Origin of the sequence: Bartonella krasnovii, from assembly GCF_003606345.3 — a bacterium.
Taxonomy (GTDB): domain Bacteria; phylum Pseudomonadota; class Alphaproteobacteria; order Rhizobiales; family Rhizobiaceae; genus Bartonella; species Bartonella krasnovii.
Genome location: NZ_CP031844.2, coordinates 1 through 115,343 on the forward strand (window position 1 = coordinate 1; position 115,343 = coordinate 115,343).

The window sequence follows — 115,343 nt, forward strand, 5'->3', positions numbered from 1 at the left end:
ATGGTGGATAAATTGAACTCTAAAGCTAGTTCCTTTAAAAGGGTTTCGGTGAATGTCCTGTCGGCAGAGAACGTAATAAAGAATAGAATGGCAGAGAGTGATGGGGTTGTTTGTAGAAATGCTTCTATAGGGCATTCTATTGTTTCAGAGGAGGAGGGTGCGGCGGCTTTTATACGTGTTATGGCACAATTAAAGGCGCAGGTTGGTGTTGAGGCTTATACCAGTTGGTTTGGTCGTGTGAAACTTGCTGAGTATAGTCATACTCTTGTAAAACTTTCTGTTCCTACAGCTTTTTTACGTTCATGGATTAATAATCACTATGGTTCTCTTTTGACTCATTTATGGAAACAAGAGAACTCAGCAATTCTTCGTGTTGAAGTTATCGTTCGCGGTATGGAGCGGGTTTCAAGAGATGTTGTTTGTAAAACAAGTGCGCCTTCTGTTGTGTTGGAGGAGCCGGCAACCTCATCTTTTGTTGAGAATTGTGTAGAACATTCAGTCAAAAGTTCTCAAGCGGGAGTTTTTGGATCTCCGCTTGATTCTCGCTATACTTTTGAAAGCTTTGTTGAGGGGGCGTCTAATCGTGTTGCTTTAGCGGCAGCACGTTCAATAGCAGAGGGGCATAAAAGTGCTTTGCGTTTTAATCCTCTTTTTATTCACGCGTCTGTTGGTTTAGGAAAAACCCATTTGCTTCAAGCGATTGCCGCTTCTGCATTGAAGCGTTTAACATCTGCGCGTGTTATTTATTTAACTGCTGAATATTTTATGTGGCGTTTTGCAACAGCTATTCGTGATAATGACGCTCTTTCTTTTAAAGAACAGCTTCGCGATATCGACCTTTTGATTATTGATGATATGCAGTTTTTGCAGGGCAAGTCGATACAACATGAATTTTGCCATTTACTTAATATGTTGCTTGATAGTGCAAAACAGGTTGTTGTCGCTGCAGATCGTCCACCAGCGGAATTAGAATCGCTTGATCTTCGCGTTCGGTCTCGTCTTCAGGGAGGGGTTGCCCTTGAAATTGAGGCACCAGACTATGAAATGCGTTTGCAAATGTTGCGCCAGCGGTTGAAGGCGGCACAGAAAGATGATAGCATGATATCAATTTCCGATGATGTTTTGGAATATATTGCAAAAACGGTTTTAGGGTCAGGGCGCGATATTGAGGGCGCGTTTAACCAGCTCTTATTTCGTCAATCTTTTGAGTCTGATTTATCTTTAGAACGGATTGATGAGTTATTAGGTCATTTGACACGTCCAGGTGAACCTAAACGCATTCGGATTGAAGAAATTCAGCGTACGGTAGCACGCCATTATAATGTTTCCAAACAGGATTTATTGTCTAATCGTCGAACACGTACGGTTGTGAAGCCGCGGCAGGTTGCAATGTATTTAGCGAAAGTATTAACGCCTCGCTCGTTACCAGAAATAGGACGCCGTTTTGGTGGGCGTGATCATACAACGGTTTTACATGCTGTGCGTAAAATTGAAGATTTGGTTTGTGGTGATCAGACCTTGGCCAAGGAGCTTGAATTACTGAAGCGATTGATTGGAGAACAGGCTGTATAGCATTTATCATTTCTTTCTTTGAAGAAACTTTAAGAGATTTAATGAAAGGATTTGTTTTTTCTTATGCAGGAGTGACTTGCCATTTTAAAAGAGGTTTAATAAACTCTAACAGGCGATTCTTTAAAAAGGATCTGTTATTTTAATTCTAAGGAATTCTTATCATTTTTGCTAAATCATATGGGGCTTTTATGCGCATTACAGTGGATCGTAATCAATTTCTTAAGTCTCTTGGTCGTGTTCACCGTGTGGTAGAGCGCCGTAATACTGTTCCTATTTTGTCGAATGTTTTGATTGATGCAGAAGATAGTCATGTGCAGTTAAAAACAACAGATCTTGATTTAGAGGTTACAGAATCTTTTACAGTCAATGTTGAACAGGCAGGAGCAACAACTGTTCCGGCACATTTGCTTTATGATATCATTCGTAAACTTCCAGATGGCAATGAAGTTGTATTATCCGTTGATGAGAACCAAGCGAATACAATGTCTGTTGTTTCGGGTTGTGCACATTTTCAGCTTCAATGTCTTCCGAAAGCAGATTTTCCAGAGTCTCTTCCAGGGCAGTTTGGTTATCGCTTTTCTCTATCGGCATCAGGGTTGAAACATTTACTTGATTGTACACAATTTGCCATTTCGACTGAAGAAACTCGCTATTATCTTAATGGTATTTACTTTCATGTTATTCATGATGATGTTTTTAAACTGCGTTTGGTGGCAACCGATGGTCATCGTTTGGCGCAAGTTGAGATGGAAGCTCCTTCAGGAGTTGAGGGAATGCCCGGTGTTATTGTTCCTCGTAAAGCTGTAGGAGAGTTGCAAAAACTTCTTTCAGAAGAAAATTATGGTGAGGTATGTATAGAGCTTTCAGAAACAAAGATTCGTTTTTCTGTAGGCTCTGTGATTTTTACGTCAAAGTTAATTGATGGAACATTTCCAGATTATCAACGTGTTATTCCTCTTGGAAATGACAAAGAATTAGTTGTTAATAGGCAGGATTTTTCTTCTGCAGTTGATCGCGTTTCAACGATTTCAAGTGATCGGGGGCGTGCAGTTAAGTTAACGATTGAGCATGGACAGTTAAGGCTTGTTGTGAATAGTCCTGATTCAGGTAGTGCGGAAGATAAATTATCTGTAACTTACACATCTGCACCACTTGAGATAGGGTTTAATTCACGTTATCTTTTGGATATTGCTGGGCAGCTTTCAAGTGATGAAATGGTTTTTATGTTAGATGAAGCTGGAGCACCAGCTTTGATTCGTGATAATAATGATGCGGATGTGCTCTATGTGCTGATGCCTATTCGCGTTTAGGGAAAATCGTTTTGCAATGCATGGTAAGTCATGTGCACAAAGTGGCTGTGAAACAGCTAAAGCTCTTACGTTATCGCAATTATTCTTCTTTTAATATTCATTTTTCGGGCCAGCATGTGGTTTTCACGGGGCATAATGGTGCTGGTAAGACGAATCTTTTAGAGGCATTATCTTTTCTTTCGCCGGGTCGTGGTTTGCGACGGGCTGCATATTCTGATGTTAGCTTTATAGATGGAGGAGGTGAAGGATTTGTTGTCTTTGCATGTCTTGAATGTGCTCTTTATGGTGAAGTAAAGATTGGTACAGCTTTAGAGGTTAGCGATAACAGTCGAAAGGTCCATATTAATGGTGTGAATGAGCCAAGTGATTGCTTAACAGATTACTGTCATATTAGTATCTTAACACCCTCTATGGATGGTCTTTTTACAGGCCCTTCGCTTGAGCGCCGTCGTTTTTTGGATCGTATGGTTTTAGCGATTGATCCTTTGCATAGTCGCCGCATAGCCGATTATGATAGGGCGATGCGCGCACGTAATCGTTTGTTTTTAGAGGGCAATGAAGATTATGTTTGGTTTGATGCTTTAGAAAAGCAGATGGCAGAATTGGCGACAGCTATTTCTGCGGCGCGTATTGATATTATTCGGCTTTTAAATGACATGTTTACACAAATGCCATCACAGATACCTTTTCCACGGGCTTTATTGCAAGTTGATGGTTTTTTGGAAACAGCTTTAAAGAAACTATCAGCCACTGAAGTTGAAGAGCAATTTTGTGATCGGTTGCAGCGTAATCGCGCAATGGATCGTGCTGCTGGGCGTACATTAGAGGGGCCACATCGCACAGATTTACAAGTTTTTCATGCGGATAAAAATAGAGCAGCAACATCTTGTTCAACAGGTGAACAAAAAGCGCTGTTGACAGGTTTGGTTTTGTGTCATGCACGTTTAACAGGTATGATATCGGAAAGGGCTCCCATTCTTCTTCTTGATGAAATGGCTGCTCATCTTGATTCACATCGACGTGCAGCTTTATTTGATATTCTTGATGATTTAGCGGTGCAAACATTTATGACAGGAACAGATCGCCTTTTATTTGATGACTTAAAGGGACGCGCAGAATTTTTTGAGATTAAGGATGGCGCTTTATTGCTGTAAAAAACATGCTAAATACTTTTTAAATAAGTGATGGTCGAGAAGAAAAGGGTTGCCATGTCTGTTATGATAACGATTTTAAATGGTCCTAATTTAAATTTTCTAGGTCAACGTGAGCCAGAAATTTATGGAACTGAAACTCTAGAAGATATTGAAAAAAATTGCAAAGAATGGGCAAAAAGAGCTAATGTTATCATAAAATTTTATCAAAGTAACTATGAGGGTCAGCTAGTAGAATGGATACAAGAAGCAATAGGACTAAGTTCTGGATTGATCATCAACCCAGCGGCTTATAGTCATACATCCGTTGCTATTCTTGATGCTCTAAAAATGTTTTCAGGGCCAAAAGTAGAAGTTCATTTATCCCATATTTATCAACGCGAATCTTTTCGTCATCATTCTTATACATCTTCAGGTGTAGACGCTATTATAAGTGGGTTTGGAAGTGATGGATATCGTTTCGCGCTTGAGTATATTGCAAAACAATTAATAAGTTGTAAAGGTAAAGAATTAAGAGTTGAATAAGAGTGATATAGACATTGAATTCACTTGATAATTATTTTCAAATCTGTACAATATGAGGTGTTATATTTATGGCAATTTTTAGTGCATATGACGGGGGTAAATGAAGATGAAAAGCTTTGTTCGACAATTAGGGATGCTTGTGGTTTTAGGGGGAGCACTGCTTTTCTCTGGTTGTAAAATGGATGTCCTTCAGCCATCAGGTTATGTAGCACATCAACAGCTCATTTTGATTGTTGTTTGTGTGCTTGTTATGCTTTGCGTTGTTATTCCAGTTATGGTGAGTGTAGTATTTTTAGCGATAAAATATCGTGCATCGAATACGAAAGCGAATTATTCTCCTGATTGGGCGCATTCAAATAAAATTGAAGCTTTAATGTGGGGTATTCCAATTATAATCGTAATGGTTTTAGGTTCATTAACGGCTTATTATACCTATAAGCTTGAGCCTGCAAAGCCTCTTCCAGTAGAGGTTGTAGGTGAAGGGGAGCCATTGCAGATTGATGCTATAGCTCTTGATTGGAAATGGGTTTTTATTTACCCTCAATATGGTGTTGCATCAGTTAATGAAATTTACGCGCCTGAAGGACGTCAAGTTTTATTGCAATTGACGTCAGAAAATTCTGTCAATGCCTTTTGGGTTCCTAAATTGGGTACAGTTCTTTACGCTATGCCGCAGATGAATGCTAAGTTGTATTTGATCGCTGAAGAACAAGGCGTATTCAAGGGGAGCTCAGCAAATTACAGTGGTGATGGTTTTTCAGGGATGCGGTTTAAGTGGCATTCTGTATCTTCGCAGGATTTTGAAGATTGGATTGTAAAAGCTCGGGCTAATGGTCGAGTACTTGATCGTAAATCTTATCGTCAACTTTCTATTGCGCCTCGTATGGGTGATATTGCTGCGAAGGAAAAAGATGCTGAAGTTCGTTATTTTGCACCTGTTGAGCGGCGGCTTTACTATCGTATTGTTAATCGGTGTGTCGATGAAAATACAGTATGTAATGAAGATTTAATGAAACGTGCAGCTGCTCAGACACTATGGGGTGCATTGTGTTCAGTATTTGATCCTGATGTTATTTAAAGGGTCAGTAGAGAAAGAACCCTTTTAATATAAGGTTTCTTTAAAACTTGAATTTCATTTGAAATGGGTTGAGAAATGTTTGGAAGACTTACAGATCCTACGGCAGGTGCTTTTCATGCACTTGCACATGAACCAATCGTTTTGTATACATGTATCGCGATTGTTGTGATTGGTTTAGTTGCTGTTGTTGCTTTAACAGCGCTTGGGTGGTGGGGGATTTTATGGCGAAATTGGATTACAACTGTTGATCATAAACGCATTGGTATTATGTATATAATTCTTGGAATTATTATGCTTGTTCGCGGTTTTGCGGACGCACTTATGATGCGAACGCATCAAGCTTTAGCTCTTGGGAGTGAAACAGCGGGTTATTTGCCCCCTGAGCATTTTGATCAAATTTTTTCGGCGCATGGCACGATCATGATTTTTTTCATGGCTACGCCCATTTTATTTGGTCTTTTCAATTACCTTATACCGCTTCAAATTGGTGCGCGTGATGTTGCTTTTCCCTTTGCAAATAATCTAGGTTTTTGGATTACAGCTGCAGGGGCAATCTTGATTAATATATCACTAGGTGTTGGTAATTTTGGTCGTGGTGGATGGCTCATGTATCCACCTTTTACAGAATTGCAAACGAGTCCAGATACAGGAGTAGACTATTATTTATGGTCACTTCAGCTTTCTGGTATCGCGACAACAATGGGGGCAGTCAATTTTGTTGCGACTCTGATTAAGATGCGTGCTCCTGGCATGACAATGATGAGAATGCCTGTTTTTTGTTGGAGCGCTTTTGTCAGTAATGTTCTTATTTTAGTTATTTATCCTGTCTTAACTGTAGCCTTTGCACTTTTGGCATGTGATCGTTATTTGAACATGAATTTCTTTACCAATGTTGGTGGTGGAAATCCAATGGTGTGGATTAACTATGTTTGGGTTTTTGGTCACCCTGAGGTTTATGTTTTGGTTGTTCCTGCTTTTGGAATTGTTTCTGAGGTTGTATCAACTTTTTCTTCAAAACGCCTCTTTGGTTACACTTCCATGATATGGGCCATGTTAGTTATTTTGATCCTTTCGCTTCTCGTTTGGGGGCATCATTTCTTTACAATGGGTGGCGGTGAAGCTGTAAATACCTTCTTTGGTATTGCTACGATGATTATTGCCGTTCCAACAGGTGTAAAAGTTTTCAATTGGTTGCTCACGATGTATAAAGGAAGGATACGCTTTGAACCTCCAATGCTTTGGTGCATGGGCATGATCTTTACCTTCGTTGGTGGTGGATTAACCGGTGTTTTATTATCGATTGTCCCTGCTGATTGGCAGTTTCATAACTCGCTCTTTTTAGTAGCACATTTCCATCATACAATTATTGGAGGTGTGGTTTTTGCTTATTTAGCTGGACTTGCTTTTTGGTTTCCAAAAGTTTTTGGTTATAAACCAAATCGCATGCTAGGGATTGCATCTTTCTGGTGTTGGTTTATTGGTTTTTATCTTGCCTTTTTTCCTGTTTATGCCCTTGGGCTAATGGGAGCGACGCGCCGTCTTCAGCATTACATGGAACCTAGTTGGCAACCGATGTTTATTATCGCTGCTCTAGGTGCTTTTATTATTTTACTTGGTATTCTTTGTTTTGTGTTACAGGTTGTTTTGGCAATTTGGTACGGTATTAAGCATAAAGGTCACTTACCGGTAACGTTAAATGATTCTTGGGGTGATGCACGTACACTTGAATGGTTTACCTCTTCACCGCCTCCTTCTTATAATTTTGCTCTCCTTCCGAAGATACAGTCTGATGATGCTTATTGGAGTATGAAGAAAAGTGGTTATCAACGCCCGACAAGTGGATTTACAAAAATTCATATGCCATCGAATACATCGGCTGGAATTATTGCTGGCTTCTTCTCATTAGTTGTTGGTTTTGCACTTGTTTGGCATATTTGGTGGCTTGTTGCGATTGGACTGGTTGGTTTTATTGCAACGCTTGTGTGTCATTCATTAACAGGTGATCACCATGGTTATTATATTCCAGCTGAAGAAGTACAAAAAACTGAAGATGCCTTTACAGCTGTTCTTAAAGAACAAGGAGTGACAGTATGAGTGCAGTAACAATGAATAATGTGAGTACTGTGGATAAACTTCACCACGATAGTAGCTCAGTCATGACGTTTGGTTTTTGGGTTTATATTCTTTCAGACTTAATTCTGTTTTCAACGCTTTTTTCAAGTTTTGCTGTCTTTTCTGCTTCTTATGGGGGCGGTAAAGCGGGCAATGAATTTATTGATTTAAAGTTTGTTTTGGTTGAGACTGCTTTTTTATTATTTTCATCCGTCACTTATGGCTTTGCAATGGTCCAAGCACATAAAAACAACATCAGTGGTGTGCGTTTATGGATGGCAATAACCTTTATATTGGGGTGTTGTTTCATTGGTATGGAACTTTACGAATTCCATGAACTTTTGAGTGAGGTATTTTATTACGATCCAAATGCTTATGCAGGTATTGATCCTTCAACAGGTCTACAGCTTTTTGGACGGGAAGTTCTCTCTGCTTATTGGTCAGCATTCTTTGCTTTGGTTGGCACTCATGGACTTCACGTAAGTGTTGGTCTTCTGTGGATGGTTGTGATGTTTTTTCATCTTCGTCGTAATGGCTTGGATCAGAATAATAAAACACGTTTAGCATGCCTTTCGATTTTTTGGCATTTACTTGATATTGTATGGGTTGGTGTTTTCACCATGGTTTATCTATTAGGAGCGTTATGATGAGCATGCAAAATGAAACACATGGTCCCAGTACTGGTTCCTATTTGGTTGGTTTTATTCTGGCTGTATTCTTCACCTTGGGTTCTTTTATTCCTGTGATGTATGGAATGATGGCAAGTTGGGCAATTAGTACAAAGGTTGCATATCTTATAGGGATGGGAATTATTCAGATTATAGTACAAATTGTTTTCTTTTTACACTTGAACTCTGGTCCAGATGCCAAATGGAATTTAAGCGCTTTATGGTTCGCTGCTATTTGCGTTTTTGTTATTATTGGAGGTACGTGGTGGGCTATTTCCCATTTGAATTATAATATGATGGGTGGCTCAGGACGTGTTATTGAACCAGAAATATCAAGAATGGATGATTCTTCAGTATCTGAGAAGTTATCAAACCAAAATATATCTATAAGGCAGCAGCCAGAAAAGATACGAGACTCAGAAATGTCCATGGAACAAACTCCAAGTATGCACTCTCCTGTAGAATAAATAGCTATGAGAAATACCTTTAGTAGAGCTGATGCGGTATGTATCAGCTCTACAGGGTTTGTAGCAAAGGTTCGTAGGATATAGAAGAAGGAGCTAAGTGTAAGATAAAGCGATGAAAAAGTGATATTTTATTTTACAGGGGTTATATTAAAGAGAGCATTGAAGTTATTTTTAATAATTAATGTGTGATTGAAATGGGCAATTTAAAAAATAATCAGAAGAGTTAATGAAAACCATTGCAATGACAGTTATCGGGGCTGGTTCTTTTGGTAGTGCATTAGCGATTGCTCTTGCTCGTAATGGTCATAATGTTTTACTTTGGGGACATAATTCTCAACACATCAAAAGATTACAAGAACAACGCTGTAATCAAGTATATTTACCTGACATTCAATTTCCTGAAAACTTATTCCTTGAAGCTTCACTTAAAACTGCGATAACAGCAAGTGATAATATATTAATCGCTGTTCCAAGCCATGTATTTCATCAAGTTTTGTATAATATTCAGCCTTATTTGGATCAATATTCACGCGTTATTTGGGCAACGAAAGGTTTAGAACATGGTACTGGGCGTCTCTTACAAGAAGTCGCTCGTGAGATCTTAGGTGAAAAAGTCCCTTTAGCTGTTTTTTCTGGACCAACTTTTGCTAAAGAACTCGCTATCGGTTGGCCTACAGCAATGACGATAGCAGCTTCTGATGTTGGGTTTGGTAAAGAATTGCAGCAACTTTTTCATTGTGACAAAAGTTTTAGAGTTTATAAAAGCTCAGATATGATTGGTGTTCAATTAGGGGGAGCTGTCAAAAATGTTATTGCTATTGGTGCAGGAATATCAGATGGCATGGGATTTGGGGCAAATGCACGAATAGCTCTCATCACACGAGGACTCGCTGAAATCAGTCGTTTAGGGGGTGCTATGGGTGCTGAGCTTTCCACATTTATGGGAATGACCGGCTTAGGTGATCTGGTTTTGACATGTACTGATAATCAGTCGCGTAATCGCCGTTTTGGAATATTTCTTGGTAAAGGAATGGATATAAAAGAAGCAGAAAAACAGATTGGTCAGGTTGTGGAAGGGTACTTAAATACCAAGGAAGTACATATGTTAGCGCAACGCATTGGGGTGGAAATGCCTATCGTAGAACAAATTTATCAAATTCTCTATTGTGGTAAAGACATAACAGAAGCGGCTAATACATTACTAAGTCGCACTCTCAAGGATGAAATATAATATTATTCTGCGTTTTTAAATAATTCTAATCATAAAAAAATAGCAACATCCTATGATAGAAATATAAAAGTTTTGGCTATTGTTAAGTATCTCTTTGAAAATAATTTATCATTTCCACTTACATATGTTTACCTAATGTAATGAAAGAGATATTTTAATTTTCTCTTAAACGCTTCTCATAATGATATTTGCAAACAGAATAATAGAAGATTCATTAGAGAGTAGTTTCTTAATTTATATAAGTTAAAAATATCATTATTATTATCAAATTTCCAATATTATTTGCTGTGTAATAGCTTTTGTATGCTAGATGGGGGAGGGGTATCTCTGTTTGTGTAATTTCTGAAAAAAGAAGACAGCCTCATTTAGGAAGGATATGAAGTTTTATAAAAGTCCAGTTCACATCTTTACCATCATTTTTTATTCAGTTTTACGACTTGCAAAGGCATTTAAAAGTATCTTTTAAATAATGGAGATTATTTTATGCTTTCATTAAAGAACGAGAAAAATAATGGAATGAGGTAAAGTATAATCTTTATTATTAAAAAATATTGCGGTAGATACTTTAAAAAAACGTAAGATCTCAATTAAAGAATGATAGCAAAACCGGAAGATGGTTCCTACTTTTATGCCTTTATATTTTTCTCCTATCTAGGATACGGAAACTGCAACAGCAAAAATAGCAATAAATCGTCTTAATATTTATCCTAAATATGTTGCTAATTTGGGGTTGGATCTTGATTTACAAGAAGTAGAAAAAGCATGGGCTTTGTTAGGAAAAAAACTCCATAAAACACAAAACTTTCCAGCAAAATAGATTGGAGAGATAAACCAACTTTTTATAAAACACTTTGCAAAACAATAATAATGAACACAATTGGTTTTGTGTTTTCTTATCCTTATAGAGATAGAGGGGCATACACGTTCTTTGCATTATATTCATAAAGATTAGATTGAGAAAATATATGGATTATCCTTGGCTCGAAAAGTTGAAGAGAAAATATAATACTACAACAGAATTTCGTTTTCCGTGTCATCAAAGGTATTAAAATCCTTTGAAACAAGCCGTTTGCTATCTCGTGACATTTTTTTCTGAAAACAATCATATTCTCTTTGTGAGAATTGTATGTATATCATATGTGCAACAGATTGGATTTAAAAGCCTTCGCCATGAGGTTCGGTCTAGTAGAGCAACACTCTTCAATACACAACTAAAGCATTCTATAGATAATCGATTTTATTTTTTTAGTTAGATGTTCTTTATCCTTCTTGGGAGTCTTCAGTTTTTTTCAGTTCTTCAAGTATCGGCATGGACATGATATTATAGCCTGAATCGACATAATGAATTTCACCTGTAACGCCTGATGACAAGTCAGAGAGTAGATAAAGCGCGGATTTTCCGATTTCATGAATATTCACGGTACGACGTAATGGGGCATTTCGACGTTGATGTGAAAATATTGCACGGGCAGCTGCAATGCCATTACCTGCTAGGGTTCTAACAGGACCCGCAGAAATAGCATTGACGCGGATATTTTGCGGGCCGAAGTCTGCTGCTAAATAACGGACCATAGCTTCTAAAGCAGCCTTAGCTACCCCCATAATATTATAATTAGGAACAACTTGCTGTGAAGCGCCATAGGTAAGAGTTAAAAGTGACCCTCCATTAGGCATAAGTTTTCCTGCTCGCTGAGCAATTTCAGTAAAGGAATAAGCTGAAATAACCATTGTACGTTGAAAGTTTTCACGCGTTGTAACATCAACGTAACGTCCTTTTAGCTGATTTTTATCTGAAAAACCAATAGCATGGACAATAAAATCAATAGTTTTCCATTCTTTTTCAAGTTTCTCAAAGATGTCGTCGACATTTTCAATTTTTTCAACATCACACTCTAGAACTAATTTGCAGCCAAGCTCATTTGCTAGGGGCTGAACACGTTTTCCGAAAGCATCCCCTTGATAAGTTAAGGCTAATTCAGCTCCTGCTTGTGCGAGTTGACAGGCAATTCCCCAAGCAATTGAATGATCATTCGCAATTCCCATAATAAGGCCGCGTTTGCCCTCCATCAAACCTTTCATATTATTCTCCGTAAGACCGTATTTTTTCAATTACTAAGAACTTTCATTTATATATAGCGTTGAAAAATAAGCGTTGCATTGGTACCGCCAAAGCCGAAAGTATTTGACAATACAGTATTTAGTTGTTGATGATCACGTCGTTTACGAACAATTGGCATATCAGCAAAAGCTGGGTCAAGTTCTTCAATATGGGCACTTTCACAGATAAAATTATGATTCATCATTAACAATGTATAGATTGCCTCGTGAACACCTGCGGCTCCTAAGGAATGCCCTGTTAGAGATTTGGTAGCAGAAATGGGGGGACATTGATCACCTGCTCCAAAAATACGTCGGATAGCTTCTATTTCAGGAGGATCCCCAACAGGCGTTGCCGTTGCATGGGGATTGATATAATCAATTTTATCGTGGACTGTTGCAAGGGCCATGCGCATGCATCGTTCTGCTCCCTCTCCTGATGGAGCAACCATATCATATCCATCGGATGTCGCACCATATCCAACGATTTCTCCGTATATTTTTGCTCCACGGGCTTTAGCGCATTCTAGTTCTTCAAGCACTAAAACACCAGCACCGCCAGCAATAACAAATCCATCACGATTAACATCATAGGCTCGTGAAGCTTTATGAGGGGTGTCATTATATTTGCTAGACATAGCGCCCATAGCGTCGAATAAAACAGAGAGTGTCCAATCCAAATCTTCGCAGCCGCCGGCAAAGACGCGATCCTGTTTACCATATTGGATCAGTTCATAAGCATTCCCAATACAATGATTGGAGGTAGCACAAGCTGAAGAGATTGAATAGTTGACTCCTTTTATTTTAAAAAAAGTTGCCAGTGTTGCAGATGCAGTAGAACTCATCGCTTTAGGGACAACAAAAGGCCCAACACGTTTTGGACTCTTTTGGCGTGTAATATCAGCAGCTTCGACGATTGACTGCGTTGAAGCACCTCCAGAACCCATAATAATACCTGTGTGTTCGTTTGATACTTCATGAGGTTCTAGACCAGCATCAGCAATTGCTTGATCCATGGCGATATGATTCCATGCGGTTCCACGTCCGTGAAAACGTAGAGCACGTCGATCTACAAGTTCTTCTATATTAATATCAGGTTTACCGTAAACTCTGCTACGAAAGCCTAACTCGGCATATTGAGGTGCGTAAGAAATCCCGGATTTTGCTTCACGTAAACTGGTTAAAACAGCTTGGGGGTCATTTCCAATCGCGGAAACAATTCCCATTCCGGTTACAACAACTCGACGCATTCATACCTCCTTATTCCATACAGAATAGTAAAAAATTATTCCTGATGAAAATAAATTCAATCTTCTTTGAATAAAGCAACGCGTAAATCATTTGCCTTATAAATAGTTTCTCCATCTGCTTTGAGCCATCCATCAGCTATTCCTAAGACTAAATTTCCCCGTCGAATACGCTTAAAATCTATTTCATATTCAAGAAGTTTGGTTTGTGGTGTTACCATACCTGATAATTTTACTTCACCTGTTGATATTGCTCTCCCTTTCCCTGGCTCTCCTAACCAACCAAGAAAAAAACCTGTTAATTGCCACATACCATCTAGTCCAAGACATCCTGGCATAACGGGATCGCCTATAAAGTGACAATTAAAGAACCAGTGGTCTGGTGTAATATCAAATTCAGCACGAACCATCCCTTTATCGTATTTACCACCAGTTTCACTGATTTGAGTGATTCGATCAATCATCAACATTGGCGGTGCCGGCAATTGCGCATTACCCTTACCAAACATTTCGCCGCGAGCGCAGCTTAGAAGCTCTTCATAAGTGTAGCGAGACTTTTGTTCAGCCATGGTTACTCCATTTATTTGCATATATCTTTATTTCTGCGCTTTTCCCTAATCTACTTTTAGAGCAAATTTTAAAGAGAGGGAAATGATTTTATATCATTTTTAATGACAAAAGCCCTTTTTTATGTATTCTACATAGATAATTATTTAAAAATGGAATACAAGATTGTACCGTCCTGTTCCCATTTTTTATTTTTATCTTATTGAAGCAGGAAGATATTTTGGTTTGTAATATGTCAGGAAGTGCAGACAATTTAGATATGAATGAAGAGCAACAGTCCACAAAAGAGTGTGGAGAGGGTATGCAGTATTATTCCACTTCTACGTTAGAAAAACGTTTGCGTGAAAATGGTTTGCGTCCAACACGTCAACGGTTAGAACTTGCACATATGATTTTTTCTCAAGGCAATCGTCATATTACTGCTGAAGAGCTCTATGAGGAAGCGGTGAGGGCAGGTGTTCCTGTATCCTTAGCAACGGTTTACAATACGCTTCATCAATTTACAGAAGCGGGATTATTACGAATTATTGCTGTAGAGGGTTCGAAGACTTGGTTTGATACAAATACCTCTGATCACTACCATTTTTATATAGAAGGTGAAAGTCATATTCTTGATATTCCTTGCAATTTAGAAGAATTTCCTATTATTGGAAATTTGCCTACACCACCAGAGGGTATGGAAATTTCACATGTTGATTTGATTGTTCGATTGAAACAAAAAAATCAATCTTGTGATAGGGAATAAGCATGTTCAATGAGAAATAAAAATTAAACTTGATGCGTTTGAGCATTCACCAGCCTTTTATTTTTTCATCAGGATAAATCCCCCATAATTGAGGTTGATGAAGCCATCCATGAACATTATTAAGAGTAATTTCGCACCATTGTCCATCGCATTGGTGGATATTGCCGATAACATTAGGCTCCACCTCTGCCACAAGTTGTGCATTATCGGTGGGTTTTTTTCGTAGCATCAGTCTTTTTGTTTTATCTTTTTGCCATGGAATAGTTATAGCCGTTCGTTTTCCTGATAAAAGCGATTGATATACCCACCCTTCATCGCCTTCTGCATCACGAATTTTGCGCCATTGATCATATTCTTGGATGATTTCAATGGGTAGACCCTTCTTTTTGTAGGTAAAAATAATAGAATAGTTGCTTCCTGGCCCAACACGGACATTAACACGCGTAGGTTTAATCGAAGCAAATCGTGGAAGTGGTAAACCGCTAGGTCCTAAATTCTGATTAAAGGTTTGTGCGTGCAACAAACGTGGTGAGCCCAATACAATGACTTTTGCTATTAAGATACATGCAAGCATTAAAACGCGAAACCGACAAGATTTTTTCAAACTGAACTCCTTTATTTTGTTATATATAGGTAATTTAAAACCTGGAAGATAAGATTGGAGACTGATAAAAATTATGCCATATCGCCCGTTAACGAGATCTAAATAATGAAAAAATTGTTACGAGAAGAGGCCAATAAGGCAAATAAAAATTTGAATTTCTGAGTGCTTAAGGTGTTGATGAGGGGATAATTAGAAATAAATATCGGATTTTTAGCGAATTGTATGCGTGAAAGAAATATTAAAATAGCAAAGTATATCGTGGCTGTGAGCAGTTTTTGTATAGGAAATCAGAGCTAAATTTTGTCTCTTTTTTCCAAGAGTGTTTCTCTAAATAAAAAGTATAATTATGCATGTTATGAATACGAAAACTGTTCAGTAAAGAGATTATGGTTTGTCTTGAGAAGATAGTTTTGAATGGATACAAGAATACGCTGAATGAAGCATTTAAGTTTAAAAATATGAGCAACATTATAGAGTAAGGTTGCATATATAAGACCTTATGCAATGCTATTGTTTATCCGTACGTGAGTAAGCAGGTACACCATCATCATTCTATGTCACAGGTCTCAATGTTATACAGTTCCTATTATTTAAAACATTTATAAAATGCATTTTTATTTTATTTGCAGACGCTCCTTGTGTGTCGATGTACAAGAAAAAAGATTGATTCAATATGAGAGGATGTTGAGAGAATTTGCTGTATGCGGCGTTATTATCTGATATGAAAGAAGATTACTTATGGTGATAAGCCAATAAGTTATCAATTTTAATTCGTTATTTAAATTGTAAAAATATTTTCATCAAAAATAGATATATAAGATACTTACACCCATATTAAAATAAGAATGTTTTCTCTGTTTATTCTCAGTTTTCATTTATTTCAACTCAATATAAAAAGGTTTGATAAAATAGGAGGAATTATTCAATATGCTTATGAGTTTAATTACCATAAGTAAAGGGAAAAAGAATTATGTGTTTTCATATCCTTACACACACAGTCACATATTGCGATAATCATTTGTGTTTTGCAAACAGATCTAAAATCTTTGAAAGATGTAGAATATTTAAGGACGAAAAAAGAAAATCATCATTAGATGTGCATACAAGAAACAGTTATTTGAGAGATAAAAAGAAGGAAAAAATTATAGCGAAAATTGATAATAAGATATCTTACACCCCACCCGTATTTTACATAAGAACAAGTCGCTTAATAAATTTCTAAAGTGTCGTTTGTTATCTATTATCGAAAATCACAGGAACGAAGTAAATACCATCTCTATGATAAAAAATTTACCACTTCCTATAATAATATACTCGTTTATATAACTAAAGCCACAGACAACATCACACACGAAAGGCCACACCCCAGAAACGAATTGCAATTGTCTATAAAGATAAAATCTTTGAGTATCTTATTTTCTATTTCTTATGCAATTCCGTAATGCGTCAAAAGCATATTACTTCATTACACCAGTTCGTCCGTTACTAACAAAACCTTCTCTTTGCGCACGCTTACGAGCAAGCTTACGTGTACGACGAATAGCCTCAGCCTTTTCACGAGCACGCTTCTCAGATGGCTTTTCATAATAACTACGCATTTTCATTTCACGGAAGATACCTTCCCGCTGCATCTTTTTTTTCAACGCACGAAGCGCTTGGTCAACATTATTATCACGAACGAGTACTTGCACTATTTATCCTGCTTTTTCAGAGTCATAAATGATAGGAAAACCTACGTCCCTTTGAAGACATATCTAAAAGGACAAAAGCTTATATCATACAAATAAGACATTTGTCTATATAGCTTTTTAAAATTCTATTCTTTTTGTAATAAATGATAGAGTTTACGGTTATAAACTTATGAAAGTCCTTGTATTTGATCGTTTTCGTCAAGATAAATTTTTTCAGCGGCAGGATAATGTGGTAAGCCGGGCATGGTCATAACATCTCCACAAATGACAACAATAAAACCGGCCCCCGCACAGAGACGAACTTCTCGTACAGGAATTTCAAAATCAACAGGAGCACCATATTGCTTGGGATCAGCAGAAAAAGAATAAGGTGTTTTTGCCATACAAATAGGGTAGGGACCAAAACCTTCTTTTTCCCAAGATTCAAGTTGTCTAAGAATAGGAGCTGAGATGATGGCGCTACGCCCACCGTACAGCTTTGTTATAATACAGTTAATTTTTTGAATGAGGGGAATATCATCTTGATAGAGAACTTTAAAATGGGAATCTTGCTCTTCAATTAAGGTGACGAGTTCTTGTGCAAGTGCTACTGCGCCTTTTCCACCTTGTTCCCAATGCTTACAAATAATAGCTTTATGTCCAGTTGTTGCAACTATTTTTTGTAATGTTCTTATTTCAGCATCGCTATCACTGTCAAAATGATTAATCGCGACAACACAAGGAATACCGTAGAGCTCCATATTTTTGATATGTCGTAAAAGATTAGCAGATCCCTTTTCTAAAGCAGTGATATTTTCTTCTGTCAGGTTATTTTTATCCACACCACCATTCATTTTTAATGCACGAATCGTTGCTACAATCACTGTTGCATTTGGTACAATACCTGCTTGCCGACATTTGATATTGAAGAATTTTTCTGCTCCAAGATCGGCTCCAAATCCTGCTTCTGTGACAACATAATCAGCGAGTTTTAAAGCCGTTTTTGTTGCTATAACTGAGTTGCAACCATGAGCAATATTGGCAAAAGGTCCTCCATGAACGAGAACTGGATTATTTTCAATTGTTTGTACAAGATTGGGCTGTATGGCGTCTTTGAGAAGAACTGCCATTGCGCCTTCTGCATTGAGATCAGCCACTGTTACGGGTGTTTTATCATAACGATAGGCAACAATAATTTTTTTGAGTCTTTGTGTAAGGTTTTCTAAATTTTCAGCAAGACAAAGAAGGGCCATAATTTCTGATGCAACGGTAATATCAAAACCTGTTTGGCGTGGAAAACCATTTGTTATGCCCCCCAATGAAATAACGATATCACGCAATGCACGGTCATTCATATCAAGAACGCGCTTCCAAACAATACGACGTGGATCAATGTTTAGAGTATTTCCCCAATAGATATGATTATCGATCATTGCGGCAAGAAGATTATGCGCTGCTGTAATAGCATGAAAATCACCCGTAAAATGTAAATTAAGGTCATCCATTGGAACGACTTGCGCATAACCACCACCTGCGGCACCGCCTTTTATACCAAAACAGGGGCCTAAAGATGGTTCTCTCAAGGTGGCTATTGTTTTTTTGCCAATGAGATTAAGAGCATCATTTAGTCCAACAGTTGTGGTTGTTTTGCCTTCTCCAGCAGGTGTAGGGTTGATGGCCGTGACGAGGATAAGTTTACCATCTGGGTTTTTATTGAGCGATTTTATGTAGGAGGAAGAAATTTTAGCTTTATCATGTCCATAGGGAATGAGGTTTTCATGGGAAATACCAATTTTTTGTGCAATTTCAGTAATATGCTTCTTTTTAGCAGTTCGAGCAATTTCAATATCTGTTTTAGGCATGGAAAAATTCTTTAAACTGAGCTTTTATTAACATTTAGGGTCTGTATTCTATAGATTAATAAGAAGAATCCATAGAGAACAGAAAGTCTAGGATATCATAGAGGTCAATGATATGTCGCGCAAGAGATAATGCTAAAGAACGACAAGAGGAGTTTTAACAAGTTTTTAGAAAAAAGAATCTTTGTATTTTAAGTTTTGGTAAGCTTTTAGCCTGCCTGCGATATTACTTTCAATATCAATGAATGATGAGCATTAGAAGAAAGTTTTTGGGTAATTAAGTTAAAAACTTTTTACGCAGCGACATATTTATTATTCCAGATAGTCTGTTGAAAAAATTGTAGAAGGCAGTAAACCACAATTTGTGGGGGAATGCCTAAAGTCCTTCTTAAGATGGAGAGGACAGAAATGAAATGTTTAGAAGGATCCCTTGATGGAAAAGATAAAAATAAGCACGTAAAAAATTATCCAACTGATTAGAAAGTATAACCAGAAGAAATCAAAAACAAGCGCATAGATTGCGAAAAGAAAGCAATAACACCCAGCAACTGAGGCAATCGTTACGATTATGGCTAATGAAAACGCTTTTGGATTAAATTAAAGACCACAAACATTCCATTTTATCAAAAATTAAAGAAACGACTCACAATAGAATGGAATAAAAAACTATAAGAAATTCAAAAATAGGCACAAAAAATCACATATTAGAAGAATTTCAAGCGCTTGAGTTTGTGAGTAAGATATTGATTTTATTAATAATGGCGCACCCGAAGAGATTCGAACTCCTGACCCCCAGATTCGTAGTCTGGTGCTCTATCCAGCTGAGCTACGGGTGCACACATTTCAACTTTTCGTATGTCTAAGACAAAAGGTTCCTAATCGTTTCATTAAAAAAATGCAAGTGAAACTTGGGCCCTCATAAAAAAAATCTCTTTTTTTATGAGATATTAAAAAGTTATAATATATTATGGGTTCAATTGAATTTTTGATAAGGTCATTTTTTCGTTATGATCGTACAAAGTAATATGAACGATAGTTAACTTGACGTTTCAGTCTATGAACGATAGTCAGCCAAAGATAAGATATGTTTTTGCGGTGGGGGGTAAGATATATACCTGCTGTTTGGTTGTTATGTAAAACGCCGATATTACTGTTGAAAACTATTTCAGGTAAACATGATACAGCAAGGGTAGATGTATGGCGTTATTAAAAAAGATCTTTCCATTGGTGTTATTAATTGTCGTTTTAACGGTCGCTTATCGGGTTGGAAAACAGAGTGCAGAGCAACCTATTTCTATGGTAGATAAAACGGCTATATCATATAAAGCTTCAAAGGGAAAAATAGAAAGGCCACCGGCGCATGTTGTTGTTGACTTTGTAAAAACGCAAGATTTTTATGAACATCTTAACGTTATTGGGAGTGGAAAAGCGCTTGCTGAAGTAGATTTAATCCCTTTATCATCAGGTGTTATCGATAAGCTTTTTGTGTCTGCTGGTACAAAAGTACAAGTGGGAGACGTGATTGCAAAGCTTGATTCTAAAAAGGAAGAAATAGCGGCCGCAAAAGCAAAAGTGCAACGTGATAATAATGCTTTAACGCTTTCACGTATTCTTAAATTACGAGCTAGCAATACAGCAACGGAAGTGCAAGAAATTACGGCACGTTTAGAATTAGATAATGCAAATTTAGTTTTACGGAATGCTGAGGTAGATCTCGAGCGGCGAACAATTCGTGCACCGATTTCTGGAGTTGTTGGTATTCTACCTGTTGATGCGGGAAATAATGTGACCCTTAATACTGTAATCGGTCGTATTGAGAATAGAGAACGTATTTTGGTCGATATATGGATTCCTGAACGATATGTATCGCATATCCATAAAGGGGATAAGGTAACGGCAACATTAACAGCGCAGCCAGATAAAACTTTTGTTGGTCATATTTACGCGATTGATAATGTCGTTGACCCAGAAAGCCGTACACTTCATGTTCAGGTTGAAATCAATAATGAAAAAGATACCCTCATGTCTGGTATGTCCTTTTCTGTTGCCTTACAATTTCATGGTGGATCTTTCCCTATCGTTAATCCTCTCGCGATTCAATGGAATAGTAAAGGGTCATTTGTTTGGCGTGTGAGAGAAGGAAAAGTAGAGTCTGTTCCTGTATCGATTATTCAGCATGAAGCAGATCAAGTTTTCGTGAAAGCCCCTCTGGAAAATGATGATCAAGTTGTTATTCAAGGGGTGCAAATGCTTTATCCAGGAAGTAAAGTAATTATTGATGATCCAAAGTCCCATCAACAGCGATTATCAGCAGTTTATGGAACGAATATACAATGAGTCAAGAATTGAGCACAAAACAGCCAATGTCACAGGCGGAGCAAGGTGATCTTATTGCCTTATTTATTCGCAGACCGGTTTTTACTTTTGTTTTGAATGCCATGATCATCATTGCAGGATTTGCAGCGTGGTTGAATGTTGATGTGCGAGAATTGCCCGATGTTGATACGCCAGTAACAACGGTTGTGACGGTGTTTTCTGGTGCGTCGGCGGAAACAATTGATCGTGAAGTGACAAAAGTTATAGAAGATGCTGTTTCTCGCGTTTCAGGGGTTAAGACGATTTCTTCAACGTCTTCTTTTGGGCGCTCTCTTGTACAGATTAATTTTAATGTTGGTGTTGATTTGAATGTAGCGGCATCTGATATTCGTGATGCTCTATCTCGCATTACTTATTCTTTACCCAAAAATGCAGATGTTCCTTTGATCATTAAAGCAGATTCGAATGCTGCAGCCATGATGTATTTGGTTGTGACATCACCTACAATGAGTATTGATGATTTAACAACAGTTGTAGACGATCAGATTGTTGATGCAATTTCTGCTGTTGATGGTGTTGGTGATGTCCAGGTTGCAAGTGCTCGCACAAAGATTTTTCAGATTGATATAGATCAAGCAAAACTTGCAAGTTATGGATTAACTGTCGCAGATATTTCACGTGTTCTTGCTAATATGACAACGGATGTTCCAGTAGGATCATTACGCAATTCTAAGCAAGCTTTAGTTGTTCGTGCCACTGCACGTTTAACAACACCAGAATCTTTTGAACAAGTTGTTTTAAAGCCTCATGTACATCTTGGTGATGTTGCGCATGTAACTTTATCACCCGATATAGAAAACGTTATTCTTCGTATCAACGGAAAGACAGGGATTGGATTAGGTATTGTGCGTAAAGCACAATCCAACACGCTTAACATTTCTGCGGGCGTGAGAGCCGTTGTTGATAATCTCAAAAGTGTTGTTCCTTCTTCTGTACATATAGATGTTATTAGTGACGATGCAATTTTTATTAAAAGCGCCCTTCATGAGGTTGAGGTTGCATTGATTATAGCTATTTTGAGCGTTGTCTTGGTTATTTTTCTTTTTCTCAGAGACATTCGTGTAACGCTGATACCTGCTTTATCTCTTCCCGTCGCTTTGATTGGTACTATTGCCGCTATTTATCTTGTAGGGTTTTCATTGAATATTCTGACATTTTTAGGGCTTGTTTTGGCAACAGGGCTTGTTGTAGATGATGCCATTGTTGTTCTGGAAAATATTGTTCGATGGCGCAATATGGGGATAGGTTCTCGGGCTGCAGCGGTATTAGGAACCCGTGAGGTCTTTTTTGCTGTTATTGCAACAACATTGACTTTAGTGGCTGTGTTTGTCCCTATCTCTTTTCTTCCTGGACAAGTTGGAGGACTTTTTAGAGAATTTGGTTTTGTTTTGGCAATTTCTATTTTGCTTTCTTCAATCGTTGCCTTAACGCTTTGTCCTATGTTGGCTTCACGTTTTCTCAAAGAACATATTGAGGAGAAAGAAGAAAAAGTCCAACACCATTTTACTTTTTTATATAAATGGGGTTCTTTATTTCATAAGGCTTATACGTACAGTTTGCATAAGTGTTTAGAAAAACCTTGGGCTGTTGTTTTTGCTTCACTTGTTTTTGCAACGCTTTGCGTTGGAGGTTATACGAAGTTGCAACAAGAATTAACGCCAGCAGAAGATAGAGCTCTTATCTTTTTGGTCATTAATGGACCACAAGGTATTTCAACACAATATTTGAACGAGCAGGTAGAGCAAATTGAAGAAAGTTTACAGCCATTACGTGATTCAGGTGAGATTGCTAACAATTACTCTATTGCAGGTATTGGTGGTTCACCTAATACTGCTTTTTTAGTTTTATTGCTTTCACCTTGGGATAAACGTTTACGTAGTCAGCAAGAAATTGTGAAAGATGTTAATGCGAAGGTTAGGCAATTTCCGGCAGTTTCTGTGTTTGCTGCACAGGGAAATTCTCTCGGTGTGAGGGGAACTGGGCAAGGGTTACAATTTGCAATTCTTGGTAATGATTATGCGACATTACAACCTATTGCTGATCAGTTGGTGCGTGCTTTACAAACAGATCGGCGTTTTATTCGCCCACGTCTTACTGTTGATGCCACACAACCGCAATTTTTTATTGAAATAAATCGAAAAAAAGCTTCCGATTTAGGGATTGATATCACCAATTTGGGCGATACATTACAAGCAATGTTGGATGGTAAAAAGATTGGTTCCATTAACGTGGATGATCATTCTTACGATGTTAAATTGATATCGCGTAAAAATCCTATGAAGAGTCCTAGCGATTTAGAAAATATTTTTTTAAAGACCAAAGACAATCGATATGTTCCTTTATCGGTTATTGCACGTTTGCATGAAAAAGCTATCGCTCCCCAATTAAAACGGGAAAAGCGCATGAGTGCTGTCATTTTAAGTGCAAATCTTGCTCCAGGTATCACTTTAGGGGAAGCTTACCAAACTGTGCAGAAAATTGCTTCTCCTTTGTTATCAAAAGGAACTTATGTGGTTCCCTTAGGAGAAGCCGAAACACTTAATGAAACATCTTCCAATTTTATGATTGTTTTTGGCATTGCCTTTTTGATTATTTTGTTGGTTTTAGCGGCTCAGTTTGAAAGCTTTATTTCAGGATTCATTATCATGGCCACTGTTCCATTAGGGATTGGTTGTGCTGTAATTGCTATGCTCTTAAGTGGTGTGAGTCTTAATATTTACAGTCAAATTGGATTAATTTTGTTAATTGGCGTTATGGCAAAAAATGGTATTCTGATTGTTGAATTTGCAGATCAATTACGTGATCAGGGAAGAAACGTGCGTGAAGCTGTGGAAGAAGCAGCAAATATTCGCCTTCGTCCAGTTTGTATGACAATGATTTGTGCCATTTTAGGGGGGATTCCCTTGGTTTTAGCCAAAGGTGCTGGTGCAGAAGCTCGTATAGCTTTAGGTTGGGTTATCGTTGGTGGTTTAGGTTTAGCAACTATTTTTACGCTTTACGTTACACCAGTTGTTTATCTTTTTTTAGGGCGTTTTATAAGATCAAAAGCAGAAGAAGATTTGCGATTAACAAAAGAACTCAATCAAGTTAAATGATGTGTCGAGTAGAAAAGAGTTGAAAGTTTATTTTTATAAAAATATCATTTTCGGATCTTATTTTTTACTTTTATATTCCTTCATTTTTGTATGAGCTATGAAAAGAGTGAGCAATCAAGGAGACGTTTTCTGCTTTGTTATTGTTTGTCCGTAGATTTCATGATCAATAACCGTATAGGATAAGCTTATGGGAGATGGCTTTTCGATTCGAAATGAAAAGGTTTTTGAAGCTGCATTAAGAGCTTTAAAAAGCCATGCTACAAAGGATAGGGTCTATGATATTCGTCGGCATTTTGTAGAAGATGGTCAGCGTTTTTCCCATTTTTCTCTCAGACTTGATGATCTTCTTTTTGACTTTTCAAAATGTGGTGTAACATTTAAAACGTTGCAACTTCTAGATGATTTAGCTGTCGCAGCAGATGTGTTAGGTCGACGTGATGCAATGTTTTCGGGTCAAGCTATTAATACAACCGAAAAGCGCTCTGTTCTTCATATTGCATTACGTTTACCTGCTGACGAAATTTTCATGTTGGGGGGCCATAATCTTATTCCTGATATTCAAAACGTCCTTGAAGATATGGAAAGATTTTCTGAAAAGGTACGTGATGGCAGCTATAAGGGAAGCAGTGGAAAAAGAATTAGTGATATTGTAAATATTGGTATTGGAGGCTCCGATCTTGGTTCTGCAATGGTTACATATGCTTTAAAACCTTATCATGATGGTCCACGTTGTCATTTTGTTTCTAACGCTGATAGTGCCCATATTTCTGATACTCTCTCTATTTTGAATCCAGAAACAACGCTTTTTGTCATTGCTTCTAAAACTTTTACAACGGCTGAAACAATGGCCAATGCTCAAGTTGCCCGTCAGTGGATTTGTTCACATTTAGGGAAAGAAGCTATCCACACACATTTTATTGCCGTTTCGAGTGCACTTGATAAAGTAGCAGAATTTGGCATAGATTCTTCAAGAGTTTTTAAATTTTGGAATTGGGTTGGAGGACGTTATTCAATTTGGTCTGCCATTGGGCTTGTTGTTATGTTTGCAATAGGGGGGCGAAACTTTCGCCAATTTCTCAATGGTGCTTTGCAAATGGACCAACATTTTAAAACCATGCCTTTGCATAAAAATATTCCTATTCGATTTGCTCTTTTAGGGTTCTGGCATCGTGTTATTTGTGGTTATTCATCACGTGCTGTTATTCCCTATGCGCAGCGTTTAGCGCATTTTCCAGCTTATTTACAGCAACTTGATATGGAATCAAATGGGAAGCAGGTCTCGCTGGATGGCAAACCACTAAATTTTTCAAGTGGTCCAGTTGTTTGGGGTGATTCAGGAACCAATGGTCAACATGCTTTTTTTCAACTTCTGCATCAAGGAACCGATGTTATTCCCGTAGAGTTTATTTTATTTATAAAAGGACATGAGAAAAATTTACATTCTATGTATGAGATGTTGCTAGCAAACGGTTTAGCACAATCAAAAGCCTTGATGAAAGGACGTAGTGTTGAAGATGCTCGGCATATCTTGATAAAAAATGGTGTTGATGAACGTGAAGCAGATTATTTAGCACTTCATAGAAGTTTTAAAGGAAATCGTCCTAGTATAACGCTGGTTCAAGATTCATTAACGCCGTTTGCACTCGGTCGTCTCATTGCGCTTTATGAACATCGTATTTTTGTTGAAGGGATTTTAATGAATATTAATTCATTTGATCAATGGGGTGTTGAACTTGGTAAAGAATTAGCAAATGAGTTACTTCCCATTCTTCGTGGAGAAAGTAAAGCGGATAATCGGGATAGTTCAACATTAGGGTTGCTCGCCCATATTCAAGCAAGACGCGCAAAATAAATATAATTTGATTATAGGTTCTGACGATAGAGTGAGAGAGAAATATGAGACAATTCTCTATTTTTTACTCTGTACTCCCTTATCTTTGAATTGGATTTTGGCAATAGAAAATTAAAAAAGAGCAAAAAACAGATTTTACAGGTTTTGCACAGTGTTTATAAAACAACTATCCATGTGAAAAAAAGGCTTTAAATACTGTGCTATCAGAAAGAGATAGATATTTTATGAGAAGATCTTCTAGCTCTAGAGAGGCATTCTCTGAACTTATGGGTAAGTTATCACTTTGGGGCATAGAGTGATTATGAGGAATCATCAGAGAGGATTGGACGGGAAATTTAAAAAAGCTTATCCAGAAAATCAGATTGAGTGGTTATGGAAACTTTAGCAGTGATGTTGGTTTTGTCTCATGTTGCTCGAAAATGAGCACCCAATCTTGTTGTAGTTAGACTAAATTTAGAAGATCTGCTTGCTGAAAGTTTTTATAATTATCATTAAGAGATAAAAATATTTCTTCTTGTTCCATGTATAAAGGGGACACTATCTATCATTCATAGTACCATTGTGCAACGTACTTTAGATGGTTGTCATTTGAAATATGCCTTAGAAAATTATTTGGTAAGGGAGCGTCCCCATATGTATTGGAAAGCCATTTTCTATTCTTTATTACAACTACAAGATAAAAAGGGACAAGCGTCTGCTGCTTTAAATCTTATTAATTTAATCGCAATTGGAATCGCAGGCTTCTATTTGGGGAATGTGTTAGCCCACTATTAAAGTTTTATCATTGGGTTTTATAGTCAAATTATTTGTGCGAGCTTGTTGTCTTTCTTATTATTCATAAACAACTCAGGACTATTTTATTTGTATTTTTTTACTCGCACTATTGATGGGGGCTGATAACCCAAATAATAACACTGCCTTGAATAAATTGATTCCAGACCCTAAACAAAAAGCCAGTGCTTTTGCATTTTCTATATTATACAGCCTCTGTATATTCATAGGGTTTTGCGCATCTTTATTTATTTTACAAGGATTATCTATTTACTTAAAAAGCTTAGAAAGAAAAGAAAGTGCTGTATGAACGATATTCAATTATTACACGCCTTTTTGTGATTATAAGAAGAGAGAAAAGTTTTGCATAAATACTCATAATATTCTCATTCTAAATGCGTACATTGTATGAAAAAAGCTGAGAGGCTTGTTAATATAAAACCTCTGATGAGGATAAAATGCATTGAGTCCGTTAATCAACAGAATTGCAAAGAGCTCTATAATCACCATTGCTTCCAAAACTCTATTAAAGGTTGGTAATTGGCAAAAGTTCTTCCATAATATTTAAAGAGATATTTTATACCGGATCGGGAAATCTAAAGATCGGAAGACGAGGAGCCTAGAAATTATAAAGCTCGTGGGAATCTAATACCAATTTCTAGGGATGCATAATGATAGGTATAAATTGGTATGGATTGGTCAATTTCAAACAAAAAAACCTACAAATGCTGAGCTTTAAGCTATATCATACTGAGCATAGACAAGTTCGTTTTAAGTTAATGGCGGAGAGAGAGGGATTTGAACCCTCGATAGAGTCACCCCTATGCCGCATTTCGAGTGCGGTGCTTTCAACCACTCAGCCATCTCTCCATATGAAGTGCAGAAAAAATCCGCACTATTTAAGTTAAGTATAGTATATGATGTGGGTAGATAACCTTCAATTGTTTTTGGTACAACCTTTTTTTATTTTTTATGGGACTTTATTGACAGAGAATAGAAATTCATTCATATAGGCAGAATATGAGCGTGGAGAAATCTGCGCATATTTTTGTTGAGGAAGGTTTTATCCTTCTTTAAAATTGATTACGACTGATAAAAAGCAGCCTATTTTCCCTTATTTCAAGGTAAAAATTAAATAAGAGCTGGAGTGAACGGAAGGATAAAAAATGTTCGCAGTCATTAAAACCGGTGGTAAGCAATACCGCATTGTTGCTAACCAAGTGGTAAAAGTTGAAAAAGTTAGTGGAAATGCGGGTGATGTTGTTGAATTCAATGATATCTTGATGGTTGGGCAAGAAGGTAATGCGGTTATTGGGACGCCTGTTGTTGCTGATGCACTGGTGAAAGCTGAGATTTTAGAACAGGCACGTGGGCGCAAGGTTATCGCATTTAAGAAACGCCGTCGTCAAAATTCTAAACGCACGCGTGGTCATCGTCAAGAATTTACAACAGTACGTGTTTTAGAAATTTTAATGGGTGGTTCAACGTCTAAAAAAGCAGTTGCAAAACCCATAAAAGAGGAAGCAACGGCAGCAAAAGAAACAGAAAATGCCGCTGTTGAGAAGAAAGTTGAGAAAGCGGTTGAAAAAAAGGCAGCATCGCAGAAGAAAGCGGCTGTAGCATCAAAAAGTAAGAAAGATTAAAGGAGAGCGTCTATGGCACATAAAAAAGCTGGTGGTTCCTCGCGTAATGGTCGCGATTCAGAATCGAAACGTCTAGGCGTTAAAAAATTTGGTGGTGAAACCGTTATTGCTGGGAATATTATCATTCGTCAGCGTGGTACACGTTGGCATGCTGGTGACAATGTTGGCATGGGAAAAGATCATACGCTTTTTGCTTTATCAAAAGGAAGGGTTTCTTTTCAACGGAAAGCAGGTAACCGTTCCTATGTTTCAGTTATCCCTATGGTGGAGGCCGCAGAGTAATCTGTAACATTTTCTCTAGCAGTCAATTGGGGTTTCATTAGATTTTGGAAATTCATTGAATTCGGTTGTAGTTTTTAAGCATTCATAAGCATTAAAAGGGAAAGATAACATTCTATCTTTCCCTTTTTGCGTTGGTACTATGATGAATCTAGAAAGTATACGAAAAATGAAAAAGGTAGAATTGGGTAAATGAATTTTTTCCATGAGGAAAAAAATTGTGCTGTGTTGTGTTTGCATTGAAGGTATTGATATTACGATATAATTTTTTGATAAATTTGTGTATGATAAGAGTGAGAAGAATTTACTTTCTTTTTATGCATGAAGAAGTGCTGAGTGATTTATTTATAGACAGAGACAATTTATTTTTGGAAAATTATTGAGAAATTTAATACAATCATTTTGATAAAGATGAATCTTTTCATGAGCACGTGTGCTGGTGATGGGGCAGGTGGGATCGTTCTTTTAAAAAAGAGGGATAAAAAACCATAAGACTGAATGATTAAAGCTGCTTTAAAGGAAATATGTATTAAAGCGCTCCAGCAATTGAGAGTGAAATTATATTTTGAAGGAGGACTGAAGATATAAAAACAGTCGATGTGCAGTCAGCTATCTTCGAGAGTATTTAGTTCTAATTGCACTCTTTATTGTATATAGTTGAAAATAAATCAGCATAAGGGTCAAGACAGTAATTGTTTTTAAGTTTTGTGCTTTATTTATCTCATTTGTCGAAATGTCTAGAAAGTAAGATTATTTATAGAGCTTTTCTTAGTTTTATTGCTTGATGATCGTGTTTAGAGGATGTGCGTTCTTTGCAAATGCGTATCAGAGAGTATTATGTGTTTGCGATATTGATTGAAGCAAAGGATTAGCTTAAAATATATTAATGTCATATAATTGATGGATGAGTATCGTAGGGTGATCCGCACAGAATTTTAAAGATAGTAAGTTGCATGAAACAATTTTTGATGATGTAATAAATTGATAAGAGGGACACGGAAAGTTAAATCAACTTGAAGGAAGAGTCAAAATGTTAGCTGAGTTACAAGTGATTGAGGAGGATGCTTTCTTAAAGGGAGAATAATGACAAGTTATGTTGAATAACTTTGGCTGAAGAGAGCGTTTTAAGACATAGTTTTTCAGGTGATTGGGGCTGTAAAATTTGAGGTTTTGTCTTTGTAAAGTAAAAGTTAAGAGTTAGATTTGCTTATGATGGTTTAAGCTACCCGCGGGATTATAATATCCAATTATTTTATCGGTTATATTGAGGTATTTAATTACCTCAGTTAGTTTTATTGAATTGCGTAAAACAAAAAGTCATGATGTTGTGCACATCTTGTATTTTTAAAAATGTGACTTTGAAGTGAAATTTATCAGGGGCACTTGTATTCAAATGTGAGGTAGTTTGAATTCATGATGGGATTTGAGAAAGCAGAAGCAATGAATATAGATTTTACTGAGAGTGAAATCTTGTCTATGAAATCTGTACAACTTGCGGCTGCTTTTAATCATAAAAATGATGCGATTTATGCTGCTGCTGAGTTGCTTGTACAGGTTGGCGCTGTTGACAGATGCTATCTGGACAGCATGCTTGCACGTGAAGAAATAACGAATACTTGGCTTGGGAATGGTATAGCCATTCCTCATGGTTTGGTTGAAAATTGTGATTTAATCATCAAAGATGCTGTTGCTGTTATACAGGTTCCAGCTGGTGTTGAGTGGCAAGATGGAAAGAAAGCATATTTGATTATTGCCATTGCAGCGTGTCCAGATCGTTATAGAGAAATTTGCAGAAAATTGACGTCTCTTTTATTTGATAAAAAACAACTTGAAGTACTTGCGACAACTACGGACAAACGGCAAATTGTTACAACTTTATTTTATCAGGATATAAAGAAAGAAAAAACTTTAATTGGTGATCTTTCGATGTGTCAGGAATGGACTTTAGATTATCCAAGTGGTCTACATGCACGACCAGCTTCTCTCTGGGTTGATTTTGCAAAAAGGATTCAAAATTCTATCAGAGTTCGCCATGGTCAATATGCCGTTGAAATGAAAAATTTGGTTGGTTTATTGCAATTAGGTGCAAAAAACGGTGATGTTCTGATTTTTTCTACAGATGCTGCAGAAGGAGCACAACTTCTTCAGGATGCCATTTCTGTTGTAAAAAAGGTGAGTATTAGTGAAAAATGCGTGGTGAGAGAGATGGAATCTCAAAAAGAGACTTTTCATGGTTGGTATCCACGTTTCATACAAAAAGGCATTTCTGGTGTTGGAGCAAGTTCGGGGTTAGCATTTGGTAAGATTTTTGTTCTAAGGCAAAATGATATTTCCATAATAGACCAGCCAATTGATTTTGCAGTTGGTGTAGCATGTCTTGAAAATGCTCTTACAAAAACAAAACATAAATTGGCATCGGTAATTTCTGATATTACGGTGCGTATGGGAGCGAATTCTGCTGCAATTTTTTCTGCGCAAATGGTTTTGCTTGAAGATGAAAATCTGATAGCTCAAGCTTGTCGTTTTATAGCAGAAGGTCATGGTGTTGCTTGGTCTTGGGATAGAGCGGTTCGGCAATTTTCAGATATGTTTTCTAAGGTGGATAATCCTTTGTTAGCAGCACGTGCGGTTAATTTAATTGATGTTGGTCGTCGTGTTTTAGGTGAAATAAATCCATCCTATAGATCCTTCTTTTTAAATGATATTCCAAGTGGTGTTATTCTGGTTACAAATGATCTTTCTCCTTCTGATGTTGCACAACTTGATGGTACAAAAGTAAAAGGATTAGTAACAGCATGGGGAGGTCCACTCTCTCATACAGCTATTTTAGCGCGTACTCTTGGTATTCCGATGGTTGTTGCTGTAGGTGATGATATTTTAGCGGTTCAGTCTGATATTCAAGCTATTATTGATGGTGATAACGGATTCATTTATTTTAACCCTACGCTTGAAGATATTGAAGATGCTCAAAGACATATTGATAGTGTTGCGCAAAAACGTGTTAGTGAGATAAGCGCGTCTCGATTACCAGTGCAAACGACAGATGGTCAAAGAATTCGTATCATGGCTAATGCCAATTATGCAAATCAGGTTCCTGTTGCCTTTGATTTGGGGGCTGAAGGTATTGGACTCATGCGCACAGAATTTTTATTTTTAGAGAATCCACATATTCCGGATGAAGAGGTCCAATTTGATATATATCGGGCGATGATTGCAGCTGTAGGAGATAAGCCATTAATTATTCGTGCACTCGATATTGGTGGGGATAAACAGGTTACGCATTTACATTTATCTAAAGAAGATAATCCTTTTTTAGGTGTTCGAGGAACGCGGCTTTTATTACGTCGGCGTGATCTTTTGGTTCCTCAATTACGTGCTTTGTATCGAGCCGCAAAAGAGGGCGGAGATCTATGGATTGTGTTTCCAATGGTGATGTCTGTTTCAGAGATCGTTACTATAAAAAAGATTGCAGAAGAAATCCGCAATGATATTGATGCACCCAAATTAAAACTTGGTATTATGATTGAAGTTCCAGCAGCAGCCATTATGGCAGATGTGTTGAGCGCTCATGTTGATTTTTTCTCAATTGGAACCAACGATTTAACACAGTATACAATGGCAGTTGATCGGCAAAATCCGTATCTTGTGTCTGAAGCGGATAGCCTTGATCCAGCAGTTTTGCGTATGATTTATCAGACTATTCAGGGAGCAGCACAACATCAATGTTGGGTTAGTGTATGTGGGGGTGTCGCTGGAGATCCTTTTGGTGCGATGATTTTGACTGGGTTGGGAATTAATGAGCTTTCTATGATATCTTGCGATATTTCTTCAGTAAAGGCGTGTTTACAGAGTCATAGTTTCGAAGAGATGAAAATTTTAGCACAAAAAGCACTACAATGTGAAACTGCACGGGCTGTACGCGCTCTGAGCAAGGATATACAGTGGTAAGAACGTGGAAAGAAAAAACACACTCATTGTGTAAGGTTTTAGATCTTTAGTATTATGACTCATTATCTTAGAGCAATTATAGGCAACATATTAATATTTATAGTGATAAATTATCATTATAAATTAAAACTTATGCCTATGAAGTGAAACATAAAAGTGATAAGCAGATAGCTCTCATTTTAAGAGAAAGCAATTTTAAATCAGGTTTTTCGTGGTTAAGAATTCTCATTCTTGGGGGAGGGGAGAGGGGTGAAAATGATTTTTCTGAAAATGAAATTCATATCGTTCTTATTCTATTTATTGTTGGTATAATCAGTGTGAATAAGCGAGAGATGTTTAATTATTTCATTGTGAAGAAAATATAGATCGTCTGCCAATTTAAGAGCAATGTTTTTTCATAAAGCAGAAGGTGTGTAGGTGAACATGAAAATTTATGGTTGGGGATAAACTTTTTATTCCCATTCTTGCATTGTACATAACTATCCACGGGAAAAGTTTTTTCTTAAAAAGAAAGGATGTGCTCGTTATTCAAAAGGTATCAGCTTTTAATTTTAATAAATGAATTTGTTTTTAAAGTTTTGAATGTATAATTTTGGCTTGCACGTTATTTCTTTCTGAGTATAGTGCAAGACTTCTGGAGAGGTGGCCGAGTGGTTGAAGGCGCACGCCTGGAACGCGTGTATATGGGAAACCATATCGAGGGTTCGAATCCCTCTCTCTCCGCCATTTATCATAAAATCAATGGGGGTATATAAAGGTGAGGGAGTTTTAAGCTCTTTGATTTTGTTAATTTTTTTTATTATTTCCAATTGATGTTTTTTCTATAAAAAATTACTATGAATTATCCTTTCCAGAGTCGATAATTCATCATCACTCTCTCCCAAAATTGCTATAATGGCTGGGCAGGTATTTAAATCGATGGTTAAGGGGATAGGCTCGTTTTCTTTAAAAAAGAGCATAAAATGAACCACATTTCCCAAAGAGTGAAGTTTTTGCTTCCACAGGTTAACATCTTTTATAATATGACCATCAATCTTGTTGATAAGAAAAATAATACGCCCTTTTTTCTTAAAACGACTTGGTTTTTGCGAAAACACGCCTGCAATAAGGTTAACGGAGCTTTCAAGTAAGCCATCTTCATAACAATGCGCAAACAAAGTAGGTGCAATCCCTCCGTGGAGGCGAGCCCCTACTTCGATCATCACTGGACCACGCGCGGTTTGCATGATTTCCATATGCGCAGGCCCATATTCAATTCCCATTGCGCGAATACACTGTTTTGCATAAGAGATAAGAGCGGCATAAAGAGGATCTTGAGCATCAAGCACATCAAGCGATTCATAAACAAAAGCACTTCCATTATGGATACCCTTTTTATATCGCGATAAAGCGCATATCTTTATAGCTTCTCCTTTTACAATGGCATCTACGATGTATTCCTCACCCTCCAATTTTTCTTGAAGCAAATAAGCCTCGTTAGGTGTGCCAAAGATATTTTTCTGCGTCCAATCAATCTCAGAGATCCATGTCGCTACTTCCTCACGGTTAGAGAAAAACAAAACACCATCGCTTCCAGCAGAATTGTTTGGCTTTATCACATAGCCGCTGGGGCTTTCAAAATCATCGAGAGTGCAATTGTTTTTTGTAAGAATCTTTGATCGAATATAAGATAAACCCTTTTCACAAAGACGATTTTGCATTGCTGCTTTTTTCCGTCTCCAATCGGTAGTCAAGGGGTTATTTCCAGGACAACCATAATAAGCAGCCAATTGCTCTGCACAGTAAATACCTCGTTCTGCACCTGCTATAACAGCTTTTATTGTGCCGACAGGAAAGCGTTGCTTTATCTCATCGATACTATGAAGTTTTGCTTCGGCCATGCCTTCACCCTGATAAGAAAGCATAAAGCGTGAAAAAGGAATTGGTTGAGAGATAACACCGTAACAAGTATAGCCCAATTTTTGCAAAGCAGGGGCATAGAGAGCACCCGTGGAGAAAGGGTCGACAATAAGAATGGTTTTGTTCATGTTTGGGCCCGCTGTAATGAAAGAAAAAGAACATAGATAAAGATTATCAGCCCGATAAGGGGGAGGAGATAAATGGCTGCTTGGGGGCCCATAAGAGCAGAGCTTGTAAGAAGACCAAGAATAACATAACCCGCCGATTGGGAGAGCGTATAAAGCATGCCACTATAGCTTCCCACCAGCTCTGCTTGAGTTTCTGTTTTTGTTGCTTCAATCATATGTTTGCGGGCGTTAATCCGCATGGTATTCATTGAAAAGCCAATAAAAAAGCAAAAGGCCACAGCCAAATAAGGTGATTGTGTGGTGCTAAAAATAAGATCAGCTAAACCCAATATCAGGGCTGGGAAGATGAATTCAAAGCGCGGGATTTTGATAAAAGCAGCCAAAAAAGCGCCCACACCCGCAACTGCACTGCACAGTCCATAATATTCAGAGCCAAAATCTTTCACACTCTGAAAAAGAATGGTTGCCAATGTATTATAGGCGCAAATGTGAAAGCCAATAAGGCCTATGCAGACGCATAAAAGTTTAAGCTCTTGGGAAAGCTTATCTGTTTGCGGTATAAGCGTTGGTTCTTTATCGGTGGCAGGTGGCAAGCCATTTGTAGTGCACTTGGTACTATATTCATCGCGAAAGATGATGTATCCGGCCACAAGGCTTATGATAATGTCAAATACACAAATGGCTGCAATCAAACCATTATAGCCGATTTCAGCTGCTGCTCCTCGTGGGCTGGTGGCTTCTAAGAGATAGCCACTCAATGCCGCTCCTAAAAAGGCACCAATCTGCACCACTGTTTGCATAATGCGGGAAGCTTTTTGGGCGCTAATATAACCACTAAGCGCGAGTTTAGTATTATAAGTTTCCAGCGTACTTAAGGTGATCAACGAGAGATAACCAATAGAGATAGAAACAGCAATAAAACCCAAAGGGGAGTCAACATAATGAAACAGAGCGATCAACAAAAGAAGGCTATAGATGACAATCCGTCTTTTGTATAAATCTCTCAATCGCAGCGAGGCTTTAATATGTACAAGACCACTTTTTTTCAAAAGATAGGGTGTAAGAGTCCCCAAAGCCATGGTTATCCCTAGAAAAACCGATGAGGATGTTATGCGATAAGCATTCCAAAGGTTACTTAAGAAGAGCACCATATCAGAAAAATAAAGCAGAACAACAAGCCCATAAAACCGAAACATTAGCTGTTTGCGCACATCATTCCCCCATGTTGGCACCTCTTAAAAACACGCAATATTATAATCGGTACACACATTCATAAACAGTTAGTACATCTATTATTGGATAGGTCAAGTTGTTTCGATAGGGGGATGATAATAAAGTTGAACGCTGACATTACTGTAATGATAGTTCATTTTCAGAAATTTGAGTAGCGAAGAAGACGGGTATTTTGCTGGGGTTCTTGCGGAAACCTTTCCGATAAAAGGTTAGTTTGCCACTTGATGAGCACAGCTACGTTTGAGAGTTATCTTTTGTATTTTCAAGAGTGTCTCTGTTTAATGCAAAGGTGTGGGGTATTCTTGATCATTACAGTGATAAGCTTGGATTTTGAGCGGGCAACACTCCTCATTACCAGGCAGAAATTATTTTATTGTCTGAGATTGAGGCGTGCTAGTATAATTTTAGGTAGCGTTTTATACAATCGATTTGGATGGGATGACTTCGTTTTTTTGAAGGTATTATAATGCGTTAAAAGATAATGAGGAGAATCATAGATGTAAGATTATTTTATATAGATATAGAGTTCACTTTGATACAAAAGTTCCAAATTTCCCTGCATTTCATATTGTTTTATCAGCGCAGCCAATTGCTGTAAGTATTTTTCTCCATGGCTGGCAATAGCGCGTTGCGCTTGCGTTGAAGAGCGGCTCATACCCATAAAGGCTTCGGAGGGAATTGTCATTATCCAATTGTGTGTGTATGTAAAGCAACCTTTTCTGGATTGACTCCAAGGCCATCACGCATTTCTTGTAAAAAATCAAAATTACGATAATAACGGGAATAGTGAGGACTCATCTCCTCTAATAATGTTTCATAAGCAGCTAGAAATTGACTATTTTTAAAATCGCGATTGTTTTGAATAACAGCCATAACGCCTCCAGCGCGAAGTTGACTTGAGACAGTGCTAAGCAATAGAGGGCGATCCATCCACTGAAACGCTTGTGCCGCAATAACAAGATCAACCTTGCTGATTTGGGGCAGTAGGCTTTCGGCTTTACCGAGATACCACTGCACAAAAGGAAATTTTCTTTTCCCCTGCTTAATCATATCTACTGAGATATCGATCGCATGATATTGATGTTCATTGCCTAGAAGTTTAACAATTCCCTCTAATGCGATGCCTGTTCCAGCTCCTACATCCACAATGGACAAATGTTTTTTATCTTTAAAAGGAAGCAGCATGATTTTAAATAAGCTGAGGGGATAGCGTGGACGATAGCGATCATAATCATCAGCCAATCCATCAAATTTTTCATTTTGCGGTTGAATGGTCTGTCGCATGTGATGTGGTCCTCCTCACGAATTGCACTGTGTATAAAGAGGCTCTCCTTTGTCCATTATGTCAAGTATGAATTCTAAAAGAAAGTTGAATGGGAGCTGCTCTTTATCCTCTTCTATAGAGTTGATATTTCCCTTTTCTTCTGCCTCAAATGATGCATTTTAAAAGTCAATTATTTTTGCGCAAATCACGCTGAGATTCTATATATTTTTCTAGAAATTGTCTCACTTCTGGTGCAATTACCCCTTGAATGTTTTTTATGAGCATCAAATTTATAACTTGCTTGTGGAAATGACTAATCCCAAATCCTCTATCATAAAAATGAGATCACCTATTCGATTTGTCTTTATTATAAGTTAAAATAATTGATTGAAGCGCTACAGTGTTCTATTCGCGGTGCTAATGTAACTCTTAATGAGAATAGAAATATTTATGAATCTTCAGTATGTTAAGATTACCCTATGTGATATCTAGAGCGTTTCTTTTCATAAAAAATTAATCACGCACGAACAAAATGAGGAGTTTTGTTTCTTTAAATTTAATGAACTAAAATAAGAGCTAAATATATGTTCTTAAATGTGGTTATACTACATCCTGAATGATGTGTGTATGAGGGAATGATTTATGTTCATTGCAAATTTGAAAGAGTGTGCTGCTCTATTCGAGAATAAAATTTTTCTCTATTTTACTCTGAGTAGCTTATTTGCTACATTTGGAAATGGTCTAAATTATATTGCGTTATCATGGCTTGCTTACAGTCAAACGAATTCAATTCGTGGTGTAGCGCTTTTGATGTTCTTTCTCTGGATGCCGAGTATTATTTTTGCACCTATTTTGGGCATATTGGCAGATAAATATAACCGTAAAACGCAGATTATTATTTCAAATCTTGCCAGAGGTTTGGTGATTATGGGTTGGGTAATGCTTGGGTATTTTGGCATAGAAATTGATTTAATGATCTTATCTGCTTCGTTAGGTATTTTTATTTCTTTTTATATGCCATCAGCTGTTCCTTTAATCCAAAGTATTGTTCCTAAAAAACAACTCATCAATGCAAATGCAACCATTGATATGGTCTATGAACTTGGCACGATCATCGGTATGGGGTTTAGTGGATTTATACTTGCCTGTGTAGGAACAAAAGGAACTCTTCTAATAGGTGGTATATTCTTTATCATTGCTGGTTTATTTAATTTTGCAATGAGGGTACCTAAAAATCGTAGAGCTAAAAATCAAAGTAAGCAAAATTGGTGGGAAAATTATACAGAATCCCTTCATTATTTTAAGCAGAATTCATTTCTTTTTATGCCTTATGTAAGCCAGATGATTATTACGACGCTTTTAATGACCATCCCTGTTATTCTTGTCCCTTATACACAAGAGGTATTAAGCACGGATAGTGGGACCTTTGCAATATTTGAGGGGCTTTATTCTATGGGCGTATTGACAGGAGCACTTCTTTCACCACTTCTTTGTAAAGTTTTATCCATAAGGAGAACATTGGCATTTTTATTAGCTGTTATGGCTATTGGACTTGCTATTTTGTCTGTTAATACACACATTTTTGTTGTTTTTCCTGTTTACTTTATGATTGGATTTGGACTTTCGAGTTGGGCTCTTTCAATTTCTTTATCGCAACTCTCTTGTGATCCTGAATACCAGGGAAGATTGCAGGCAAGTTTTAATGGTCTCTCTGGATGCTTTATCCTCGGAGTCTATCTCATTATGGCAAACGATAGCAGTAGCATATCACCACAATCGATATATTTTCTTCAAAGCATTGTTGCGCTTATTGGGGTGTTCATTGTGCTATTTTATAAACATAAAAAACACTAAATTGTCTTTAAATATGTAATCAATATATGCCATGTTTATTACGCATTTATTATTGCCTTTCGCATTTGCCTTTAAAGGAGATGGCAAATACTAAGGTTTGTACGTTTAATGAAGAAAGCATAAATTTGTATTGTTATAAAATACTCTTTATTTTTTGATGATGATTAAGGGGGTGATGCGTTTCTTTAATTCATCGGACTTTTTGTAAGGAGGTAAAGACGCAACACTTTAAAGTTTCTTAAAAGTTTTTTGGTTTAAATACAGCAGAAAATAAAGCATTTTCATCATAATACGGGGAGGATGTGAGGTTATTTTTGTTTTTCAAAATCCATACGAAAAATTGCATCAATTTCATCCTCATTGGAATGAGCACTTCTGCGACGATTCAAGGTTTGCACAATCTCTTTTTTTAAAAGCGCATCTGTTTCACTTAAACGGTGAATGCTGAGTTCCAATTCAAGAGATAAAGCTAAATCTACACACAATTTAAGCTCTTCTCCAATGTCGAAACCGCGTTGATAGTCGTCATAAAGACCAACCAGTGTATCAGATAATTCCTTATCGTATAAAGAGGTCATGTTAGATTCCTCCACGTTACGGTTTTCTGTGCAGCTTTGGTCTGTTTAAGGATCACTCCACGATCATCACTCAGAATTGCCATATATACGAACCTCATGGTTTTATCAATTTTCTGTAAAATACACACTTTTAAATCAATGCCTATATTAAAAACTTTATCACTCCAAGATTTCGAAGAGCCCAATTGTAAATATAGATGGCAATGCGTTCATTGTAGAACTTATAGCATTTAAAATACATTGCAAAAAGGCTTTTAATTTGCGCATAGGAAGAATATTTTGGCAATACACCAAACATCCTGAAATCTCTATTGCCAATTACAGCTAAATCAGTGCCATTGATATCTACAATAAGCAAGCATGATTTGTAAACGTTCAGCTTTTGAGAATGCGTGATAATCTCACTTTTTGTAGAAATGCAATTATTTTGCCTCTTTTATATTGAGTTTTAGACATTAATAAACCTTTTATCTTATAAAAGCTATAAGAAGTGTATTTGCGTATTTTTATAATAAGATTTCAATGGTATATTGCACAGCGTGCAGTGAAGAAAATCGTATTAGGCTTTTACTGCTGTGAAACATATGACTACGTTTTTTGAGAGAGCAGCTGATAAGAACTTTGTTTGATGGATATATAATTGTCCATGGCAGGGTATTGTTTTTTCATGAGAGGATGCCCAAATGTTTTTGACACTGAGGGTCGATATTTGGTAAAGTTTCACGCGTTTTGCTTAGGGATATGAGAGTGGGGGCTTGGCAAAACACTATGGCGGTCGCATTTTTTGTGTAATTGTCATAATTTTCGCTCCTGCTTAAACGGATGCTGTAACATCTGTTTTTGTGGGGTTGTGTATGTGATAACTGCTTTTTTTAAGAGCAATAGCGATAGATATAAATCAATATAATTATTTAGTCAACAATTATATTGATTTTGGAGTAATTTTTTGGCTCGTCCGGAAGCAAAACCTAAAACTAAGTTGGCACAACGTTTTCGTGAAGTGCGTCACGCTCTTGGTTTCACAGAGCGTAAGCAGTTTGCTGAACATCTTGGTATCACTGCTGGCTCTATAGGAACTTATGAAACAGGTATCAGTGAACCTACAGCCTCTGCACTCTCCAAATATCAAGAAATTTGCGGTGTTTCATTAGATTGGCTTGTAACGGGTCATGGCGAGATGTTTTCGGATAGGGCAAAGGCGAAAGCGGCTGGTTTAAAACCGCAAGCAATTCCTGCTGGTTTGATGAAAAAGCTTGGACATTTAGTTTATACAACATATCATGATGCAAACATAACACTTTCTCCTGAAGATGTTGCGGAATTGGCAGCAGAGCTTTACGGAAAATTGCAAGAGCTTATTGAAAACCTCAACGACATGGAAGAAGTCGAAGCCACTTTGCCACTTTTAAAATTGCATTTAAAGCGTAAAATTGAGGCTGAAAAGGCACATAAAACGCCCCAAGGCATATGGAGTTGACAGCCTTCTAAAATAAAATTCTCTTCTGCTATAAAATCAGTTTGAAGAAAAACGCATTGAGTGATAAAAATATCTATAAAAACAATAAGTTATATAAAGTTTTCTTTTTCTTTTTTTCAATATTCGATAATTTCTTATGAAAATAATGATTCTCTAGAATAGGTTATCCCATAACAAAGAACAAGGTTTCACAAGGGTCATATCTACTAGATTATAAAATAAGTCTTAAAAAATTATAACTTATCATATAGATAAGCACAATTGTTATAAAAACAACACTTTTTGTATTTAATAAAAAGTATTTTTGCAAATTTATAAAAAATTATTTTTTACACTCTTGCCATTCAGCTGTTGCGCTTTATTTGAAGAGTAGAATTGCTCTTTAGTAAAACTATTTTTGTTAAGAGATAAATCGCAGTGTTTTTGAATGGAGATAACAGTATATTTTCAAAGTCTTGTGCTTTTATTTATTTTTTAGCTTGAATCCCTCTAGCTAAAAGGATTGGGGACTTTTCTAGATTCGATGTTATTGCAAAGATTTTAGGCTGATGCTGGGTGATATCGGTATCAGAGGGGGAGTTTTATATTGATTTATTGTTTTTTTAGGTGCGCAAACAAGGGTTTTGCCATGAGTGTTTTTGCGCGTTGTAATGATGTTGAGCTCTGTTGGAGGAGGTTCTTATGAAAAAAAAATATTCCACACCAAGTTTAATTAAAGCTGTCTCGCTCAGCGCGGCAATGGCGACACTTCTATCAAGTGTTTCCCCTGTTTTTGCTGCCAACTTTGCCTTCACAGGAGGAGCTAATTTAAGCACAAGTGGTATGGGCGTTTCCTATGCACATGGTAGCCATGGAAGTGTTGTTTTATCTGGTGATGATAATTTTTGTGGTGCAGACAACGTCATTGGTCGTGGCGGCAAACAACAGCAGGGAGTTAGTAATAGTCAAAAAATAACCGCAGAGCAACAATATGAGAGATTCATAAATAATCAAGATTATAGTGGTCGTAAGCCTTATGGTGCGACTGCTGAAAAGGTTACTTGGGGGGGGGATAGTTGGACAACTCCTAGAGGCGGTTATATGGGTGCACTGACTGGTGGGATTCAGAATGCGATGCCTGAAGCTTATGGTGTTTATTCTTTTGCAACGGGCTGTGGTTCTGCAGCAACAGGAAATTATTCCACAGCATTTGGTGCTGGTGCAACTGCAAAAACTGGTGGGTCACAAGCTTTCGGTGTTTCTGCACTTGCGAGTGGTAAAGCAACTGTTGCTATGGGTATCGGATCAGAAGCTTCTGGGGACTTTTCTGTTGCTTTTGGTGGGCTTGCAACTGCCTCTGGTAAAAGTACTGTTGCTGTAGGAACAAAGGCAAAAGCAGAAAAGGAATATGCGATTGCCATAGGCTCAAGGTCTCACGCGAAAGCTTCAGGAGCTATTGCAATAGGTAGCGTTAAGTCTGAAAGAACAGAAGGAGTAAATCCTCAAAGAGAAACAATAGCGGAGGCTGAAAATGCGATTGCTATAGGGTCGCATACATATGCTAAAACAGAAGATTCCGTTGCGGTTGGTGTAAATGCACAGGTACTTGTTAATGATGGTGTTGCTATCGGTGGTGGTTCTGTCTCTGATAGAGATAAGGGCGTTAAGGGATATGACCCTCACCTAGATGGTGAAACGACAGAAAACGGTATGGCATGGGTTAGCACAACAGGAGCTTTTAGTGTTGGTGAAGTTGGTGGTAGTGGTAACGGTAAATTAACACGACAAATTACAGGTGTGGCTGCTGGGAGTGAAGATACTGATGCAGTTAATGTGGCACAGTTAAAAGCTATGAGAGACGTCATAGCAGGAGGAGGAGCTTGGAAACTTTCTGCTAACGATACAGATCCTACAGACGTGAATTCAGGCAATGTCGTAGATTTTTCAGTGAAAGATACAACCGTAGGAGAAGATAACTTAAAAGTTGAAAAAAGTACTGAAAATAATAAGAATAAAATTCAATTTTCTTTGAATAATCAGCTTGAATTAACAAGTGTTACTACTGGTCAAAGCTTTATGAATGATGATGGTTTTATTATTGATAATGGGCCGCGCATGACTATTGATGGTATTGATGCCGGTAATGAAAAGATCACAGGAGTGGAAGCTGGAGAAGATGATACTGATGCAGTAAATTTTAAACAGTTGAAAGAATTTACAGCAGGAATTAAAGCAGGTGGCTGGAAGCTTTCTGTTAATGGCGGTAATACTACAGATGTTGAGGCAGATAGTACAGTCGATTTTTCTGCTGATGCGACTAAAAGTGGCGGTAAAAATATCCAAATTGAAAAAGGCGATAGAAATAAAGTTACATTTGCTTTAGCTGATGACATTAATGTAATGAGTGTCACAGCAGGAGAAAGTGTTATGAGTGCTGCTGGCTTTGGATTTGAAAATGGTGAGGGACCGAGCATAACAGTTAAAGGCATTCATGCTGGTAATAAAACGATTAAAGGAGTAGCAGCAGGGGAAGAAGATACCGATGCTGTAAATTATAAACAGTTGAAAGAAATAAAGAACCAGATAGTTGGCGATAGTCTTGTTAAATGGGATGAGAAGAAAAAAATTATTTCCATTGGTATGGAAAAAGGCGGAACAGAACTTGATATTACAAACAAAGATGGGGATTTTAGGGTAATTGCTGGTGTAGCAGAAGGAAAGAATGACGATGATGCTGTAAACTTTTCACAATTGAAAGAGGTAAAGACACTTGCAGAAAATGGCTGGAAGCTGTCTGTTGATGGTAACAATGCTACAGATGTTAAAGCTGGTAGTACAGTAGATTTTGTTGCCGGTGAGAGTGCAAATGGTAGTAATAAAAATATCAAAATTGTAAAAGATAACGACAATAAAGTCACATTTACTTTGAATGATGATCTTAAGTTGACGAGTGTCACGACAGGCAATAGCATTATGGATAATGATGGCTTTTCGTTTGTTGATGGTGGTCCAAAGATAACAGCGAATGGTATCGATGCAGACAATAAAAAAATTACAAAAGTGGCAGCGGGAGAGCAAGACACTGATGCTGTAAATTACAAACAGCTGAAAGAAATAAAGAACCAGATAGTTGGCGACAGTCTTGTTAAGTGGGATGAAGATGGGAAGCTCATTACCATTGGTGCCGAAAAAGAAGGTATTGAAATAAATATTACTAATAGTAAAGGTCAAGAGCGGGTTATTGATGGTGTTAGAGCTGGAAAGATCAGCCATGATTCAAGAGAGGCAATCAATGGTGATCAGCTTTTAAGTATTACAGAGACTATAGCGGATTTTTTTGGTGGTGATGAGACAGATATACTTAATGGTATCAAGCCAACTTTTACTGTTCATAATAAAGAATATCGTAATGTTACTGATGCTTTCGCTGCTGTCGATACTTCTATTACAGATATTTACACGCAAATTAACAATGTAACAGAAAATAATCTTGTTAAGTGGGAAAAAGATCAGAATTTCATTACCATTGGTAAGGAAAAAGGCGGTACAAAAATTGATATCACAGGTACTGACGGAGAGCGGATCATTGCGGGTGTGAAAGATGGTAACCTCGGAAAGGATTCAAAAGAAGCTGTTAATGGGTCCCAGATTAATGCAATATCTGGAGATATTGCAAAATATTTTGGTGGTGGTACGGAATTTAATAACGGAGTTTTTACAGGACCAAGATATAATTTATCGCATGTTGGTGTAGATGGTAAAGTCGAACAGAGGCAACATAATGATGTTGGTTCTGCATTGACAGGACTTGATGCAAATATCAAGAATGTTAATCAAAATTTGATAAATTCGATGAAAGATGTTGCTTCTTATTTCGGTGGTGGCGCTGGATATGATGAAAATGGTGGATGGCATACTCCTATTTTCAAGGTTATCCAATTCGAAGCTAATGGAACTTCCTCTAAGAAGAACTACACTAACGTTGCTGATGCTTTTGAAGGTGTAAACAATACTTTTACAAATATTCACAATCAAATATCTGATATCAAAGAAAATAATCTAGTTAAATGGGATGAAGATGGGAAGCTCATTACCATTGGCAAGGAAAAAGGTGGTACAAAAATTGATATTACTGGTAGTGATGGAGAACGGATCATTGCGGGTGTGAAAGATGGAGATATTTCAGAGGGCTCAAAAGAAGCAGTAAATGGTTCGCAGCTATGGAAGACAAATGAGAATGTTAAAGGTGTTGAAAAAGACATTGAGCATTTTCGTACGAGAGTTGATGCTATATCGGGTACGGTTACTGATATTAGTGAGGAAGTTTATAATCTTTCTCAAGATGCTTTACTGTGGAATGAAAAGGAAGGTGCATTTGTTGCACGTCATGGAACAGATGGAGAGAAGACAAATAGTAAAATTAAGTTCCTTGCGGATGGTGAGATTTCTGAAGAGTCAACAGATGCAATCAATGGTTCTCAACTTTATAAGATGGGCGATAAGATTGCCAATTATTTCGGCGGTGGAGCTAGCTATGAGGATGGAGAGTGGACAGAACCTACTTTCAAGGTTTCTCAACGCGGTGAGAACGGTAGTATTATTGAGAAAAAATACAATAATGTCGCTGAGGCTTTTGATGGTGTCGATAATTCTATCACGGATATCTATAATCAGATTAATGATGTGACAGAAAATAGTCTTGTAAAATGGGATGAGGGCAAAAAGCTCATTACCATTGGTAAGGAAAAAGGTGGTACACAAATCAGTATTGAAAACATGAATGGTGAGGATCGGACACTTTCTGGTGTGAAAGATGGGAAAATTTCTCAAACATCAACAGAAGCAGTAAATGGTTCTCAGCTTTTTAAGACGAATGAGAAAGTTACCACTGTTACTGAGAACTTATCAAAAATTGCTCAAAACACATCGAAATATTTTGGGGGCAGTACAGATGTACTTGAAGGTATTGAACCAACTTTCCTTATTCAGGGAGAGACATATCGTAATGTTTTTGATGCATTTACGGGTGTGAATGTTTCTATTACAAATATTGATAATAAGATTTCTGAAATGAAAGAAAACAGTCTTGTTAAATGGGACGAAGGACAGAAACTTATCACCATTGGTAAGGATAAAGCCGGTACTGAGATCAATATTGCCGGATATGCTAATGTAGCACGTTCCATTTCTGGTGTAAAAGCGGCAGAAAAGGGTGACGAAGCTGTTAACAAAGACCAACTTGATAAAAGCATAAAGGATATTACGAAAAATATCGAAACAGTAACTGCTGCTGCAGTTCTTTATGATAAAAATGAAGATGGCAGCGTTAATTATGGTAGCGTGACTTTAGGCGGCAATAAGAACAACGGACCAGTTGCTCTCCATAATGTCAAAGATGGTAGAATTTCTGAAAATTCTCACGATGCCATTAATGGTAGTCAGATTAATAAAATATCAGCAGATATTGCGAAGTTTTTTGGTGGTGGCGCAAAATTTGTTAATGGTGCCTTTAAAGGACTAAAATATACTTTATCCGCTATTGTTGATGGTCAGATAGGAAAGGCTAATTTTTATGACGTTGGTTCAGCTTTAACAGGTCTTGATAAGAATGTTCAAGATGTGAATAAGCGCTTAACGAATGTATCCAATAAGTTTAATCAAAAAATTGAAGGCATTTCAAAAGATGCTTTACTGTGGAGCGAAGAAGACGAAGCATTCGTTGCACGTCATGAGAAAAATGGCAAGAAGACAAATAGCAAGCTTAAATATCTCATGGATGGTGATATTTCTAAAAATTCGACGGATGCAATCAATGGCAGCCAGCTTTATTCCATGAGTAACCAGCTTGCGAATTATTTCGGCGGTGGTGCCAAATATGAGAATGGCAAATGGACAGCACCTACTTTCAAGATTGTTCAAGTCAATGAGAATGGTGAAACTGTCGAGAAAGAGCACCATAATGTTGCTGATGCTTTTGGTGACGTCAATAAAAATATGTCAAATATTAATAACCGTATTGATGATGTCATTAACAAGGTCGATTCCGATGCGTTAAAGTGGAATGATAAAGAAAAAGCCTATGATGCTGGTCGCGATGGTAAGCCGAGTAAAATTATCAATGTCGCTGATGGTAAAGTTGAAAAAGATTCCAAAGATGCGGTTAATGGTGGACAACTTTGGGAGACCAATGAACGTGTCTCTGGTGTTGAAAAAGATGTTAAGCATCTTAACAACAGAGTTGATAACATTTCCAATACCATTGCTGATATTGGGGACATAGTTAACAATATTGATGGTAAAGTTGATAATATTGATAATAAGGTTAACGATATTGCTGAGGATGCTGTTCGCTATGACAGAGACGAAAACGGCAACAAGACCAATAAAATCACATTAACGGGGGGAGATGCCAGTGAGCCTGTTGTGATTGATAATGTCGCTAATGGTAAAATTGAGACAGGATCAAAAGAAGCTGTAAATGGTGGTCAACTCCATGACTATACCCAAGAACAGATGAAGATTATTCTCGATGAATCCAAGCAATATACGGATCAACGGATTAGTAATATTACGATTGATGCGATTGACGAAGCTGTTGATAAGTCCAAACACTATACCGATATGAAGTTTGATGTTTTAAACTACAGCATTGAGAGTGTGCGAAAGGAAGCAAGACAAGCAGCAGCTATTGGTTTAGCAGTGTCTAATTTACGCTACAATGATACACCTGGAAAATTAAGCGTTGGATTTGGTACTGGTTTATGGCGCAGTCAATCAGCTTTTGCCTTTGGTGCAGGTTACACCTCAGAGAATGGAAATATTCGGTCTAATGTATCTGTTACGACTTCTGGTGGTCATTGGGGTGTAGGTGCGGGATTCAATATGACATTAAATTGATAATCAACAAACCAAATAAAAAATTCTTTTCACCCTTGTCTTATGAGGCAGGGGTGAACTGTTTTTTACATCTATAAAAGATATGCATAGAGAGATTGATAAGGGATATAATGATAACGACAGGTTTTAAAAACAGAAAAAACGTTTACGATTTCGGCAAAGTTTTCACCTTTTTCAAAAGAAAAGATGAATTAGCCTGACTTTCGACAAAACTATAAATTTACGATTCATCTTCGGGTAAAGAAGAACAGATTGAGTTTGACTGGAGAAGTGATAAAAATGATATGCTAAATTAGCCTTCGATAACTTAAACCATCTCTATTCCCGTCATTTTTCACAGCCTGTGATGAGATTATTTGGGAGAATAACAATGAAGCTAAAAACGCCCCTCTTTACGCATTTTTGAAGAAAAGCCGTAGACTTTATTCATCTATTTTACACAAAAAAACATTTTTGCTTAATACTTTGCTAAAAAGAAAAACTCCCATTTCTTTTCAAGGTATTAGCACTTTATCTATGAATAAAAGTGATAAACAAAAAACTAGAAAAACAATATCACCCTTGCAAAAAATAACGAAAAGCCTGAAAATTAAATAAATATCAATTAATACATAAAAAAAATGAATCTCATTTTCTCAGAGTAACACAAAAAGCGGGGACATTCACGATGACATCTAAATGTGCAATTTCTCTATTTTTTATAATGTTAAAGAAATCCAGACCTAAAAGATTTTTTAGCATTTAAATTTGTCTTTTTTGTGTTTTTAGTTATTTTTTCATTGGGGAATTTGTTATGAACAAATTATATACACAATTAGCGGGGAGTGATTTAAAATTTTCTCGTTTTCCTTTTATTAAAGTTTTGTCATTGACTTCAATCGCTGCACTTTTGTCGAGTGTTTCTCCTGTTTTTTCAAAAAATCTCTCTCCAAGAGAAGGAGTTTCTACGGATATAAAGGCTGTTTCTGTGGTTTCTCCCCAAAGTGTTATCTCTGTTTATGATGAAGCTCCCGGTACAGAGGAGACTGATGCGGTCAATATTGCGCAGTTGAAGTCATTGCAAACCTATGTAAATAAGAGCTGGAATCTATCTGTTAATGGTAAAGATGCTATAGCTGAAGAAGACTCTTCAGTTGCTATAGGCCCTGGGGCATCTGTATCTAATATTAACGCTGTAGCTTTAGGAGCTCATTCACAAGTGACGATGAATGGGGGAGTTGCTTTAGGAGTGTATTCTGTAGCTGATGTTAGTGGTAGTGTTATTGGTTATAAAGCTTTACGAAAAGGTATATCGGATGATCTAGGTTATGTATGGAAAAGTACATTAGGTGCCGTTAGTGTTGGTAATGTTTCTATAATGCAATCGCGGCAAATTACAGGAGTAGCAGCAGGTCTAGAAGATACTGATGCGGTGAATGTTGCACAGTTGAAGTCCTTACAAGATTATGTGGACAAAGGTTGGCAGCTATCTGTTAATGGTAAAAATGCTAAAGCTATTGCTATAGACAGCATGGTAGATTTTGTAGCTGGAAGTAGCAATTTAGAAATCACAAAAGGCGATAAAGGCAATAACATAAAGTTTGATCTGGCAAAGGACATTACGCTGGGTAGCGTAAAAGCCGGCGAGAATACTTTAGATGCAATGGGTTTAAAAATTACGGGTGGTCCACAAATAACGACTGAAGGCATTGATACTGCCGGTAAAAAGATCACAGGAGTAGCAGAGGGTACTAATGAAACTGATGCGGTGAATTTTGGACAACTGCAAAAAATTGAACAACAAGTCGCAGCCAGTAGCTTTGTACAACAGGACGATACAACGAGATACATCACCATTGGTAAGAATACAGATGGCGATAAAATCGATATTACCAGCACAAGTGGTACAAGTCGGATTATTTCTGGTGTGGCAGATGCAAAGAATAATAATGATGCCGTTAACAAAGGTCAGCTTGATACAAGTATAAAAGATATAAATAACGAAATAACAAATAAATATAATAAGCTTACACAAAACATAACGCATATTACACAACAGGTTAAAGACGATGCTTTATTATGGAGTGAGAGTGATAATGCATTTGTTGCTCAGCATGGTGAAGAAAAAGCAAAGAGCAAGCTTAAGTACCTTTTAAATGGAGACATTACGGCTGAATCAACGGATGCAGTTAATGGTTCTCAACTTTATTCGATGGGTAATAATCTTGCCGCATATTTGAGTGATGGCGCTGGTTATGATGAGAATGGCGAATGGAAAGCACCTACTTTTACGCTTAAGACAGTTAAGGAGGATGGTACAGCAGGTGAAGAGAGTTACGATACTGTAGAAAAAGCACTGTCTGCGGTTGGTACATCTTTCACAAATATTCAGAATAAAATCACTAATGAAGTTACCAAGGAAATTAATAAAACAAAAAGTGATGCTTTGTTGTGGAGCGAGAGTGATGGGGCATTTGTAGCTCAGCATGGCGAAGGTGATAAAAAAGCAGAGAGCAAGATTATGCACCTTAAGGCTGGAGACATTACTGCTGAATCAACGGATGCTATAAATGGCTCTCAGCTTTATTCTGTGATCCATTCACTTTCTGCATATTTTGGTGGTGGTGCAGGCTATGAGAATGGGCAATGGAACGCTCCCACATTCTATGTGTCGCAATTCAAGAATGATGGGAATGGTGATAGCAAGAAGGATTATCATGATGTTGCAGCTGCGTTTGAAGGAGTTAATGGAAGTCTATCCGATATCAACGAGCGTATTAATAATGTTGCTAAGGATGTCTCATCGAGTGGTTTAAATTGGAACGAGGAAGAAAAAGCTTTCGACGCTCGTCACAATGGAGAGCCAAGTAAGATTAAGTATGTAGCGGATGGTAATTTATCCAAAGATTCAAAAGAGGCCGTTAATGGTAGCCAACTTTTTGAGACAAATAATAGGGTTACTCAAGTTGAAAACCGTGTAAACAATATTGATCAAAAGGTAGAAAATATTGAAAATACGGTTACAAATGGTGTGGTTAAGTATGATAAAAATGAAAAGGGTGATAAGATAAATAAAGTTACATTAGCTGGTGTGAGTGAAAGCGACCCGGTAGTGTTAGATAATGTAGCGGCAGGTGACTTATCCAAAGATTCAAAACAAGCTGTGAATGGTAGCCAACTTTGGGAGACAAACCAAAAGATGGATGTAGTTCTTGATAAGGCAAAAGAATATACGGATGAGCGTTTCAATGACATTATCAATCACCAAATGGGTGATGTTATTAATGAAGCGAAATCTTATACGGATATGAAGTTTGATGCTTTAAATTACAGCATTGAGGGGGCGCGAAAGGAAGCAAGACAAGCAGCAGCTATCGGTATAGCAGTGGCGAACTTACGCTATAATGAAACACCTGGAAAATTAAGTGTTGGATTTGGTACCGGCTTATGGCGTAATAAATCTGCATTTGCCTTTGGTGCTGGTTATACATCTGAAAGCGGATCTGTTTTGTCTAACGTATCTGTTACCAATTCTGGTGGTCACTGGGGTATAGGTGCGGGATTCAATATGACATTGAACTAATAATCAACATAATACATTGAGTAAAATTATTTCGCCCTTGTCTTAAATGAGGACAAGGGCGAAAGTTTATTTTAAGAAGAAGCCAATAAAATCAACAAATGAGATAACGAAGTCTTTAAAGAAAAATATGCAGTTAGCCGAATAATAAAACAAAACGTACCACTAATGCTAAAGTTATGTTTGCATACCAACTTATAGTTTAATGACAATGGAGATTATCAGACATTAATAGCTTTTATTTTTTACTAAAAAGAAGTTCAAAAGAATATAAAACCAATATGTTCTTTAATTTACAAGTAAACACGCATCAACCTAGCAGAAAATATGCTTCTACAAATTTACTTAAATGAGTTTATTGTCAAAATAACATATCATCACAAAAGTAAAACTGCCCAAAAACCTTCCAACTTTCTTTAAAGTGGATTTTTTATTATGGCTTCGTGCAAAAATAAGCTTTCCCAATAATTCTTAATATTATTATTAAAGAAAAATTTACATATTAAAAATTGAAATATGTTTTTTTTATGTCATAAATATATTTGATTTGATTTTTTTTCATTGAGGCACTTGTGATGAAAGAATTATCTGTCATACTAAAGAAGAATAAGTGGGATTCTTCACCCGTTTCTCAGTCTTTATCTTTTTCTACAAAGCTTTCATTTGGAACTGCAATGGCCATGCTTTTATCGAGTATATTGCCTGTAGCAGCTTCTAATCTTGCTATTACAGCTGCAAAGAATTTGAGTCAAAATTCTCCAGATGTACATTATCCTAAAGGGAGTCATGGTAGTATTGTTTTTTCTGGTGATGATGATTACTGCGGTGCGGATAATGTTATTGGTCGTGGAGGCACTACTGTACGTACTGCAACTGCAATAACTGTGGAAGAAGAATATCGGAGATTTCTTGAATACAGAATAATAAATGGTTTTTCTCCTTATAGTCAGAGTTCAGAGAAACAAAAATGGACTGGTGATGGGAAGACAACTGGCAACATTGGTTATATGGGGAAAGATTCGACGGGTGGTGATCAAAATATCATGCCTGAGGCTTATGGTATTTATTCTTTTGCAACGGGTTGTGGTTCTGCTGCGCTGGGGAATTATTCCGTTGCATTTGGTGCTAATGCAACGGCACGGACTGGGGGGTCGCAAGCCTTTGGTGTTGCTGCACTTGCAAGTGGGAAGGTAACAGTTGCTATTGGTGTGGGGTCAGAAGCGTCAGGAGATGCTGGGGTTGCTTTGGGTGGGCTGGCAACTGCAAGCGGTGAACGTAGTATTGCTATAGGGACAAGATCTAGTGCTCAGGGTGAGGAATCTATTGCCATAGGCAGTGGCACTAAGGGAGAGAAGCAAAACAATTCAGCCTTAGCAATGGGTATACAAGCAATTGCTATAGGTTCTCATGCTGTCGGTTCTCAGGATTATTCAGTTGTTGTTGGTGCAAGTGCGGTTGCATCTGTTTCAAAAGGTATTGCCTTGGGTTATGGTTCTGTTGCTGATGTTGGAGATGGCATTTTGGGGTATAATCCTATGGAGGATGCGCCATCAAAAGATAAAAGTGCGACATGGAAGAGTTCTGTAGGTGCTTTAAGTATTGGTAATCCTAAGGAAAACATAACACGACAAATTACAGGAGTAGCATCTGGTAGTGAAGATACTGATGCAGTGAATGTTGCACAATTAAAAGCGTTAAGAGCAATGATCACAGAACAAGGAAGTTGGGATCTTGTTGTTGCTGGTGCAGAGAACACAGTTATTGGTTCAGGTGAAAAGTTAGAGTTAAAAACCGGCAGTAACAATTTCAAGATTACAAGCGATACCAGAGACAAGAAGGTAACATTTGATCTGGCAAAGGACATTACACTGGATAGTGTAAAATTGGGTGGAGAAGATTTAGCAGAAGCAGTGAATTTCGTAACTTTAGATGCAACGGGTTTAATCGTTAAAGACGGTCCGAAGATAACGACTACTGGTATTTCTGCAGGAAATAAAAAGATAACAGGTGTAATAGAGGGTACTGATGAGACTGATGCGGTGAATTTTGCGCAGTTAAAAGGATTGCAAGATAACGTAAATAAAGGTTGGAGTTTATCTGTTGGTGATGAAAATACTAAAACTGTTCTTATGGGTGATACTGTAGATTTTTCTGCATTGAGTAAAAATTTGAACATTACCAAAGGTAAAGACGACAATAAGGTAACATTTGATCTGGCAAAGGACATTACACTGGAAAGTGTAAAAACAGGTGAAAATACTTTAGACAAAACAGGCTTAATCATCAAAGATGGTCCTCAAATCACCACTACTGGTGTTAATGTAGGCAATAAAAAGATAACAGGTGTAAAAAAAGGCACTGATGAGACTGATGCGGTGAATTTTGCGCAGTTAAAAGAGTTAAAAGATTCGATATCAACATCAACGTCAAAAGACGGCTTGTCTGAGTGGAATAAAGACAAAGTAAGAATAGGTGTTCCAGGTAATAAGGCTGAACGCAAAGGAGCTGTTGCAATAGGACGGACATTGGAGTCACACGAGACATCCGTATTAGCGGATTATGGAATAGCCATAGGTTCGGGAGCTCGGGTTAAAGAAAACGCTAAGGATGCGATTTCTTTTGGTCGTAATTCAGAGGTGCGTACTGAAGCTGGTGTTGCTTTAGGTGCTTTTTCTATAGCTGATCGTGCTAAGTATGTGAGAGGCTATGATCCTAGAACTGGAAAAACTTCAGTAAGAGACCCTAAAAATCCTTTCGATGGAGTATGGGAGAATACCTATGGTGCGGTTAGTGTTGGTGCTTCTAATATCTCAACAAGGCAGATTATGCATGTAGCTGCAGGTAGTGAAGATGACGATGCAGTAAATGTTGGCCAGTTAAAAGCCTTAAGATCAATGATCACAGAACAAGGAAGTTGGAATCTTAGTGTTGGTGATAAAAAGACAATTGTTGGTCCGGGCAATACATTAACTTTGGCAGCTAAAAATAGCAATCTCATCATTACAAGCGATGATAAAGAAAAAAAGGTAACATTTGATTTAGCGCATGACATTACACTGGATAGCATAAAACTAGGGGATAACACCTTAGATAAAACAGGCTTAACCATTAAAGATGGTCCGAGGATGACGACGGCTGGCATTTTCGCAGGAAATAAAAAAATAACAGGTGTACAAAAGGGTACAGAGAATACCGATGCGGTGAATTTTGTGCAGTTAAAGGAGCTACAAGATAACGTAAATAAAGGTTGGAATTTATCTGTTGGTGATAAAAATACCAAAGCTATTCTTATGGGTGATACTGTAGACTTTTCTGCATTGAGTAAAAATCTGAACATTACCAAAGGTAAAGACGACAATAAGGTGACATTTGATCTGGCAAAGGACATTACGCTGGATAGCATAAAACTAGGGGATAACACTTTAGACAAAACAGGCTTAATTATCAAGAATGGTCCTCAAGTCACCACTACTGGTATTAATGCAGGAAATAAAAAAATAACAGGTGTACAAAAGGGTACAGAGAATACCGATGCGGTAAATTTTGCGCAGTTAAAAGATGCGATATCAACATCGACGTCAAAAGATCAATTGTCTGAGTGGAATAAAGACACAGTAAGAATAGGTGTTCTAAATGATAGAGCTGAACGCAAAGGAGCTGTTGCAATAGGACGAACATTGGAGGTTCACGAGACATCCGTATTCGCTGATTACGGAATAGCCATAGGTTCAGGGGCTCGGGTTAAAGAAAAAGCTAAGAGTGGGATTTCTATTGGTCATAACTCAGAGGTGCGTGCTGAGGATGGTGTTGCTTTAGGTGCTTTTTCTTCAGCTGATCGTGTTAATAACGTGAGAGGCTATGATCCTAGAACTGGAAAACCCTCAGTGATGGACCCTAACAACCCTTTCGATGGAGTATGGAGGGGTGCCCATAGTGCGGTTAGTGTTGGTCATTCTAATACCGCAACAAGGCAGATTATACATGTAGCGGCTGGTAGTGAAGATGACGATGCAGTGAATGTTGGCCAGTTAAAAGCCTTAAGATCAATGATCACAGAACAAGGAAGTTGGAATCTTAGTGTTGGTGATAAGAAGACAGTTGTTGATCCGGGCGATACATTAATTTTGGCAGCTGAAAATAGCAATCTCATTATTACAAGCGATGATAAAGAAAAGAAGGTAACATTTGATTTAGCGCATGACATTACGCTGGAGAGCGTAAAAGCAGGTGAAAATACTTTAGATAAAACGGGTTTAATCATTGCAAATGGTCCGAAAGTAATGACGGTTGGTATCGATGCTGGCAATAAAAAGATAACAGGCGTAGCAGAAGGTGCAAACGATACCGATGCGGTGAATTTTGCACAACTGAAGCAAATTGAAAAAGATGTCAAAGAACAAGTAGCTTCTAGTAGCTTCGTAAAACAAAATGCTGATACACAACACATCACCATTGGTAAAGATACAGATGGTGATAAAATCGATATTGCCAATAACAAAAATGAACAGCGTACTCTTACAGGTATAAAGGAAGCCGCACTCTCAGCGGAGTCAAATGAAGCTGTTACCGGTTCACAGCTTTTTGAGACAAATAATGATGTTACAACTCTTAAGAATAACTTTTCTGAGATACAGATAAGTGTGGCAGGAGTTCAAACAAATCTATCAACAATAGCGAATAATACATCACAATATTTGGGTGGTGATGCTAATGTACTGAATGGTAAGGCACCTACTTATACTTTTGAAGACAAATCTTATCATGACGTTGCGAGTGCTTTTTCTGGTGTGAGCAGTTCTTTTACAGAGGTCAAGCAACAAATTACCAATGTAAATAACTCTATCACGAATGTCGAAAATCAAATTAAAAACGTGGTGAGTGAAAGTCTTGTACAACAAGAGAAAGGAACGCAACACATCACTATTGGTAAGGATATAGGTGGTGATAAAGTTGATATTGCTAACAAGAATGGTGATAAGCGTACTCTTACGGGTATAAAGGAAGCCGCACTCTTAGAAGATTCAAATGAAGCTGTCACTGGTTCACAGCTTTTTGAGACAAATAATAAAGTTGCTACTTATTTAGGTGGTGGCGCTAGTTATAAAGACGGTAAATGGAGTGATCCAACATTTAAGGTTCAAACTGTTGATGATCAAGGCAATAAAAAAGATGAAGCTTATACGGATGTTGCTGCTGCTTTCGTAGGGGTTAGTACGTCTATCATGAATGTTCAGAATAAAGTTACCAATGATATCAAGAATAAGTTCAGCGAACTTAATCAAAACATAACGAATATTACGCAACAAGTTACAGGAGATGCTTTATTATGGAACGATGAAGCTCAGGCATTTGCTGCACTTCATAAAAAGAAAGCAGAAGAACAAGAAAAAACAACGGGAGCACAAGAAAATAGCAAAATTACCTTTCTTTTAGATGGTGCTATCTCTAAAGATTCAACAGATGCTATTACCGGTAAACAGCTTTATTCTACGAGCAATACATTTGCGACCTATTTGGATAAAGGTGCTGGTTATGATGCGGAAGGCAATTGGAAAGCACCTAACTTTAAGGTCAAAACTGTTAACTCTGATGGCAAGGAAGAAGATAAGACTTATCCAGATGTAGCGGAAGCTTTTGAAGGTGTTGGTATTTCTCTGACGAATGTTCAGAATAAAGTGACTGAACAGATTAGTAGTGTGATTAACAAATTAGAAAATAAGAATCTTGTTAAATGGAATGAAGAGGAAAATCTTATCAACATTGGTAAAGAAAAAGAAGGTAGTGAAATCAATATCACCAATACAAGCGGTAAGGATCGGACGCTTTCCGGTGTAAAGGCAGCAATAAACAATAATGAAGCAGTTAATAAAGAGCAATTTGATAAAGGGTTGAAAGATTTTTCTAGAAGTCTTCAGTCAGATGATTCTGCTGTTGTTCATTATGATAAAAAGGCAGAGGGAGGAATTGATTATACGAGTGTCACTTTAGGTGGTAAGGATAGAGGTTTCACTACTCTCCACAATGTTGCTGATGGTATTATTGCTGATAAGTCGCATGATGCGATCACTGGCGGACAGATTTATAAAATTGGTGAAGATATAGCCAAATTCTTGGGTGGAAATGCAGCTTTTAGCAATGGAGCCTTTACGGGTCCAACCTATATACTATCTGAAATTTCTAAAGAAGATAAGGTGACAAATAAGTCCTTTAATGATGTTGGTTCAGCCTTTGAAGGTCTTGATGAAAATATTAAGAATGTAAATCAACGTATTAAAGAAGTATCAGAAGGCGTTGCACAGGATTCTTTGAGTTGGAGCAAGAAGAAAGGGGCGTTTGTTGCGGTTCATGGTGAAGATGGTGCAAAGAGCAATAGCAAGCTAACGTCTCTTTTAGATGGGACTGTTTCTCACGGGTCAACAGATGCAGTTACGGGCAGTCAGCTTTTCGAGACAAATAAGACTGTTGCAAAATATTTAGGTGGCGGTGCTGGTTATAGAGATGGCGTATGGAGTGATCCAATTTTTACAGTTACAACTGTTAACGATAAAGGCAAGGAAGAGGAGAAAACTTATCAGAATGTAGCAGAAGCTTTTGAAGGTGTTGGTACTTCTATCACAAATGTCCAGAATAAAGTTACCAACGATATAACGAATAAGTTCAACGAATTTACTCAAAACATAACGAATATTACGCAACAAGTTCAGGGTGATGCTTTATTATGGAGTAATACTGATAATGCATTTGTTGCCGATCATAAGAAGGATGGTGAAAAAACAAAAAGTAAGATTACGCATCTTTTGGATGGCGATATTGCTTCTGGCTCTACAGATGCAGTTACGGGTGGACAACTCTATTTGATGAATGAGCAGCTTGCGAGCTATTTAGGTGGTGGTGCTGGTTATGATACGGAAGGAAAATGGCAAGCGCCTAGCTTTAAGGTTAAAACTGTTAAAAAGGATGGTAACTCTGAAGATAAGAACTATACCAATGTAGCGGATGCTTTAGCAGGAGTGGGGACTTCTTTCACGAATGTGCAGAATAAGTTTACCAATGAGATTACCAACCAAATTAATTATCTTCAATCAGATGATTCAGCTGTTATTCACTATGATAAGAAGGATGGCACCATTAATTATGGAAGTGTAACTTTTGGTGGTAAAGATAAGACTCCTACGTCTCTCCACAATGTTGCGAATGGTATTATTTCAGATAAGTCGCATGATGCAGTCACTGGCGGACAGATTTATAAAATTGGTGAAGATATAGCCAAATTCTTGGGTGGAAATGCAGCTTTTAACAATGGAGCTTTTACACAGCCGACCTATAAATTATCTAGTGTGGATAGTACTGGTAAAATAGCAGACAATACCTTCAATGATGTTGGCTCTGCTTTTGTTGGTCTTGATGAAAATATTAAAAATGTAAATCAACGTATTAGAGAAGTCTCAGAAGGCGTTGCACAAGATTCTTTATCATGGAGCAAGGAAGCTAATGCTTTTGTTGCACTTCATGGAAAAAAGGATAGCAAGATTACGCACATTTTGGGTGGAGATATTACAACTAATTCAAGTGATGCAGTGAATGGTTCTCAACTTTATTTGATGAACAATACGTTAGCGAGCTATTTTGGGGGCGGTGCTGAATATAAAGAAGGCAAATGGATATCTCCAAACTTCAAGGTTTATACAGTGAGTGCTGATGGCAGCAAGGTTGAAGAGCAGAGCTATAAGACAGTAGCGGAAGCCTTTGCTGGTGTAGGAAGTTCTTTCACGAATATTCATAAAGAGCTTAAGAATGAGATTAACCAAGTTGTGGGAGATAGTCTTGTTAAGCAGGATGAAAAGACAAAGCGTATCACGATTGGTGGAGAGAAGGACGGGAGTGAAATTAATGTTGCAAATAGTATGAATGGTGTACGTAGCCTTTCTGGTGTAAAAGCTGGGCTTCTTGCAGCAGAATCTACGGAAGCGATCAATGGTTCGCAGCTTTATTCAGTAATCAATGTACTTACTAGATATTTTAGTGGGGATGCGGAATACAAGGATGGAAAGTGGCTCGCGCCAAGCTTTAAGGTTGCACAATTTACTGCTGATAGTGTGGTCAGTAAAAGGGAGAACTATACCAATGTTGCATCTGCCTTTGAAGGTGTTAACGAAAGCATGATAAAGATCAACAATCGTATTCATGATGTTGAGCAGAGTATTTTCTCGAGTGGTCTAAATTGGAGTGAGACAGAGAAAGCTTTTGATGCGCGCCATGAAGGTCAAGACAGTAAGATTAAGCATGTAGCGGATGGTGAAATATCAGAAGGCTCGAAAGAGGCCGTTAATGGTAGTCAACTTTGGCAGACGAATAAGAAAGTTAAAGAGGTTAAAAGTCATGTCAATAGGCTTGATAAACAAGTAAAAGATATTGCTAGTGTGGCAGATATTGCTGTTAAGTATGATAAAGGGAATGATGGCAAGAAAAAAAATAAAGTGACATTAATTGGTATGAGTGAGAGTGATCCCGTATTGATAGACAATGTAGCGGATGGCCGTATTGAAAGTGGTTCAAAAGAAGCTGTTACAGGCGGTCAGTTATACGATTATACAGATCAGCAAATGAATCTTGTTCTTTCTAATGCAAAGAGATATACGGATGAGCGCTTTAACGATATTGTTAATAATACGGTCAATAATGTTGTTAATGAGACAAAATCTTACACAGATATAAAGTTTGAAGCGTTAAGGTATGAAATTAAGGAGATTCGCAAAGAATCCAAAGAGGCAGCAGCGGTAGGTTTAGCGGTATCGAATTTGAGTTATGAAGATACACCAGGCTCTTTAAGTTTATCGATTGGGACGGGGGTATGGCGCAATCAATACGCATTTGCCATTGGAGCAGGTTACATGTCTGAAAATGGGAAGATCCGATCGAATATATCAGCTACGAGCTCTGGTGGACATTGGGGCATAGGAGCAGGTTTAAGAGTGAAACTGAATTGATAGAAAGTCGTTAAGTTTTTTGATGGGTTTTGAGACTATATTTTCTTGTATGAAAAGTTAAAAACATTTTATCTTTACAATAAGCTTTATAACGCAACATAATTATTTATGAATTCTCATTATTTTTCTAAAGTATCTTACTTAAATTGTTGAAAAAAGATCACACAGTTCTGTAAATATATTCAAATTGATAAAAAGTTTTATTTTTTTGTTGCTATTTTATTATAGAGAGAATATGACTCATAAAGTACCTTAGTAAGACTCATTTTGATCAAATAACAATTCAAAAGGGGGGAAGTAATGCGTAAAAGTTGGAGATACATCAAAGAGCCAAATTCACGTCTCTGCATTACGCTGAATAAAAATATGTTCTAGCAAAAATAAGTATTTCAAGAACATTAAGGCATTTTAAAAATATAACACTCTAACTTAAGAGAGCAAATGGTATTATTCTTTAATGAAATAAAACAAAAATACTACCAAAACTTTCATTAAGTAATCAGATATTTAATAAGTAAAATGCTCTTAATATTTAAAAAAACCAAACACCTTCCTCAAAGGTTAGACAATAAACCGTAAATTTAAACCTTTTAAAGTCTAAATAAGCTCTTTTTATGTTCATATAAACATATCTCCGCATTTAGACGTTATTACAGAAAGTACACATAAAACACATCTAAAGACTCAAAACGCCCAAATATCTTCCTCTCAATTTCATCTGAGTAAATAGATAGCAGCAAAATATGTCTTTTTTATGTCTTGAATGTGGTTTCAGATTTTTTTTCATTGGAGAGTTTGTTATGCAAAAATTGCATGCCACACAAAAAGCGAGTAATTTGAAAGTTTCTCGTTTTTCTTTTGTTAGAGTTTCTTTATTAGCCGTGGCGGCTATATCTTTATCAAATATTTCATCTGTATTTGCTTCGAATCTTGCGATAACAGGAGCAAATATTTTAAGTGAAAACTCTCCAGCGGTAAGATATTCTAAAGGTAGTCATGGCAGTATTGTTTTTTCTGGTGATGATGATTATTGCGGTGCGGATAATGTTATTGGTCGGGGAGGAACCGCTGGTCGTGGTGGGAAGAAAATAACTGCAGAAGAAGAATATCGGAGATTTCTCGAAGAAGTAAAGTTTGGAAATTTTTCTCCTTATAGTCAGAGCGATCAGAAACAAACTTGGACTGGTAATGGGCACACCAGTGGAAACATTGGTTATATGGGAGGTTTGACTGGTGGTGATACGAATATATTGCCTGAGGCTTTTGGTGTTTATTCTTTTGCCACCGGTTGTGGATCTGCGGCACAGGGGAGTTATTCAACAGCATTTGGTGCAAATGCAACAGCCCTTACGGGAGGGTCACAAGCTTTTGGTGTTGCGGCGCTTGCAGCTGGAAAGGTAAGCATTGCTATAGGTGTAGGATCAGAAACAAAGGGAGATTCTGCTGTTGCTTTAGGTGGGCTTGCAAATGCAGCAGGGGAAATAAGTGTTGCTATTGGTCATAAGGCACAATCAACAGGAAAATTTGCGATCACTATGGGTGATCAGGCACAGGCAACAAAAGAAGATAGCGTGGCTATAGGCCGCATGGCAAAGGCCAATGCACTGGGAAGTATCGCTTTAGGTGCCGGTTCTGAAGTGAAGGTTGATGGGGGAGTTGCTTTGGGCGATTCTTCTGTAGCGGATACAGCTGCTGGTATTTTTGGTTATGAACCTCGCTTGAAGAAGGCATCAACTAGTACGGATTCTGCATGGCAAGCTAGACGAGGTGCAGTTAGTGTTGGTACTTTAGACAGAACAAGACAGATTACAAAAGTAGCAGCTGGCACGGAGTATACTGATGCAGTAAATGTGGCGCAGTTAAAGGCGTTGCAGGAGTACGTAGATAGAAGCTGGAAACTCTCTGTTGATGGTAAAAATGCTAGAGTTGTAGGGATAGGCGATACAGTAGATTTTTCAGCTGGAAGTAACAACCTTAATATTACCAAAGGCGAAGATGACAATAATATAAAGTTTGATTTAGCAAAGGATCTCACACTCAATAAAGTAACAGCAGGTGCAAATACTTTTGATGACACAGGCTTAATCATCAAGGATGGTCCGAAAATAGTGAAGGACGGTATTGATGTATGGAATAAAAAGATAACCAATGTGGCAGATGGTACTACGAAAAACGATGCGGTGAATTTTTCACAGTTGCAAGAATTAAAAGATTTGATGTCGTCGAAAGATGCGTTGGCTTCATGGGATGGTGACAGGGTAAGAGTAGGCGCTCCTAAAAATTTTTCCGCTAAAGGATCTGTTGTAATAGGACCACTTTCTGATGAGCTAGAATTGAAAGTGTATCCAACAGTCAAGGCTCAATATGGAATAGGCATAGGTATGAGAGCTGAAGTTAACAGCAAGTCTACTTGGGGAGTTGCTGTTGGTTATGGAGCAAGAGTGAATTCTGTTTCTGGTATTGCTTTGGGTGCTTATTCTTATAGTACTTTTGAAGCTGGGCGTCATGGCTATGATCCTAGGACTGGAAAAGAATCAACTTCGGATAATAGAGTATGGAAGTCTAGCTATGGCTCACTCAGTATTGGTGGCGACTATACTAGTAGGCAGATTATAAATGTTGCCGCTGGTACGGACGATTATGATGCAGTGAATGTTGCGCAGTTAAAAGCCTTAAGATCAATGATCAAAAAACAAGGAAGTTGGGATCTGTCTGTTAATGACGCAGAAGAGAAGACAGCTATTGGTACAGGTGATACATTAGCTTTGACAGCTGGAAGTGAAAATTTAAAGATCAAAAACGATAAAACTGAAAACGGCAGTAAGGTAACATTTGATTTAGCAAAGGATCTCGCGTTAAATAGCATAAAACTAGGGGAGGGAACTGTACCAGATGGTGAAAAAGATGCAGTAAGTCCAATAACTTTAGATGCCACGGGCTTAATCATTGCGAATGGCCCGAAAATAATGGCGACTGGTATCGATGCAGGCAGTAAAAAGATAACCAATGTAGCAGATGCTACTGATACGACTGATGCTGTAAATTTTGGACAATTGAACAAAGCCAAGCAAGAAGTTCAAGAACAAGTAGAAAAGCAAGTTGCGGCCAATAGTTTCGTAAAACAAGATACCGACACAAAACATATCACTATTGGTAAGGAAACAGACGGTGATAAAATCGATATTACCAATAAAGAAGGTGGTGCTCGGACTCTTTCTGGTGTGAAGGCTGGTACTGAAGAAACCGATGCCGTGAATTTTGGACAGCTGAAGAAAATTCAAACAGAAGTCACAGAGCAAGTAGCTGCTAATAGCTTTGTTAAACAAGATTCCAATACAAAATACATCACCATTGGTAAGGAAACCGATGGTGATAAAATTGATATTACCAACAATGTAAACGAAGCACGAATCCTTTCCGGTGTAAAAGCTGGTACTGAAAGCACCGACGCTGTAAATTTTGCGCAGTTAAAAGAATCGACCAGAGGGTGGAAAATTTACGTTGGAGGCGAATTTAAAGAACCTACCGCTGAAGGGGTATCTTCAATTGCTATAGGCTCTGGAGCATCTGCGTCTAATGTTAACGCTATAGCTTTGGGGACGAGATCACAAGCAACAGGGAACGCAGGAGTTGCTCTAGGGGCGGGTTCTGTAGCGGATGATGGTGGTGGTATTTGGGGTTATGATCCTTTGAGAGATGGAGTATCAGAGAGTATAAGTTATGAATGGAGGAGTGCATTAGGTTCCGTTAGTGTTGGTGATCATACTAATAAGTATTCACGGCAAATTACAGGGGTAGCAGCGGGTAGTAGAGATACTGATGCGGTGAATGTTGTGCAGTTGAAATCCTTACGGAGCTATGTGGACAAAGGTTGGAAACTCTCTGTTAATGGTAAAAATGCTAAAGCTGTGGGAATAGATGATACGGTAGATTTTGCAGCAGGAAGCAACAACCTTACCATTACCAAAAGCGAAAGCGACAACAAGGTAAAGTTTGATTTAGCAAAGGATCTCACACTGGATAGCATAACAGTAGGATCTAATACTCTAAACACAACAGGCTTGAAAATTGCGAATGGTCCACAAATAACGACTGAAGGTATTAATGCTGGAGAAAAAATAATCACAGCTGTTGCAAATGGAAAAATTTTTCAAGGTTCAAAAGATGCAATCAATGGCTCACAGCTTTATATTCTTGCTAATTCGATTGCTGCTACTCTTGGTAGTGATACTGTATCTATCAATGAAGAAGATGGGGCTGTTGTAAGCGGCGGTTATTATTCTAATGGTGTTGATGCTGATGGAAATATAACCAAAGATGGCTATCAAACTGTTGCATCTGCGCTTGAAAGCATTGGTCAAAGCTTTGAAAATGTTCTCAACCTTTTTGATAAAAAAGTAGAAGATGTTGTAAAAACGGTTCAAGAAGATTCCTTGTTATGGAGTGATGATGCCGGAGCCTTTGTTGCCAACCATAAAAAGGCTGGAGATGAAGAAGGTAAAGAAAAAACCGCAAGCAAGATCATCTCTCTCGCACAAGGTGATATTAACGCTACCTCTACCGATGCAATCAATGGCTCCCAGCTTTACACTTTAGGTAATAATGTCGCGAAGTCTTTCGGTGGCGATGCTGGTTATGAGAATGGCAACTGGAAAGCACCTAACTTTAAGGTCAAAACTGTTAACTCTGATGGCAAGGAAGATGAACAAAGCTATACAAGTGTAGCGGAGGCTTTTGAAGGAGTTGGTACTTCTTTTACAAACGTTCAGAATAAATTTAGCCAGGAGATTACCAACCAGATTAATAATGCCATTACCAATATACAAGGTGAAAGCCTTATTAAGAAAAATAAAGAAACAAATCTCATCACGATTGGTAAAGAAGTAGCAGGCGATGAAATCAATATTGCCAACAACATGAATGAGGCACGTACGCTTTCAGGTGTTAAGGAAGCAGCAAAAGATAATGAAGCCGTTAACAAGGCTCAGCTTGATACAAACATCAAGAAAGTAGAAGATAAATTAGCAGAAGCAGTCGGTAATATTACGCAACAAGTTCAGGGTGATGCCTTATTATGGAGCAATACTGATAATGCATTTGTTGCCGATCATAAGAAGAATGGTGAAAAAACAAAGAGTAAGATTACGCATCTTTTGGATGGTGATATTGCTTCTGGTTCTACAGATGCAGTCACGGGTGGACAACTCTATTCGATGAATAAGCATCTTGCGACTTATTTTGGTGGTGGTGCTGGTTATGATGCGCAAGGCAACTGGCAAGCGCCTAGCTTTAAGGTTAAAACTGTTAAAAAGGATGGTAGCTCTGAAGATAAGAACTATACCAATGTAGCGGATGCTTTAGCAGGCGTGGGGACTTCTTTCACGAATGTTCAGAATAAGTTTACCAATGAGATTACCAACCAAATTAATCATCTTCAATCAGATGATTCAGCGGTTGTTCACTATGATAAGAAGGATGGCACCATTAATTATGGAAGTGTAACTTTTGGTGGTAAAGATAAGACTCCTACGTCTCTCCACAATGTTGCGAATGGTATTATTTCAGATAAGTCGCATGATGCAGTCACTGGCGGACAGATTTATAAAATTGGTGAAGATATAGCAAAATTCTTGGGTGGAAGTGCAGCTTTTAACAATGGAGCTTTTACAGGTCCAACTTATAAATTATCGTACATTACCAAGGATGGCGTTGTAACAGAAAATTCTCTTGACAGTGTTGGAACAGCAATTGCAGGGCTTGATATTAATATCAAGAATGTAAATGATCGTATTAAGGAAGTCTCAGAGGGCGTTGCACAGGATTCTTTATCATGGAGCAAGGAAGCTAATGCCTTTAGTGCGCAACATGGAGCAGGAGCAAAAACGAATAGCAAAATTAAGTTCCTTGCTGCCGGAGATATTGCAAAAGACTCGACTGATGCAATCAATGGTTCACAGCTTTATTCAATGAACAATACACTTGCGACTTATTTTGGTGGTGGTGCTGAATATAAGGATGGCAAATGGGTAGCTCCAAGCTTTAAGGTTAAAACCGTTAAAAAGGATAGTAATGAAGTTGAAGAGATTGCCTATGATAATGTTGCGGATGCCTTTGCAGGTATGAGCACTTCTATTACAGATATTCATAATGAAGTGAATAACCAAATCTCCAATATTGTTAGTGATAGCCTTGTCAAGCAGGATGATACAGGTCTTATCAAGATAGGAGCAGAAAAAGAGGGCGGTGCAATTGATATTGCCAATAAAAATGGTGAGGCACGTACGCTTTCAGGTGTTAAGGAAGCAGCAAAAGATAATGAAGCCGTTAACAAGGCTCAGCTTGATACAAACATCAAGAAAGTAGAAGATAAATTAGCAGAAGCAGTCGGTAATATTACGCAACAAGTTCAGGGTGATGCCTTATTATGGAGCAATACTGATAATGCATTTGTTGCCGATCATAAGAAGAATGGTGAAAAAACAAAGAGTAAGATTACGCATCTTTTGGATGGTGATATTGCTTCTGGTTCTACAGATGCAGTCACGGGTGGACAACTCTATTCGATGAATAAGCATCTTGCGACTTATTTTGGTGGTGGTGCTGGTTATGATGCGCAAGGCAACTGGCAAGCGCCTAGCTTTAAGGTTAAAACTGTTAAAAAGGATGGTAGCTCTGAAGATAAGAACTATACCAATGTAGCGGATGCTTTAGCAGGCGTGGGGACTTCTTTCACGAATGTTCAGAATAAGTTTACCAATGAGATTACCAACCAAATTAATCATCTTCAATCAGATGATTCAGCGGTTGTTCACTATGATAAGAAGGATGGCACCATTAATTATGGAAGTGTAACTTTTGGTGGTAAAGATAAGACTCCTACGTCTCTCCACAATGTTGCGAATGGTATTATTTCAGATAAGTCGCATGATGCAGTCACTGGCGGACAGATTTATAAAATTGGTGAAGATATAGCCAAATTCTTGGGTGGAAATGCAGCTTTTAACAATGGAGCTTTTACAGGTCCAACTTATAAATTATCATACATTACCAAGGATGGCGTTGTAACAGAAAATTCTCTTGACAGTGTTGGAACAGCAATTGCAGGGCTTGATATTAATATCAAGAATGTAAATGATCGTATTAAGGAAGTCTCAGAAGGCGTTGCACAGGATTCTTTATCATGGAGCAAGGAAGCTAATGCCTTTAGTGCGCAACATGGAGCAGGAGCAAAAACGAATAGCAAAATTAAGTTCCTTGCTGCCGGAGATATTGCAAAAGACTCGACTGATGCAATCAATGGTTCACAGCTTTATTCAATGAACAATACACTGGCGACTTATTTTGGTGGTGGTGCCGGCTATGATAAGCAAGGAAAATGGCAAGCGCCTAACTTTAAGGTTAAAACTGTAAAAGAGGATGGTAACTCTGAAGATAAGAACTATACCAATGTAGCGGATGCTTTAGCAGGCGTAGGGACTTCTTTTACAAACGTTCAGAATAAGTTTACCACTGAGATTACCAACCAAATTAATCGTCTTCAATCAGATGATTCAGCTGTTGTTCACTATGATAAGAAGGATGGCACCATTAATTATGGAAGTGTAACTTTTGGTGGGAAAGATAAAACCGCCACGGCTCTCCACAATATTGCTGATGGAAATATTGCCAAGGATTCACATGATGCAATCACGGGAGGTCAGATTAACACCATCTCTCAAGATGTTGCAAAGTTTTTAGGTGGAGAAGCATCCTTTAACAATGGAGCCTTTACACAGCCGACCTATAAATTATCTAGAGTGGATAGTACTGGAAAAATAACAGACAGTTCTTTCAATGATGTTGGTTCAGCCTTTGCAGGGCTTGATAAAAATATCAAGAATGTAAATGATCGTATTAAGGAAGTCTCAGAAGGCGTTGCACAGGATTCTTTATCATGGAGCAAGGAAGCTAATGCCTTTAGTGCGCAACATGGAGAAAAAGAAAAAACAAATAGCAAAATTAAATTCCTTGCTGCCGGAGATATTACAAAAGACTCGACTGATGCAATCAATGGTTCACAACTTTATTCGATGAACAATACACTGGCGACTTATTTTGGTGGTGGTGCCGGCTATGATAAGCAAGGAAAATGGCAAGCGCCTAACTTTAAGGTTAAAACTGTAAAAGAGGATGGTAACTCTGAAGATAAGAACTATACCAATGTAGCGGATGCTTTAGCAGGTGTTGGTACTTCTTTTACAAACGTTCAGAATAAGTTTACCACTGAGATTACCAACCAAATTAATCGTCTTCAATCAGATGATTCAGCTGTTGTTCACTATGATAAGAAGGATGGCACCATTAATTATGGAAGTGTAACTTTTGGTGGGAAAGATAAAACCGCCACGGCTCTCCACAATATTGCTGATGGAAATATTGCCAAGGATTCACATGATGCAATCACGGGAGGTCAGATTAACACCATCTCTCAAGATGTTGCAAAGTTTTTAGGTGGAGAAGCATCCTTTAACAATGGAGCCTTTACACAGCCGACCTATAAATTATCTAGAGTGGATAGTACTGGAAAAATAACAGACAGTTCTTTCAATGATGTTGGTTCTGCTTTTGCAGGGCTTGATATTAATATCAAGAATGTAAATCAACGTATTAAGGAAGTCTCAGAAGGCGTTGCACAAGATTCTTTATCATGGAGCAAGGAAGCTAATGCCTTTAGTGCGCAACATGGAGAAAAAGAAAAAACAAATAGCAAAATTAAATTCCTTGCTGCCGGAGATATTACAAAAGACTCGACTGATGCAATCAATGGTTCACAACTTTATTCGATGAACAATACACTGGCGACTTATTTTGGTGGTGGTGCTGAGTATAAAGAAGGTAAATGGACAGCTCCAAACTTCAAAGTTAACGTAGTGAATGCTAATGGCGATAAGGTTGAAGAGCAGAGCTATGATAGTGTAGCGAAAGCCTTTGAAGGTGTTGGAAGTTCTTTCACGAATCTTCATAATGAAGTGACGAATGCTGTTACGAATATTAATAATCACATCAACAATGTGGTGAGTGATAGTCTTGTCAAGCAGGATGAAGAGAGTAAGGTTATCAAGATAGGAGCGGAAAAAGGTGGTACCAGCATTAACATTGCTAATAGTGGTGATGCTGCGCGGACCCTTACAGGTGTAAAATCAGGAACGCTTACAGAAACCTCGACAGATGCAGTGAATGGTTCTCAACTTTATTCCTTGAATCAGACGCTTGCGAGCTATTTTGGTGGCGGTGCTGAGTATAAAGAAGGTAAATGGACAGCTCCAAACTTCAAAGTTAACGTAGTGAATGCTAATGGCGATAAGGTTGAAGAGAAGAGGTATGATAGTGTAGCAGCTGCCTTTGAAGGTGTTGGAAATTCTTTCACGAATATTCATAAAGAACTTAAGAATGAGATTAACCAAGTTGTGGGAGAGAGTCTTGTTAAGCAAGATGAGAAGACACATGTTATTGCCGTTGGTGGAGAAACGAACGGTACTAAGGTAAGTTTTGCCAACAGTGATGGTATAGAGCGGGTTCTTTCTGGAGTTAAAGCAGGTGAGCTTTCAACAAAATCGACCGAAGCAGTTAATGGTTCACAGCTTTATTCGATGAGCAATACCCTCGCGACTTATTTTGGCGGTGGAGCAGGTTATGATGAAAAGGGGGAATGGCAAGCCCCAAGCTTTAAGGTTAATACAGTTAATGCTGATGGTAAGGAAAAAGATGAGACTTATCAGAATGTAGCGGAAGCTTTGGCTGGTGTTGGTACATCTTTTACGAATGTTTATAATAAAATTACCAATGAGATTAATAATGCGATTACCAAAGTAGAAGGAGATAGCCTTGTTAAGCAAGCAAAAGAAACCGATCCTATTACTATTGGTAAAGAAGTAGCCGGTACTGAAGTCAATATTGCCAACAAGGATAAAGAGGATCGTACGCTTTCTGGAGTTAAGGCAGCAGTAAATGGTAATGAAGCGGTTAATAAAGCGCAACTTGATCAAAGTTTGGAGAAGCTTTCTAACAGTCTTCAATCAGATGATTCAGCTGTTGTTCATTATGATAAGAAGGAAAGTGGTGAAACTGATTATACAAGTGTGACTTTAGGTAAAGGTAAGGGTTCTACACCTGTTGGTCTTCATAATGTTGCTAATGGTAATATTGCCAAGGATTCCCATGATGTGGTTACAGGTGGTCAGATCAACACGATCTCTCAAGATGTTGCCAAGTTTTTAGGTGGAGATACATCTTTTGAGAAGGGTTCCTTTACAGGACCAACCTATAAATTATCAGAGGTTGATACTCATGGTCAGGTAAGTTCGACAGAGTTTAAAGATGTTGGTTCAGCTTTTGCAGGGCTTGATAAAAATATCAAGAATGTAAATGATCGTATTAAGGAAGTCTCAGAGGGCGTTGCTCAGGATTCTTTATCATGGAGCAAGGAAGCTAATGCCTTTAGTGCGCAACATGGAGAAGGTAAAGACAGAACATCTAGCAAGATTACGCACATTTTGGATGGGGATATTACAACTAATTCAAGTGATGCAGTAAATGGTTCACAGCTTTATTCAATGAACAATACGTTAGCGAGCTATTTTGGAGGCGGTGCTGAGTATAAAGAAGGCAAATGGGTAGCTCCAAGCTTCAAAGTTAACGTAGTGAATGCTAATGGCGATAAGGTTGAAGAGCAGAGCTATAAGACAGTAGCGGAAGCCTTTGCTGGTGTAGGAAGTTCTTTCACGAATATTCATAATGAAGTGACGAATGCTGTTACGGATATTAATAATCACATCAACAATGTGGTGAGTGATAGTCTTGTCAAGCAGGATGAAGAGAGTAAGGTTATCAAGATAGGAGCAGAAAAAGGTGGTACCAGCATTAACATTTCTAATAGTGGTGATGCTGCTCGGACCCTTACAGGCGTAAAATCAGGAGGGCTTACAGAAACCTCGACAGATGCAGTGAATGGTTCCCAACTTTATTCGATGAACAATACGTTAGCGAGCTATTTTGGAGGCGGTGCTGAGTATAAAGAAGGCAAATGGGTAGCTCCAAGCTTCAAAGTTAACGTAGTGAATGCTAATGGCGATAAGGTTGAAGAGCAGAGCTATAAGACAGTAGCGGAAGCCTTTGCTGGTGTAGGAAGTTCTTTCACGAATATTCATAAAGAGCTTAAGAATGAGATTAACCAAGTTGTGGGAGAGAGTCTTGTTAAGCAAGATGAGAAGACACATGTTATTTCCGTTGGAGGTGAAAAGAGCGGCACTGAAGTTACGTTTTCGAATACTGATGGAGCATCACGGACCCTTACAGGTGTAAAGGCAGGAGGGCTTACAGAAACCTCGACAGATGCAGTGAATGGTTCCCAACTTTTTGCGACCAATCAAAATGTTACGGCAGTCACGAATGATCTTAAAACGGTTTCTGAGAATACTTCGAAATTCTTAGGAGGTGGAGCAGACGTGTTGAAAGGTATTGCGCCAACTTATACAGTTCAGGATAAGAGTTATCAGAGTGTAGCGGATGCATTTGGTGGTGTTGATCGTTCATTCACAGCACTTCATGAGGAGATTGCAAAAAATACGAGTGATCTTTCAGACACGCTTAAGCAGAATGCGTTGTTATGGAGTGATAAAGATCATGCTTTTGTAGCGATCCATGGAACTGATGCTGACAAGAAGAACAGCAAGATCACGTTACTTGCGAATGGTAGCATCACTAAAGATTCTACGGATGCGATTAATGGTTCACAGCTTTATTCGATGAACAATACACTGGCGACTTATTTTGGTGGTGGAGCTGAGTATAAAGAAGGCAAATGGGTAGCTCCAAGCTTTAAGGTTAATACAGTAAGTGCAGATGGTGGCAAGGTTGAAGAGCAGAGCTATGATAATGTTGCAGCAGCTTTTGCTGGTGTAGGAAGTTCTTTCACGAATCTTCATAATGAGCTTAAGAATGAAATTAGCCAAGTTGTTAAAGATAGTCTTGTCAAGCAGGATGAAGAGAGCAAGGTCATCAAGATCGGTGCAGAGAAAGAGGGAACAGAAATTACTATTGCCAATAGTGATGGAGCAGAACGTAGTCTCTCCGGTGTTAAGGCAGGGACCCTTTCAGCAGATTCAACAGAAGCAGTGAATGGAGGTCAGCTATATTCCTTGAATCAGACGTTAGCGAGCTATTTTGGTGGTGGAGCTGAGTTTGAGAATGGTCAGTGGGTAGCACCAAGCTTTACGATATTGAGCTTTAACGAAGATGGCAGTTCTGAGGAAACGAGTTATAATAGTGTTTCTGCTGCTTTTGCGGGTGTGAATCGGTCTTTCATGAAGCTTCACCATGAGCTTTCAGATACTGTTGAGCAGAATGCGTTGTTGTGGAGTGATGCGGATGAATCCTTTGTAGCACTTCATGGCAAAGGCTCAGAGAAGCACAATAGCAAGCTGAGCCATCTTGTTGATGGAGATATTTCTGCGGGTTCGACAGAAGCGATTACGGGTAACCAGTTGTATCAGTTGAATCAGACGTTAGCGGCTTATTTAGGAGGAGGAGCGAGCTATCAGGGAGGAGAATGGACAGCACCTCATTTTGAAGTAAAGCAGTTCAAGAGCGATGGCAGTTCTTCTGAGAGTAAGAGCTATGATAATGTAGCTGGTGCATTTGAAGGAGTTAACGGAAGTTTATCTGGTATTAACGATCGCCTTAATGATGTATCTAAGAATGTTTCAACGAACAGTTTGAAATGGAATGATGAATTAGAAGGCTATGATGGTCGTCATAATGGATCTGATAGTAAGATTACGCATGTAGCGGATGGGGATGTATCGGAAGGTTCGAAAGAAGTTGTTAATGGAGGTCAGCTTTGGGAGACGAACCAGAAAGTATCAGCGGTTGAGAACCGTGTAGAAAGCCTAGATCAACATGTTAAGGATGTTGAAAGTGCGGTTACGAACGGAGCTGTTAACTATGATAAGGATGATGCTGGTCATAAGACGAATAAAGTTACGTTGGTTGGAGGGGATGACAGTGCTCCTGTTTTGATAGACAATTTAGCGGAAGGTCGGATTGAAAGTGGTTCGAAAGAAGCGGTTACGGGCGGTCAATTGCATGATTATACGGATAAACAGATGAAGTTAGTGCTTGAAGATGCGAAGAAGTATACGGATGAGCATGTTACTGATATAGTCAACAATGGTGTTAGTGAGTCCAAAGCTTATACAGATATGAAGTTTGAGACATTAAATTATGCCATTGAGGATGTTCGGAAAGAGGCAAGACAGGCTGCGGCTATTGGATTGGCGGTGTCTAATTTGCGTTACTATGATATACCAGGATCTTTAAGCGTCTCATTTGGTAGTGGTTTGTGGCGCAGCCAATCTGCCTTTGCTATTGGAGCTGGTTATACCTCTGAAGATGGAAATATTCGCTCGAATGTATCTATTACAAGTGCTGGAGGCCATTGGGGCATAGGTGCGGGGATTACTTTGAGGTTGAGATGATAATAGAAAAAATTATTATTATGAAAAAAAGAAGAGTGTTAGTGAAGATTCTGTTTGCTCTTGCCTTACTAGGCAAGGGCGGAGTCTTTGCTAATGAGAACAATAGTGTTTACACAATTCATCCACCGCATTTATCGATACCTAAAGGAAAACCAGGTGAAACACGTCGAATTATTATGCAGTTTTATGACTGGACTTTAATTTGTGATGAAAAACAAAAGCTTAAACTTAAGCAAGGTATATGTAATGTGACACAGACTGTTCATGATCAGGAAGGAAATACCATTTTTAGTTGGTCTCTTGTTTCTACGACAAATGGACAAGCAGTGATGCTTTTTCGAACATTGCCAAATTCTGATATAAATGTTCCGATTCAAATGTTTGTGAAAGGTGTAAAAAAACCTGTTCTTATTCATTATACGCAGTGTAGTGAAACAATTTGTTTGGCACAATCACCTGTAGGGCCAATTCTTACTAAACAAATAGAGCAGGACAATAAAGTACGTATTTCCTATAAGCTTAAAGAGGGAAAGGTGTTTTCTTTTACTGTACCATTTAAAGGGCTAAACGCAGCACTTAATTCTTTGCATCCTTAGAAACTCGTCGAGAATTTTATAACAAGAGTTATTTTTTTACGAATCGTTTTGTTATATTTTTGAATGTAAATATAAGATGCAATAAGTGAGAAGTTTTATGTAATATAATAGAAAATTAGGTTAAAGTTTTTCACAAATCTTAGAGTATGAGTGTGTTAGTTGTTAGCAATAAAAAGTTATGAGAAAGACTTAATTTTAAATAGATAAAAAATATGTCTTCCTTATCAATGAGGAAGTGGTTAAGCTCTTTTTTAAGTTTCATATGGCTTTTTAGAGCGGTTTGATTAAATATTAATACTTTTCAATTGAAATATTATAATAACAAGTAAATTTATAATTCTAGAGAATTTTTTGAACGACGGTTTTTCTTTGTATCCACGGGATAACGGCTATCATAATTGCGTTTTGTAGGACTCTGAAGCTTTTATTTCAGCATAATCAAAGTCATTGTGTTGCATATATAAAAGAGGCTCACGTGTGGATAACGCGGTTGAAAAAAGAATTTTTTATGAACTATATCAATGTATAGGTTGTTATAATCTTAAGCGTTAGCAAAGAGTATGATAGTGCTGGTTTGTTACAATAGAGGTATACTCCATGCAAATGATATCAAAATAGCATAACTTACAAAACTGATGTGAACGTAAACGATTAATTTATAGTTTTAAATTTACAAAGAGAAGCATGACTTCACGGAAAAAACGAAAAGATTATACAAAGTTTGAATGATACGAGCGTAAAAAATTTCAATGATAGAAAAAAAAGGAGTTTTTTTGTATTTTATCATTTGATGCCGCATTGTTGCTTTATTTAGGAATGAGCAAAAAAGTTTTCGAGTTTATTGATTGGGGGAAAAGCTCAAGGGATAAGAGAAATGACCCCGTTAAATTATGGTTTAAAAGAGTCAAAGCAAGGAGAATCATACAATACCGAAGAAAAACAGTTGTATGATCAGTGTGGGAATAATAAAAATAACCGCTCTACATTGTCACGAACAGAGACATGCTCTATCCTTGTTGATATAAAGAGACAACAGAGAAAAGAACATTATAAAAAGAAACAGATTTTGATTCAACCGGAGACAGCTTTTGAGTTTCATCGTCAGACAATGATAGGTGCTCAAAAAACAAAAAAACTCAAAGCGCCTTTTCTTCGACGGTTTTCTCAAGTAAAATCTCCACCTCTTTATGCGGCTCTTGATTTGGGAACGAATAATTGTCGTCTTCTTATCGCATCTCCTAGTAAACCTGGATATTTTCGTGTTGTTGATGCTTTTTCTCGTATTGTAAGATTGGGAGAAGGTTTAATAAATAATGGTTTTCTTAATACACAAGCTATGGATCGTGCGATCGAAGCATTAAAGATTTGTCATTTAAAGCTAAAGCAAAGGCATATTAAGCGTTATCGCTTAATTGCAACGGAGGCTTGCCGTTCAGCAAAAAATGGTAAATATTTTATTCAGCGTGTTTTGGATGAGACAGGTCTTGAATTGGAAATTGTTGATCGGCAAACAGAAGCACGTTTTGCTGTTACAGGGTGTAGTACACTTGTTGAACCAAATACTGAGGCAATTGTACTTTTTGATATCGGAGGTGGATCATCAGAAATTGTGCTTCTTGATGTTTCTCAAAAGCGTTCTTTTCGTTTAGCGGGACAAATTATCGCTTGGACTTCTCTTCCTGTTGGTGTTGTTACGCTTGCGGAACGTTTTGGAGGGAATAATATTAGTTTAGATGATTTTGAAAAAATGAAAAGTTATGTGCGAAGGTTATTAAATAATTTTTCAGATCGTCATAAATTAGGAGAATTAGCGCAAGGATCAAAATTTCATCTTTTGGGAACCTCTGGTACGGTTACGACTTTAGCAGGGATGTATCTAAATTTAGAACGTTATGATAGGAAAAAAGTGGATGGCATTTGGATGGATGATGCAGACATTACTCTTATGACAAAACGCTTATTGTCATGGGATATAGAAAAACGTGTCATAAATCCTTTTATTGGGCGGGAGAGAGCCGATTTAGTCTTAGCTGGGTGTGCAATTTTAGATGTTATTCGAGAGGTTTGGCCGAGTCAGCGTTTAAGAGTTGCTGATCGTGGATTAAGGGAAGGAATTTTGATAGAGCTGATGTTACGCGATGGTGTATGGTGTCGTCGTAGAAAGAGTAGAGATTTTAAGCGTTAGAAAAATTAAATGTGGAGACAATGAATAACGATGAAAAAAACAACAAAATCCCCGATGGGTGGCTATGGAGGTTCAGGGTCACATGAATTATATCAACGCGTAAAAAAGAAAGCTGGATCTATTAAAGCTTCGTCACGGCGATGGTTAGAGAGGCATTTGAATGATCCTTATGTTCATCAATCTAAAGTAGATGGCTATCGTTCGCGTGCAGCTTATAAACTCATTGAAATTAATGAGCGTTATAAATTTCTGAAAAAAGGTCAAAAGATTATTGATCTAGGGGCTGCTCCGGGGGGATGGTGTCAGGTAGCGGAGCGTATCGTAGGGTCCAGTGATGAAAAACCTAGTGTTGTTGGTATTGATTATTTGCATGTGGATCCATTGCCTAGAGTCGCAATGTTAGAAATGGATTTTTTACATGCAGATGCACCGCAGAAATTAATTGAAACTTTAGGGACAAAACCGGATGTGGTTCTTTCTGATATGGCAGCACCAACAACAGGTCATCGTCAGACAGATCATTTAAGAACGATTTATTTATGTGAAGTTGCAGCTGATTTTGCTCTTTCGGTTCTCAAGCCTGGGGGACATTTTTTAGCAAAGGCTTTTCAAGGAGGAGCAGAAAACACTCTTCTTGCAATATTAAAACAGCATTTTAAAAAAGTCTATCATGTTAAACCACCCGCAAGTCGATCAGAATCAGTAGAGCTTTATCTTCTAGCGCTTGAATTTAAGGGAAAAAACAAAAATACAAGTATAGCGCCTTCTTTTGAGAAGGCTTAAACTTTACTTAACTTCTTTAAAGGGAATAATTTTTTCTCAAAGAGTTATCAGCGATAGTGGTAGTTTTTCTGTTATCAATGATGCAAAACTGGTAAAATTAATGTATTGCCTATAGAGGTAGAGAGATTGATTCCTCAGTGAGTGCTTCCAATGAAATTTCTTGATCAAGCTAAAGTTTATATCCGTTCTGGTAATGGAGGTTCTGGAGCAGTATCATTTCGCCGTGAAAAATTCATAGAATTTGGGGGCCCTGATGGAGGGAATGGAGGACGGGGTGGTGATGTCTGGGCTCTTGTTGTTGATGGGCTTAATACGCTGATTGATTATCGTTACCAACAACATTTTAAAGCAAAGACAGGAGGTCATGGTAAAGGGCGTAATATGACCGGTGAAAAGGGTGATGATGTCATCCTTAAAGTTCCAGTTGGGACGCAAATTTTTGAAGAAGATAATACAACATTAATCTGTGATTTGACACAAGTAGGGCAGCGCTATCGCCTTGCAAAAGGAGGGAATGGTGGTTTTGGTAATCTTCACTTTACAACATCGACAAATCGGGCACCACGTCGCGCAAATCCTGGGTTAGCTGGAGAAGAGCGAGCAATATGGCTTCGTTTGAAGTTAATTGCTGATGCAGGGCTTATTGGTTTACCCAATGCCGGAAAATCAACTTTTTTAGCTTCTGTAACAGCTGCAAAACCAAAAGTTGCAGATTATCCTTTTACTACTCTTCATCCTCATCTTGGTGTTGTACGTATTGATGGTCGTGAATTTGTTTTGGCTGATATTCCAGGGTTAATTGAAGGAGCCCATGAAGGGGTTGGAATTGGAGACCGTTTTTTAGGACATGTGGAGCGTTGTCGAGTACTTCTTCATTTGATTTCTGCTCAAGAAGAAGATGTTGCAAAAGCATATCAAATTGTGCGTCATGAACTTGAGGCATATGGAAATAATCTAAGTGATAAAACTGAAATTGTCGCTTTAAGCCAGATAGATACTCTTACGATTGAAGAACGTAAAACAAAACAGGAGGTTTTGCAGAGAGTAACGGAACAACCTGTTATGATGTTTTCTGCCGTGAGTCGCGAAGGTTTAGAAAATGTGCTGCGTGCTAGTGCACATATTATTGAAAAGTCACGCAAAGAGGAGATGGGTGGGGATAGCAGGATTGATTGAGATGGCTGTTGGATTGCAAAAACTCACACATTATAAACGTATCGTGGTCAAGATTGGATCTGCACTTTTGGTTGATCCTCAGACGGGTTTACGCGTTGAATGGCTTAAGAGCTTGATCAGTGATGTTGTTGAATTGCATAAAAAAGGTGTAGAGATATTATTGGTGTCTTCAGGCGCTATTGCTTTAGGAAGAACATTGCTACAACTTCCCAAAGGAGCTTTGAAATTGGAAGAAAGTCAGGCATGTGCTGCTTTGGGACAAATTGAATTAGCAAAAACCTATGGGGATGTGCTTGCACAACATGGGCTCAAAACAGGTCAAATTTTACTCACTTTATTTGATACGGAAGAGCGAAGGCGTTATCTCAATGCACGTGCGACGATTAATGTGCTTTTACGTTTTGGAGCAGTGCCCGTTATTAATGAGAATGATACTGTTGCAACAAATGAAATTCGTTATGGTGATAATGATCGTTTAGCTGCACGTGTGGCAACAATGATGGGGGCAGATCTTTTAATACTTTTATCTGATATTGATGGTCTTTATACTAAATCCCCCCATTGTGATCCGACGGCTGAATTTATACCTTTTGTGGCGTCCATTACACATGATATCGAAAAAATGGCAGATGTTGCTGTTTCAGAGTTTTCACGGGGAGGAATGAAGACCAAGCTTGATGCTGGAAAGATAGCGAATGCAGCTGGGACGGCGATGATTATTACTTCAGGTAAACGTATGAATCCTCTGGCGGCAATTGATAGAGGCGAACGCAAGAGTTTTTTTGCGGCTGGTGAGAAATCTGTTAGTGCTTGGAAAACATGGATTTCTGGTCATTTAGATCCGTCTGGTATTTTGACGATTGATCAAGGCGCCATTAAGGCTCTTGAAACAGGAAAATCATTATTAGCAGCAGGGGTTATTGCTGTTGAGGGAAATTTCCATCGTGGGGATACGGTTGCAATTGTTGATACAAATGGGGTTGAGATTGCGCGTGGACTTGTAAGTTATGGCAAAGATGAAGCTGTACGCATTATAGGACGTAAAAGCGAAGAAATAGAATCTATTCTTGGGTATGAGGCACGCTCTGCTATGGTACATCGTAATGATATGATTTTACGCTGTTTGACCAATCCTGTTTAAAAAGTTATTTTTGTTTTATTGTTTTAGTAGAGTGAATGATATGATGACTTTAGAAAAACAAATGAAAGATATGGGGCAAAAAGCACGCTATGCCGCTGCAGCATTGGCTGTTGCTTCTTCTGAGCAAAAGAACAATGCGTTGGAAATGATTGCTTTAAGCCTAGAGACTTACTCAGATAAAATTTTACGGGCGAATTGTCTGGATTTAGAGAAGGCTGCTCAGAATAATTTGAAAGACGCAATGGTTGATCGGCTCAAATTAGACGAATTGCGTTTGGGTGCAATGATAGACAGTGTTCGCCAAGTTGCTCGTTTATCTGATCCTGTTGGACAGGTCATGAGTGCGTGGACACGCCCCAATGGACTTCATATAAGTCGTGTACGGACACCTCTTGGTGTGATTGGCATTATTTATGAAAGCCGTCCAAATGTTACAGTTGACGCGAGCTCTTTGTGTTTAAAAGCGGGTAATGCTGCGATTTTACGTGGTGGTTCGGATAGTTTTCATTCTTCACATGCTCTTCATTGTGCGTTGGTAAAAGGTTTAGAACGCTCTGGTTTACCAAAAGATGCAATTCAAATGGTTGAAACGACAGACCGCGCTGCTGTTGGGGAAATGCTCAAAGGATTGGATGGAGCGATTGATGTGATCGTGCCACGTGGTGGAAAGAGTCTTGTTGCGCGCGTTCAATCTGATGCACGTATTCCAGTTTTTGCCCATTTAGAGGGGCTTTGTCATATTTATATTGATAAATCAGCCGACTTGGATATGGCACGCAATATTGTTTTAAATGCGAAGTTACGGCGGACAGGGATATGTGGCGCTGTTGAGACAGTTCTCATTGACAACAAGGCATTAAAAAAATTTCTTCCAGTTTTAACTGCTTTACAGGAGAAGGGCTGTGAAATACGTGCTACAGAGGATATTGCGTTTCTTCTACCAAATGTAAAATTAGCCTCTGAAGAAGACTGGTCTCACGAATATCTTGATGCTATTCTTTCTGTTAAAACAGTTGAGGGAGTTGAGGGAGCCATTGCTCATATTAAGCGTTATTCCTCAGGACATACGGAATCGATTATTGCTGAGGATATGGAAGTGGTGAAGAGTTTTTTTAAACATTTGGATTCAGCTATTTTATTGCACAATGCGTCCACACAATTTGCTGATGGAGGTGAATTTGGTTTTGGAATGGAAATTGGTATAGCAACAGGAAAAATACATGCACGTGGTCCCATAGGTATTGAACAGCTCACATCATTTCAATATCATGTTAAAGGAAATGGTCAGGTTAGAGCTTGAAAAAACCATTTTTTCCATGGGAAAATCGTATGCCACATGTTGAAAGATCCAATGTTGTGGGTCTTTTTGGTGGTTCCTTTAATCCGCCGCATGCGGGACATCTTCTTGTTGCAAAAACTGCTATTCGGCGTTTACATCTAGATCAGTTATGGTGGATGGTTAGTCCAGGAAATCCTTTAAAGGATTGTACACAGTTACTTCCTTTAGAGGAGAGAATGCGATTAAGTTCTAAACTTATTGACCATTCAAAAATTCGCTTAACAGGTTTTGAGCAGGCTATAGGAAGCAAAGTATCAATAGATACGATTTTTCATATTCTAACCCATTACAGTGGCGTAAATTTTGTATGGATTATAGGGGCAGATAGTTTTACAACGATTCATCATTGGTATCGATGGCGTGATATTGTCTCTATGCTTCCTATTGCAATTATTGACCGTCCTTTAGGCAATAAGGCAGCTCTCTTTTCTCCTATGGCACACATTTATCGCCAGTTTCGTTTAGATGAGAGGAAAAGTGACCGCTTACCCTTTATAAAGCCACCAGTTTGGACATATTTGCATGGACCTTTATCTTTTCAATCTTCAACAAAGCTTCGTTTGAAGAAGAATGATTTTTCTTGAATAATTTATGAGATTCTGCTTCTTTTTAGAGAAAGCTTTTTTACATACGACAATAATAAGAAAGGAATATGGATCTGAAAAACGTTGTACAAAACCACTCTTATGATCTTATGCCTTTAATAGAAAAAAAAGTTATTTCTGTTAAGGAGAGTCTTGAAATTATTCTCAAGAGTTTAGAAGATACAAAAGCAGAAGATATTGTTGCTATTGATATTCAAGGAAAGTCATCTTTAGCTGATTATATGGTCATAGCTTCAGCAAATTCACAGCGTCATGTATCTTCTGTTGCTGATCATTTATTACGCACTTGGAAAGACAGTGGGCAGAAGCTTGCGCGTGTGGAAGGGCTTTCTGGAGGTGATTGGGTGTTGATTGATACGGGTGATATTATCATTCACCTTTTTCGTCCAGAAATTCGTCTTTTTTATAATTTAGAAAAAATATGGATGGCTCCTGATTTAAACAATACAACATCGGTTCTCTTCGGAGATAATTAAAATGCAAATTTCTATTTTTGCGGTTGGTCGTATGAAAAGTGGAGCAGAGCAAAAATTAGTTCAGCGTTATTTGGATCGTTTTTCTAAAAGTTCTGGAGCTGTAGGATTTCATTTAAAGAAGTTACAGGAGATACCAGAAAGTCGTGCTCAAACAGCGTGTCAACGTATGGAAGAAGAGGGAAGGAGACTTGTTGAATTTTTACCTGAAAAATGTCGATTAATTGTGTTGGATGAGCGTGGAGAGTCGATTTCTTCAGCTGCTTTTGCTGAAAAATTAGGGTGTTATCGTGATGAAGGTGTTCGAGATATCATCATTGCTTTGGGGGGACCTGATGGGCATAATGAACAAATAAGGAATCGTGCTGATTTTCTGTTATCTTTTGGTTTTATGACATGGCCACATCAAATTGCACGTATTCTTCTTGCAGAACAACTGTATCGCGCTGTAACAATTGCAAATCATCATCCATATCATCGTTTTTAAATATTTTTGTTCAATTTTTAGCACTTATTTATATATTTATTAATATAGTTTTAGCTGACACCATTTATAAAACATCTCTCGTGTATACGATGAGGTGTCATGGTTAGGCAAATAAAAGAGCTTCTTCATAGAAAGATGCAATATTTATATGGGGAATGCGTGATATTTGTCATTCTGCTCTTGAGTATGTTTTTTTACTTTTCTGTATCGCATGCGGAAGATACAATGAATAGTACAGAAGCACACAAAGAATTAGGAGAAATTCGCCAAAATATTTCACTTTCGCGTGAGCGTGTTGTTTTTCTTATGCGTCAGGTTGAGCATTTAAAAAAAGATCAACGTGTTTTGAGTGATGCACTCATAAAAGCTGCTCAAGAAGAACGTAAGGTTGCAGATGATATTGCTGAAAGAGAAGAAAAGCTTAAAAAAATGATAGGAAAGCGGGTACAAGTCTATCAAAATTTAAAAAGTCGTCGTACTGAATTTGCAGAAGTTCTTGCAATTTTAGAACGTATGGGTTTGAATCCACCTCCAGCTCTTATGATACAGCCAGAGGATGTGTTGGCTTCTGTACGTAGTTCTGTTTTATTAGGGACTGTCATTCCTCAGATGCAAGAGAAAACACGAGATTTAACAGAGAAACTCAAGGAATTGACCAATTTAAGTAACTCCATTACTACAGAATATACGGCGTTAAAAACAAAATTGCAAAGTCAAGCAGAGCAGCGAAAACGTCTAGAGCTTTTATTAGACAAGAAAAACAAACTACAAAAAAAATCAGAAAAAGAACTTACAGAACAGCAGCAAAAAAATATTGCTCTTGCTAAAAAAGCGCAGTCTTTGGAAGAATTGATTTTAGAGCTTGACCGTCAGTCAAAACTTAGTTCTGATTCATCAATACAGATACGGAAAAGTTTACAATTTCTAGAGCAGTCTAATTTTGAAAGCCGAAAGGGTTCTTTACTTTTTCCTGTTTCAGGAAAAAGAATTCGATCTTCTCATAAGAATTCGCAGATTACGCGTTTTGGTGAAACGATAGAAACAGAGTCAGGGGCTATTGTTGTCGCGCCTGTAGATGCTTTTGTTGCTTTTGCTGGGCCATTTCGTTCTTACGGACAGTTAATCATTCTCAATGTCGGAAATGGTTATCATATTATTCTTACCGGAATGTCGAAAATTAATGTAAAACAGGGGCAGTTTGTTCTTTCAGGCGAGCCTCTAGGTATGATGGGGATGCAATTTATTGCAAATAGTGTCGCATTGGATATAGGAAAACCTTCTCCAATGCTTTACATTGAGTTTAGAAAGCAGGGAAAGCCTGTAAATCCAACTCCTTGGTGGCAGACTGAAAAAATGAGAAGGAGCCAAAATGATTCGTAAAGTTATTCTTTTGGTCGCTGGGGTATTGCTCGGCGCCTGTTCAATGATTATGGTGCAGTCTGTTGCTGCGAATAATGAAGATAACGCATATAAAAAATTGGCCATATTTGGCGATGTTTTTGAGCGCGTGCGTAAGCAATACGTCACGGTTCCAGATGATAAAAAGCTTATTGAAAATGCTATCAATGGTATGCTCACATCACTAGATCCCCATTCATCTTATTTGAATGCTGAAGAAGCTAAAGATATGCGGGATTCTACGAAAGGAGAATTCGGAGGTCTTGGTATTGAAGTCACTATGGAAAAAAACTTAATTAAAGTTGTTTCTCCGATGGATGATACACCCGCTTCAAAAGCAGGTATTCTAGCAGGAGATTTGATTTCAAAAATTGACGATGTACAAACAAATGGTCAAACATTGAATGAAGCTGTTAATAAGATGCGAGGGGCTCCTGGAACGCCAATTACCTTGACAATTATTCGTTCTGGCGTTGATAAGCCATTTGAAGTTAAGATTATTCGTGATATTATCAAGGTAAAAGCGGTGAAATATCGCGTTGAGAGTGATATTGGATATTTAAGAGTCATCCAGTTTTCTGAGCAGACATTGGGTAATCTTCTGGCAGCTATTAAAGATATTCAATCTAAAATTCCTGAAGATAAACTAAAAGGTTACGTCCTTGATTTGCGGCTTAATCCTGGTGGACTTTTAGATCAGGCTGTTAATGTTGCGAGTGCTTTTCTCAATAAAGGTGAGATTGTGTCGACTCGTGGACGCAAAAAGAGTGATGTAACAAGATTTGATGCCAAGCCTGGAGATGTTACCAATGGAAAACCACTCATTGTGCTTATTAATGGTGGTTCGGCAAGTGCTTCCGAAATTGTTGCGGGTGCCCTACAAGATCATCGTCGTGCAACAGTTTTAGGGACGCAGTCTTTTGGTAAAGGATCTGTTCAAACGATTATTCCTTTGGGTGAAAATGGCGCTTTACGCTTAACAACAGCACTTTATTACACGCCATCTGGTACTTCTATTCAAGGAACAGGAATTACACCTGATATTATTGTAGAGCAGCCACTTCCTGAAAAATATAAGGGTTATGATGTAAAAGTTGGTGAGTCTGCCTTAAAAGGGCATATCAAGGGAAAACGAGAAAGCAATAAAGGATCTGGTTCAGCTGCTTTTGTTCCAAAGGACCCTAAGGATGATATTCAATTGAATGAGGCTTATAAACTGTTGCGGGGTGAGATGGCAAATGCGGCATTTCCACCAGACCCCAATAAGGATATATTAAAGTGAGAAATGATATCGATAGCTTGCGCGCTTTTGAGGAATATAAATGGATGCAGATGTTAACTTGAAGAGTCTTCCTTATCGCAAATGTGTTGGAATTGTTGTCTTTAATCATGAGGGTCAAGTTTGGGTTGGACGCCGTTTAATGGCGCCAGCTCATGCAGATATTGACGGATCTCATCGTTGGCAGCTTCCTCAAGGAGGAATTGATGAAGATGAAAAACCATTAGAGGCAGCATATCGAGAACTTTATGAAGAAACGGGTATTCGGTCTGTGAAGTTGATTAAAGAAGCACAAAATTGGTTCCATTATGATTTTCCACAAGAACTTGTTGCGTGCACATTAAGCAATAAATATCGTGGGCAAACGCAAAAATGGTTTGCTTTCCAGTTTATAGGAGAGCTCTCTGAAATCGTGATTAATCCTCCACCAGATGGCAATAAAGCGGAATTCGATCAATGGAAATGGATTGATCTAGAAGCTCTCCCTTCGATTGCTGTTCCTTTTAAAAAGCATGTTTATATGAGAGTTGTTAGCGAATTTCGAGGTAGCTTTGGGTCATTATAAAAGCTATATGACTATGAGAAAGCTTTTTTTATGAAGATGCTTTATATGATGTATATTATTTATAGATGATAAACATGTTTCTCTTTATGTAAAGAACAGGAATATAAAATGAAAAAGTTATTTAATTTACTGATAGTTTGTACTCTCTTGAGTATTTCATCTGTTGCTTTTGCAACAAATTCAAAGCCTTCTGCAGCAAAAGAGGCAGCAGCGACATTACCAAATGGAGCTTCTTCTTTGACTGAAACCTATGGCTTGTGGACCATTAACTGTGGATTACAAGAAGGGAAAAAAGTTTGCTTTATGCATCGTCAAGAAGTGAATGAGCAGGGGCGTGTTGTTGTGGCTATGACCCTTATTCTTAATGGTGAGGGTGTTGTATCGGGTAATTTAACAGTTCCTTTTGGCATTTTAGTTTCTAAGCCTGTTCGTTTACAAGTCGATGACGGAAAAGCTGTTATTGAAACCGGTATCCGGACTTGTATGCCAGCAGGTTGTATGGTTCCAGTTGTTTTTGATAAAAGTCACGTAGCAGCTTTACGTGCTGGAAAACAATTAAAGTTAGCGATGACAATTGCTGCTGCAGGTGAACCACCTTTGAATGATTTGTTTGTTCAGCTAAATGGTTTTAGTAATGCTCTTAATCGTTTAACTGCTTTGCAGAAGTAATTTTAAAAATAAAAGCGGCCTTTTAAGGCCGCTTTTATTTTGTGCATATAGATTGATTATTAAAGCAATGAGATTTAAGATTGGCTCTATAATTCAGTGCTTTTAAAGTTTTCAGATTATTTTCTATTTTTTCTATTTTCATTGCGCTATTTTTAATTTTAATATTTGTTTTCTTGGGTAATCATTATCAAATAGATAAGATGAAAAATCTGGACTATTTAGTTTTTATTCATGAGATTTTGGAATATAAAACTATTATTTAATATACAGATTCATTTTAATAAAGACTTTCTATACGCTTTTCTGTTTCCTTGATTGAAAGGGATAACGCATGGTTTATGCATTGCTTCAAACGCTTGATTTGATTTTTAATCTTTATATTTATATTTTAATCGCTAGTGTCGTTTTTTCTTGGCTTTATGTCTTTAATATCATAAATCCGCGCAATCGCTTTGTTGTTTTGATAGGAAGCTTTCTATATCGCCTTACAAATCCCATTCTAAACCCTATCCGGCAGATTTTACCAAATTTGGGAACAATTGATATTTCGCCTATGGTGGTGTTCATTATTATTTATTTTATTCGTAATTTTATGTGGCGCGCTTACATAAATATGTATTTATAGAAATATGATTTAAGGCAAATACATGTTTTATCAGGTTGATAAAAATAACTTGATTTTGTTTGTATATCTCATTCCCAAATCATCCGTTGACAAAATAATAGGGATTGAATGTAAGGATGGTGAGAAACAATACCTGGTTATACGCCTTCGTTCTGTTCCTGAAGATGGAAAAGCAAATAAAGCTCTCATTAAATTTCTTGCAAAGCAGTGGAAAATTCCATCTTCTTCTATTTTTCTGAAAAGCGGAGCAACATCTCGCTACAAACAGCTTTATTTTTCAACACATTTAGAAGAGCTAAAGCAGAAATGGCAATCTTTTAAAGATTGTATATCGTAGAAAAAATAAATAGTAAAGCCTATTAAAAATAGGCTTTATTTTATTAAAATTATTATATTTTTTCATTGCGCTCAACAGCTTGCTTAATGAGTTCATGCGCAAAATTTTTATCGCGCCACCCTTCAATTTTAGCCCATTTTCCAGGTTCCAAATCTTTATAATGCTTGAAAAAATGTTCAATTTGTTGGAGCGTAATTTCAGGCAGGTCTGTATAATCATGAATATTGATATAACGTTTTGTTAATTTTGGCGTTGGAATGGCAATAATTTTTTCATCTTTACCACCATCATCTTCCATCATTAAAGCCCCGATGGGGCGAACATTGATCACACAACCAGGCATAAGTGGACGGGTATTACAGATAAGGACATCAATAGGATCACCATCATCTGAAAGCGTATGGGGGACAAAACCATAATTTCCAGGATAAACCATTGAGGTATGAAGAAAACGGTCAACAAATAATGCGCCCGACTTTTTATCCATCTCATATTTTATTGGTTGACCACCAAGAGAAACTTCCACGATAACATTAATATCTTCTGGTGGGTTTTTGCCTACGGGTATTTCCTTAATATTCATAGAGACATCCTTTCTGGGATAAAGTGAGGCTTACAATCAAATATTTTACCAAAGAGATTATGCAATTAGCTTGAAATTGATGCCCGTGTTTTTTCAAAACGTTTACGTTCATTAGGATCAAGATAAAGTTTGCGGAGACGAATATTTTTAGGGGTAACCTCCACAAGTTCATCATCTTGTATCCACGATAGGGCACGTTCTAATGTCATTTTAATAGGAGGCGTTAACTTTACAGCTTCATCTTTTCCAGAAGCGCGCATATTGGTGAGTTTTTTTCCTTTTAACACATTGACTTCTAAGTCGTTATCGCGTGAGTGTATGCCAATAATCATCCCTTGATAGACTTTCACACCGGCATCAATGATCATGGGGCCACGATCTTCAAGGTTAAAAAGAGCATAAGCAACAGATTCACCGTTGTCATTTGAAATCATAACACCATTAACACGACCAGCAATGTCCCCTTTATAAGGTTCATAAGCATGGAAAAGGCGGTTCATAATGGCCGTACCACGAGTATCCGTTAAAAGTTCAGATTGATAACCAATGAGTCCACGGGTGGGCGCATAAAAAACAAGGCGGACACGATTACCTCCAGAAGGGCGTAATTCCACCATTTCACCTTTACGTTCAGACATTTTTTGTACAACAGTACCGGAATATTCTTCATCAACATCGATAACAACTTCTTCTATTGGTTCAAGAATTGTTCCATTTTCACCCTTTTGCATTACCACACGTGGACGTGAAACACTAAGTTCAAATCCTTCACGGCGCATATTTTCGATGAGAACTGCAAGTTGTAATTCTCCTCGCCCTGAAACGTAGAAAGAATCTTTATCGGCTGATTCTTCAATTTTAAGCGCGACATTGCCTTCTGCTTCTTTTAACAAACGGTCACGGATAACACGGCTTGTTACTTTATCTCCTTCCGTTCCAGCAAGGGGACTATCGTTAACAAGAAAACTCATCGTAACAGTAGGAGGATCAATTGGTTGGGCAGTAAGGGGGGCATTGACAGCTGGATCACAAAAAGTATCGGCAACGGTACCTTTTTGTAAACCTGCAATCGCAACAATATCACCAGCATGTCCTTCTTCAATAGGTTGCCGTTCTAAACCACGAAATGCCAAAATTTTTGAGATACGTCCAGTTTCTAGAAGTTTTCCATCTTGCCCAAGAACCTTAACATTTTGATTGGGCTTTAGAGAACCGGAATGAATACGGCCTGTAATAATTCGTCCCAAAAACGGATCTGCTTCAAGAATAGTTCCAATCATGCGGAATGGTCCTTCTGCGACACGAGGAGAAGGAACATGCCGTGTTACAAGATCAAATAAAGGACTGAGTCCTTGATCTTTGGGGCCTTCTGGCGCTTCAGCCATCCATCCATCGCGCCCAGATCCATAAAGAATGGGAAAATCAAGCTGTTCGTCGGTTGCATCAAGAGCGGCAAAAAGGTCAAAGGCCTCATTAATGACTTCATCAACACGTGCATCCGGTCGGTCAATTTTATTAATAGCAACAATAGGGCGCAATCCTACTTTTAATGCTTTACCAACGACAAATTTTGTTTGTGGCATGGGGCCTTCAGCAGCATCAACAAGTACGATGGCACCATCAACCATGTTTAGAATACGCTCAACTTCTCCACCAAAATCGGCATGTCCTGGTGTATCAACAATATTAATTCGGGTATCTTTCCAAACAACAGATGTCACTTTCGCTAGAATTGTAATTCCTCGCTCTTTTTCAATATCGTTTGAATCCATCATACGTTCGCTTGTACGCTGATTATCCCGGAAGTTTCCTGATTGCTTGAGAAGTCCGTCTACAAGCGTTGTTTTCCCATGGTCAACGTGGGCAATGATGGCAATGTTACGCAATTGCATAAATTTTCTTCTTTTCGTTTAATGAAATTCCATTTGAGGCAAAGTCTTTACATTCTTTGCCTGACTGTTAAAAAAACCTTTTACATGTTTTTTTATAACTTTGGAAGATAGAGACCATATTTTTATGGCAAAACGATTTATCCAAGTCTTTAATGCGCTATGAAGCCTCAATTGCTGAAGTTTCATAAAAGAACTATAGTATGTTGAGTGTTTTATTCTTGAGCTAAGAATTGTCCATAAATCACTGTCAATTGGATCTTTATTGATATGACACAAGGAATTTATGGAAACGGCTTTTAAAGAATAAATAAATGTAAAACTAGATGTGTCATACTTTATTGTTTTGCAAAGAGATTGATAAAAATCCGAGAATATCTTTAAATCTATTGACAACTTTATGACATCGTTATTCCCAATAAAGTTTTTGCTTCTACTGGAGTTTGTTAATCAACATTCAGATTTAATGCAGCCGCATATTTGAGATAAATATCGGGACAATTAAGAATTTTATAAGAAGTTCTAATTTTTATATGCCAATTTAGAGGAAGAGCTACGATCTGTTTGATTTATTTATGAAACGGAAACACAGCTTTATTTAGAAAAAATATGAAGATATCAAAGAAAAATTCTTCTCTTTTCTGTTATTTTTAATTTACACGTATGACTTCAAAAGCATCTCAAAAAAATTTATTTTAAACCATTGAGATTGATGTATCGCCTATACTTTTTGCTTATCATACTTTATAGAATGATACGTCTCATGCAAATAGAACGATCGAAAAAGAATACACGTATTATTACACACTTATATCTTCTTTTAAAGAGAGATACCTGAATATCACTCATCCATTTCATGATAAGACCAATGAATGCTATAATAAACGTTAATGGTGTATTATAAACGCCCTTGTGAAGCGTATAAAAGCCCATTGTTGACTCCTCTATATCATTTTTTCAGCTGTCAATATTGCGACAACTTTTGCATTTGAAAGAGGACATAAGAAGTATGTTACTTCTTTCTTGAATAATTTTCCATCCACATACTTATCACGCTTGTGACCGGCAAGAAGAAGATGACTTTAATTGATATAATATGAGAATAAGAAGACTTATGATGACATAATTTTACGGTACTCGGAGCTATTATTCGAATATAAAAACGATGAATTATCATTATAAACAATGTATTATCTGTGAAACCAATGATTGTATTAGAAAACAAATAATAGAGCTTATGCTCTTATGGAAAGATCTGAAATGATATGACAAGATCTTTCCATAAGGGTATGTTTTTACTTCACATGTTTAAAGAAGAGTTCCTGACAAAATGAGGGACGCTACAGAAAAATAGATTATAATACCCATGACATCGACTAGAGTTGCTACAAAAGGAGCAGAAGCGCTTGCTGGATCAAATTTTAAACCTTTAAGGATAAAGGGCAACATAGATCCAGAGAGTGAACCAAAGGTAACGATACCGACTAAAGCTGCACCTACCGTTGTCGAAACAGCGATCCAATGTTGTCCATAGTCATAGATACCAAGTTGTTGCCAAAGAGCGATGCGTGTAATGCCAATAATTCCAAGTAAAAGACCAAGGGATAGTCCTGTTGGAATTTCACGAATGATCACTTTCCACCAGTCTTTCAGCGTGAGTTCACGTAAAGCCAATGCGCGGATAATAAGGGATGTCGCTTGTGAACCGGAATTTCCTCCTGAGCTCATAATGAGAGGAATAAATAGTGTAAGAATAATTGCTTTTTCAAGTTCTGTTTCGAAATGTTGCATAGCGCTTGCAGTTAGCATTTCACCGATAAAGAGTAAAGCGAGCCAGCCGCCGCGTTTTTTCATCATTTCAGGAAATTTGATTTGCATATAAGGCTTATGAAGCGCTTCCATACCCCCAAATTTATAGGCATCTTCATTCATCTCATCGACCATAGTATCAAGCACATCGTCAACGGTTACAATGCCAATGACATGGTTATTTTCATCAACGACGGGCACAGAGAGAAGATCATGGCGCTGGAAAAGGCGCGCAATATCTTCATGATGTGTGAAGGGCGATATTGTAATGGGCGTGTCATGGGTAGGGACATTAAGAATTTTTTCATCAGGTGAGGCAAGAATAAGATTACGCAGTGAAACAGCTTTGAGAAGAGTTCCTTTTTTAGGGTCAATTACATAGCTGGTATAAACTGTTTCACGCGTTCGCTCGACCTCACGAATGTGATCCAAAGTTTTTTGTATGGTCCAGTTTGAAGGAACCGCTATAAATTCTGTTGTCATCAGTGCTCCTGCTGTATGCTCAGGATAACTGGTGAGTTTTTTAAGTTCAGCGCGCGTTAAGGGTTTAAGCAAGGCGTAAAGCCGTGTGCGGGTTTCTTTATCCATTTCTTGAAAGACATCTGCAGCAGCATCTGCAGACATGCCATCAAGAATTTCAACAGCACGATTTATGGGTAGAAGTTCTAAAATAGCAACAGGTTGTTCAAGTTCTGGTTTATCAAAAAGTTCGATAACATACTCAAGAGGTAGAAGACTAAGAATAGTTACACGTTCCATGATATCAAGGTCATTGATAATATCAATAGAATCAGCAAAATGCAGATTTTTTAATTTTTCAGCGAGAGCTTCAGGAGAAAAATTTTTGAAGTCGAAGGTCGTTTTGATTTCAGTCATGATAAAATACCTCCTGAAAAATTGGAGAGTTATAAATCTAGATAAGATGACGAGATAAAAAATAATAAAAGTTTATGGAAGATCCGAAAAAAACCTCCCCAGCCGTACTTCCAATTGTTAATATTTTAAGTAAAGTCAAGGATAAATTGTAAGTTATAAACAATTTTCTGAAATCATTGAAGGCAAGAATACAGCTTAATTTAGGGATAATACGAAGGTGTAAAGGTAAAAATAACTTCTCATTTTTACCTTTATTTTTTTAGTACAGCTTTGCGATCTTTAAAAAAATCTACAGAAATGTACAGTAGAGATGAAGCCTTTCTTCAAGTATTTTTATCAATAGGCAAATTCATTTATGATGTGCGAGCAAATAATCTTTATTGTTTTGATATCGTATGGTTTAAAATGAAAGAATCCTATGATATTCGAGTTTCTCATTCAATATAAAAAATAATAAATTATTGATTATAAATAAAACAGTTAATTTTGAGAGTGTAGAAACTCTTATTTTTATTGATTTCATGAAGCTAAAGATATTCCTGATTCAATAGAGCTTTGAAAGGTAATGTTGAAAGGCATGAAATAGTCTTAGTATATTATTAATTTGTGTCGTAAAGATAATTGTTGCAGCTTAAATTTATAATGGAGGCATAAAATATTATGACAAAATCAGCAGTGTTGGATTGGAAAGGATTTTCCGGCCTTCCTGATTTTTCTTCTATAAGAGATGAAGATTTCAAACCCGCTTTTGAACAGGCACTTCAAGAAGCCGAAGAAGAATTAGAGGCGATTGCGATGGTGCAAGAAACACCAACGCTTGAAAATTTTTTACAACCTTTTGAGCTTTGTGGCAAAGCGCTTGATCGAGTCTGTTCAATATTTTTCTTGCGCGCTAGTGCTCATACGAATGCATTGATTCAACAGCTCGAACAAGAGTTTGTTGTAAAACTTTCCCGTTATTCTTCAAAAATGATGATGGATGCACGGATATTTGCAAAAATAGATGCACTTTATCAACAGTCGCAGCAGGGCATATTTGAGAGTGAAACAACACGTGTTCTTGAATTATGGTGGAAAAAATTCGTTTGTCATGGTGCAAAACTAGACGATAAAGCTCAGAAACGGCTTGCGGAAATTAATGAAAGACTTGCTTTTTTAAATACTACTTTTGGGCAGAATGTCTTAAACGATGAAGCTGAATGGATTCTATTTCTAAAACAAACAGACTTATCTGGTTTACCAGAAGATCTCATTGCTTCAATGAAGGAAATTGCCTGCGAAAGAGGCCATGAAGAAGCTTATGCTTTAACACTAGCACGCTCGATTGTTGAACCTTTTTTAAAATTCTCTGATCGTCGTGATTTGCGTGAGGTTGCATTCCAAGCTTGGGCTAAACGTGGCGAAAATAATAACAAGAATGATAATCGTTCCCTTATTTTAGAGATTGTTGCGCTTCGAGATGAGCAAGCTAAATTATTGGGATATAAATCTTTCGCAGATTTGAAACTCGATAATACCATGGCTAAAAGTGTTGATTCCGTTATGGATTTGCTGATGCCTGTATGGAAGCGCGCAAGAGCGAAGGCTTCTGCTGAGCAAATTGAATTACAAAATTTTGCCAACAATCTGGGCAGCAATGAATCTTTAGCGGCTTGGGATTGGCGTTATTATGCTGAAAAGCTCCGCACTGAAAAACTTTCTTTCGATAGCGCTGAAATTAAATATTATTTTCAACTTGATCGTATGATTAAAGCGGCTTTTGGGGTAGCAGAAAAACTCTTTGGCATTACATTTGAAGAAAAAAACACTGTTGCACTTTGGCATCCTGATGCACGTTTATGGGAAGTAAAGAAATCTGATGGAAGTTTACTTGGGCATTTCATTGGTGATTATTTTGCACGTTCTTCAAAACGGTCCGGTGCATGGATGAGCCAATTGCGCTCGCAGCATAAATTGGATGGTGGACAAAAACCAATTATCTACAATATTTGTAATTTTGCTAAACCCTCTAAAGGGGAGGTGGCACTTTTATCACTTGATGATGCACGGACACTTTTCCATGAATTTGGGCATGCATTACATGGTTTGCTTTCGGATGTTACATGGCCCTCTGTAGCGGGAACATCTGTTTCACGTGATTTTGTTGAACTGCCTTCTCAACTTTATGAACATTGGTTAACTGTACCAGAGATATTAAAATCTTATGCTATACATGTAAGAACAGGGCATCCAATGTCCCAAGAGTTGATTGATAAAGTTGTAGCGGCGCAGACATTTAATGCGGGATTTTCTGCGGTTGAATTTATCTCATCAGCTCTCGTGGATATAGCTTTCCACCAAGGAGAAACAGTTACGGATCCAACAATTTTTGAGCATAAAGAATTAGAAAAATTGCAAATGCCTGATACAATTATTATGCGTCATCGCCCCTCACATTTTATGCATGTGTTTGCAGGGGATGGTTATGCTGCTGGTTACTATTCTTATATGTGGTCGGAAGTACTTGATGCTGATGCTTTTCAAGCATTTGAAGAAACAGGTGATGCCTTTAATTCAGAGCTCGCTGATCTTTTAAAGCGTTTTATTTATTCTGCTGGAGGAAGCCGCGATCCAGAGGAACTGTATAAAGCTTTTCGGGGACGGATGCCTTTACCAGAGGCAATGATGAATAAACGTGGACTATAAGCTATAACGGCATGGTGTTAACCATGCCGTTTCTATCTTATTTGCTTTTCGTTTTATGGGGAAAATGAGATTTTGTATTTTAAACAGATATTATGGGGAAGAAAAATTATCAGCGCGATCTTTTTGATGCCCATTTGGCGGAAACCATGATTTTTTTATAAAACTTGATTTTCTTCTGCCTAAAAGGTGGGTATTTTGTTGTACGATATCATTGAGGCTCATCGGAGGTTGACGCATCATCTCACTTGGCTCTTGTTTCTCTGATTCTTGTATAAGCTTTTGAAGTGTTTGATCCGTTGAGGATGATCCGTCATGAGAAAAGGCATGAAAATTTAAAATGTTTTTCAATGGTTTTTCTAAATAAGATACAAGTTTTTCCTTTCCTTCAGAAGTGAAATGAATGCCATTATTGGTGCGTAATTTGGCTATTTTTCCATGAATATTATAGCCTGAAAAAGAAAAGTTTCCTTCTTCATCAATAAAACCGCTCCAGATATCGAGAAAATATCCTCCGGCTGTTTCTGTTTCTTGTTTGTAGAGCGCATTAAGAATTTTCATTTTTTGTGTCAAAGTGTCATTTCCAAAAGAAGGCTGACCTATCCATATCCATGATTTTCCAGAGGCATGAAGACTTTCAGTAATTTCGATAATTCTTTGTTTGTAGATGCGCATCCATTCTGACTGATCTGTGTTAATGATGCTATAAGAGTCTGTTATGGGTTGATTGTCATTTGCACCGATCATCATGATAATAACATCGGGGTTATTTTGCTCAATAAGTTTAGAAATGTTGTTTTGCCAAGAATAATAATCTGTTCGCACGAGACCGGAAGCCGGCATTGTATTGTTCATGATAACGATATTGCTATTATCGGCAAAAAACTTCTTAAGGGCATCGGCAACAGCAGAAGCTGCAAAATCCCCTATGACAAGAATGCGCTTTGAATTCTCATTTTTCAGTTTTTGTATGTTTTTTTGTGTTACGATTTTTTTTCTCGGTCTGTCTATTCTTTGTTCTATAATTTGCGGAGATTGTTGTGCCTGTTTGTTTTGTTGTGACAACCATTTGAAGAAGTTGGTTGCTTGACTTGGGGAGGGCTGTATGATCCCCACAATAGAAAGTAAAAACAGCAAGAACATCAAGTATATTAGACGAAAAAGAGACAAAACCTTAACTCTCCATTATTGTTTACGAAGGAGAAAAAGCACTTGAGATGATGGATATCCATTTGTTTTTAAACCATGACGGAGCTGAAAAGCTTTAATTGCTTTGCGGGAGGCTGTTCCGATTTTTCCATCAATATTTCCTTTATAATAGCCCAGTGCACTTAAGCGAGATTGCAATTCTTTGCATTCTTGGAAGGTAAGGGGTTGAAAAGGTCTTTGCCAATCATTGACTAATCCAGGATGTCCAGCAATACGATCAGCAAGAAGGGCAACAGCCAAAGCATAACGATCTGCATTATTATAACGTTTTAGAACAAAGAAATTCTTTGTGACTAAGAATACAGGTCCTCTGGCTCCATCTGGGTATTTTAATATTGCTTGTTCGACTAATGGAGGAAGAGGATGCCCATTGGCGCATTTTATACCTAATTTTTTCCATTGTTCAAAGGAATACCAGCCATTGGGAAGATTTTTTCCTTGGGGAACTTTCACCTCTACTCCCCAAATAAGCTGTGGTTGCCAGCCATTTTTGTGGAGAAGATTAGCAGCAGTAGCCAGAGCATCTGGAACAGAGGTCCAGATATCACGCCGTCCGTCTTTGTCCATATCAACAGCATAGGTGAGATAACTGCTTGGAATAAATTGGGTATGTCCCAAAGCGCCAGCCCAAGATCCAGTGAGTTGAGAGCGTTTAATTTCACCATTTTGTAGAATTTTCATAGCAGCAATCAGTTGTGTATGGGCATATTTTGCACGTTTTTTATCGGCGTAGGCTAAGGTTGCAAGCGAGCGAATAGCATCACGCATGACACTTTTATTGGCTAAAATTTTCCCATAATTGCTCTCCATTGACCAAATAGCAAGCAGAATATTGCGATCAACACCAAAACGTTCTTCAATTTGAAGAAGCCATTTATTCCATTTTTTTGCTTGGCGCCGTCCTTCCGCAATTGCGATATCATGGACACGATTATCAAAATAATTCCATGAGGGCGCAACAAATTCCGGTTGATAGGCGGCACTTTTTAAAACTGCTGGATCAATGGTATTAACACCTTTAAAAGCCATATGAAACGTAGAGGGGGTAATATTGTGAGCAATAGCTGTCTTTCTAAATTCTTTAATCCAGTGCTTAAATCCGCTATCAGCATATGCAAAGGATGCAAAAAACATTAAAAAAGCAGACAAAAGAATGAGAAAGCCAGTGATAAGCATTCTCCGGTTTATTGACCCCTCTAAAAAAGAAAAAGTCTTCAATTCTGTTTTTTGCATTTTGAAATCCCCATTAATATTCAATTTGTTAGGTGTGCAATAACTCTATTTTGTATTTAGTTTAATTGATAATATGATCAAGAAGAGAAAAAAACTGCAACAAATAATTTGTTTAATTCTTTCAATAAATTCTCATATTCTCTTTTACATTCTTGATTGCCCATTATAAGGATAATCAAAACAATAAGATATCTTTTTTACCATTTCATAAAAACATATGATAAATAAAAAGATTATATGAATTCATTGAGGAGGGTGAGTTTGCATAAAATTCGGAAAGCAGTATTCCCCGTAGCCGGTCTTGGTACACGTTTTCTTCCTGCAACAAAAACTGTTCCTAAAGAAATGCTAACAGTTGTTGATAAGCCTGTTATTCAATATGTTGTGGATGAGGCTCGGGAAGCTGGCATTGAGCATTTTATTTTTGTGACTGGACGCAATAAAGCAGTCATTGAGGATTATTTTGATGCGCAAGTTGAATTATATACAAGGCTTGCTGAATGTGGAAAAAAAGAAGATTTGGCGCATTTATACCGTTTACAGCCGTTGCCAGGGACAACTTCTTTTACGCGGCAACAGAAACCTCTGGGGTTAGGGCATGCGCTTTGGTGCGCGCGTGAATTGGTTGCAGACGAACCTTTTGCTCTGTTATTACCTGATATGTTGATACAAGCAAAAAAGGGGTGTCTTTCTGAGATGATAAGCCTTTATGAAAGGACGGGAGGGGGAAATATTATAGCAGTTCAAGAATGCGATCCTAGAGAAACCCATAAATATGGTATTGTGGGGAAAGGCAAACAGATTGCCAATGGTTTTAAAATTACAAAAATGGTAGAAAAACCAGCGCTTGGAACGGCACCATCAAATTTATACATCAATGGACGTTATATTTTGCAGCCAGAAATTTTTAATATTCTTTCCACTCAAGAACGAGGAGCAGGAAATGAAATTCAACTAACAGATGCGATGATAAGGCTTTCAAACGAACAGGATTTTTGGGGTTTTCAATTAGACGGGCGCACTTTTGATTGCGGTTCTAAAGCTGGTTTTGTTGAAGCTAACGTTGCTTTTTCTTTGGCACGTGCTGATATGCACAGCCATGTTTCTGCCTCATTGAAAAATTTACTAGAAACCATTAAAGTTGAACAATGATGTAGATCTCTCATTTAATTTTATTGATTGAATTTGATTATGACAATACCATTTCCTCATAGGGCTTTACAGGGTGCTGTCGCATCGGCACTTAAAACATTTGCCAGTGAAAAGCAAGGGCTTGAAGCCCTTGAAGCAGCTCTTCTTGGCAGTCTTTCATCTTCTTTTGAAGCAGCTGTTCAAACCATTAAAAATGCTCCCGGACATGTGGTTATTACGGGTCTTGGAAAAAGTGGTCATATCGGGACAAAAATTGCAGCAACCTTAGCTTCAACTGGAACACCTGCTTTTTTTGTTCATGCTGCAGAAGCCAATCACGGTGATCTTGGTATGATTGGATCTGATGATGTGATTCTTGCTTTATCATGGTCTGGTGAAACGCAAGAATTAAGTGGCATTATGAGTTATGCAGCCCGTTTTCGTATCCCTCTGATTGCCATGACATCAAGTGAGCTCTCTGTATTAGGGCGACAAGCTGATATTGTTCTCTTATTACCAAAGATAGAAGAGGCCTGCCCTCATGGTTTAGCCCCTACAACTTCAACAATTATGCAATTGGCAATGGGAGATGCATTAGCAGTTTCTCTTTTAGAAATGCGTGGTTTTACCAAAACCGATTTCAAAATATATCATCCTGGTGGCTCTCTTGGTGCAAGCCTTAAATACGTGTGTGATATTATGCACGAGGGTGATTGTATTCCTTTGGTTATGCAGGGAACAGCTATGACTGAAGCTATGAATGTTTTGGTAGAAAAACATTTTGGTTGTGTTGGTGTTATCAACTCAAAAGGTGAACTCATTGGAATTGTAACCGATGGTGATCTGGCTCGGAATATTCATTTTAATTTATCAAAATTTAATGTTGATGAGGTGATGACCAAAGAGCCTAAAGTTGTAAAGCCAAATACACTTGTTGGTGCAGCAATGGCTTTTATTAATGATCATCATATTGGTGCATTTTTCGTGGTTGAGGATAAAAAACCGATAGGAATTGTTCATTTTCATGATCTTTTGCGCATCGGTGCTGCTTAGATTAAAGTTCCCTATCAGATAAAATGTTTATTTTAGGCTAAAATAGATGGAACGATACAAAGTCATGATTTTATTGTGAAGGAGCTTTTTGCTGATCTTTTGTGAAAAAAAGAATGATTGTTCTACGCATTTTTCATGTTTAGAAAATTCTACGGATAGAGATTATATCAGTCTTTTTGCATATTTTAGAGGGGATTTTCTATCAGGAGGAGAAAGGATCACCTCCTGTTTGATGCATGAGCTCCATCTGTTCTTAGGTTAAGAGAAGCTTTACTTTTACTTTGTTGAAGATTTCCGCTTAAGGAAAAACTGCGCTCCTGTATGTGAGGTGCAGAGAAGTTGTGTGGCGTCATATGACATTGTACAATTGACTCTAGAAATTGTTCCACGGAGAATAGAGCGTATTTCAATTTCTATATTTTGGGCATTGAGATAATTATATACCCCTTCTGATAGTTTTTCTTTTGTATCTGCTGCACGCGTTTCAAAAACGCCATTGTGGAAAGAAGAAATAATACCATTCTCATCAACCCATTTTCCATCAATTCCAGTTGACATATTAGGGTTATAATATTGTGAAAATCCACAGGCACTTAATAGCAAAGCGATGATTGTAAGACATAAAATATGATAGGTATGTTTCATTTATTTCACTCTAATTTAGGTTATTTTGCTCTCTATTTTCTATAAAGTTATTAAATTGAGCCATGAGTCAATATGAAAAATTTGATAAAAATCAATGAAAAAGCAAAAAAATAGAAAAAAATGCCTTAATGTTGTATTTAATTAACAGCTTGATGAAATGTGCAAGTGAAACACAAGAGGTGAAATATTTCTTATGGTTTACAACAATTTTTACATTAAGCTGCTGAGTAGTCTCAAAGGAGATTATTGACATTATGGTTGGTCCCATTCTTGTTGCGAGTGAAGATTATGGAAGGCGTATAGAGCTTTCTGCTATGCTCCGAGGTTTTGGTTACCGTGTCATTGAAGCAGAAAATGGCCTCCGTACAATTGATCTTTTACACAGACGTAAAAACATTGTGCTTGCACTCCTTGATGTTGTTATGAGTGATTTGAGTGTAAGTGATTTGATTAAAATGATTAGAGTTGCTGGTGTTTCTGTTCCTATTGTTGTGATAGCACAACAAGAGAATCAGGATTTACTTCAGAAAGCTTTAACAGCTGGAGCTATTGACTATTGGATTCATCCAGTAACATTATTACGTGTAAGAGTTACTTTAGATATTCTTGCCCTTATTTCTGCTTTAGAGCATGAGGTTCGAGATATTCGGCGAAAGAAAGAGAATCATTTATGTTTTTCGGACCTTTGCATAAAAAGTAAAACGATGCAGATCGTTTTAGAGCAATCCAGAACAGCAGCAACGACTTCACAGAATCTTTTGATAGAGGGTGAAATTGGAACAGGTCGTGAGACTTTAGCTCGGATTATTCATCATGAAGGTTTATTCTCAAAGGGTGATTTTATTCGTTTTCAATGTTCAGCGATTGTTGATCCAGAAGAAGAAAATCAGCATTGGTTTAAAGAATTTCTCCCCCTCGTTTCTTCACTTAAAAATGGGACACTTTGCCTTTGTGATATTGATCGGCTTGAACCCATACAGCAAAAACGGTTTGCTCATTATCTTAAAGAAAGGGAAAAGGATACAAAAGGAGAACTTTTTCCTTTTCGGATCATTGCTATTTCAACATCGCGTTTAAAGGATTTGGTTAAAGAGAACTGTTTTTTGCATAGTTTGTTTGAGCAATTTTCTCATCTATCAATTAGCGTTCCCGCTTTACGAGAATTAAGGGATGACTTTCCAGAGATTACACAACGCTTGATCGATCGCATCATAACAGAAACAGGACGATCACATGTCCATGGTTTAGCAGGGTCAGCTCTTTCCTTGCTTATGCAGTATGATTGGCCTGGCAATAGAAATGAGCTTGAAAATTTTCTATTTCGTGCGATTTTACTCAGTGAAGGACCGTTATTAACTGTTCGAGATTTTCCCCAATTAATGGGAAGTTCATTAATGAATGTTCCAAATATCATTGAGGGTAATATGCAAGAAGATAAAGAGCAAGATTCTATACAATTTTTGAATACTGATGGGCATGTGCGTACTTTTGCAGAGATGGAACATGATATTATTGAGAAAGCGGTTAAACATTATAAGGGACATATGAGTGAAATTGCGCGCCGCCTTCATATTGGTCGCTCTACACTTTATAGAAAAATGGAAGAATTAAAAGCGATAAGAAATCAAGATCAAAAGTAAAACTCATAATAAATCATCTTTTGATGATAAGCATTATTTTCAAAAAAGTAGAAGGGCTTTTGATAAAGTTAGTGGGAGGAGTTTAAAAGAAAGCAATCATTTATTATAAATTTTATTGGGCCATTTTATTGTTTGTTTCATTTTATACATTTATTAAAGCTGAGAAATATTTTTTAAGCTTTTAAATATTACAGCTAAAATTTTTACGTCATAGAATTAAATTTATACTCTTTTAAGCAAGAAGTGGCATTTTATCTGCTATACAGTTAAAATAAAATGATTAAGTATTATGGTTCGTATCACGGGTGATGCGATAGCTTAAAAATAGAAAGTTTATCTTCTTTGACTCTTTTACAGATTATTATTGGTTTTATTCTCTTTTTTTTTATTGCATCTATGTTGGCAATTTACACCTATGGGCGTTTTGTAAAAAGTGCTAGGGGAGAATCTTCTTATGCATTGCCTATTCAGAAGGATGAAACCAAGCTTGATCGTATCGTTAGTCAATTGGCTGAGAAAGAAAATGGTTTGGGGGTTAATAAAGATGCTCTTTCCCTCATCATCAGCAATTTAGATGCATTTTGTGTTCGTTCAATAGGTGCGGCAGAAGCTGGACGTAGCCTTGATCTGATGTATTATATTTGGGACGATGATTTAACGGGGCGTTTATTATTAAGTGAAATAGTTGAGGCTGCTGATCGGGGCGTTCGGGTGCGATTGCTGTTGGATGATATTAACGCTCAGGCACGTGATCCAGCTTATATTGCACTGGATAAACATCCTCATATTGAGGTGAGAGTATTTAATCCAGGGAGATCGCGTAAAGGTGGTTTACGCCGCGGTTTAGAGATTATATTACGGGCAATTACTGTAACACGTAGAATGCATAATAAAGCTTTTATTGTTGATGGCAGAGTCGCTTTTGTAGGAGGACGTAATCTTGCAGATTCTTATTTTGATGCTGCTGAAGAATCTCATTTTCGAGATTTAGATTTGATGTTAATCGGTCCCTCCGTTAAAAAGGTAGAAAGTATTTTTGATGATTTTTGGAATAGTGCTGTTGTTTTGCCAATTCATACTTTGGTTATTCCTAAAGGCGCAAGCGATCTTAGCTATTGGAAGGATAAACTACGAAAATTTCGGGATTCTAAGGTTGCAAAAGTTTATTTAGATTATGTCAAGGAGCACATTAACTTTGATTGTTTTATCCAGACAGGAAAGCGGTTATTTTTAGCTGATAAAGTTGTTGTTCTTTCTGACCCTCCAGAAAAAGCATTGCGTAAAAAAGCGAGCAATTGGCTTATGAAGGCCCTTTCAAAGGTTATTGGAAATGCCCAAAATACAGTTCAAATTACTTCACCTTATTTTGTTCCTGGTAAAGTTGGAACGCAGAATTTTAGTAATTTGGTTTCAAAAGGTGTTGATGTCAAAATTCTCACAAATTCTTTGGCCGCGACTGATGTAGCATTAGTGCATGGTGGTTATGTCCCGTATCGTAAGGCATTGTTAAAAAGTGGTGTTAAGCTTTATGAATTAAAAGCAGAAGGCAATTCCCATGGGTTACGATTGTTTCGATCGAGTAAGGCAAGTTTACATGCCAAAGCTTTTTTAGTTGATCGTAAAACAGCTTTTATTGGATCTTTAAACTTTGATCCCAGATCAGCAGCGCTCAATACAGAAATGGGCATTCTTTTTGAATGTGCTCCCATTACAGCAAGGCTAGATTTGTTGTTTTGTGAAGAAACGACGGGCGAAATGAGCTATCATCTTCGTCTTGGTAAGGATAATCGTATTTATTGGGATTTTATTGAAAATGAAAAAAAATATAGCATTGATTATGAGCCAGAAAGCAATTTTTGGCGTCGCGCATTTGCAAAAATAATAAGTTGGTTACCGATTGAATCACAATTGTAAATTTTTATAAACCACACTTAAAAAAGATATTTATTTTTCTTTTCATTTTGTTTGTAGCATGGCATAATTTTTTGCCAATCTACCCTATGAGAACCGCAGTTGTATTTTAAAACTTCTTGCGGTGTTTTGTTATAATATTTTATTATAAAAGGAATTTTGCTATGGCAAAGATTGTTGAAACGGGAACAGGGGCATTGGCACTGACTTTTGATGATGTACTTTTACAGCCAGGTCATTCTCTTGTTATGCCTAGTCAAGTGGATCTTGGGACGCGTATTGCAGCTGATATTAAGCTCAATTTGCCATTACTTTCCGCTGCAATGGATACGGTAACAGAATCGCGTTTAGCAATTGCTATGGCTCAAGCTGGTGGTCTTGGGGTTATTCATCGTAATATGTCTCCTGCAGAGCAGGCAGAAGAAGTCCGCCAAGTAAAAAAGTTTGAATCTGGTATGGTTGTTAATCCAGTTACAATTGGACCTGATGCAACCCTTGAAGAAGCGAAAACTTTGATGCGCTTTCATGGCATTTCAGGTATTCCGGTTGTTGAAAATAGTATTAAAGGTGAGACTGCTGGACGGCTTGTTGGTATTTTGACCAATAGGGATGTTCGTTTTGCATCGGATCCAAAACAAAAAATTTATGAATTAATGACGCATGAGAATTTGATCACAGTGCGTGAAAATGTTCAACTCAATGAAGCAAAATATCTTTTACATCATCATCGTATTGAAAAACTATTGGTTGTGGATGAACAAAATCGTTGTGTCGGTCTGATAACAGTTAAGGATATTGAAAAAGCAAAATTAAATCCAAACGCGGCTAAAGATTCTCAAGGGCGCTTGCGTGTTGCAGCGGCTAGTAGTGTTGGGAATGATGGCATTGAACGTGCTGAACGTCTCATTGACGCAGGTGTTGATGTGTTGGTGATTGATACAGCGCATGGACATTCTCAGCGTGTGCTAGAAACTGTTGAACGGATTAAAAAGATGGCTTCCTCTCCAGCTGTTATTGCTGGGAATGTCGCGACCGCTCAAGCAACGCAAGCATTGATTGACAGTGGTGCAGATGCGGTAAAAGTTGGTATTGGTCCTGGCTCTATTTGTACAACGCGTATTGTTGCTGGCGTTGGTGTTCCTCAACTTGCAGCTATTATGAATGCTGCAGAAGTTGCTGAAAAAGCGGATATCCCCATCATTGCGGATGGCGGGATCAAAGCATCGGGTGATTTTGCTAAAGCTTTAGCGGGGGGGGCTTGTGCAGCAATGATCGGTTCTCTTTTAGCGGGGACAGAAGAAAGTCCTGGTGAAGTTTATCTTTATCAAGGTCGATCTTTTAAAGCCTATCGCGGTATGGGATCTGTTGGTGCTATGGCACGAGGATCAGCAGATCGCTATTTTCAAGATGACGTTCGTGATGAGTTGAAGTTAGTTCCTGAAGGTGTAGAGGGTCAAGTGGCCTATAAAGGTCCTATAGCATCAGTGCTCCATCAGCTTGCTGGTGGGCTGCGTGCTTCGATGGGTTATGTTGGGGCAAAAGACCTCGTAGAGTTTCGTAAAAAAGCAACGTTTGTTCGTATTACTAATGCGGGCCTCCATGAAAGCCATACGCATGATGTTTCGATCACACGGGAGAGTCCAAACTATCGAGGCCCAGTTTGAAGGAATAAGAGCTTAACGTCGTATTGCATGGATGTAAAATCTTCCGAGATCAAGGAAGAGAGAAGGTTCTTTTTTCTGGTTTTTGTTTGGTGTAATAATCCAGAAAAGGAAAGAATTAGAGACTAAAACTCTAATTCTTTCTGTTAGGACTATGTGAAGTAAATTATATAAAGTTAGAATTAACTTTTTGTTGTTTTGCGTCCCACCTTTGACGTACGTTGGCGAGTGTTTGCCTGATCACTTTGGACGGATTTCTTTCCATTGTTTGAGGGCGTTGTATTGTGACGACTTTTAGATGAAGTTGTTTTTCCATTATTATAAGTCATTATTTTCTCCTTTTAAATTATCTGGCAGTTGCCAGTATAGTGAAAACGGTCATGCCAAATAGTGGTTCCAAGCATTTTTTAAAAAGTTAATTTTTTGTTGAGAGTCAGATGAACTTATCTCATCTTGTTAGAAGGTTTTTTCTCCTTTTTCAGAAGGATTATATTTTCAAGATGGAAGATATCGGATTTTTTAGCGTAAGAGGATTTTATGTATTTTAGAAGGATAAAAAGCCAATGGGCAGAAAATAAAAGGAAAAATCTAGATACACTAATTGGGGTCTTATCAAGAAGTATGCTCAGATTATTTTAAAAGTGAATGTAAATTTTTGATGGCTTTGAGAAGGTTTCATTGGCAATAGGAAGATAATATTATTTTTAAAACGGTTTAGGGTTTTATTATTTTAATGGGAGAAGTGAATGCGATTAGGTGGGCGTTTGCAAGCAGCAATAGATGTTCTCAAAGAGATAGAAATGAGGCATCGTCCCGTAGGAGAAGCTTTAAAGGATTGGGGGCTTTCTCATCGCTTTGCTGGAGCAAGTGATCGTGCCGCCATTGGTACAATCGTTTATGATGTTTTAAGACGACGATATTCTTTACAATGGCGTATGGAGAGTGATGAGATTCGGGATATTGTTTTTGCTACCTTATTAGATACAGGAAAAATGACGCTGGAGCAAATTGATAGTACATTAGAAGGAGATCGGTTTGCACCGCAGTTATTAGGGGATAAACAGCGCAAATCTTGGCAAAAGCGGCAACTAGTGGATGCACCGGACTATATTCGTGGTGATATTCCTCAATGGTGCCAAGCACATCTTTATCCTTTATTTGGTGATAACTGGATCGTGGAAGCTGCTGCGCTAGCAACGCGTCCCTCTTTAGACCTACGGGTCAATAGCCTAAAGGCAACGCCAGAAAAAGTGCTGAAAGAGCTATCAAAAACTAAACTTCAATCGTTTTCATGGTTTCGGCAAGCCTTAAGAGTTGCGCCGATTGAAAAATTTGATCGCCATCCCAATGTTCAAGTGGAACCAGCTTTTCAAAAAGGGCACTTTGAAATACAGGATTTAGGGTCTCAAATTGTTGCTCATCTTGTGGAAGCTAAAGAAAGCATGCAGGTGTTAGATTATTGCGCCGGTGCTGGTGGTAAAACATTAGCTTTAGCTTCCGATATGAACAATCGTGGGCAAATTTATGCTTATGATTCTGATAAGGCACGCCTAGCGCCTATTTTTGATCGTCTTCGACGCGCTGGTATTCGTAATGTACAAACACGAGTACAAAAAGAAGAATTGAAGTCTTTAATAGGCCAGATGGATAGAGTTTTGTTAGATGCACCCTGTAGTGGGACAGGAACATGGCGTCGTCGTCCAGATGCGAAATGGCGCTTAACATTAGAGCAGGTAAAACAACGCCAAACAGAACAGAGGGCGATTTTGAATGCGGCGATAGATTATCTTAAGCCAAATGGGCGCTTAGTCTATATTACCTGTTCTCTTTTTGCAGATGAAAATGAGGAACAAATTTCCCATTTTCTTCAACAACATGCTCATTTTTCTCCAATAGATATGCAGACACTTTGGCAGACACATTTTAGTTCTCCGCCTGTACAACCAGTCTTTTCCAATTATGGACTGACGTTATCACCTGCAACAACACAGACAGATGGGTTCTTTTTATCTATCTTGCAAAAAAAACATTGATCCATATTTTTTCATTTTTTATCGTAAATTTTACGAGAATAATCTTTTTCTTAAGAAAACAGGCTTGTGCAAAGAGAAAGATTGAATCATAACTCTCATGAGTTCTCTTTTTTACAATTGTTGATTGGTTTTTTATGAGCATATCACATCCAGACACTGTTCTTATTATTGACTTTGGTTCACAAGTTACACAACTCATTGCGCGACGAGTTCGAGCAATGGGGGTATACTGTGAAATTGTTCCTTTTCAATTGGCTTTAGAAGCCGTGCGTCGCATAAATCCTCAAGCTATTATTTTATCAGGCAGTCCTTATTCCGTTATTGATGAAGGCTCCCCGCGTGCTCCAATAGAAATTTTTGAGTCTGGTATTCCGATTCTTGGTATTTGTTATGGGGAGCAAGTTATGTGTGTTCAGCTTGGAGGAAAGGTTGAAGCTGGCCATGAGCGTGAATTTGGTCGTGCTTTTTTAGAAATCCAAGAGGAGAGTGCCCTTTTTGATGGAGTGTGGGAAAAGGGTTCTCGTTATCAAGTATGGATGAGTCACGGTGATCGTGTGGCAGCTTTACCAGAAGGTTTTCGTGTCATAGGAACTTCAAAAGGAGCTCCCTATGCGGCTATTGCTGATGAGAAAAGACATTTTTATGCAGTACAGTTTCATCCTGAAGTGATCCATACACCGGACGGTACAAAACTTTTACAAAATTTTATTCATAAGATCTCTGCGATTAAAGGCAATTGGTCAATGGCTTCTTATCGTGAGCAGGCTGTTGCGACAATACGACAAAAAGTCGGGAAAAGTCGAGTGATTTGCGGTCTTTCAGGAGGAGTGGATTCTTCTGTTGTAGCAGTGCTTCTTCATGAAGCCATAGGAGATCAATTGACATGCATTTTGGTTGACCATGGATTAATGCGTAAGAATGAGGCGCAGGAAGTTCTTACATTATTTCGCGATCACTATAACATAGAGCTTATTCACGTTGATGCTGCTGATATATTTCTTAATGCTTTAGAAGGTGAGACAGATCCAGAGAAAAAGCGCAAAACGATAGGGCGCCTTTTTATTGAAGTTTTTGAAGAAGAAACTAAAAAAATAGGAGGTGCAGAGTTTTTAGCACAGGGAACACTTTATCCAGATGTTATTGAGAGTGTTTCTGCTATTGGTGAATCGGTCACCATTAAAAGCCATCATAATGTGGGGGGCTTACCAGAACAGATGAATATGAAACTTGTAGAACCGTTGCGTGAGCTCTTTAAGGATGAGGTTCGCTTGCTAGGACGAGAGTTAGGCTTACCTGAGCAGTTTATTGGTCGCCATCCTTTTCCAGGTCCAGGTCTTGCAATTCGCTGTCCAGGGGCTGTGACCCGTGAAAAATTAGAAATTTTACGTGAAGCAGATGCTATCTATCTTGAGGAAATTCGTAAAGCCGATCTTTATGATGAAATTTGGCAAGCTTTTGCTGTTCTTCTTCCTGTCCAGACTGTCGGAGTGATGGGGGATGGTCGCACGTATGAATTTGTTTGTGCGCTTCGCGCTGTCACATCTGTCGATGGAATGACCGCTGATTTTTATCCCTATGATATGGCATTTTTAAGTAAGACAGCATCACGCATTATTAATGAAGTTAGAGGGATTAATCGTGTTGTTTATGATGTAACCTCAAAGCCTCCTGGGACCATTGAATGGGAATAATTGAAATGAAGGATAAGCTTTTTAAGAATAAAATATGATTGAGGGTTTGATATTTAGAAAAATGTAGAAAAAATCTTAAAAAATAATTGTGCTCGTTCATAGGAATAAGCCTTTTGAAAATCTATACACTAATATCGTTGAGAGCCAATATTATTTAAACTATGGTCCTTTAAAATTGAGAAGTGTGAAATTTTGCATGTCTGAGAAAAAAATTGTTGCACACCGTGGTGGAGCGCATCTTTATCCTGAAAATACCTTTTCAGCATTTATTAACGCTATAGCGTTAGGCGTTGATGAGATTGAATGTGATGTTCATTTGCTGAAAAGTGGTGAGGTGGTTGTTTTTCATGATTTCCGTCTAGATCAATTGGTTGGCAAAAAGGGATATATTCACGATATTGATAATGAAACACGCAAACAACTCTGCGTGAAAGGAAGCCAAGAAGCACCTCCTCTGCTAGAAGAGGTACTTGATCTTTTAGGTCCAACCAATGTTGGCTTGCATCTTGAAATCAAAACATGTGGTGAAGTGGAGCGTGAAACAATCTTATCTCAAAAAGCGCTTGCACTCATAAAAAATCGAAACTTAACAGAACGGGTTTCTGCCATTAGTTTTGATCCTTTGATCCTTCGTCCTTTTATTGAAGCAGGAATACCATCTGGTCCATGTGTTGACCATGTTGAAGATGATATGGATCGTCATTTTTCTGAATGGAAACAATTGGGTTACTCTGATTTAAGTTTAGATGGTTCCATTGTCTCACAGGATTTTATTGAAGCAGCTCTTGAAACTGGTTTTACTGTAGGGGTATGGACAATCAACGGAAAAGCTCGATTATCACATTGGCTTAATATGCCAGTACATTATATTACGACAGATCAACCTGATCTTGCATTACAATTGCGTGCACAAAGGTAAAAAATATATTTCTATAAAATCTCTGTATTTTTATAAAGCCAGTGTAATGGAAGAAAGCAGGAAGTATTTTCTTTTGAAAAATGATAACACGTTGATTTTTAATGATAGTTAAACACCTTTTATATTAAGTGAGAGCGTTTAATATCAAGAGATTTTTTTACAATGATCAACTAAAATCATTTGCTTGCATATTACAAGTGGGGTTGGTGGGGTGATAAAAAGCTGTTGAGAAAAAATACTTTTAAAACTCTCTTAAAAAAAGCTTTATTGGAGCATTAGAGGCATCATATAATGACGCCGTTTCGCACTTTTATAAAATGTAAAGATGATGGCATACAAAATCCTTATATACTTTAGCGAAGAGGCTTTATGACTTATTTTGCATAGGAGCGATCATGGAATGTAGATGTATGAAAAGACTTTTTTACAGCATGAAAATTGGTCATACAATATCGTTTTGTTTTACATGAGGGATATGATTCCATTACAGGGAGGGAAACGCTTAAGCGTTTCAAAATAATTTTCTTCATTTTAAGAGAACTTCTATTTGTCTCTTCGTGAAATTCAGTCGTAACATCATTTTAAGCTTATAAGCCGAAAATTATAAGGCAAATAATAAAAGAATAAACAATTATTTTTTTAAAAAAGGAAATCCAGATATTATAGATATTTCAAAAGTCATTAAATGACATTTACGATCTATGCCTTTTTACCTATTTACTTATTTATTTAAGTCATAAATCACCTCACTTTTTTAGCTCATTATAAACGCGTATCTCGTTCATACATAAGAAGGCTTATAATAGAAAAAGAATAAATCTAAACAAATTCATTTGACCTTTTGGTGGTTCCTGTTTAAATGAAAAGATATATTTCTGAAATAAAACTGTCATAGCATATTCATGTATAATACTATAAATCCAGGGGTAGTTTGTATTTCATCACTTCAGAAAGGGTGAACCATGAGTCGTTTTTATCTTTTCATAGCGGCCACGGTTGCTATCATAACGTCCACAGCGGGAGTGACAGCGAGTTTTGCGCAGACAAAAATCAGCTTTTGGCACTCTATGAGTGGTGAATTAGGAAAGCAAACTGAAAGTCTCATTAATGATTTTAATGCAAGTCAATCTGAGTATAAAGTTGTGCCTTCATTTCGCGGCGAATATGAAGAGGGGTTGGTTGCACTTATTGCAGCGTTTCGTGGAAAGAAACAGCCCGTGCTTGCACAAATTTATGATGTTGGTACTGGAACTATGATGGCTGCAAAGGGTGCGGTCTATCCATTTTATCAACTTATGGCTGATACAAAACAAGAATTCGATCCTACAGATTATTTCCCTGCTATTAGCGGTTATTACTCCGATGAACAGGGGCATATGATCTCTATGCCATTCAATATTTCAACACCAATCCTTTATTATAACAAAGATATCTTTAAAAAAGCAGGACTTGATCCAGAACAGCCTCCTAAAACATGGCAAGATATAGAAGATTTTTCTAAAAAAATTCTTGAGACTAAGGCCGCAACGTGTGGTTTTACAATGGCTTATGCAGCTCAATGGATTGGGATAGAAAATTTTTCAGCGTTGCATAACGTTCCTTTTGGGACGAAAGAAAATGGCTTTAAAGGACTTGATTCAGAGCTTACATTTAATGGACCTTTACAAGTACGTATGTGGACAGACCTGAAAAGATGGTCTGATCAAGGTATTTTCCACTATGGTGGTCCTGCTGGTGCGTTAGATTCAACACCAATGTTTATGGCACAAAATTGTGCAATGTTTATGCAATCTTCAGGATCACATGCTGGAATTGTTTCTGAAGCTCAGTTTAATGTGGGCGTTGGTATGCTACCGTATTATAAGGATGTAGAAGGCGCACCGCAAAATTCAGTTATTGGGGGAGCTTCTATTTGGGCGTTGAAGGGTCATACCCCAAAAGAATATGCTGGAGCAGCAGCTTTTCTTAAGTTTCTTTCAAAAACGGAAAATCAAGCAAAATGGCATCAAGGGACAGGTTATCTTCCAACGACAAAAGCAACTTATGAATTGAGCAAAGAACAACATTTCTATGAAAAAACGCCAGGGGCTGATATCGCTATCAAACAGATCAATCTTAATCCACCGACAGTTAACTCGAAAGGGATAAGATTTGGTAATTTACCACAAATCCGTACCATTCTTGATCAAGAGTTTGAAGCGGTTCTTAGGGGATCAAAAACACCGAAAGATGGTTTAGATGAGGCCGTTGAACGTGGAAATAAACTCTTGCGTGAGTTTGAAAAATCCAATCATTAATTTCGTTTTTTTGTTAAATATAAAAGACTCAACAAAAACAGTTGAGTCCTTTTTGTTTACCTTTTTAAAGTCTCTACATTTAAAGAGCCCTACGAATGCAAGAAAAACACGCATATTTTAAAAAGAGTCTCCTTTCTTACGGATTACTTTTTCCTCAACTTCTTGTGACTTTTTTGTTTTTCTTTTGGCCTGCTGCTCAAGCTGTAAAATCGTCCTTTGAGCGTGAAGATCCTTTTGGCTTTACAACAACCTTTATTGGTTTTGAAAATTATTTAACCGTTCTTTCTGATCCTACTTATCGACAATCACTTCTTACAACTGTAGTATTTTCCATCTCAGTTACTGTCGTTTCAATGACAATATCACTTCTTTTGGCTGTCTGTGTTGACCGTGTCGTTCGTGCAAAAAAGGCTTATACAATGCTTTTGCTCTGGCCTTATGCTGTTGCGCCAGTATTGGCCGGCATATTATGGCTGTTTATCTTTCATCCCGCCATTGGGATTATTCCTTTTCTTCTCGAGAAAGTAGGGGTGCTATGGAATTATCGTATTAATGGCACTCAAGCGATGATTTTGATTGTCATTGCGGCTAGCTGGAAACAAATTTCTTACAATTTTCTCTTTTTTCTTACAGGTCTTCAGTCTATTCCGCATTCTCAAATAGAAGCAGCAGCCATTGATGGTGCTGGTCCCTTTAAACGATTTTGGACTGTTGTTTTTCCGCAAATTTCACCAACAACATTTTTCCTTCTTATCATCAATATCAATTATGTTATGTTTGACACTTTTGGTATTATTGATAACACAACTTCTGGAGGTCCTGCGCGCGCAACAAACATTCTCGTCTATAAGATATATGACGATGGCTTTAAAAATCAAATAATCGGTACGTCAGCAGCACAATCAACAATATTGATGTTGATGGTTATTGTCTTAACGTTTATCCAGTTTCGTTGGATTGAACGTCGTGTACAATATTAGAAAACAAATTATGGCTGAAAATTATGGTTGAAAATCGCCCTGTTCTTAAATTTCTAACTCATATCACTCTTATTGTTGGTATTATCATTATTTTCTTTCCAGTTTATGTTGCTATTATTGCATCAACCCATAGTTCAGCGGCATTTAATGCGGGAATACTTCCTCTTTTACCTGGGAAATATGCTCTGGAAAACTATAAAACAATTTTTGGGGATGGCCTTTCACAGCTTGGTCTCCCTAACCTCTGGCCCCTCTTAATAAATTCACTCATTATGGCTCTAGGGATTAGCATTGGCAAAATTATTATTTCACTTTTGTCTGCTTATGCAATTGTCTACATGCGTTTTCCCTTCCGAAAAACTGCTTTTGCTCTTATTTTTGTTACATTGATGCTGCCTGTCGAAGTTCGTATTCTTCCAACCTATGAGGTTGTCGCGAAATTGGGGATGATCGACACCTATAGTGGAATGATTATCCCACTTATTGCATCCGCAACCGCTACATTTTTATTTCGCCAGTTTTTTTTGACTGTTCCTGATGAACTCTTAGAGGCAGCACGTGTTGATGGTGCAGGACCATTTAAATTTTTTAAGGATATTCTCCTTCCTCTCAGCAAAAGCAATATCGCTGCTTTATTTATCATTATGTTCATTTATGGATGGATACAATATCTTTGGCCTCTTATCATAACAACGGATCAAAATCATCAAACAGTCCTTATTATTTTAAAACAGCTTATTGTTGAATCACTACAACATGATCCTCAATGGAATATCCTTATGGCAGTATCGGTCGTTGCCATGGTACCACCTGTTCTTGTTGTTGTCTTCATGCAACGGCTTTTTATCAAAGGCCTTATTGAAACGGAGAAATAATTGTGGCCACAATCCAGTTATCAAATATAAAAAAACAGTATGACAACGGCATTATGGTCATTGATGACTTAAACTTAACTGTTGCTGATAAAGAACTTCTTGTTCTTGTTGGTCCTTCAGGATGCGGAAAGTCAACTTTGTTACGTATTATTGCAGGACTTGAACAAGTTACCTCAGGTGAACTGTGTATTGATAACGAACGAATCAATGATCGTGAGCCAGCTGATCGTGATATTGCGATGGTTTTTCAAAATTATGCCCTTTACCCCCATATGACAGTTCGCGGAAACCTAGAATATGGTCTTAAAAATCGTAAAACGCCTAAAGAAGAA

At 37.7% G+C, this 115,343-nt stretch carries 67 protein-coding genes, 3 tRNA genes and 2 pseudogenes (1 of these 72 running past the window's edge); 53 read left to right on the top strand and 19 right to left on the bottom strand.

Features of this window, described 5'->3' with window-relative positions; genetic code table 11:
* From dnaA to gpsA, 9 genes are all read left to right on the top strand, one after another.
* Positions 1–1,572 (top strand): chromosomal replication initiator protein DnaA, encoded by a 1,572-nt coding sequence (gene dnaA / locus D1092_RS00005; protein WP_120122732.1) that lies wholly within the window; start codon positions 1–3, stop codon positions 1,570–1,572.
* Positions 1,573–1,760: 188 nt separating this feature from the next.
* The gene (dnaN, locus tag D1092_RS00010) at positions 1,761–2,882 is read left to right on the top strand and encodes a DNA polymerase III subunit beta (RefSeq protein ID WP_120121624.1); all 1,122 of its coding nucleotides are present in this window, start codon (positions 1,761–1,763) and stop codon (positions 2,880–2,882) included.
* Positions 2,883–2,902: 20 nt separating this feature from the next.
* Positions 2,903–4,036 carry a DNA replication/repair protein RecF gene (recF, locus tag D1092_RS00015; RefSeq protein ID WP_120121625.1) on the top strand — a complete coding sequence of 378 codons (1,134 nt, stop codon included), beginning with the start codon at positions 2,903–2,905 and terminating at the stop codon, positions 4,034–4,036.
* 54 nt (positions 4,037–4,090) lie between these two features.
* Positions 4,091–4,558, top strand: a complete 468-nt coding sequence (gene aroQ / locus D1092_RS00020) for a type II 3-dehydroquinate dehydratase (protein ID WP_120121626.1) — start codon at positions 4,091–4,093, stop codon at positions 4,556–4,558.
* Between the two features lie 106 nt (positions 4,559–4,664).
* Entirely contained in the window at positions 4,665–5,636 is a 972-nt protein-coding gene (cyoA, locus tag D1092_RS00025) for a ubiquinol oxidase subunit II (protein ID WP_120121627.1), read from the top strand.
* A gap of 75 nt (positions 5,637–5,711) precedes the next feature.
* Entirely contained in the window at positions 5,712–7,730 is a 2,019-nt protein-coding gene (cyoB, locus tag D1092_RS00030; protein WP_120121628.1) for a cytochrome o ubiquinol oxidase subunit I, read from the top strand.
* Positions 7,727–8,395, top strand: a complete 669-nt coding sequence (locus tag D1092_RS00035) for a cytochrome (ubi)quinol oxidase subunit III (RefSeq protein WP_120121629.1) — start codon at positions 7,727–7,729, stop codon at positions 8,393–8,395. The genes cyoB and D1092_RS00035 overlap by 4 nt, the downstream gene beginning before the upstream one ends.
* A gap of 5 nt (positions 8,396–8,400) precedes the next feature.
* Positions 8,401–8,883 (top strand): cytochrome o ubiquinol oxidase subunit IV, encoded by a 483-nt coding sequence (gene cyoD / locus D1092_RS00040; RefSeq protein WP_241436734.1) that lies wholly within the window; start codon positions 8,401–8,403, stop codon positions 8,881–8,883.
* A 226-nt stretch (positions 8,884–9,109) separates the two neighbouring features.
* Positions 9,110–10,114: an NAD(P)H-dependent glycerol-3-phosphate dehydrogenase gene (gpsA, locus tag D1092_RS00045; protein WP_120121631.1), complete on the top strand. Its 1,005-nt coding sequence runs from the start codon at positions 9,110–9,112 to the stop codon at positions 10,112–10,114.
* Between the two features lie 1,260 nt (positions 10,115–11,374).
* Here gpsA and fabI read toward each other — a convergent pair.
* From fabI to fabA, 3 genes are read right to left on the bottom strand one after another with little or no spacing between them, the layout of a single operon-like run.
* Positions 11,375–12,193, bottom strand: a complete 819-nt coding sequence (fabI, locus tag D1092_RS00050; protein ID WP_120121632.1) for an enoyl-ACP reductase FabI — start codon at positions 12,191–12,193, stop codon at positions 11,375–11,377.
* Positions 12,194–12,240: 47 nt separating this feature from the next.
* Positions 12,241–13,461: a beta-ketoacyl-ACP synthase I gene (gene fabB / locus D1092_RS00055; RefSeq protein ID WP_120121633.1), complete on the bottom strand. Its 1,221-nt coding sequence runs from the start codon at positions 13,459–13,461 to the stop codon at positions 12,241–12,243.
* Between the two features lie 56 nt (positions 13,462–13,517).
* Positions 13,518–14,027: a 3-hydroxyacyl-[acyl-carrier-protein] dehydratase FabA gene (fabA, locus tag D1092_RS00060; RefSeq protein WP_120121634.1), complete on the bottom strand. Its 510-nt coding sequence runs from the start codon at positions 14,025–14,027 to the stop codon at positions 13,518–13,520.
* A gap of 230 nt (positions 14,028–14,257) precedes the next feature.
* Between fabA and irrA the strand changes: the two genes are divergently transcribed.
* Positions 14,258–14,770: an iron response transcriptional regulator IrrA gene (gene irrA / locus D1092_RS00065; protein ID WP_120121635.1), complete on the top strand. Its 513-nt coding sequence runs from the start codon at positions 14,258–14,260 to the stop codon at positions 14,768–14,770.
* A gap of 46 nt (positions 14,771–14,816) precedes the next feature.
* Here irrA and D1092_RS00070 read toward each other — a convergent pair whose 3' ends face one another.
* The 4 genes from D1092_RS00070 to D1092_RS00085 all read right to left on the bottom strand — a co-directional run bounded on the left by D1092_RS00070 (position 14,817) and on the right by D1092_RS00085 (position 19,739).
* Entirely contained in the window at positions 14,817–15,344 is a 528-nt protein-coding gene (locus tag D1092_RS00070) for an SH3 domain-containing protein (RefSeq protein WP_420913994.1), read from the bottom strand.
* A 1,487-nt stretch (positions 15,345–16,831) separates the two neighbouring features.
* Positions 16,832–17,065: a 30S ribosomal protein S21 gene (gene rpsU, locus D1092_RS00075; RefSeq protein ID WP_120121637.1), complete on the bottom strand. Its 234-nt coding sequence runs from the start codon at positions 17,063–17,065 to the stop codon at positions 16,832–16,834.
* Positions 17,066–17,232: 167 nt separating this feature from the next.
* Positions 17,233–18,906 (bottom strand): formate--tetrahydrofolate ligase, encoded by a 1,674-nt coding sequence (locus D1092_RS00080; RefSeq protein WP_120121638.1) that lies wholly within the window; start codon positions 18,904–18,906, stop codon positions 17,233–17,235.
* Between the two features lie 756 nt (positions 18,907–19,662).
* A tRNA-Arg gene (locus D1092_RS00085) sits at positions 19,663–19,739 on the bottom strand.
* 361 nt (positions 19,740–20,100) lie between these two features.
* On the opposite strand from D1092_RS00085, the gene D1092_RS00090 reads away from it, so the two are divergent.
* From D1092_RS00090 to D1092_RS09695, 4 genes are all read left to right on the top strand, one after another.
* Positions 20,101–21,240, top strand: coding sequence for an efflux RND transporter periplasmic adaptor subunit (locus D1092_RS00090; RefSeq protein ID WP_120121639.1), 1,140 nt, complete (start codon positions 20,101–20,103; stop codon positions 21,238–21,240).
* Positions 21,237–24,374 (top strand): efflux RND transporter permease subunit, encoded by a 3,138-nt coding sequence (locus tag D1092_RS00095; protein ID WP_120121640.1) that lies wholly within the window; start codon positions 21,237–21,239, stop codon positions 24,372–24,374. The genes D1092_RS00090 and D1092_RS00095 overlap by 4 nt, the downstream gene beginning before the upstream one ends.
* Before the next feature lie 187 nt (positions 24,375–24,561).
* On the top strand, positions 24,562–26,226 hold the full coding sequence (pgi, locus tag D1092_RS00100; protein WP_120121641.1) for a glucose-6-phosphate isomerase: 1,665 nt from the start codon (positions 24,562–24,564) through the stop codon (positions 26,224–26,226).
* Between the two features lie 561 nt (positions 26,227–26,787).
* Positions 26,788–27,000 carry a hypothetical protein gene (locus tag D1092_RS09695; protein ID WP_241436135.1) on the top strand — a complete coding sequence of 71 codons (213 nt, stop codon included), beginning with the start codon at positions 26,788–26,790 and terminating at the stop codon, positions 26,998–27,000.
* Positions 27,001–27,777: 777 nt separating this feature from the next.
* Here the strand turns inward: D1092_RS09695 and D1092_RS00110 are convergent.
* Positions 27,778–27,867, bottom strand: a tRNA-Ser gene (locus D1092_RS00110).
* Between the two features lie 296 nt (positions 27,868–28,163).
* Between D1092_RS00110 and rplU the strand changes: the two genes are divergently transcribed.
* The 4 genes from rplU (at position 28,164) to D1092_RS00130 (ending at position 33,593) form a co-directional block, all read left to right on the top strand.
* Positions 28,164–28,640, top strand: a complete 477-nt coding sequence (rplU, locus tag D1092_RS00115) for a 50S ribosomal protein L21 (protein ID WP_120121642.1) — start codon at positions 28,164–28,166, stop codon at positions 28,638–28,640.
* 12 nt (positions 28,641–28,652) lie between these two features.
* Entirely contained in the window at positions 28,653–28,922 is a 270-nt protein-coding gene (gene rpmA / locus D1092_RS00120; protein WP_120121643.1) for a 50S ribosomal protein L27, read from the top strand.
* A 1,410-nt stretch (positions 28,923–30,332) separates the two neighbouring features.
* The gene (gene ptsP / locus D1092_RS00125) at positions 30,333–32,867 is read left to right on the top strand and encodes a phosphoenolpyruvate--protein phosphotransferase (RefSeq protein WP_120121644.1); all 2,535 of its coding nucleotides are present in this window, start codon (positions 30,333–30,335) and stop codon (positions 32,865–32,867) included.
* Positions 32,868–33,503: 636 nt separating this feature from the next.
* Positions 33,504–33,593: transfer RNA gene (locus tag D1092_RS00130), tRNA-Ser, on the top strand.
* 95 nt (positions 33,594–33,688) lie between these two features.
* On the opposite strand, the gene D1092_RS00135 is transcribed toward D1092_RS00130, so the two are convergent.
* The 3 genes and pseudogenes from D1092_RS00135 to D1092_RS00145 form a co-directional block, all read right to left on the bottom strand.
* Complete coding sequence (locus tag D1092_RS00135; protein WP_120121646.1) at positions 33,689–34,894, bottom strand: ATP-grasp domain-containing protein; 1,206 nt, start codon at positions 34,892–34,894, stop codon at positions 33,689–33,691.
* Entirely contained in the window at positions 34,891–36,105 is a 1,215-nt protein-coding gene (locus D1092_RS00140; protein WP_241436137.1) for an MFS transporter, read from the bottom strand. The genes D1092_RS00135 and D1092_RS00140 overlap by 4 nt, the downstream gene beginning before the upstream one ends.
* Positions 36,106–36,632: 527 nt before the next feature.
* A pseudogene (locus tag D1092_RS00145) lies at positions 36,633–37,411 on the bottom strand (class I SAM-dependent methyltransferase).
* Between the two features lie 622 nt (positions 37,412–38,033).
* On the opposite strand from D1092_RS00145, the gene D1092_RS00150 reads away from it, so the two are divergent.
* Entirely contained in the window at positions 38,034–39,245 is a 1,212-nt protein-coding gene (locus D1092_RS00150) for an MFS transporter (RefSeq protein WP_120121648.1), read from the top strand.
* Between the two features lie 308 nt (positions 39,246–39,553).
* On the opposite strand, the gene D1092_RS00155 is transcribed toward D1092_RS00150, so the two are convergent.
* Positions 39,554–39,823: a hypothetical protein gene (locus D1092_RS00155; protein ID WP_120121649.1), complete on the bottom strand. Its 270-nt coding sequence runs from the start codon at positions 39,821–39,823 to the stop codon at positions 39,554–39,556.
* 946 nt (positions 39,824–40,769) lie between these two features.
* Here D1092_RS00155 and D1092_RS00165 point away from each other — a divergent pair.
* From D1092_RS00165 to D1092_RS00295, 21 genes and pseudogenes are all read left to right on the top strand, one after another.
* On the top strand, positions 40,770–41,300 hold the full coding sequence (locus tag D1092_RS00165; RefSeq protein WP_120121650.1) for a helix-turn-helix domain-containing protein: 531 nt from the start codon (positions 40,770–40,772) through the stop codon (positions 41,298–41,300).
* A 681-nt stretch (positions 41,301–41,981) separates the two neighbouring features.
* Positions 41,982–48,176: a Vomp family autotransporter gene (locus D1092_RS00170; RefSeq protein ID WP_120121651.1), complete on the top strand. Its 6,195-nt coding sequence runs from the start codon at positions 41,982–41,984 to the stop codon at positions 48,174–48,176.
* Between the two features lie 793 nt (positions 48,177–48,969).
* A pseudogene (locus D1092_RS10095) lies at positions 48,970–50,394 on the top strand (hypothetical protein); the annotation flags it as partial.
* On the top strand, positions 50,368–51,738 hold the full coding sequence (locus D1092_RS10100) for a Vomp family autotransporter (RefSeq protein WP_479385956.1): 1,371 nt from the start codon (positions 50,368–50,370) through the stop codon (positions 51,736–51,738). The pseudogene D1092_RS10095 and the gene D1092_RS10100, both read left to right, overlap by 27 nt.
* A 572-nt stretch (positions 51,739–52,310) precedes the next feature.
* Positions 52,311–60,722: a Vomp family autotransporter gene (locus D1092_RS09385; RefSeq protein WP_167309288.1), complete on the top strand. Its 8,412-nt coding sequence runs from the start codon at positions 52,311–52,313 to the stop codon at positions 60,720–60,722.
* An 800-nt stretch (positions 60,723–61,522) separates the two neighbouring features.
* On the top strand, positions 61,523–74,236 hold the full coding sequence (locus D1092_RS00220) for a Vomp family autotransporter (protein ID WP_167309289.1): 12,714 nt from the start codon (positions 61,523–61,525) through the stop codon (positions 74,234–74,236).
* Positions 74,233–74,832 (top strand): invasion associated locus B family protein, encoded by a 600-nt coding sequence (locus tag D1092_RS00225; RefSeq protein WP_120121654.1) that lies wholly within the window; start codon positions 74,233–74,235, stop codon positions 74,830–74,832. Before D1092_RS00220 ends, D1092_RS00225 begins: the two co-directional genes overlap by 4 nt.
* A gap of 874 nt (positions 74,833–75,706) precedes the next feature.
* The gene (locus D1092_RS00230; protein WP_120122734.1) at positions 75,707–77,017 is read left to right on the top strand and encodes a Ppx/GppA phosphatase family protein; all 1,311 of its coding nucleotides are present in this window, start codon (positions 75,707–75,709) and stop codon (positions 77,015–77,017) included.
* A gap of 30 nt (positions 77,018–77,047) precedes the next feature.
* On the top strand, positions 77,048–77,800 hold the full coding sequence (locus D1092_RS00235) for an RlmE family RNA methyltransferase (RefSeq protein WP_120121655.1): 753 nt from the start codon (positions 77,048–77,050) through the stop codon (positions 77,798–77,800).
* A gap of 150 nt (positions 77,801–77,950) precedes the next feature.
* Positions 77,951–78,976 carry a GTPase ObgE gene (gene obgE / locus D1092_RS00240; RefSeq protein WP_120121656.1) on the top strand — a complete coding sequence of 342 codons (1,026 nt, stop codon included), beginning with the start codon at positions 77,951–77,953 and terminating at the stop codon, positions 78,974–78,976.
* Position 78,977: 1 nt separating this feature from the next.
* The gene (gene proB / locus D1092_RS00245) at positions 78,978–80,117 is read left to right on the top strand and encodes a glutamate 5-kinase (protein WP_120122735.1); all 1,140 of its coding nucleotides are present in this window, start codon (positions 78,978–78,980) and stop codon (positions 80,115–80,117) included.
* A gap of 43 nt (positions 80,118–80,160) precedes the next feature.
* Entirely contained in the window at positions 80,161–81,417 is a 1,257-nt protein-coding gene (locus D1092_RS00250; RefSeq protein WP_120122736.1) for a glutamate-5-semialdehyde dehydrogenase, read from the top strand.
* Positions 81,418–81,446: 29 nt separating this feature from the next.
* The gene (locus tag D1092_RS00255) at positions 81,447–82,040 is read left to right on the top strand and encodes a nicotinate-nucleotide adenylyltransferase (protein ID WP_120122737.1); all 594 of its coding nucleotides are present in this window, start codon (positions 81,447–81,449) and stop codon (positions 82,038–82,040) included.
* Between the two features lie 68 nt (positions 82,041–82,108).
* A complete protein-coding gene (rsfS, locus tag D1092_RS00260; RefSeq protein ID WP_120121657.1) occupies positions 82,109–82,537 on the top strand; it encodes a ribosome silencing factor in 429 nt (142 codons plus the stop codon).
* A 1-nt stretch (position 82,538) separates the two neighbouring features.
* Entirely contained in the window at positions 82,539–83,021 is a 483-nt protein-coding gene (gene rlmH / locus D1092_RS00265; RefSeq protein ID WP_120121658.1) for a 23S rRNA (pseudouridine(1915)-N(3))-methyltransferase RlmH, read from the top strand.
* A gap of 99 nt (positions 83,022–83,120) precedes the next feature.
* Entirely contained in the window at positions 83,121–84,401 is a 1,281-nt protein-coding gene (locus D1092_RS00270; RefSeq protein WP_120121659.1) for a murein hydrolase activator EnvC family protein, read from the top strand.
* Positions 84,391–85,701 carry a S41 family peptidase gene (locus D1092_RS00275; RefSeq protein WP_120121660.1) on the top strand — a complete coding sequence of 437 codons (1,311 nt, stop codon included), beginning with the start codon at positions 84,391–84,393 and terminating at the stop codon, positions 85,699–85,701. The genes D1092_RS00270 and D1092_RS00275 overlap by 11 nt, the downstream gene beginning before the upstream one ends.
* A 40-nt stretch (positions 85,702–85,741) precedes the next feature.
* Positions 85,742–86,263 carry an RNA pyrophosphohydrolase gene (locus D1092_RS00280; protein WP_120121661.1) on the top strand — a complete coding sequence of 174 codons (522 nt, stop codon included), beginning with the start codon at positions 85,742–85,744 and terminating at the stop codon, positions 86,261–86,263.
* Positions 86,264–86,371: 108 nt separating this feature from the next.
* Complete coding sequence (locus D1092_RS00285; protein ID WP_120121662.1) at positions 86,372–86,932, top strand: invasion associated locus B family protein; 561 nt, start codon at positions 86,372–86,374, stop codon at positions 86,930–86,932.
* Between the two features lie 331 nt (positions 86,933–87,263).
* Entirely contained in the window at positions 87,264–87,557 is a 294-nt protein-coding gene (locus D1092_RS00290; RefSeq protein ID WP_120121663.1) for a YggT family protein, read from the top strand.
* 22 nt (positions 87,558–87,579) lie between these two features.
* The gene (locus D1092_RS00295; RefSeq protein WP_120121664.1) at positions 87,580–87,894 is read left to right on the top strand and encodes a DUF167 domain-containing protein; all 315 of its coding nucleotides are present in this window, start codon (positions 87,580–87,582) and stop codon (positions 87,892–87,894) included.
* A 52-nt stretch (positions 87,895–87,946) separates the two neighbouring features.
* On the opposite strand, the gene ppa is transcribed toward D1092_RS00295, so the two are convergent.
* The 3 genes from ppa to mgtE form a co-directional block, all read right to left on the bottom strand.
* Positions 87,947–88,477 (bottom strand): inorganic diphosphatase, encoded by a 531-nt coding sequence (gene ppa, locus D1092_RS00300; protein WP_120121665.1) that lies wholly within the window; start codon positions 88,475–88,477, stop codon positions 87,947–87,949.
* Positions 88,478–88,542: 65 nt separating this feature from the next.
* Positions 88,543–90,369 (bottom strand): translational GTPase TypA, encoded by a 1,827-nt coding sequence (typA, locus tag D1092_RS00305; RefSeq protein ID WP_120121666.1) that lies wholly within the window; start codon positions 90,367–90,369, stop codon positions 88,543–88,545.
* A gap of 1,305 nt (positions 90,370–91,674) precedes the next feature.
* A complete protein-coding gene (gene mgtE, locus D1092_RS00310; protein ID WP_120121667.1) occupies positions 91,675–93,051 on the bottom strand; it encodes a magnesium transporter in 1,377 nt (458 codons plus the stop codon).
* A 660-nt stretch (positions 93,052–93,711) separates the two neighbouring features.
* On the opposite strand from mgtE, the gene D1092_RS00315 reads away from it, so the two are divergent.
* Positions 93,712–95,736: a M3 family metallopeptidase gene (locus D1092_RS00315; protein ID WP_120121668.1), complete on the top strand. Its 2,025-nt coding sequence runs from the start codon at positions 93,712–93,714 to the stop codon at positions 95,734–95,736.
* 90 nt (positions 95,737–95,826) lie between these two features.
* Here D1092_RS00315 and D1092_RS00320 read toward each other — a convergent pair whose 3' ends face one another.
* Positions 95,827–96,903 carry an SGNH/GDSL hydrolase family protein gene (locus D1092_RS00320; protein WP_120121669.1) on the bottom strand — a complete coding sequence of 359 codons (1,077 nt, stop codon included), beginning with the start codon at positions 96,901–96,903 and terminating at the stop codon, positions 95,827–95,829.
* Positions 96,904–96,918: 15 nt separating this feature from the next.
* The gene (locus D1092_RS00325) at positions 96,919–98,175 is read right to left on the bottom strand and encodes a lytic murein transglycosylase (RefSeq protein WP_120121670.1); all 1,257 of its coding nucleotides are present in this window, start codon (positions 98,173–98,175) and stop codon (positions 96,919–96,921) included.
* Positions 98,176–98,436: 261 nt separating this feature from the next.
* Between D1092_RS00325 and D1092_RS00330 the strand changes: the two genes are divergently transcribed.
* Positions 98,437–99,327, top strand: coding sequence for a UTP--glucose-1-phosphate uridylyltransferase (locus tag D1092_RS00330; RefSeq protein WP_120121671.1), 891 nt, complete (start codon positions 98,437–98,439; stop codon positions 99,325–99,327).
* Between the two features lie 39 nt (positions 99,328–99,366).
* Complete coding sequence (locus D1092_RS00335; protein ID WP_120121672.1) at positions 99,367–100,359, top strand: KpsF/GutQ family sugar-phosphate isomerase; 993 nt, start codon at positions 99,367–99,369, stop codon at positions 100,357–100,359.
* 276 nt (positions 100,360–100,635) lie between these two features.
* Here D1092_RS00335 and omp10 read toward each other — a convergent pair whose 3' ends face one another.
* Positions 100,636–101,004, bottom strand: coding sequence for an outer membrane lipoprotein Omp10 (gene omp10 / locus D1092_RS00340; RefSeq protein WP_120121673.1), 369 nt, complete (start codon positions 101,002–101,004; stop codon positions 100,636–100,638).
* A 254-nt stretch (positions 101,005–101,258) separates the two neighbouring features.
* On the opposite strand from omp10, the gene D1092_RS00345 reads away from it, so the two are divergent.
* The 3 genes from D1092_RS00345 (at position 101,259) to guaB (ending at position 106,219) form a co-directional block, all read left to right on the top strand.
* Positions 101,259–102,644, top strand: coding sequence for a sigma-54-dependent transcriptional regulator (locus D1092_RS00345; protein ID WP_148255593.1), 1,386 nt, complete (start codon positions 101,259–101,261; stop codon positions 102,642–102,644).
* 342 nt (positions 102,645–102,986) lie between these two features.
* Entirely contained in the window at positions 102,987–104,558 is a 1,572-nt protein-coding gene (locus D1092_RS00350) for a phospholipase D family protein (RefSeq protein ID WP_120121674.1), read from the top strand.
* A 161-nt stretch (positions 104,559–104,719) separates the two neighbouring features.
* Entirely contained in the window at positions 104,720–106,219 is a 1,500-nt protein-coding gene (guaB, locus tag D1092_RS00355; protein WP_120121675.1) for an IMP dehydrogenase, read from the top strand.
* 179 nt (positions 106,220–106,398) lie between these two features.
* On the opposite strand, the gene D1092_RS09390 is transcribed toward guaB, so the two are convergent.
* Positions 106,399–106,545, bottom strand: a complete 147-nt coding sequence (locus tag D1092_RS09390; protein WP_167309290.1) for a hypothetical protein — start codon at positions 106,543–106,545, stop codon at positions 106,399–106,401.
* Between the two features lie 417 nt (positions 106,546–106,962).
* On the opposite strand from D1092_RS09390, the gene D1092_RS00360 reads away from it, so the two are divergent.
* From D1092_RS00360 to D1092_RS00390, 7 genes are all read left to right on the top strand, one after another.
* Positions 106,963–108,249 carry an RsmB/NOP family class I SAM-dependent RNA methyltransferase gene (locus D1092_RS00360; protein WP_120121676.1) on the top strand — a complete coding sequence of 429 codons (1,287 nt, stop codon included), beginning with the start codon at positions 106,963–106,965 and terminating at the stop codon, positions 108,247–108,249.
* A 134-nt stretch (positions 108,250–108,383) separates the two neighbouring features.
* Positions 108,384–109,940, top strand: a complete 1,557-nt coding sequence (guaA, locus tag D1092_RS00365; RefSeq protein WP_120121677.1) for a glutamine-hydrolyzing GMP synthase — start codon at positions 108,384–108,386, stop codon at positions 109,938–109,940.
* Between the two features lie 196 nt (positions 109,941–110,136).
* On the top strand, positions 110,137–110,859 hold the full coding sequence (locus D1092_RS00370) for a glycerophosphodiester phosphodiesterase (protein ID WP_120121678.1): 723 nt from the start codon (positions 110,137–110,139) through the stop codon (positions 110,857–110,859).
* A 962-nt stretch (positions 110,860–111,821) separates the two neighbouring features.
* Positions 111,822–113,156 carry a sn-glycerol-3-phosphate ABC transporter substrate-binding protein UgpB gene (gene ugpB / locus D1092_RS00375; protein WP_120121679.1) on the top strand — a complete coding sequence of 445 codons (1,335 nt, stop codon included), beginning with the start codon at positions 111,822–111,824 and terminating at the stop codon, positions 113,154–113,156.
* 95 nt (positions 113,157–113,251) lie between these two features.
* Positions 113,252–114,136, top strand: coding sequence for a sn-glycerol-3-phosphate ABC transporter permease UgpA (gene ugpA / locus D1092_RS00380; protein WP_120121680.1), 885 nt, complete (start codon positions 113,252–113,254; stop codon positions 114,134–114,136).
* A 23-nt stretch (positions 114,137–114,159) separates the two neighbouring features.
* Positions 114,160–115,011 (top strand): sn-glycerol-3-phosphate ABC transporter permease UgpE, encoded by an 852-nt coding sequence (gene ugpE / locus D1092_RS00385; protein ID WP_120121681.1) that lies wholly within the window; start codon positions 114,160–114,162, stop codon positions 115,009–115,011.
* Positions 115,012–115,013: 2 nt separating this feature from the next.
* A protein-coding gene (locus D1092_RS00390; protein ID WP_120121682.1) for a sn-glycerol-3-phosphate import ATP-binding protein UgpC crosses the window boundary here: on the top strand, positions 115,014–115,343 show its 5' portion. Its footprint extends 717 nt past the window's final position; the window shows 330 of its 1,047 coding nt (coding positions 1–330); the start codon lies at positions 115,014–115,016; the stop codon falls past the right edge of the window.

What these genes read in the sequence shown, in the direction of transcription:
- dnaA (WP_120122732.1), top strand. Translation starts at nt 1, where the DNA reads ATGGTGGATAAATTGAACTCTAAAGCTAGTTCCTTTAAAAGGGTTTCG.
- dnaN (WP_120121624.1), top strand. Translation starts at nt 1,761, where the DNA reads ATGCGCATTACAGTGGATCGTAATCAATTTCTTAAGTCTCTTGGTCGT.
- recF (WP_120121625.1), top strand. Translation starts at nt 2,903, where the DNA reads ATGGTAAGTCATGTGCACAAAGTGGCTGTGAAACAGCTAAAGCTCTTA.
- aroQ (WP_120121626.1), top strand. Translation starts at nt 4,091, where the DNA reads ATGTCTGTTATGATAACGATTTTAAATGGTCCTAATTTAAATTTTCTA.
- cyoA (WP_120121627.1), top strand. Translation starts at nt 4,665, where the DNA reads ATGAAAAGCTTTGTTCGACAATTAGGGATGCTTGTGGTTTTAGGGGGA.
- cyoB (WP_120121628.1), top strand. Translation starts at nt 5,712, where the DNA reads ATGTTTGGAAGACTTACAGATCCTACGGCAGGTGCTTTTCATGCACTT.
- D1092_RS00035 (WP_120121629.1), top strand. Translation starts at nt 7,727, where the DNA reads ATGAGTGCAGTAACAATGAATAATGTGAGTACTGTGGATAAACTTCAC.
- cyoD (WP_241436734.1), top strand. Translation starts at nt 8,401, where the DNA reads ATGCAAAATGAAACACATGGTCCCAGTACTGGTTCCTATTTGGTTGGT.
- gpsA (WP_120121631.1), top strand. Translation starts at nt 9,110, where the DNA reads ATGAAAACCATTGCAATGACAGTTATCGGGGCTGGTTCTTTTGGTAGT.
- fabI (WP_120121632.1), bottom strand. Translation starts at nt 12,193, where the DNA reads ATGAAAGGTTTGATGGAGGGCAAACGCGGCCTTATTATGGGAATTGCG.
- fabB (WP_120121633.1), bottom strand. Translation starts at nt 13,461, where the DNA reads ATGCGTCGAGTTGTTGTAACCGGAATGGGAATTGTTTCCGCGATTGGA.
- fabA (WP_120121634.1), bottom strand. Translation starts at nt 14,027, where the DNA reads ATGGCTGAACAAAAGTCTCGCTACACTTATGAAGAGCTTCTAAGCTGC.
- irrA (WP_120121635.1), top strand. Translation starts at nt 14,258, where the DNA reads ATGTCAGGAAGTGCAGACAATTTAGATATGAATGAAGAGCAACAGTCC.
- D1092_RS00070 (WP_420913994.1), bottom strand. Translation starts at nt 15,344, where the DNA reads ATGCTTGCATGTATCTTAATAGCAAAAGTCATTGTATTGGGCTCACCA.
- D1092_RS00080 (WP_120121638.1), bottom strand. Translation starts at nt 18,906, where the DNA reads ATGCCTAAAACAGATATTGAAATTGCTCGAACTGCTAAAAAGAAGCAT.
- D1092_RS00090 (WP_120121639.1), top strand. Translation starts at nt 20,101, where the DNA reads ATGGCGTTATTAAAAAAGATCTTTCCATTGGTGTTATTAATTGTCGTT.
- D1092_RS00095 (WP_120121640.1), top strand. Translation starts at nt 21,237, where the DNA reads ATGAGTCAAGAATTGAGCACAAAACAGCCAATGTCACAGGCGGAGCAA.
- pgi (WP_120121641.1), top strand. Translation starts at nt 24,562, where the DNA reads ATGGGAGATGGCTTTTCGATTCGAAATGAAAAGGTTTTTGAAGCTGCA.
- rplU (WP_120121642.1), top strand. Translation starts at nt 28,164, where the DNA reads ATGTTCGCAGTCATTAAAACCGGTGGTAAGCAATACCGCATTGTTGCT.
- rpmA (WP_120121643.1), top strand. Translation starts at nt 28,653, where the DNA reads ATGGCACATAAAAAAGCTGGTGGTTCCTCGCGTAATGGTCGCGATTCA.
- ptsP (WP_120121644.1), top strand. Translation starts at nt 30,333, where the DNA reads ATGATGGGATTTGAGAAAGCAGAAGCAATGAATATAGATTTTACTGAG.
- D1092_RS00135 (WP_120121646.1), bottom strand. Translation starts at nt 34,894, where the DNA reads ATGAACAAAACCATTCTTATTGTCGACCCTTTCTCCACGGGTGCTCTC.
- D1092_RS00150 (WP_120121648.1), top strand. Translation starts at nt 38,034, where the DNA reads ATGTTCATTGCAAATTTGAAAGAGTGTGCTGCTCTATTCGAGAATAAA.
- D1092_RS00155 (WP_120121649.1), bottom strand. Translation starts at nt 39,823, where the DNA reads ATGACCTCTTTATACGATAAGGAATTATCTGATACACTGGTTGGTCTT.
- D1092_RS00170 (WP_120121651.1), top strand. Translation starts at nt 41,982, where the DNA reads ATGAAAAAAAAATATTCCACACCAAGTTTAATTAAAGCTGTCTCGCTC.
- D1092_RS10100 (WP_479385956.1), top strand. Translation starts at nt 50,368, where the DNA reads ATGGGTAATAATCTTGCCGCATATTTGAGTGATGGCGCTGGTTATGAT.
- D1092_RS09385 (WP_167309288.1), top strand. Translation starts at nt 52,311, where the DNA reads ATGAAAGAATTATCTGTCATACTAAAGAAGAATAAGTGGGATTCTTCA.
- D1092_RS00220 (WP_167309289.1), top strand. Translation starts at nt 61,523, where the DNA reads ATGCAAAAATTGCATGCCACACAAAAAGCGAGTAATTTGAAAGTTTCT.
- D1092_RS00225 (WP_120121654.1), top strand. Translation starts at nt 74,233, where the DNA reads ATGATAATAGAAAAAATTATTATTATGAAAAAAAGAAGAGTGTTAGTG.
- D1092_RS00230 (WP_120122734.1), top strand. Translation starts at nt 75,707, where the DNA reads ATGACCCCGTTAAATTATGGTTTAAAAGAGTCAAAGCAAGGAGAATCA.
- D1092_RS00235 (WP_120121655.1), top strand. Translation starts at nt 77,048, where the DNA reads ATGAAAAAAACAACAAAATCCCCGATGGGTGGCTATGGAGGTTCAGGG.
- obgE (WP_120121656.1), top strand. Translation starts at nt 77,951, where the DNA reads ATGAAATTTCTTGATCAAGCTAAAGTTTATATCCGTTCTGGTAATGGA.
- proB (WP_120122735.1), top strand. Translation starts at nt 78,978, where the DNA reads ATGGCTGTTGGATTGCAAAAACTCACACATTATAAACGTATCGTGGTC.
- D1092_RS00250 (WP_120122736.1), top strand. Translation starts at nt 80,161, where the DNA reads ATGACTTTAGAAAAACAAATGAAAGATATGGGGCAAAAAGCACGCTAT.
- D1092_RS00255 (WP_120122737.1), top strand. Translation starts at nt 81,447, where the DNA reads ATGCCACATGTTGAAAGATCCAATGTTGTGGGTCTTTTTGGTGGTTCC.
- rsfS (WP_120121657.1), top strand. Translation starts at nt 82,109, where the DNA reads ATGGATCTGAAAAACGTTGTACAAAACCACTCTTATGATCTTATGCCT.
- rlmH (WP_120121658.1), top strand. Translation starts at nt 82,539, where the DNA reads ATGCAAATTTCTATTTTTGCGGTTGGTCGTATGAAAAGTGGAGCAGAG.
- D1092_RS00270 (WP_120121659.1), top strand. Translation starts at nt 83,121, where the DNA reads ATGGTTAGGCAAATAAAAGAGCTTCTTCATAGAAAGATGCAATATTTA.
- D1092_RS00275 (WP_120121660.1), top strand. Translation starts at nt 84,391, where the DNA reads ATGATTCGTAAAGTTATTCTTTTGGTCGCTGGGGTATTGCTCGGCGCC.
- D1092_RS00280 (WP_120121661.1), top strand. Translation starts at nt 85,742, where the DNA reads ATGGATGCAGATGTTAACTTGAAGAGTCTTCCTTATCGCAAATGTGTT.
- D1092_RS00285 (WP_120121662.1), top strand. Translation starts at nt 86,372, where the DNA reads ATGAAAAAGTTATTTAATTTACTGATAGTTTGTACTCTCTTGAGTATT.
- D1092_RS00290 (WP_120121663.1), top strand. Translation starts at nt 87,264, where the DNA reads ATGGTTTATGCATTGCTTCAAACGCTTGATTTGATTTTTAATCTTTAT.
- D1092_RS00295 (WP_120121664.1), top strand. Translation starts at nt 87,580, where the DNA reads ATGTTTTATCAGGTTGATAAAAATAACTTGATTTTGTTTGTATATCTC.
- ppa (WP_120121665.1), bottom strand. Translation starts at nt 88,477, where the DNA reads ATGAATATTAAGGAAATACCCGTAGGCAAAAACCCACCAGAAGATATT.
- typA (WP_120121666.1), bottom strand. Translation starts at nt 90,369, where the DNA reads ATGCAATTGCGTAACATTGCCATCATTGCCCACGTTGACCATGGGAAA.
- mgtE (WP_120121667.1), bottom strand. Translation starts at nt 93,051, where the DNA reads ATGACTGAAATCAAAACGACCTTCGACTTCAAAAATTTTTCTCCTGAA.
- D1092_RS00315 (WP_120121668.1), top strand. Translation starts at nt 93,712, where the DNA reads ATGACAAAATCAGCAGTGTTGGATTGGAAAGGATTTTCCGGCCTTCCT.
- D1092_RS00325 (WP_120121670.1), bottom strand. Translation starts at nt 98,175, where the DNA reads ATGCAAAAAACAGAATTGAAGACTTTTTCTTTTTTAGAGGGGTCAATA.
- D1092_RS00335 (WP_120121672.1), top strand. Translation starts at nt 99,367, where the DNA reads ATGACAATACCATTTCCTCATAGGGCTTTACAGGGTGCTGTCGCATCG.
- omp10 (WP_120121673.1), bottom strand. Translation starts at nt 101,004, where the DNA reads ATGAAACATACCTATCATATTTTATGTCTTACAATCATCGCTTTGCTA.
- D1092_RS00345 (WP_148255593.1), top strand. Translation starts at nt 101,259, where the DNA reads ATGGTTGGTCCCATTCTTGTTGCGAGTGAAGATTATGGAAGGCGTATA.
- guaB (WP_120121675.1), top strand. Translation starts at nt 104,720, where the DNA reads ATGGCAAAGATTGTTGAAACGGGAACAGGGGCATTGGCACTGACTTTT.
- D1092_RS09390 (WP_167309290.1), bottom strand. Translation starts at nt 106,545, where the DNA reads ATGACTTATAATAATGGAAAAACAACTTCATCTAAAAGTCGTCACAAT.
- D1092_RS00360 (WP_120121676.1), top strand. Translation starts at nt 106,963, where the DNA reads ATGCGATTAGGTGGGCGTTTGCAAGCAGCAATAGATGTTCTCAAAGAG.
- guaA (WP_120121677.1), top strand. Translation starts at nt 108,384, where the DNA reads ATGAGCATATCACATCCAGACACTGTTCTTATTATTGACTTTGGTTCA.
- D1092_RS00370 (WP_120121678.1), top strand. Translation starts at nt 110,137, where the DNA reads ATGTCTGAGAAAAAAATTGTTGCACACCGTGGTGGAGCGCATCTTTAT.
- ugpB (WP_120121679.1), top strand. Translation starts at nt 111,822, where the DNA reads ATGAGTCGTTTTTATCTTTTCATAGCGGCCACGGTTGCTATCATAACG.
- ugpA (WP_120121680.1), top strand. Translation starts at nt 113,252, where the DNA reads ATGCAAGAAAAACACGCATATTTTAAAAAGAGTCTCCTTTCTTACGGA.
- ugpE (WP_120121681.1), top strand. Translation starts at nt 114,160, where the DNA reads ATGGTTGAAAATCGCCCTGTTCTTAAATTTCTAACTCATATCACTCTT.